This is a genomic window from Variovorax soli (genome assembly GCF_031454625.1).
GTDB classification, from domain to species: Bacteria; Pseudomonadota; Gammaproteobacteria; order Burkholderiales; family Burkholderiaceae_C; genus Variovorax; species Variovorax soli_A.
On record NZ_JAVDRF010000004.1, the window covers coordinates 284,532 to 396,938 of the forward strand.

General features: G+C 69.5%; 105 protein-coding genes, 1 pseudogene and 2 riboswitches (2 of these 108 running past the window's edge). Of the genes and pseudogenes, 70 read left to right on the forward strand and 36 right to left on the reverse strand.

Annotated elements, in window-relative coordinates; translation table 11 throughout:
- From J2739_RS11380 to J2739_RS11475, 20 genes are all read left to right on the forward strand, one after another.
- Positions 1-572, forward strand: the 3' portion of a protein-coding gene (locus tag J2739_RS11380) for an AAA family ATPase (RefSeq protein ID WP_309901590.1). 448 nt of this gene lie to the left of the window's left edge; the window shows 572 of its 1,020 coding nt (coding positions 449-1,020); its start codon lies off the left edge, out of view; the stop codon is at positions 570-572.
- Between the two features lie 15 nt (positions 573-587).
- Positions 588-1,460: a DUF58 domain-containing protein gene (locus J2739_RS11385; RefSeq protein WP_309901592.1), complete on the forward strand. Its 873-nt coding sequence runs from the start codon at positions 588-590 to the stop codon at positions 1,458-1,460.
- The gene (locus J2739_RS11390) at positions 1,457-2,368 is read left to right on the forward strand and encodes a calcium incorporation protein MxaA (protein ID WP_309901594.1); all 912 of its coding nucleotides are present in this window, start codon (positions 1,457-1,459) and stop codon (positions 2,366-2,368) included. Before J2739_RS11385 ends, J2739_RS11390 begins: the two co-directional genes overlap by 4 nt.
- On the forward strand, positions 2,368-3,369 hold the full coding sequence (locus J2739_RS11395; RefSeq protein ID WP_309901596.1) for a VWA domain-containing protein: 1,002 nt from the start codon (positions 2,368-2,370) through the stop codon (positions 3,367-3,369). Before J2739_RS11390 ends, J2739_RS11395 begins: the two co-directional genes overlap by 1 nt.
- On the forward strand, positions 3,366-3,917 hold the full coding sequence (locus J2739_RS11400; RefSeq protein ID WP_309901598.1) for an MxaK protein: 552 nt from the start codon (positions 3,366-3,368) through the stop codon (positions 3,915-3,917). The genes J2739_RS11395 and J2739_RS11400 overlap by 4 nt, the downstream gene beginning before the upstream one ends.
- Complete coding sequence (locus J2739_RS11405) at positions 3,914-4,843, forward strand: vWA domain-containing protein (protein WP_309901600.1); 930 nt, start codon at positions 3,914-3,916, stop codon at positions 4,841-4,843. The genes J2739_RS11400 and J2739_RS11405 overlap by 4 nt, the downstream gene beginning before the upstream one ends.
- Positions 4,844-5,215: 372 nt before the next feature.
- Positions 5,216-6,148 carry a cation diffusion facilitator family transporter gene (locus J2739_RS11410; RefSeq protein WP_309901602.1) on the forward strand — a complete coding sequence of 311 codons (933 nt, stop codon included), beginning with the start codon at positions 5,216-5,218 and terminating at the stop codon, positions 6,146-6,148.
- A gap of 3 nt (positions 6,149-6,151) precedes the next feature.
- Positions 6,152-6,820, forward strand: a complete 669-nt coding sequence (locus J2739_RS11415; RefSeq protein WP_309901604.1) for a cytochrome c3 family protein — start codon at positions 6,152-6,154, stop codon at positions 6,818-6,820.
- A gap of 7 nt (positions 6,821-6,827) precedes the next feature.
- Positions 6,828-9,671 (forward strand): 4Fe-4S dicluster domain-containing protein, encoded by a 2,844-nt coding sequence (locus J2739_RS11420; RefSeq protein ID WP_309901607.1) that lies wholly within the window; start codon positions 6,828-6,830, stop codon positions 9,669-9,671.
- Positions 9,672-9,756: 85 nt separating this feature from the next.
- A complete protein-coding gene (gene nrfD, locus J2739_RS11425; RefSeq protein WP_309901609.1) occupies positions 9,757-11,121 on the forward strand; it encodes an NrfD/PsrC family molybdoenzyme membrane anchor subunit in 1,365 nt (454 codons plus the stop codon).
- Positions 11,118-11,648 carry a DUF3341 domain-containing protein gene (locus J2739_RS11430; RefSeq protein WP_309901611.1) on the forward strand — a complete coding sequence of 177 codons (531 nt, stop codon included), beginning with the start codon at positions 11,118-11,120 and terminating at the stop codon, positions 11,646-11,648. The genes nrfD and J2739_RS11430 overlap by 4 nt, the downstream gene beginning before the upstream one ends.
- On the forward strand, positions 11,645-12,280 hold the full coding sequence (locus tag J2739_RS11435) for a c-type cytochrome (RefSeq protein WP_309901612.1): 636 nt from the start codon (positions 11,645-11,647) through the stop codon (positions 12,278-12,280). Before J2739_RS11430 ends, J2739_RS11435 begins: the two co-directional genes overlap by 4 nt.
- Positions 12,277-13,365 carry a hypothetical protein gene (locus J2739_RS11440; RefSeq protein ID WP_309901614.1) on the forward strand — a complete coding sequence of 363 codons (1,089 nt, stop codon included), beginning with the start codon at positions 12,277-12,279 and terminating at the stop codon, positions 13,363-13,365. The genes J2739_RS11435 and J2739_RS11440 overlap by 4 nt, the downstream gene beginning before the upstream one ends.
- Complete coding sequence (locus J2739_RS11445) at positions 13,352-13,702, forward strand: hypothetical protein (RefSeq protein ID WP_309901616.1); 351 nt, start codon at positions 13,352-13,354, stop codon at positions 13,700-13,702. The genes J2739_RS11440 and J2739_RS11445 overlap by 14 nt, the downstream gene beginning before the upstream one ends.
- Positions 13,699-14,541 (forward strand): SCO family protein, encoded by an 843-nt coding sequence (locus J2739_RS11450; protein WP_309901618.1) that lies wholly within the window; start codon positions 13,699-13,701, stop codon positions 14,539-14,541. Before J2739_RS11445 ends, J2739_RS11450 begins: the two co-directional genes overlap by 4 nt.
- Positions 14,538-15,506, forward strand: a complete 969-nt coding sequence (gene coxB, locus J2739_RS11455; protein ID WP_309901620.1) for a cytochrome c oxidase subunit II — start codon at positions 14,538-14,540, stop codon at positions 15,504-15,506. Before J2739_RS11450 ends, coxB (J2739_RS11455) begins: the two co-directional genes overlap by 4 nt.
- Positions 15,503-17,098 (forward strand): cytochrome c oxidase subunit I, encoded by a 1,596-nt coding sequence (gene ctaD, locus J2739_RS11460; protein ID WP_309901623.1) that lies wholly within the window; start codon positions 15,503-15,505, stop codon positions 17,096-17,098. The genes coxB (J2739_RS11455) and ctaD overlap by 4 nt, the downstream gene beginning before the upstream one ends.
- Positions 17,095-17,715 (forward strand): cytochrome c oxidase subunit 3, encoded by a 621-nt coding sequence (locus J2739_RS11465; RefSeq protein WP_309901625.1) that lies wholly within the window; start codon positions 17,095-17,097, stop codon positions 17,713-17,715. Before ctaD ends, J2739_RS11465 begins: the two co-directional genes overlap by 4 nt.
- On the forward strand, positions 17,712-18,059 hold the full coding sequence (locus J2739_RS11470; protein ID WP_309901627.1) for a cytochrome C oxidase subunit IV family protein: 348 nt from the start codon (positions 17,712-17,714) through the stop codon (positions 18,057-18,059). Before J2739_RS11465 ends, J2739_RS11470 begins: the two co-directional genes overlap by 4 nt.
- On the forward strand, positions 18,059-19,069 hold the full coding sequence (locus tag J2739_RS11475) for an SDR family oxidoreductase (protein ID WP_309901629.1): 1,011 nt from the start codon (positions 18,059-18,061) through the stop codon (positions 19,067-19,069). The genes J2739_RS11470 and J2739_RS11475 overlap by 1 nt, the downstream gene beginning before the upstream one ends.
- Before the next feature lie 21 nt (positions 19,070-19,090).
- Here J2739_RS11475 and J2739_RS11480 read toward each other — a convergent pair whose 3' ends face one another.
- From J2739_RS11480 to J2739_RS11515, 8 genes are all read right to left on the reverse strand, one after another.
- Positions 19,091-19,534 carry a PPC domain-containing DNA-binding protein gene (locus J2739_RS11480; RefSeq protein ID WP_309901631.1) on the reverse strand — a complete coding sequence of 148 codons (444 nt, stop codon included), beginning with the start codon at positions 19,532-19,534 and terminating at the stop codon, positions 19,091-19,093.
- Between the two features lies 1 nt (position 19,535).
- Positions 19,536-22,448, reverse strand: a complete 2,913-nt coding sequence (locus tag J2739_RS11485) for an FAD-binding and (Fe-S)-binding domain-containing protein (protein WP_309901633.1) — start codon at positions 22,446-22,448, stop codon at positions 19,536-19,538.
- A complete protein-coding gene (locus J2739_RS11490; protein ID WP_309901635.1) occupies positions 22,445-23,548 on the reverse strand; it encodes an enolase C-terminal domain-like protein in 1,104 nt (367 codons plus the stop codon). Before J2739_RS11490 ends, J2739_RS11485 begins: the two co-directional genes overlap by 4 nt.
- Positions 23,549-23,560: 12 nt before the next feature.
- Positions 23,561-25,360 (reverse strand): thiamine pyrophosphate-requiring protein, encoded by a 1,800-nt coding sequence (locus tag J2739_RS11495; protein ID WP_309901637.1) that lies wholly within the window; start codon positions 25,358-25,360, stop codon positions 23,561-23,563.
- A 220-nt stretch (positions 25,361-25,580) separates the two neighbouring features.
- Complete coding sequence (locus tag J2739_RS11500) at positions 25,581-26,819, reverse strand: Nramp family divalent metal transporter (protein ID WP_309901639.1); 1,239 nt, start codon at positions 26,817-26,819, stop codon at positions 25,581-25,583.
- Positions 26,816-27,391, reverse strand: coding sequence for a hypothetical protein (locus tag J2739_RS11505; RefSeq protein WP_309901641.1), 576 nt, complete (start codon positions 27,389-27,391; stop codon positions 26,816-26,818). Before J2739_RS11505 ends, J2739_RS11500 begins: the two co-directional genes overlap by 4 nt.
- A 22-nt stretch (positions 27,392-27,413) precedes the next feature.
- Positions 27,414-27,971 carry a c-type cytochrome gene (locus J2739_RS11510; RefSeq protein WP_309901643.1) on the reverse strand — a complete coding sequence of 186 codons (558 nt, stop codon included), beginning with the start codon at positions 27,969-27,971 and terminating at the stop codon, positions 27,414-27,416.
- Between the two features lie 61 nt (positions 27,972-28,032).
- On the reverse strand, positions 28,033-29,763 hold the full coding sequence (locus tag J2739_RS11515; RefSeq protein WP_309901645.1) for a pyrroloquinoline quinone-dependent dehydrogenase: 1,731 nt from the start codon (positions 29,761-29,763) through the stop codon (positions 28,033-28,035).
- 228 nt (positions 29,764-29,991) lie between these two features.
- Between J2739_RS11515 and J2739_RS11520 the strand changes: the two genes are divergently transcribed.
- The 4 genes from J2739_RS11520 to J2739_RS11535 all read left to right on the forward strand — a co-directional run bounded on the left by J2739_RS11520 (position 29,992) and on the right by J2739_RS11535 (position 33,792).
- Positions 29,992-30,669, forward strand: coding sequence for an ankyrin repeat domain-containing protein (locus J2739_RS11520; RefSeq protein ID WP_309901647.1), 678 nt, complete (start codon positions 29,992-29,994; stop codon positions 30,667-30,669).
- Between the two features lie 28 nt (positions 30,670-30,697).
- A riboswitch (glycine riboswitch) is annotated at positions 30,698-30,799 on the forward strand.
- 4 nt (positions 30,800-30,803) lie between these two features.
- Positions 30,804-30,909, forward strand: a riboswitch (glycine riboswitch).
- A gap of 93 nt (positions 30,910-31,002) precedes the next feature.
- On the forward strand, positions 31,003-32,271 hold the full coding sequence (locus J2739_RS11525) for a D-amino acid dehydrogenase (RefSeq protein WP_309901649.1): 1,269 nt from the start codon (positions 31,003-31,005) through the stop codon (positions 32,269-32,271).
- A 193-nt stretch (positions 32,272-32,464) separates the two neighbouring features.
- Positions 32,465-32,773, forward strand: coding sequence for a hypothetical protein (locus J2739_RS11530; RefSeq protein ID WP_309901651.1), 309 nt, complete (start codon positions 32,465-32,467; stop codon positions 32,771-32,773).
- Between the two features lie 62 nt (positions 32,774-32,835).
- Complete coding sequence (locus J2739_RS11535) at positions 32,836-33,792, forward strand: hypothetical protein (RefSeq protein WP_309901652.1); 957 nt, start codon at positions 32,836-32,838, stop codon at positions 33,790-33,792.
- Positions 33,793-33,819: 27 nt separating this feature from the next.
- On the opposite strand, the gene J2739_RS11540 is transcribed toward J2739_RS11535, so the two are convergent.
- Entirely contained in the window at positions 33,820-34,422 is a 603-nt protein-coding gene (locus J2739_RS11540; RefSeq protein WP_309901654.1) for a YbhB/YbcL family Raf kinase inhibitor-like protein, read from the reverse strand.
- A 210-nt stretch (positions 34,423-34,632) separates the two neighbouring features.
- On the opposite strand from J2739_RS11540, the gene J2739_RS11545 reads away from it, so the two are divergent.
- Positions 34,633-35,658, forward strand: a complete 1,026-nt coding sequence (locus J2739_RS11545; protein WP_309901656.1) for a tyrosine-type recombinase/integrase — start codon at positions 34,633-34,635, stop codon at positions 35,656-35,658.
- A gap of 119 nt (positions 35,659-35,777) precedes the next feature.
- Here J2739_RS11545 and J2739_RS11550 read toward each other — a convergent pair whose 3' ends face one another.
- The 3 genes from J2739_RS11550 to J2739_RS11560 all read right to left on the reverse strand — a co-directional run bounded on the left by J2739_RS11550 (position 35,778) and on the right by J2739_RS11560 (position 37,198).
- Positions 35,778-35,975, reverse strand: a complete 198-nt coding sequence (locus tag J2739_RS11550) for a hypothetical protein (RefSeq protein WP_309901658.1) — start codon at positions 35,973-35,975, stop codon at positions 35,778-35,780.
- A gap of 123 nt (positions 35,976-36,098) precedes the next feature.
- Positions 36,099-36,701, reverse strand: coding sequence for an RES family NAD+ phosphorylase (locus J2739_RS11555; RefSeq protein ID WP_309901660.1), 603 nt, complete (start codon positions 36,699-36,701; stop codon positions 36,099-36,101).
- A gap of 89 nt (positions 36,702-36,790) precedes the next feature.
- Entirely contained in the window at positions 36,791-37,198 is a 408-nt protein-coding gene (locus J2739_RS11560) for an MbcA/ParS/Xre antitoxin family protein (protein WP_309901662.1), read from the reverse strand.
- Positions 37,199-37,450: 252 nt separating this feature from the next.
- On the opposite strand from J2739_RS11560, the gene J2739_RS11565 reads away from it, so the two are divergent.
- From J2739_RS11565 to J2739_RS11585, 5 genes are all read left to right on the forward strand, one after another.
- A complete protein-coding gene (locus tag J2739_RS11565; RefSeq protein ID WP_309901664.1) occupies positions 37,451-37,948 on the forward strand; it encodes a hemerythrin domain-containing protein in 498 nt (165 codons plus the stop codon).
- 81 nt (positions 37,949-38,029) lie between these two features.
- Positions 38,030-38,245: a hypothetical protein gene (locus J2739_RS11570; RefSeq protein WP_309901665.1), complete on the forward strand. Its 216-nt coding sequence runs from the start codon at positions 38,030-38,032 to the stop codon at positions 38,243-38,245.
- A 19-nt stretch (positions 38,246-38,264) separates the two neighbouring features.
- Positions 38,265-38,510, forward strand: a complete 246-nt coding sequence (locus tag J2739_RS11575; protein ID WP_309901667.1) for a hypothetical protein — start codon at positions 38,265-38,267, stop codon at positions 38,508-38,510.
- A 221-nt stretch (positions 38,511-38,731) separates the two neighbouring features.
- The gene (locus J2739_RS11580; protein ID WP_309901669.1) at positions 38,732-40,105 is read left to right on the forward strand and encodes a homospermidine synthase; all 1,374 of its coding nucleotides are present in this window, start codon (positions 38,732-38,734) and stop codon (positions 40,103-40,105) included.
- 1 nt (position 40,106) lies between these two features.
- A complete protein-coding gene (locus J2739_RS11585) occupies positions 40,107-41,411 on the forward strand; it encodes an NAD(P)/FAD-dependent oxidoreductase (RefSeq protein WP_309901671.1) in 1,305 nt (434 codons plus the stop codon).
- 26 nt (positions 41,412-41,437) lie between these two features.
- Here J2739_RS11585 and J2739_RS11590 read toward each other — a convergent pair whose 3' ends face one another.
- Positions 41,438-41,617, reverse strand: coding sequence for an aminoglycoside phosphotransferase (locus J2739_RS11590; RefSeq protein ID WP_309901673.1), 180 nt, complete (start codon positions 41,615-41,617; stop codon positions 41,438-41,440).
- Between the two features lie 233 nt (positions 41,618-41,850).
- Between J2739_RS11590 and J2739_RS11595 the strand changes: the two genes are divergently transcribed.
- Positions 41,851-42,201 (forward strand): PRC-barrel domain-containing protein, encoded by a 351-nt coding sequence (locus J2739_RS11595; RefSeq protein WP_309901675.1) that lies wholly within the window; start codon positions 41,851-41,853, stop codon positions 42,199-42,201.
- Here J2739_RS11595 and J2739_RS11600 read toward each other — a convergent pair.
- Together J2739_RS11600 and J2739_RS11605 are read right to left on the reverse strand one after the other, a co-directional pair.
- Positions 42,186-42,617 (reverse strand): histidine kinase dimerization/phospho-acceptor domain-containing protein, encoded by a 432-nt coding sequence (locus J2739_RS11600; protein ID WP_309901677.1) that lies wholly within the window; start codon positions 42,615-42,617, stop codon positions 42,186-42,188. The genes J2739_RS11595 and J2739_RS11600 overlap by 16 nt on opposite strands.
- Positions 42,618-42,753: 136 nt before the next feature.
- Positions 42,754-43,146, reverse strand: coding sequence for a TraR/DksA family transcriptional regulator (locus J2739_RS11605; RefSeq protein WP_309901679.1), 393 nt, complete (start codon positions 43,144-43,146; stop codon positions 42,754-42,756).
- A 192-nt stretch (positions 43,147-43,338) separates the two neighbouring features.
- On the opposite strand from J2739_RS11605, the gene coxB (J2739_RS11610) reads away from it, so the two are divergent.
- Genes coxB (J2739_RS11610) through J2739_RS11625 form a run of 4 tightly spaced genes read left to right on the forward strand, consistent with a single transcriptional unit; the run spans position 43,339 to position 48,272 of the window.
- Positions 43,339-44,385, forward strand: a complete 1,047-nt coding sequence (gene coxB, locus J2739_RS11610) for a cytochrome c oxidase subunit II (RefSeq protein ID WP_309901681.1) — start codon at positions 43,339-43,341, stop codon at positions 44,383-44,385.
- A complete protein-coding gene (locus J2739_RS11615; protein WP_309901683.1) occupies positions 44,382-46,334 on the forward strand; it encodes a cbb3-type cytochrome c oxidase subunit I in 1,953 nt (650 codons plus the stop codon). Before coxB (J2739_RS11610) ends, J2739_RS11615 begins: the two co-directional genes overlap by 4 nt.
- Complete coding sequence (locus J2739_RS11620) at positions 46,331-46,960, forward strand: cytochrome c oxidase subunit 3 (protein WP_309901685.1); 630 nt, start codon at positions 46,331-46,333, stop codon at positions 46,958-46,960. The genes J2739_RS11615 and J2739_RS11620 overlap by 4 nt, the downstream gene beginning before the upstream one ends.
- Before the next feature lie 10 nt (positions 46,961-46,970).
- Complete coding sequence (locus J2739_RS11625) at positions 46,971-48,272, forward strand: c-type cytochrome (RefSeq protein ID WP_309901687.1); 1,302 nt, start codon at positions 46,971-46,973, stop codon at positions 48,270-48,272.
- Positions 48,273-48,288: 16 nt separating this feature from the next.
- Here the strand turns inward: J2739_RS11625 and J2739_RS11630 are convergent, their stop codons facing one another.
- Positions 48,289-50,082, reverse strand: coding sequence for a hypothetical protein (locus J2739_RS11630; RefSeq protein ID WP_309901689.1), 1,794 nt, complete (start codon positions 50,080-50,082; stop codon positions 48,289-48,291).
- 200 nt (positions 50,083-50,282) lie between these two features.
- On the opposite strand from J2739_RS11630, the gene J2739_RS11635 reads away from it, so the two are divergent.
- Complete coding sequence (locus J2739_RS11635; RefSeq protein ID WP_309901691.1) at positions 50,283-51,359, forward strand: UDP-glucuronic acid decarboxylase family protein; 1,077 nt, start codon at positions 50,283-50,285, stop codon at positions 51,357-51,359.
- Here the strand turns inward: J2739_RS11635 and J2739_RS11640 are convergent.
- Positions 51,313-52,269 (reverse strand): glycoside hydrolase 5 family protein, encoded by a 957-nt coding sequence (locus J2739_RS11640; protein WP_309901693.1) that lies wholly within the window; start codon positions 52,267-52,269, stop codon positions 51,313-51,315. The genes J2739_RS11635 and J2739_RS11640 overlap by 47 nt on opposite strands.
- Entirely contained in the window at positions 52,266-53,390 is a 1,125-nt protein-coding gene (locus J2739_RS11645) for an inositol-3-phosphate synthase (RefSeq protein WP_309901695.1), read from the reverse strand. Before J2739_RS11645 ends, J2739_RS11640 begins: the two co-directional genes overlap by 4 nt.
- A 226-nt stretch (positions 53,391-53,616) precedes the next feature.
- On the opposite strand from J2739_RS11645, the gene J2739_RS11650 reads away from it, so the two are divergent.
- The 10 genes from J2739_RS11650 (at position 53,617) to J2739_RS11695 (ending at position 63,568) form a co-directional block, all read left to right on the forward strand.
- Positions 53,617-54,735: an NAD-dependent epimerase/dehydratase family protein gene (locus J2739_RS11650; protein WP_309901697.1), complete on the forward strand. Its 1,119-nt coding sequence runs from the start codon at positions 53,617-53,619 to the stop codon at positions 54,733-54,735.
- Positions 54,732-55,859 (forward strand): NAD-dependent epimerase/dehydratase family protein, encoded by a 1,128-nt coding sequence (locus J2739_RS11655; protein WP_309901699.1) that lies wholly within the window; start codon positions 54,732-54,734, stop codon positions 55,857-55,859. The genes J2739_RS11650 and J2739_RS11655 overlap by 4 nt, the downstream gene beginning before the upstream one ends.
- Before the next feature lie 2 nt (positions 55,860-55,861).
- Positions 55,862-56,818 carry an MDR/zinc-dependent alcohol dehydrogenase-like family protein gene (locus J2739_RS11660; protein ID WP_309901701.1) on the forward strand — a complete coding sequence of 319 codons (957 nt, stop codon included), beginning with the start codon at positions 55,862-55,864 and terminating at the stop codon, positions 56,816-56,818.
- Between the two features lie 6 nt (positions 56,819-56,824).
- On the forward strand, positions 56,825-57,859 hold the full coding sequence (locus J2739_RS11665) for a Gfo/Idh/MocA family protein (protein WP_309901703.1): 1,035 nt from the start codon (positions 56,825-56,827) through the stop codon (positions 57,857-57,859).
- Complete coding sequence (locus tag J2739_RS11670) at positions 57,849-59,000, forward strand: glycosyltransferase family 4 protein (protein ID WP_309901705.1); 1,152 nt, start codon at positions 57,849-57,851, stop codon at positions 58,998-59,000. Before J2739_RS11665 ends, J2739_RS11670 begins: the two co-directional genes overlap by 11 nt.
- Complete coding sequence (locus tag J2739_RS11675; protein WP_309901707.1) at positions 58,988-60,106, forward strand: CgeB family protein; 1,119 nt, start codon at positions 58,988-58,990, stop codon at positions 60,104-60,106. Before J2739_RS11670 ends, J2739_RS11675 begins: the two co-directional genes overlap by 13 nt.
- A complete protein-coding gene (locus tag J2739_RS11680; protein WP_309901709.1) occupies positions 60,103-61,215 on the forward strand; it encodes a CgeB family protein in 1,113 nt (370 codons plus the stop codon). The genes J2739_RS11675 and J2739_RS11680 overlap by 4 nt, the downstream gene beginning before the upstream one ends.
- Positions 61,212-62,333 carry a CgeB family protein gene (locus J2739_RS11685; RefSeq protein WP_309901710.1) on the forward strand — a complete coding sequence of 374 codons (1,122 nt, stop codon included), beginning with the start codon at positions 61,212-61,214 and terminating at the stop codon, positions 62,331-62,333. Before J2739_RS11680 ends, J2739_RS11685 begins: the two co-directional genes overlap by 4 nt.
- The gene (locus J2739_RS11690; protein WP_309901712.1) at positions 62,330-63,142 is read left to right on the forward strand and encodes a TIGR04290 family methyltransferase; all 813 of its coding nucleotides are present in this window, start codon (positions 62,330-62,332) and stop codon (positions 63,140-63,142) included. The genes J2739_RS11685 and J2739_RS11690 overlap by 4 nt, the downstream gene beginning before the upstream one ends.
- 192 nt (positions 63,143-63,334) lie before the next feature.
- The gene (locus tag J2739_RS11695) at positions 63,335-63,568 is read left to right on the forward strand and encodes a KGG domain-containing protein (RefSeq protein WP_405053872.1); all 234 of its coding nucleotides are present in this window, start codon (positions 63,335-63,337) and stop codon (positions 63,566-63,568) included.
- Between the two features lie 158 nt (positions 63,569-63,726).
- Here J2739_RS11695 and ligD read toward each other — a convergent pair whose 3' ends face one another.
- Positions 63,727-66,240, reverse strand: coding sequence for a DNA ligase D (ligD, locus tag J2739_RS11700; protein ID WP_309901714.1), 2,514 nt, complete (start codon positions 66,238-66,240; stop codon positions 63,727-63,729).
- A 118-nt stretch (positions 66,241-66,358) separates the two neighbouring features.
- Here ligD and J2739_RS11705 point away from each other — a divergent pair, with 118 nt between their 5' ends.
- Positions 66,359-66,565 carry a hypothetical protein gene (locus J2739_RS11705; RefSeq protein ID WP_309901716.1) on the forward strand — a complete coding sequence of 69 codons (207 nt, stop codon included), beginning with the start codon at positions 66,359-66,361 and terminating at the stop codon, positions 66,563-66,565.
- Positions 66,566-66,591: 26 nt separating this feature from the next.
- Here the strand turns inward: J2739_RS11705 and J2739_RS11710 are convergent, their stop codons facing one another.
- The gene (locus tag J2739_RS11710) at positions 66,592-67,587 is read right to left on the reverse strand and encodes a chemotaxis protein CheB (protein ID WP_309901718.1); all 996 of its coding nucleotides are present in this window, start codon (positions 67,585-67,587) and stop codon (positions 66,592-66,594) included.
- A 100-nt stretch (positions 67,588-67,687) separates the two neighbouring features.
- On the reverse strand, positions 67,688-72,316 hold the full coding sequence (locus J2739_RS11715; protein WP_309901720.1) for a PAS domain S-box protein: 4,629 nt from the start codon (positions 72,314-72,316) through the stop codon (positions 67,688-67,690).
- 275 nt (positions 72,317-72,591) lie between these two features.
- Between J2739_RS11715 and J2739_RS11720 the strand changes: the two genes are divergently transcribed.
- The 9 genes from J2739_RS11720 to J2739_RS11760 all read left to right on the forward strand — a co-directional run bounded on the left by J2739_RS11720 (position 72,592) and on the right by J2739_RS11760 (position 79,828).
- A complete protein-coding gene (locus J2739_RS11720) occupies positions 72,592-72,930 on the forward strand; it encodes a hypothetical protein (RefSeq protein WP_309901722.1) in 339 nt (112 codons plus the stop codon).
- A 162-nt stretch (positions 72,931-73,092) separates the two neighbouring features.
- Positions 73,093-74,463, forward strand: coding sequence for a sigma-54-dependent transcriptional regulator (locus J2739_RS11725; protein ID WP_309901724.1), 1,371 nt, complete (start codon positions 73,093-73,095; stop codon positions 74,461-74,463).
- A 220-nt stretch (positions 74,464-74,683) separates the two neighbouring features.
- Positions 74,684-75,355: a phosphoribosyltransferase gene (locus J2739_RS11730; protein ID WP_309901726.1), complete on the forward strand. Its 672-nt coding sequence runs from the start codon at positions 74,684-74,686 to the stop codon at positions 75,353-75,355.
- Between the two features lie 77 nt (positions 75,356-75,432).
- Positions 75,433-76,119: a dienelactone hydrolase family protein gene (locus J2739_RS11735; RefSeq protein ID WP_309901729.1), complete on the forward strand. Its 687-nt coding sequence runs from the start codon at positions 75,433-75,435 to the stop codon at positions 76,117-76,119.
- Positions 76,120-76,198: 79 nt separating this feature from the next.
- Complete coding sequence (locus J2739_RS11740; RefSeq protein WP_309901731.1) at positions 76,199-76,864, forward strand: hypothetical protein; 666 nt, start codon at positions 76,199-76,201, stop codon at positions 76,862-76,864.
- A gap of 170 nt (positions 76,865-77,034) precedes the next feature.
- On the forward strand, positions 77,035-77,376 hold the full coding sequence (locus J2739_RS11745) for a hypothetical protein (protein ID WP_309901733.1): 342 nt from the start codon (positions 77,035-77,037) through the stop codon (positions 77,374-77,376).
- A gap of 90 nt (positions 77,377-77,466) precedes the next feature.
- Complete coding sequence (locus tag J2739_RS11750; RefSeq protein WP_309901735.1) at positions 77,467-78,063, forward strand: RNA polymerase sigma factor; 597 nt, start codon at positions 77,467-77,469, stop codon at positions 78,061-78,063.
- A gap of 287 nt (positions 78,064-78,350) precedes the next feature.
- The gene (locus tag J2739_RS11755; protein WP_309901737.1) at positions 78,351-78,971 is read left to right on the forward strand and encodes an anti-sigma factor family protein; all 621 of its coding nucleotides are present in this window, start codon (positions 78,351-78,353) and stop codon (positions 78,969-78,971) included.
- A 5-nt stretch (positions 78,972-78,976) separates the two neighbouring features.
- Complete coding sequence (locus J2739_RS11760; protein WP_309901739.1) at positions 78,977-79,828, forward strand: caspase family protein; 852 nt, start codon at positions 78,977-78,979, stop codon at positions 79,826-79,828.
- A 155-nt stretch (positions 79,829-79,983) separates the two neighbouring features.
- Here J2739_RS11760 and J2739_RS11765 read toward each other — a convergent pair whose 3' ends face one another.
- A complete protein-coding gene (locus J2739_RS11765) occupies positions 79,984-80,610 on the reverse strand; it encodes a TetR/AcrR family transcriptional regulator (protein WP_309901741.1) in 627 nt (208 codons plus the stop codon).
- A gap of 122 nt (positions 80,611-80,732) precedes the next feature.
- On the opposite strand from J2739_RS11765, the gene J2739_RS11770 reads away from it, so the two are divergent.
- On the forward strand, positions 80,733-81,236 hold the full coding sequence (locus J2739_RS11770; protein WP_309901743.1) for a DinB family protein: 504 nt from the start codon (positions 80,733-80,735) through the stop codon (positions 81,234-81,236).
- Between the two features lie 166 nt (positions 81,237-81,402).
- Here J2739_RS11770 and J2739_RS11775 read toward each other — a convergent pair whose 3' ends face one another.
- Entirely contained in the window at positions 81,403-82,362 is a 960-nt protein-coding gene (locus tag J2739_RS11775; protein ID WP_309901745.1) for an alpha/beta fold hydrolase, read from the reverse strand.
- Between the two features lie 177 nt (positions 82,363-82,539).
- Here J2739_RS11775 and J2739_RS11780 point away from each other — a divergent pair, with 177 nt between their 5' ends.
- The 11 genes from J2739_RS11780 (at position 82,540) to tagF (ending at position 94,224) form a co-directional block, all read left to right on the forward strand.
- Complete coding sequence (locus tag J2739_RS11780; RefSeq protein WP_309901747.1) at positions 82,540-83,112, forward strand: hypothetical protein; 573 nt, start codon at positions 82,540-82,542, stop codon at positions 83,110-83,112.
- Between the two features lie 227 nt (positions 83,113-83,339).
- Complete coding sequence (locus J2739_RS11785) at positions 83,340-83,912, forward strand: hypothetical protein (RefSeq protein WP_309901749.1); 573 nt, start codon at positions 83,340-83,342, stop codon at positions 83,910-83,912.
- Between the two features lie 70 nt (positions 83,913-83,982).
- Entirely contained in the window at positions 83,983-84,312 is a 330-nt protein-coding gene (locus J2739_RS11790; protein ID WP_309901751.1) for a hypothetical protein, read from the forward strand.
- A 30-nt stretch (positions 84,313-84,342) separates the two neighbouring features.
- Positions 84,343-86,058, forward strand: coding sequence for a DUF4384 domain-containing protein (locus J2739_RS11795; protein ID WP_309901752.1), 1,716 nt, complete (start codon positions 84,343-84,345; stop codon positions 86,056-86,058).
- Positions 86,042-86,470, forward strand: coding sequence for a hypothetical protein (locus J2739_RS11800; RefSeq protein WP_309901754.1), 429 nt, complete (start codon positions 86,042-86,044; stop codon positions 86,468-86,470). Before J2739_RS11795 ends, J2739_RS11800 begins: the two co-directional genes overlap by 17 nt.
- A 33-nt stretch (positions 86,471-86,503) precedes the next feature.
- Positions 86,504-87,226 carry a GIN domain-containing protein gene (locus J2739_RS11805; RefSeq protein ID WP_309901755.1) on the forward strand — a complete coding sequence of 241 codons (723 nt, stop codon included), beginning with the start codon at positions 86,504-86,506 and terminating at the stop codon, positions 87,224-87,226.
- Between the two features lie 25 nt (positions 87,227-87,251).
- Positions 87,252-87,914: an OmpA family protein gene (locus J2739_RS11810; protein ID WP_309901757.1), complete on the forward strand. Its 663-nt coding sequence runs from the start codon at positions 87,252-87,254 to the stop codon at positions 87,912-87,914.
- A gap of 85 nt (positions 87,915-87,999) precedes the next feature.
- Complete coding sequence (tssJ, locus tag J2739_RS11815) at positions 88,000-89,190, forward strand: type VI secretion system lipoprotein TssJ (protein WP_309901758.1); 1,191 nt, start codon at positions 88,000-88,002, stop codon at positions 89,188-89,190.
- The gene (locus tag J2739_RS11820; RefSeq protein ID WP_309901761.1) at positions 89,187-90,311 is read left to right on the forward strand and encodes a DotU/TssL family secretion system protein; all 1,125 of its coding nucleotides are present in this window, start codon (positions 89,187-89,189) and stop codon (positions 90,309-90,311) included. The genes tssJ and J2739_RS11820 overlap by 4 nt, the downstream gene beginning before the upstream one ends.
- A complete protein-coding gene (tssM, locus tag J2739_RS11825) occupies positions 90,308-93,631 on the forward strand; it encodes a type VI secretion system membrane subunit TssM (protein WP_309901762.1) in 3,324 nt (1,107 codons plus the stop codon). The genes J2739_RS11820 and tssM overlap by 4 nt, the downstream gene beginning before the upstream one ends.
- Positions 93,625-94,224 (forward strand): type VI secretion system-associated protein TagF, encoded by a 600-nt coding sequence (gene tagF, locus J2739_RS11830; protein ID WP_309901764.1) that lies wholly within the window; start codon positions 93,625-93,627, stop codon positions 94,222-94,224. The genes tssM and tagF overlap by 7 nt, the downstream gene beginning before the upstream one ends.
- 55 nt (positions 94,225-94,279) lie before the next feature.
- Here tagF and J2739_RS28000 read toward each other — a convergent pair.
- The 6 genes and pseudogenes from J2739_RS28000 to J2739_RS11860 all read right to left on the reverse strand — a co-directional run.
- Positions 94,280-94,954: pseudogene (locus J2739_RS28000) on the reverse strand (RHS repeat-associated core domain-containing protein); the annotation flags it as partial.
- 288 nt (positions 94,955-95,242) lie between these two features.
- Positions 95,243-95,983 carry a PP2C family protein-serine/threonine phosphatase gene (locus tag J2739_RS11840; RefSeq protein ID WP_309901766.1) on the reverse strand — a complete coding sequence of 247 codons (741 nt, stop codon included), beginning with the start codon at positions 95,981-95,983 and terminating at the stop codon, positions 95,243-95,245.
- Positions 95,965-97,308, reverse strand: coding sequence for a type VI secretion system-associated FHA domain protein TagH (gene tagH, locus J2739_RS11845; RefSeq protein WP_309901768.1), 1,344 nt, complete (start codon positions 97,306-97,308; stop codon positions 95,965-95,967). Before tagH ends, J2739_RS11840 begins: the two co-directional genes overlap by 19 nt.
- Before the next feature lie 64 nt (positions 97,309-97,372).
- Positions 97,373-98,887: a serine/threonine-protein kinase gene (locus J2739_RS11850; RefSeq protein WP_309901770.1), complete on the reverse strand. Its 1,515-nt coding sequence runs from the start codon at positions 98,885-98,887 to the stop codon at positions 97,373-97,375.
- A 15-nt stretch (positions 98,888-98,902) separates the two neighbouring features.
- Entirely contained in the window at positions 98,903-99,775 is an 873-nt protein-coding gene (locus tag J2739_RS11855) for a c-type heme family protein (RefSeq protein WP_309901772.1), read from the reverse strand.
- Between the two features lie 60 nt (positions 99,776-99,835).
- Complete coding sequence (locus tag J2739_RS11860; protein ID WP_309901774.1) at positions 99,836-100,789, reverse strand: FecR family protein; 954 nt, start codon at positions 100,787-100,789, stop codon at positions 99,836-99,838.
- A 228-nt stretch (positions 100,790-101,017) separates the two neighbouring features.
- On the opposite strand from J2739_RS11860, the gene J2739_RS11865 reads away from it, so the two are divergent.
- Complete coding sequence (locus tag J2739_RS11865; protein ID WP_309901776.1) at positions 101,018-102,721, forward strand: SpoIIE family protein phosphatase; 1,704 nt, start codon at positions 101,018-101,020, stop codon at positions 102,719-102,721.
- Positions 102,718-105,267, forward strand: coding sequence for a response regulator (locus J2739_RS11870; RefSeq protein WP_309901778.1), 2,550 nt, complete (start codon positions 102,718-102,720; stop codon positions 105,265-105,267). The genes J2739_RS11865 and J2739_RS11870 overlap by 4 nt, the downstream gene beginning before the upstream one ends.
- Here J2739_RS11870 and J2739_RS11875 read toward each other — a convergent pair.
- The 7 genes from J2739_RS11875 to J2739_RS11905 form a co-directional block, all read right to left on the reverse strand.
- A complete protein-coding gene (locus J2739_RS11875) occupies positions 105,264-105,521 on the reverse strand; it encodes a hypothetical protein (RefSeq protein WP_309901779.1) in 258 nt (85 codons plus the stop codon). The two genes, J2739_RS11870 and J2739_RS11875, sit on opposite strands and share 4 nt — an antisense overlap.
- Before the next feature lie 8 nt (positions 105,522-105,529).
- Complete coding sequence (locus J2739_RS11880) at positions 105,530-106,582, reverse strand: ABC transporter ATP-binding protein (protein ID WP_309902127.1); 1,053 nt, start codon at positions 106,580-106,582, stop codon at positions 105,530-105,532.
- A 17-nt stretch (positions 106,583-106,599) separates the two neighbouring features.
- Positions 106,600-108,810, reverse strand: a complete 2,211-nt coding sequence (locus J2739_RS11885) for an ABC transporter permease (RefSeq protein ID WP_309901781.1) — start codon at positions 108,808-108,810, stop codon at positions 106,600-106,602.
- 6 nt (positions 108,811-108,816) lie between these two features.
- Positions 108,817-109,845: an ABC transporter substrate-binding protein gene (locus J2739_RS11890; protein WP_309901783.1), complete on the reverse strand. Its 1,029-nt coding sequence runs from the start codon at positions 109,843-109,845 to the stop codon at positions 108,817-108,819.
- A 149-nt stretch (positions 109,846-109,994) separates the two neighbouring features.
- The gene (locus J2739_RS11895) at positions 109,995-111,344 is read right to left on the reverse strand and encodes a sensor histidine kinase (protein ID WP_309901785.1); all 1,350 of its coding nucleotides are present in this window, start codon (positions 111,342-111,344) and stop codon (positions 109,995-109,997) included.
- Positions 111,341-112,024: a response regulator transcription factor gene (locus tag J2739_RS11900; RefSeq protein WP_309901787.1), complete on the reverse strand. Its 684-nt coding sequence runs from the start codon at positions 112,022-112,024 to the stop codon at positions 111,341-111,343. The genes J2739_RS11895 and J2739_RS11900 overlap by 4 nt, the downstream gene beginning before the upstream one ends.
- Positions 112,025-112,121: 97 nt before the next feature.
- Positions 112,122-112,407, reverse strand: the 3' portion of a protein-coding gene (locus J2739_RS11905; protein ID WP_309901789.1) for a glycosyltransferase WbsX family protein. The gene runs 815 nt beyond the window's last position; the window shows 286 of its 1,101 coding nt (coding positions 816-1,101); its start codon lies off the right edge, out of view — the gene reads right to left on this strand; it ends in the stop codon at positions 112,122-112,124.

The window sequence follows — 112,407 nt, forward strand, 5'->3', positions numbered from 1 at the left end:
TGACGGTGTTCGCCGATCGCAACAAGGTCGAGCGGGAGGAGACCTTCGAGCTGGCGTCGGCAGCGCGCGACCGCTTCATGTTCGAGCTGAACATGCCCAAGCCGGCCGACCCCGGCATCCGCCGGTCGCTGGTGTTCGACACCGCGTTCCACGACACCGAAGGCCTGATCGACAGGGTGGCATCGGGCATCCTGCCCTGGGACCGGCTCAACGCCATCGGCGCGCAGGTGCAGCGCACGGTGCGCGCCAGCCAGACCATCGAGCGCTACGTGCTCGAGCTGTGGGAAGCCACGGAGACGCCGCAGAAGTTCGGCATCCGGCTCGAGGGCGTGGACATGGAGCGGCTGATCCTCGCCGGCGCCAGTCCGCGCGGCATGAGCGCGCTGCTGCGCGCGGCGCGCACCGTGGCCTGGCTCGAAGGGCGCACGCACCTGGAGCCGGCCGACCTGGCCGCGGTGCTGACGCCGGTGCTCGGGCACCGCATCTTCTTCACGCCGGTCTACGAGCTGCGCCGGGCCGAGCTGTCGGAGGCGTTGGCGGCGCAGATCATGGACAAGATCGCCGTCCCCTGAACCGTCGAGCCGGCGATGGAGCGCATCGACGAATTCCACTACCAGCTGCCGCGCCGCTTCGGCGGCTGGCGCCCGGGTGCGCAGCGTGGCCTGAGCCAGGGCAGCGGGCAGGAGTTCGCCGCGCATCGGCGGCTGTTCGACCATCCGGACCCGCGGCGCCTCGACCTGCGCGCCAGCGTCCGCGATGCCCGCGGCGACTGGCTGGTGCGCGTGCATCGGCTGCGGGTGGCCATTCCCGTTCACCTGGTGGTGGATGTGTCGGCGTCGATGCATTTCGGCGAAGGCCGGCGCAAGCTCGACGTGGTGGCCGATCTGGCCGAGGCATTGGGCTACAGCGCCTTCCGCACCGGCGATGCGGTCGGCCTGCTGGCCTTCGACCAGCGCGAGCGCCAGGACCTGTTCGTGCCTGCGCGCCACAGCCGCGGCAACGGCGCGCTGATGGCGCGCCTGCTGCGAGACTGCCGGGCCGCGCCGGCCGCGATGTCGCCCGGCAGCGCGCTCGCCGGCCTGCGCCGCGCCACCGAGAACCTGGTCGGCCGCGGCGGCCTGGTCTTTCTCGCCTCCGATTTCCACTGGCCGATCGACGCGCTCGGCGAGCTGCTGGCGCAACTCGCGCCGGCCTGCGTCGTCCCGATGGTGGTCTGGGACCCGGCCGAAACCGAGCCGCCGCCGGCCCGCGCGCTGCTGGCGCTCAGCGATGCCGAGACGGGCGTCCGGCGCAGCCTGTGGATGCGCGAATCGCTGCGCACGCGATGGCGCGCGGCCGTCGCGGCACGGCGCGCCGAGCTCAAGGCCTTATTCGAAGCCCACGGCATGCCGCCCTTTCATTTGCACGGCCGCTTCGACGCCGAGGCCCTCACGCGGTATTTCATGGAGACGGCGGCATGAAGGCGCTTCGGGCGGTGACGCTGGCGCTGGCCTTCGGCGCGGTCGCGGATCTCGCGCCGGCCGCCGACGCGCCCGCGCCGGCTGCGGCCACCGCCACCGTGGCTGCCACGGTGGAGCAGCCGCGCAGCTTCGGCCACGTCCTGGGCGACGTCCTGGGCCAGCGCGTGCTGCTCGAAGCCGCGGGCCGGCCGCTCCAGCCCGGCACGCTCCCCGCCGCAGGACGGGTCGACCTCTGGCTGGAGCGCAGGCCGCCGCGCATCGAATCGGATGCGCGGGGGCGGCGCTGGCTGGTCATCGAGTACCAGATCATCAACGCGCCGCGCACGCTCAGCGCCATCGCACTGCCGGCCCTGAGCATCTCCACCGCCTCGGGTCCGACGCTCGCCCTGCCCGCCTGGCCGGTCAGCATCGCGGCACTCACGCCGCCCGAGGTCTTCGGCCAGGGCGATCTGCTGCCGCTGCGACCGGACCGGCCTGTCGCGGCGCTTCCGACCGATGCCATCGAGCGGCAACTCGGGCTGTCGCTCGCCGCCCTGCTGACCGTGCTGCTGACCTGGCTCGGCTGGTGGGCCTGGCGCAACGCGCTGGAAGCGCGGCGCCTTCCATTCGCGCAGGCCTGGCGCGAGCTCAAGCGCATCGACGACTCCGAGAGTGCGCAGGCCTGGCGGGTCGTGCACCGCGCATTGAACACGCGTGCCGGGCATGTGGTCCATGGCGCCAGCCTGCCCCGGCTCATGGCAGAGGCCCCCTACCTGCGGCCGCTCCAGTCGCGCCTCGAAGACTTCTACCGCGAATCCACCCGGCGCTTCTTCGCGGGCGACGGCGGCCGGTCGGAGGCAGGCTCGCCCTACCCGCTCAAGTCGCTGTGCCGGGCCCTGCGCGACGCGGAGAAAGCGCAGAGGCATTGATGCGCTTCGACTTCGCCCAGCCCTGGATGCTGCTGCTGCTGCCGATCGCGATGCTGCCGCTGCTGCGCCGGCGCAGCGATACGCTCGCCTTCCCGTCCCTGGCCTGGCTGCCCGCCGACCGTGTCGGGCGCGCGGTGGGTTTTCTCTGGCGCGCCTTCGCGGTCGGTGCCATGGCGCTGGCCGTGCTCGGCCTCGCCGGTCCCGGGCAGACCGGCGCCCAGGTGCAGCGCACCGGTCGGGGCGCCGAGGTGCTGATCCTGATGGACCGCAGCAGCAGCATGGATGCCACGGTGCACACCAACGGCCTGAAGATGGCAGGCCGCATGTCGCAGGAGCCCAAGGCCAAGGTCGTGCGCGACCTGTTGAGCGACTTCGTCGCGAAGCGGCCCGACAACCGCTTCGCCTTCATGACCTTCAGCACCGTGCCGATCGCCGTGGTGCCCTTCACGCAAAAGACGGACACGGTGCAGGCCGCGCTCGCCGCCAGCGCGATCGGCCGCGGCCTGCCCGAAACCCGCATGGGGCCGGCGCTGCTGGCCGCCATCGAGGAATTCGAGAACCGCAGCTACTCGGGAAGCCGCGTGATCCTGATCGTCTCGGACGGCGGCGCCCAGCTCGACGAAGCCACGCGCCGGCGCATCCAGGCGGGACTGGCGCGCGAGAAGATCGGGCTCTACTGGATCTACGTGCGCAGCGGCCCCAACTCGCCCAACCTCAACACCGACACGCCAAGCGCCTACGGCCTGGGCGAGGAACTGGCGTTGCATCGCTTCTTCAAGACGCTCGACACGCCCTACCGGCTGTACCAGGTGGACGACTCCAACGCGATGGCCGCCGCCATGGCCGAGATCGACCGCCAGCAGAACTTCCCGCTGATCCTCCACGAGCGCGTGCCGCGGCGCGACTACGGCGGCGCCTTCTACCTGGCGGCCCTGCTGTGCTGCGCCGGCCTGCTGGCGTGCCGGGCGCTGCAGCTCCAAAGCTGGCGCACGAGCCCATGAAGCGCCGCACCGTCCACCTGCTGTTCGGCCTGCTGAGCCTGTGCTGCGCGGGCACGGCACTGGAGCGGGGCTTGCGCCTGCAACAGACGGCGAGGCTCAACGCCGAGATCGCCCGCATCGCCGCCACGCCCGTGGGCGCCGATGCCGCGGCCCTGCCCCTGCGCTCCGCACGCGAGCTGCAGCTGGCGCAGGCCCTCGCGCTGTCGAAGGCCGGCAACCACGAGGCCGCGCTCAAGGGCTATGCCGGCCTGGTCCAGAAAGGCGAACGCGACCCCATCGCGCAGCAGGCGCTGTTCAACCTGGCCAACATGTACCTGCGGCAAGGCCTGGCGCAGGAGAGCGGCGCCGGTCCGTTCTTCGAACTGGGCAAGCAGCGCTTGCGCGAGCTGCTGCGCGCCGCGCCGCAGGACTGGGACGCGCGCTACAACCTCGAACGCGCCCTGCGCCTGGCGCCGGAAGAGCAGGAGGTCTTCAGCGCCGAGCAGCAGCAGTCGGTCGAGCAGCGCAAGGTGCGTGTGCCGGGCTTCGTCGCCGGAGACTTGCCGTGAACGCCGTCTGGCGGCGCATCGGCAACCGCGGAAGCTGGCCGCTGCTGGCGGCCCTGCTGCTGCTCGCGCTGGCGGCCTGGCCGCCGCGCGTGCAGTTGCAGCGGCCGGTGTTCGAATGGCAGGTCAGCTTCGACATCACGCAGAGCATGAATGTGGAGGACGTGGAGCTCGACCATGCGGCGGTCAGCCGGCTCACCCTGGCGCGCGCCGCGATGCGCGAGGTGCTGGCCGCCCTGCCCTGCGGTTCCAGGGTGGGCTGGAGCGTCTTCGCGGACTATCGCTCGCTGGTGATCCTCACGCCCATCGAGGTCTGCAGCCACTACGAAGAACTGCTCGCCTCGCTCGAACGCATCGATGCCCGCATGCGCTGGGCCAATGCCAGCAACATCGGCAAGGGCGTGACGTGGGCCGTTCGCGGCGCCAGGAGCATCGGCGGGCATACCGCCTTCGTCTTCATCAGCGACGGGCAGGAGGCGCCGCCGCTTCGTGAAAACGATTCGCCGCCGATGATGGACATCACGCCCGGCGAGGTGAAGGGCTGGGTCATCGGCGTCGGCGGCGATGTGCCGGTGCCGATTCCGAAGACCGACAGCAGCGGCGAGAGCGCGGGCTATTGGAAGCCGGAGGACGTGGTGCAGGGCTCCGCCATCGGCGGCACGCAAAACCACGAGCACCTGTCGGAGCTGCGCGAGGATCATCTGCAAACGCTGGCCAAGCTCGTCGGCGTGAACTACCTGCGGCTGGCCACGCCGGAGGCACTGAAGACCGCGATGCTGGACCGCCGCTTCGCGCTGAGCCGGAGGGCGGATGCGGACCTGCGCTGGATCCCGGCGCTGCTCGCCCTGCTGCTCCTGGCCTGGCGCTTCGCACCGGACCTTCGCCATGCGCGAGGCGCGCTCGGGCCGCGGGCGCTCAGCGCCGATTGAGCCTTTCGAAGCGGCGCGCTGCCTGCGGTCAGCCTCGTCAGCTCAGCCATGGATGCCATGGCCCTGGGCCCTTGGCATTTGTGCAAATCCATGTAACAACACGAGGATGAGCACACGGGACGCAGACCGCGGCTTAGCATTTGTGCAAAACACGAATTCTTGAGAGGTGTGCCGTGCATCCCCCATGGCCCTTCGACTCGCAACTCGCGCTCGCCCTCGCTTTGGCGAACCTCCGGTCCGCGGACCCCGGCGACCAAGCGCGCACCCGGCCCCACATCGCGGCAAACGGTTGGGGCGAGTGGCCGTGCCGGGCAGCGGACCGGCCGCTCGAACGCGCCACGCCGCTTGCGCTGCAGGCGGGCGGATAGCGCGATGGCCGAGCCGAAGATCGCCGTGTATGGCGCGATCGTCGCCAACGCCTCCATCGCCGCGACCAAGTTCATCGTGGCGGGTATCACCGGCAGTTCGGCGATGCTGTCCGAGGGAATCCATTCCGTCGTCGATACCGGCAACGGCGCGCTGCTGCTGGTGGGCCTGAAGCGCAGCGAACGTCCCGCCACGGCGGAGCATCCTTACGGCCACGGCAAGGAGCTGTATTTCTGGAGCCTGATCGTGGCCGTGCTGATCTTCGGCGTCGGCGGCGGCGTGTCGTTCTACGAAGGCATCCTCCACATGCGCAATCCGCAGCCGCTGGCGGAGCCGATGTGGAACTACATCGTCCTGGCCGCTGCGATGGTGTTCGAGGGCACCAGCTTTTTCATTGCCTGGCGGCAGTTCGGCAAGCAGCGCGGCGAGACGCCGTTGTGGCAGGCCCTGCGCCGCAGCAAGGACCCTTCCAGCTACACGGTGCTGGCCGAGGACTCCGCCGCGATCGCCGGGCTGATGGTCGCGGCGGCCGGCGTGTTCCTCAGCCACCGGCTGAAGATGCCGGTGCTCGACGGCGCCGCCTCGGCGGTGATCGGGCTCCTGCTGGCAGGTGTCGCGGTGCTGTTGATCCGCGAATCGCGCGGGTTGCTGGTGGGCGAGGGCGTGGCGCCGGAAACCGCGCAGGCGATCCGCGCGATGGTGCGCGAAGAGCCCGCAGTGCGCGAAGTCGGGCCCCTGCTGTCGATGTACGTCGGCGCAGAAGACGTGCTCGTGACCCTGGCCGCCTCCTTCGATCCGGCGACACCCGCAGGCGAAGTGGCCGCGGCGATCGCGAGGATCGAGGAGCGGGTGCGCGGCCGGTTTCCGAAGATCCGAAGGATCTACCTCGAAGCAGTGAATACGGCTGACACGCGGGCGGAGGCGGCGCATTGCCGGTAGCGCATGAGTCCGTCTCCGCAGACGCACGAACAGACCTTCAGCCGCCGGATGGAGCTGGCCGTGAAGCTGGTGATCGCGGGCCTGTTCCTCGTCTTTCCCGCGCTGGTGGGCTTCGCCGTCTGGCGCGAGAGTTCCTACCAGGCGCTGGGCTCGCCGGTCGCGCAGCCGATCCCGTTCAGCCACAAGCACCACGTGGGGGACGACGGCCTGGATTGCCGCTACTGCCACACCACCGTGGAGACCAGCCGCGATGCCGGGCTGCCGTCGACCCGCATCTGCCTCACCTGCCACTCCCAGCTCTACACGGACGCGAAGGTACTTGAACCGCTGCGCGAAAGCGCGCGGACCGGACAACCGATCGCCTGGCGCCGCGTGCACACCCTGCCCGACTTCGTCTACTTCGCGCACAGCGTGCACGTCGCCAAGGGCGTGGCCTGCATCGAATGCCACGGACAGGTGGACCAGATGCCGCTGACCTGGCGCGCGCAACCGCTGCAGATGCAATGGTGCGTGGCGTGCCACCGCAACCCGGCCCCGCACTTGCGCCCGCGCGAGCAGGTGTTCGAGATGCGCGCCAACAGCGTGAGCACGGAGGATGCCGCCGCCCTGGCGCGGCTGATGCAACTGGAGAGCCGGCGGCGCATGACCGATTGTTCAACCTGCCACCGGTGAGCACGAGATGAAGCACGACCACGGCGAGCCGCTCACCTTTCATCGCACCGCGCCCGGCGAGATCAACCGCAGAAGCGCGCTCGGCCTGATGGCGGCCTCGCTGGCGCTGGCCAACGGCGCCTGCACGCGCCAGCCGCGCGAGCGCATCTACCCCTGGGTCGACATGCCCGAAGCCCGTGGCGGCGGCTTGCCCGTCTACTACGCCAGCGCCTTCGTGCGCGACGGCTACGCACTCGGCGTGCGGGTCGGCACCGACGATGGCCGGCCGATCAAGATCGAGGGCAATCCGCTGCATCCCTCCAGCCTGGGCGCCACCGATGTGTTCGCGCAGGCCTCGGTGCTGCAGCTGTGGGACCCGGACCGATCCGCCGCCGTGATGCAGCGGCTGGGCGAGGCCTCCACGGCCGGCGCGTCCGGACACGGCGCCATCTCCAGTTGGGCTGCCTTCGAAAACGCCTGGCGCGAGCGCGCGCCGCAGCTGCAGGCGCGGCGCGGCGAAGGGCTGCGCATCCTCACCGGGCCGGTGACGTCACCGACGCTGCGGACGCAGCTCGCGGCACTGCTGCAGCGCTTCCCCGCGGCGCGCTGGCATCAGCACGCCCCGGTGCGCGACACCGCCGCACAAGCGGGCGCGATCGCCGCATTCGGCCGCACGGTGGAGCCGATCCTGCACCTGGACGCGGCGGCATGCGTGCTCGCGCTGGGCAGTGATCCCTTCAGCGACGGACCCGGCGCGGTGCGCCATGCCGCGGACTGGGCGCGCCGACGCGCCGCCACGCCGCCGAACGCTGCGCCGGCGCGCCTGTTCGCCGTCGAAGCAACGCCCGGCTTGTTCGGCGCGCGCGCCGATCGCAGGATCGCGTTGCCGCCCGCCGAGATCGACGCCCTGCTGTGGCGGGTTGCCGGTGCGGTCAGCGGCGGCGCGGCGCCCGCAGCAGGCGATGGCGTGGTCGCCCGGTTCGAAGCGGAGCTGGTGCGCGCGTTGAAGGCGAACGGGCCGGCCAGCCTCATCGTCCCCGGTGCCTGTCTCTCCTCGCAAAGCCATGCGCTGGTGCACGCGCTGCACCAGCAGCTCGGCGCCCCCGGCCGCACGCTGGCGCTGATCGCACCGCTCGCGTTCGCGCCCGAGGCCGGCACGCTGCCCGAACTGGTCGATGCGATGAATGCCGGTTCGGTCGACACCCTGTTCATCCTGGACGCGAACCCCGTCCACGAATCTCCCGGCATCCTCGACTTCGCGAAGGCGCTGGCCAAGGTGCGCTTCAGTGTCCACAGCGGCTTGTACCGCGACGAGACCGCTCGCACCTGCGCCTGGCATCTGCCGCTGTCGCACGTCTACGAGCAGTGGAGCGACGCGTTGGCGCACGACGGCAGTGCCACCTTGATCCAGCCGGCGATCGCGCCCCTGTACGACAGCCGTTCATTGCACGAGCTGGTCGCGCTGCTCGCGGCCGAAGATGTGCGCGATGGCCATGCATGGGTGCAGCGGCAATGGCGGGAGCAGGGCGGCGCGGACTTCGCCGAGTTCTGGCGCTCCGCCTTGCAACGCGGCGTGATCGCCGGCAGCGCGCCGCAGGCCCTGTCGATGGGCGCCGCGCACCCGCCGGCCGCGGCGCTGGTGCCGGCGGCGACCCCCGGGGCGCTCGCGGCGGTGTTCGCGCCCGATCCGTCGGTGCACGACGGCCGCTTCGCCAACAACGGCTGGCTGCAGGAGTTGCCGCGTCCCTTCACCAAGCTGACCTGGGACAACGCCCTGCTGCTCGGACCCGAGACCGCAAGGCGCCTTGGCCTCACGACCGGCGACGTCGTGCGCGCCACGCTGGCGCAGCAGCAGGTGGATGCGCCGGTCTGGGTGCTGGCTGCCCATGCCGAGGGCGCGGTGACGCTGCCGCTGGGGTATGGGCGGCGCGAAGCGGGGCGCGTGGGAAGCGGCGTGGGCTTCGACGCATTCCGCCTCCAGCCCCTGGATGGGGTGACGGCTCCCGTGCAACTCCGGCCGCTCGGCCGCAAGCACGACTTCGCCGTGACCCAGCATGCGATGGCGCAGCATGGACGGGCGCTCGCGCGCGTGCTCGCACCCGGCGCCCGCATCCCGGAAGCGGGGCTGGAACCTCCATCGCTGTACCCGCGGTTCCCGTCCCCCGGACACGCCTGGGGCATGGCCATCGACCTGGACGCCTGCATCGGCTGCAACGCGTGCACGATCGCCTGCCAGGCGGAGAACAACATCCCGGTCGTGGGCAAGGCCGAGGTGGCCCACGGGCGCGAAATGCATTGGATTCGGGTCGACCGCTACGAAATGCCCGAGGTGGACGGCAGCATCTTCCAGCCGGTGCCGTGCATGCACTGCGAGAAGGCGCCCTGCGAGCTGGTGTGCCCCGTCGGCGCGACGATGCACGACGCCGAGGGACTGAACGTGCAGGTCTACAACCGCTGCATCGGCACGCGCTTTTGCTCCAACAACTGCCCGTACAAGGTGCGCCGCTTCAACTTCCTGCAGTACAGCGACCGGGAGACCGAGTCGCTGAAGGGCCAGCGCAATCCCAGCGTCACCGTGCGCGAGCGCGGGGTCATGGAGAAATGCAGCTACTGCCTGCAGCGCGTGGCGCGGGCGCGGCAGCACGCGCAGAGCACGGGTGTGCCGCTGGCCGACGGCGACGTGGTGACGGCCTGCCAGGCGGTCTGCCCCACCGGCGCCATCCACTTCGGCGACCTGAACGATCCGGCCAGTGCGGTCGCCCGCGTCAAGCAATCGCCACGCCACTACGCCCTGCTCGGCGAGCTGGACACGCAGCCGCGGACCACCTACCTGGCGCGCGTCGCGGCTTCCGACAAGCCCTCTTCGCGTTGACAAGGAGATCACCATGCCCCTGGACGCCCCCGACAGGAATGCCCCGACAGCGATCGCGAAGCGGCGGTGAGTCCGCGAGCACGCGATGAGCACGCCTCCCGTTTCGCGCGACATCGGCGTGCTGCATGCCGGGTGGGGCTACGCCAGCATCAGCGACAAGATCGCCGACCTGGTGCTCACGCGCCCGGTGCGCTGGCCGTGGCTGCTCGCGTTCTTCGGCACCCTGGCCGGCACGGTGGTTTTCGTGGGGGCGATGGCCTACCTTTTCACCACCGGCGTCGGCCTCTGGGGCATCAACATCCCGGTGGCCTGGGGCTTCGCCATCGCCAACTGCGTCTGGTGGATCGGCATCGGCCATGCGGGCACTTTCATCTCTGCCGTGCTGCTCCTGCTGCGCCAGCGCTGGCGCACATCCATCAACCGCTTTGCCGAGGCGATGACGCTCTTCGCCGCGGCGATGGCCGGCCTGTTCCCCATCCTCCACCTGGGCAGGCCCTGGTTCTTCTACTGGATCGCGCCCTACCCCGACCGCATGAACCTCTGGCCGCAATGGCGCAGCCCGCTGGTGTGGGACTTCTTCGCGATCGCGACCTACCTGATCGTCTCGTTCCTGTTCTGGTACATGGGGCTGATCCCGGACCTGGCCACGCTGCGCGACCGCGCGCACAGCCGCTTCAAGCAGCTCGCGTTCGGCCTGCTGGCGCTGGGCTGGCGCGGCGAGGCACGGCACTGGGCGAGGCACGAATCGGCTTACCTGCTGCTCGCGGGACTGGCGACGCCGCTCGTGGTGTCGGTGCACTCGGTGGTATCGCTGGACTTCGCGATCGGCAACACGCCGGGCTATCACTCGACCATCTTCCCGCCCTACTTCGTCGCAGGCGCGCTGTTCTCCGGCTTCGCGATGGTGCTCACGCTGGCGATCCCGCTGCGCCGCGCCTTCGGCCTGCACGATTTCATCACCAGCGTTCACCTGGACCACGCGGCCAAGGTGCTGCTGGCCACCGGTGCGCTGGTGGCCTACGGCTACGCGTGCGAGACCTTCATGGCCTTCTACAGCGGCGACGAGTTCGAGATCGCCATGACGCTCGACCGGTGGACCGGTTCTTACGCGCCGGTGTACTGGTCGATGATGTTCTGCAACGTGGTGGTGCCGCAAATCCTGTGGTGGCGCCGGGCCAGGCGCAACGCGCTGCTGCTGTTCGGCCTCAGCCTCGTCATCAACCTGGGCATGTGGATGGAGCGGGTGATGATCGTCGTGCAAAGCCTGCACCACGACTTCCTGCCTTCGTCCTGGGGCCTTTTCGTTCCGACGCTGTGGGACTGGATCTTCCTGCTCGGCTCGATCAGCACCTTCGCATGGCTGTTCCTGGTCTTCATCCGGCTGCTGCCGGCGATCTCGATTTCGGAGATGCGCCTGCTGGTGCGCGAGAGCGCGAAGGAGCCCGCATGACGGCCGTCTGGGGCCTGATGGCCGAATTCGCGACCGCCGACGAACTGTTGGCCGCGGCGCTGCGGGTGCGGGCGATCGGCTACCAGCATGCCGAGGCGTATTCGCCATTCCCCGTCGAAGGCCTGGCCGAGGCCCTCGGCTTCGAGCGCAGCCGTGTTCCGTTCATCACCTTCCTGGGCGCGGTCCTGGGCGGCGCGGGCGGCTTCTTCATGCAGTGGTACTCGGCCGTGGTCGACTACCCGCTCAACATCGGCGGGCGGCCCCTGAACAGCTGGCCGATGTTCGTGCCGGTGACCTTCGAACTGGCCGTTCTGGGCGGCGCGCTGGCCGCCGTGGCGGCCATGCTGGTCGGCAGCGGCCTGCCTCGGCTGCGGCACCCGGTGTTCGGCGCGCGCGACTTCGACCTGGCGACGCGCAACCGCTTCTTCCTGTGCCTGCGCAGCGACGATCCGGCCTTCGACGCGGAGCAGGCAGCGGCGCTCCTGGACAGCATGAAACCGATCCGCCGCATGGAGGTCCCGCTGTGAGGCTGCGCACGGCCGCACTCGCTGCCTTGCTGCTGTGCGGCGTGTCCGGCTGCGAGCGCGTGATGCGCGGGATGTACGAGCAGCCGCGCTACGACCCCGGCGAGCGCAGTGCGCTCTTTCCCGACGGCCGAGCGACGCGCCCGCCACCGCCGGGCAGCGTGGCCAATGCCATCGGCGATCTGGCCGCGACCAGCAGCGGCAGGCGCGGCCAGGCGGAAGTGGCCGAGCGCGAAGCGGCCAGCGCCGCGGGCGCGCCGCCGCCCCTCACGCGCGCACTGCTGCGGCGCGGCCAGGAGCGCTACGGCATCTATTGCCTGCCCTGCCACAGCCCCGTGGGCGATGGCGACGGGCCCATCGTTCGCCGCGGCTTTCCGCGCCCGCCCTCGTACCATGAGCAGCGCCTGCGCGAGGCCCCGGATCGCCACTTCTTCGACGTCATCACGCAGGGACGCGGCATCATGTATTCGTACGCCGACCGCGTGACGCCCGAGGACCGCTGGGCCATCGTCGCCTACATCCGCGCCTTGCAACTGAGCCAGCACGCGCCGATCGCGGCGCTGCCGCCGGCGTTGCAAGAGAAGCTTGCCGCGATGCCACCCGAGCCACCGGCGGCCAGGGAGCCGGGGCGATGAACCGCGGCAGCCTCGCAGGCCTGGTCCTGCTCGTCGTGTCGTTGGCCGGGTGGTGGGTCGATGCACGCGTGCTGCTCGCGAGCTGGCTGGCGGCGTGGTGGTGGTCGCTGGGCCTGGCCCTGGGCTGCTTCGTCAACGTCTGGATGCACCGGCTCACCGGCGGCGCTTGGGGCGAGTCGCTGCGGCCGGTGGCCGTGCTGCTGGGGCGGCGCATGCCCTGGCTGCTGCTGGCGCTGGTGCCGGTGCTCGCCGGCATGAAGCTGCTTTATCCCTGGGCCGGCGAACCGCAGGGAGCCTGGCTCGAGCCGTTCTCGCGGCCGGCCTTCGTACGCGCCTGGCTGTCCACGCCTTTCTTCCTCGCGCGCGTGGCGTCGTACGCGCTCGCGTGGTGGTGGCTCACGCGACCGGCCTCGCTCGAGCGCAAGGGCCGCGCAGCCGCTTCCCTCGCGCTGTATGCCGTCGTGACTTCGCTGGCCGCGGTGGACCTGCTGATGTCGCTGCTGCCCGGCTGGTACAGCACCGCCTTCGGGCTGATCGCGCTGGCCGTGCAGGCATCGGGCGGCGCGGCGCTGGCCGTCCTGCTCGTTGCCGCATGCGTGCCGCGGCGCCTCGAGGCGCATGCCGAGCGCCGTCCCCCGCTGTCGCGCGACCTGGGCAATCTGCTGCTGATGTGGAGCATGACCTGGGCCTACCTGGCGTTCATGCAATTCCTCATCATCTGGGCCGAAAACCTGCCGCGCGAGATCGCCTGGTATGTGCCGCGGCTGCAGACCGGATGGGTATACGTCGCGATCGCCCTGGTGCTGCTGCAATGGTTCGTGCCCTTCCTGGCGCTGCTGTTTCGCGCGGTGAAGGACCGGCCGGCGCGACTGGCACCGGTGGCCGCGCTGCTGGCGGCCGCTTCGGCACTGGACGTCGCGTGGACCGTGCTGCCCTCCGTGGCGCCGCACAGCCTGCATGGCTGGTGGCTGTTGCCGATCACCTTCGGCGGCATGGGCCTGCTGTGGTTCGGCGGCTTGCCCGCGCAACTGCGCAAGGGCGATGGCGGTCCGGCTTTCAGGGAGCTGCGGCATGCCGGCGCATGACGTCCACGCGCGCGGCATCGCGTGGAGCGGCGCCGCCATCGCACTGGGAGTGGTGCTCGCCGTCGGTGCCGTGTTCCTTCTGCTGCGCCTGTGGAACACGCCGCCGGGCGCCGACCGCGCACGCCCGGGTGACCCGCTCGCCGTTCCGCCACCCGCGCTGCAAAGCGCGCCCCAGCCGGACCTGGCGCAGTACCGCGCGCAGAAGCAGCAGATCCTCGAATCCAGCGGCTGGGTCGATCGGGAACGCGGCATCGCGCGCATCCCGATCGCCACTGCCATGGACATCCTGGTGCGTTCCCGCGCCGCCGCCACCAGCCCGGCGCAGGAGCGGCCATGAAGCGACGCCTGGCGCTCGTCGCAGCCGCGGCCCTCTCGGTCGCCTGCCACCTGCAGGCGCAGCCGCTGGCGACACCCGTGCCGCCGCCCGCATCGATCACGCAGCAGCTGGACGCCGCCCTGTCCATGGACACGGCGCTGGTCGACAGCAGCGGGCGCTCCGTGCGGCTGGGCGACTACTTCAACGACGGCCGCGCCGTCCTGCTGGTGCCGGGCTATTACCGCTGCCCGCAGCTGTGCGGGCTGGTGATGCAAGGCCTGCTGCAAGCGCTGCACGAAGCCAAGGTGCCCCGGCGCACGCTGCGCATCCTGCGCGTGAGCATCGACCCCGAGGACACGCCGGCCACGGCCATGGCGCGGCGCGAGCTCGACCTGGCGTACGCGGACTTCCTGCTCGGCGCACAGCCGGCCGATGCGGCGCTCGAACTGGAGGCACTGATCGCGCCCGCCGCCGACAGTGCCCGGCTGGCGCGGCAGGCCGGCTTCGCCTACTCGCCGCTCGCGCCCGCGAGCGGGGACAGCAAGGCAGAACTGCGCCCGCGCTATGCACACCCGGCCGCCGTGCTGGTGGCGACGCCGCAAGGCCGGGTCTCGCGCTATTTCATGGGCATCGACTTCGATCCGCCCGAGCTGCGCCTGGCGATTGCCGAGGCGGCCGGCGGGCGCATCGGCGGTCTGAGCGACCGGGTCGCGCTGCTGTGCGCGCACTTCGATCCGCAGTGGGGACGGCACTCGGGCGCCATCATGAACGGTCTGCGTGCGATGGGCATCCTGCTGGCAGCCGCGCTGGCCGCCTGGTGCTGGCGGCGGCGCGGCACGGCCACGGAGGGGCCGCGATGAACGGCGACACCGACGCACGCTTGAGCGCCAACTTCCGGCTGCTCGCCGAAAGCGCCTCCACGGTGGCGCAGGACGCCGATCTGCTGTTCACCGCCATGCTGATCCTGTGCGGCGTGGTGGCGCTCGGGGTCTGCATCGCGGTGGTGTTCTTCGCCGTTCGCTACCGCCAGGGCGCCCGCGTGGCCCGAGGCAACGTCGAGCGCCATCTCGGGCTGGAGCTGGGCTGGACCCTGGTCCCCCTTGCCTTGTTCATCGTGCTGTTCGCCTGGGGGGCGCACGGCTTCGTGCGGCTCTATCGCGTCCCGCCCGATGCGCTGCCCGTGTACGTGGTTGCCAAGCAGTGGATGTGGAAGCTGCAGCATCGCAACGGCAAGCGCGAGATCAACGAACTGCACGTGCCCCTGGGCCAGCCGGTGCACTTGCTCATGACCTCGCAGGACGCGATCCACAGCTTCTACGTTCCGGCGTTCCGCCTGAAGCAGGACCTGGTGCCGGGCCGCTACACCGGCCTGTGGTTCACGGCCACCCAGCTCGGCGAGTTCCGCCTGTTCTGCGCCGAGTACTGCGGCACCGAGCATTCGCAGATGCTGGGCCGCGTCGTCGTGATGAACCCCGGCGAGTACGCCCGCTGGCTGGGCAGCGGCAACGAGCAGCCCAGCCTCGCGCAATACGGTTTCGCGCGCTTTCGCCAGCTGGGCTGCAGCGGCTGCCATGCGGCCGGCTCCACGGTCCATGCGCCCGCGCTGGAGGGCCTGATCGGTCGCACGGTGCACCTGCAGGACGGCCGCAGCCTGGTGGCCGACGAGAACTACGTGCGCGACGCCATCCTGCTGCCGAAGAAGGACGTGGTCGCCGGTTTCGAGCCCGTGATGCCTTCCTTCGCCGGCCAGGTGAGCGAGGAAGACATCCAGGCCCTGATCGCGTACCTGCGCTCCACGGCGCAGCCGGCGGGAGCGCCGCGATGAGCTACCTCGAAGACGGCATGACCCTGCGCTCGTGGCTCACGACGACGGACCACAAGCGCATCGCGATCCTCTACGCCATCTCGATCACCGCGTTCTTCTTCGTCGGGGGCGCGGCGGCCACGCTGATCCGGCTGGAGCTCGCGACGCCGGTGGGCGACCTGGTGTCGCACGAGACCTACAACAAGCTGTTCACCGCGCACGGCGTGATCATGGTGTGGCTGTTCCTGATCCCCTCGATCCCGTCGGTGCTCGGCAACTTCCTGATCCCGCTGATGATCGGCGCGCGCGACCTCGCGTTCCCGCGGCTGAACCTTCTCAGCTGGTACCTGTACATGGCGGGCGGGCTGATCATCCTCGCCGCCCTCGCGCTGGGCGGCGTGGACACCGGCTGGACCTTCTACACACCGTACGCCAGCATGTTCTCCAACAGCTGGGTGGCAGTCACGCTGGTGGGCGTGTTCGTCACGGGCTTCTCGTCCATCCTCACCGGCCTGAACTTCATCGTCACCATCCACATGCTGCGCACGCCCGGCATGGGCTGGTTCAAGCTGCCGCTGTTCGTGTGGGCGCATTACGCCACCAGCGTGATCCTGGTGCTGGCGACCCCGGTGCTGGCGATCACGGCCTTGCTGGTGACGGCGGAGCGGCTGTTCCAGATCGGCGTCTTCGATCCCGCGCACGGCGGCGACCCGCTCCTGTTCCAGCACCTGTTCTGGTTCTACTCGCATCCGGCCGTGTACATCATGATCCTGCCGGCCATGGGCGTGGTGAGCGAGATCGTGCCGTGCTTCGCCCGCAAGCGAATCTTCGGCTACCGCTTCATGGCCTACGCGATCCTGGGCATCGCCAGCATCGGCTTCCTGGTGTGGGGCCACCACATGTTCGTCGCCGGCCAGTCGCTGGCGGCGAGCATGGTGTTCTCCCTGCTCAGCTTCGTGGTGGCGATCCCCTCGGCGATCAAGGTGTTCAACTGGACCGCCACCCTCTACAAGGGCTCGATCCGGTTCGACGCGCCCATGCTCTACGCCCTGGGCTTCATCGGGCTCTTCACCATCGGCGGGCTCACCGGCCTGTTCCTCGCATCGCTCTCGCTCGACGTGCACCTCAGCGACACCTACTTCGTCGTCTCGCATTTTCACTACATCATGGTGGGCGGCTCGGTCATGGCGTACTTCGGCGCGCTGCATTTCTGGTGGCCCAAGGTGACCGGGCGCATGTACTCCGATATCTGGGCGCGCATCGCCGCGGTGCTGATCTTCCTCGGCTTCAACTTCACCTTCTTCCCGCAGTACATCCTGGGCGTGCAGGGAATGCCGCGGCGCTACCACGCCTATCCGGCGGAGTTCCAGGTGCTGCACCTGATGTCCTCGGCGGGCGCCGTGGTGCTGGCACTGGGTTACCTGCTGCCCCTGTTCTATTTCGCCTGGTCGCTGCGCGCCGGACGTGCCGCCGCCGACAACCCCTTCGATGCCACGGGGCTCGAATGGCAGACCGCTTCGCCGCCGCCGACGCACAACTTCGACAGTCCGCCCTCGGTGCCGGGGCAGGTGTACGACTACGACCCCGGGCGCCCCGTGAGGGCCGCGCCATGAATCGCGCCGTCGCAGGGCCCACGCCTTCGCCCGAGCTCGGGCAACTGGGCATGTGGATCTTCCTCGGCACCGAGCTGCTGTTCTTCGGTGGGCTGCTGGTCGCCTACCTGTTCGGCCGCGTGCACTGGCCGCAAGGCTTCGGCGCGGCCAGCCGCCACACCGACGTGGTGCTCGGCACGATCAACACGGGCGTGCTGCTGACCAGCAGCGCGGTGGTCGCGTTCGGCCTCGCCTGCACCGAGCACCTCGCGCACCGTCGCTGGACGGGGCGGCTGCTGTGGCTCACCGCCGCACTCGGGATGGTGTTCCTCGCGATCAAGGGCATCGAGTACCGCAAGGAGTGGCACGAGCACCTGTTCCCGGGCCCCGCGTTCGCGCTGGCCGATGTCGGCGGCGCCGAACTGTTCTTCTGGCTGTACTTCGTCATGACGGGCCTGCACGCGCTGCATCTCGTGATCGGCATCTCCGGCGTGGCCGCGCTCGCCTGGGGCGCCGGCCGCGGCCGGCCCTGGGCCGCCGCGCGGCACGTCGAGGCGATGGCGCTGTACTGGCACTTTGTCGACGTCGTGTGGATCTTCCTCTATCCCTTGATCTACCTCGTGGAGCGGCACTCATGAACGACACCGCATTCGAACGCCATTCCCGCCAGCTGCTGTTCGCCTGGGTCGCGCTGCTCGCGCTGATGCTGGCGAGCCTGGCCAGCGCCTACGTCCCGCTCGGCCCCGGCAATGCCTTCGCGAGCCTGGGCATCGCCATCCTCAAATCGGCCATCGTCGTGGGGCTGTTCATGCGGCTGGCGCGCGCCCCGACGATCGTGCGCATCGCCGCGGCCACGTCGCTCGCGACCTGGCTGCTGTTGATCGCCCTGAGCGGCGTCGACGAGGCGACGCGGCCCCACGCGCCGGCGGCGGTGCAGCCCGCGCGGCAGACGCCGGCGGCCAGTGGCGCGGAGGCGCGGTGATGGCGCCGCGGCAAGAACGCGAACGGCGCGTCGCCGTCGTCACCGGCGCCTCGGCGGGCATCGGGCGCGCCATTGCCAGGGCCTTTGCGCAGCAGGGCTGGTGCGTGGCGCTGCTCGCGCGCGGCGAGGACGGGCTGGAAGGCGCGCGCGAAGACGTCGAGCGCCTGGGCGCGGAGGCGCTGGCGATCCCCACCGATGTCGCCGACCAGGCCCAGGTCGAAGCCGCCGCGGCGCAGGTGGAGGCGCAGTGGGGTGCCATCGACGTGTGGGTCAACAACGCCATGGCAACGATCTTCTCCGACCTCCTCGCCATCACGCCGGAGGACTTCCGGCGCGCCACCGAGGTCACCTATCTGGGGGCGGTGTGGGGCACCATGTCGGCGCTCAAGCGCATGAAGGCGCGCAACGCCGGCGTGATCGTGCAGGTCGGGTCGGCGCTGGCCTACCGCTCCATTCCGCTGCAGGCGCCCTACTGCGGCGCAAAGGCAGCCCTGCGCGGCTTCACCGACTCGCTGCGTTGCGAGCTGGCGCACGACGCGAGCCGCGTGCGCGTGACCATGGTGCACCTGTCGGCCTTCAACACCCCGCAGTTCGAATGGGGCCGCACCACGCTGCCCCGGCGGCCGCGCCCGATGGGCACGATCTTCCAGCCGGAGATCGCGGCGCGCGCCGTGGTGTGGGCGGCCACGCATCGCCGGCGCGAGCTGTGGGTGGGGTGGCCCGCCGTGCAGGCCATCCTGGGCACGCGTGTGGTGCCGGGCCTGCTGGATCGCGTGCTGGGCGCGTCCGCCGTCGACGGGCAGCAGACCGACGAGCCGCTGCCGCGCGAGCGGCCCGACAACCTGTGGAAGCCCGTGGCCGGCGATCACGGCGCGCACGGACGCTTCGACGACGAGGCGCGCACGTCGAGCGCGCAGTTCTGGCTCGACACGCACCGCGGGGCCCTCGCGGCGGGTGCGCTCGCGCTGCTGTTCGCCGCATCCCGGGCCTTCGCCCGGCGCAGGGAGTGAGCGCGCTGCCGTGCGGCGCGATCAGGTGCCGGGCCCGATCCTGATCAGCGCCAGGCCGCTGGCCGGGTCGTGTTCGCGCTGCAGGTAGCCGGGCGACTCGATCAGCAGGACCTCCAGCGTGGGCCGCACCCGCGCCTCCAGCAGGTGGCCGCCCAGCGTGCCGCCGTCGCGCCGCCCCAGCACCACGTGCGCGTGGATCCTGGGCTTGCCCGAATCAAGGGCCACGTCGCCGAGCATGGCCAGCACCTCCACCTGCTCGTCGACTGCGATGCGCTCATAGTCCTTGCGCTCCCAGTCGAAGTAGCCCAGCGTGGCGCGCTCGAACGCGCCGATCGCGCTGAAGCGGCTGGCGGCGAGCCCGTGCGCCTCGGCGAAGCGCGTGATCGCGGAAACCACCTCGTCGCCGCGATCGAGGATGAGCGCAATGGTGCGCTCGGGACCTTCGTTGATGACCTTCGCTTTCATGTCAGTTTCCTTTCCTGTCCGGGATCGCGCGCTGCAGCACTTCGGCCAGGTGCAGCACCGGGCGGCCCGTCGACTGCACGATCTGTTCGCGGCAGCTGTAGCCGTCTGCCACCACCAGCGTCTCCGGTGCCGACTGCCGCACCGCCGGCAGCAGCACGCGCTCGCCGCACGCCATGGAGACGGGGTACTTGTGCGCTTCGAATCCGAAGGAGCCGGCCATGCCGCAGCAGCCGCTGTCGGGCACCTCGACGTCCAGGCCCAGGCGCTTGCCCAGCAGCTTGCGCTCCGCTTCGAAGCCGAGCACCGACGTGTGGTGGCAATGCCCATGCACCAGCGCCGGCTGCGCCAACGCGCGGAACGGCGCATCCGGCGCGTGCTGCTCCAGGAAGTCCGCGAGCAGCACGCTCTGCATGCTCAGGCGGCGGGCCTGCTCGTCTCGCGGCAGCATCATGGGCAGCTCCACCTTGAACACCGAGAGGCATGCCGGCTCGAGCACGACGATGGGCGTGCCGGCGCGCAGGTCGTCGCCGAGCGCGTCCACGATGCGCCGCAGGTACGCACGGGCCGCATCCAGGAACCCGAATTCATACAGCGGCCGGCCGCAGCACAGGCCTGCGGGAGGCAGGCGCACGACCTGTCCCGTATGCCGCAGCACCTCCACCGCCGCATGGGCGACGCCCGGGTGGAAGTGGTTGTTGAAGGTGTCGGGCCACAGCAGCACCCCGCGATCGCCCGAGCCCGCGGCCTCCTCGCGGAAGCCTTGCCGAAAGGTCTGCCGCGCGAAGGCCGGGATGCGCCGCTCGCGAGCGATGCCGGCGATGCGCTTGCCGATCGCGTCGAAGGGCGCCGTCTGGGTGAAGAAATTGGCCAGGCCCGGCGCATGGCTGGCCCAGCGCGACCAGCGGTCGATGAAGCCGAAGGCGTGCGCGGAAAGCGGCCGGCGCCGGTGCTCGAAGTAGTGCGACAGGAACTCGGCCTTGTAGCTGGCCATGTCCACCTTGACCGGGCACTCGTGCCTGCACGCCTTGCACGACAGGCACAGGTCCAGCGCCTCTTTGACGGCGGGCTCTTTCCAGCCTTGCTTCAGCACGCCGTCCTCGCGCTCGCCGTTCAGCATCTCGAACAGCAAGTGGGCCCGGCCGCGCGTCGAATGCATCTCCTCGCCGGTCGCCATGTAGCTGGGGCACATGGTCCCGCCTTTCTTGCGGCACTCGCCGACGCCCACGCAGCGCAACACGGTGCGCGCGAAGTCGCCCTTGTCGGCGGCAAAGTGCAGCACCGTCTCCACCGGCGTGGGCCGGTACGCGGTGCCCAGGCGCAGGTTCTCGTCGGCGCCGTAGGCCTGCACCACCTTGCCCGGGTTCATCTTGCCTTGGGGGTCCCAGATCGCCTTGAAGTCGGCGAACGCCTGCACCAGCTCCGGGCCGAACATGATGGGCAGCAGTTCGGCCTTGGACTGGCCATCGCCGTGCTCGCCGGAGATGGAGCCGCCGCAGGCCACCACCAGGTGCGCCGCGTCGTTGATGAAGCGCCGGTACTTCTCGATGCCGGGCGCGGTCTCCAGGTCGAAGTCGATGCGGGTGTGGACGCAGCCCTGGCCGAAGTGGCCATAGAGATCACAGCCATAGCCGTACCGGTCGAACAGCGCGCGCAGCTTGCGCAGGTACTCGCCCAGCCGCGCCGGCGGCACGGACGAATCTTCCCAGCCCTCCCAGGTGATGGGCTGGTCAGGGACGTGCGCGGTCGCGCCCAGCCCCGCTTCGCGCACGCGCCAGATGTGGCGCTCGACCTCCGGATCGTCGATCAGCTTCATGGACGGCGGGGCATCGGCGCCACGCAGCCGGCGCATGAGCTGCTGCGCCTTCTCGTCGGCGGCCTTCTTGTCGTCGGCACCGAACTCGACCAGCAGCCAACCCTCCCCTTCGGGGAGGAGCTCCACGTCGTGGGGATGCAGGTGCACCTGCTTCATGTCCGAGACAAGCCGGTCGTCCAGGCCTTCCAGCGCGATCGGGCCGGCCTCCATCGCTTCGGGCACATGGTCGCCCGCCTCGTACACGGAGGGATAGCCGAGGACCAGCAGCGTGCGGCAGGTGGGGTTGGGCAGCAGGCGCAGCCGCGCCTCGAGGACGACCACGCAGGTGCCTTCGCTTCCGACGAGGGCCTTGGCGAGATCGAAGCCGTTTTCCGGCAGCAGGGCCGGCAGGTTGTAGCCGGAGACACGGCGCGGGATCGGCGGGAATTTGGCGCGGATCGCATCGGCATGCCGATCCGCCAGTTCGCGCAGGCGGCGCACGATGTCGGCGCGCCGGTCCGATGCGTGCAGCAGCCGCTGCATGGCGGCCTCGTCGGTGGCGCCGAGCGTCATGCGCAAGCCGTCGTAGGTCAGCACATCCAGCGCGATCACGTTGTGCACGGTCTCGCCGCCCATCACGGAATGCGGGCCGCAGGAATTGTTCCCGATCATGCCGCCCAGCGTGTTGTGGCTGTGCGTGGCCGGGTCCGGCGCGAAGGTGAGCCCGTGCCGGCCGGCTTGCTCGCGCAGGTCGTCCAGCACCACGCCGGGCTGCACGCGCGCGGTCCGCGTCGCCGGATCGATCTCCAGCACGCGGTTCATGTACTTGGAGAAGTCGAGCACGATGGCGACGTTGCAGCATTGGCCGCACAGGCTGGTGCCGCCGCCGCGCGACAGCAGCGGCGCGCCATGCGAACGGCAGGCCGCCACTGCCGCGACGACATCGTCGGTGTCGCGCGGGATCACCACGCCGATGGGCATCTGCCGGTAGTTCGACGCGTCGGTGGCATACAGGGCCCGGCTGCCCGCGTCGAAGCGCACCTCGCCGCGCACGCTGCGGCGAAGCTCGGCCTCCAGCGCCGCCGCATCGAGATCGCGGGGCGCGGCACCCTTCGGTGTCACAGCGCGTACTCCGCGGCATCAGCGTCGCGGAACGCCAGGCCGATCCCGGGCCGCTGGAGGTCGGGGGCAAGCATTCCGTCCTTCGGCTGCGGTGCGCCGTCGAACACCATGCGCTCGATGCGCTGATGGTCATGGAACCACTCCAGGTGCACGGCGTTGCCGGCGCAGCAGCAGGCCGCGACATGCAAGGACGGCGCGCAGTGGCTGGACAGCGGCACCCCGAAGGCCTGCGCCAACCCCGCCACCCGCATGAAACCGGTGAGGCCGCCGCAGCGCGTCGCGTCGGCCTGCAGGACGTCGACGGCGCCTGCTTCCAGCAGGCCGCGGAAATGCAGCAGCTCCCAGCCGTATTCGCCCGCGCTGATGTCCATGCCCGCCGGGCCGCGATCGCGCAGCAGGCGCAGGCCTGCGACGTCGTCCGATGGCACCGGCTCCTCGAACCAGACGACATGCTGCTGCGCGAATCGGTTGGCCATGGCCAGCGCCTGCTTGCGGCCGTAGGCGCCGTTTGCATCCACGAAGAGCTCGACGCGATCGCCCACCGCGTGGCGCGCCGCGGCGACACGGGCCGCGTCCTGCGCCGGCTCGCGGCCGACCTTCATCTTCACGCGCGTCATGCCCTGCTCCGCCCAGCCGGCGAGCTGGGATTCGAGCTCTGCGACGTCGTAACTGGTGAAGCCGCCGCTGCCGTAGACGGGAATCGCATCGCGCGCCGCGCCGCCGAGCAAATGCATCAACGGCAGCTGCAGCAGCTTGCCCTTCAGGTCCCACAAGGCGGCATCGACCGCCGAAATGGCCATGGCCGCAATGCCGCGATGACCCAGATTGCGCACCCGGGCGACCATGTCCGCCCAGCGGGCCGCAGTCTTCAAGCCGTCGCGGCCCTCGAGTTCCGGCGCCAATGTGTCGTTCACGAGCACCGCCGCGGCCCGATCCGCGTAGCTGTACCCGATGCCCTCATGGCCGCCGGCCTGCACCCGCACCAGCACCAGCGTCGTCGTGTCCCACGCCAGCGTGCCGTCCGATTCAGGCCCTTCGGTGGGAATGCGGAATGCGGTGCCTCGCACCGCACGGATCGGCGCCTCGGCGGCTGCGCGCATGTCACACCTCCTTCAGCCGCGGTGGTCCTTGCCTGCGAAGACGCCGTCCCACCATTCCTTGGCGGTGGCGATGACCACGGCCGTGGCTTCGGGGTCGCCGTGCACCAATGCCTTGGCGAAGTCCTTGGCCTGCTTGGCACTGACGTGCGGCGGCAGCGGCGGGACATTGGCGTCGGTGATCATCTGTAGGAGCACGGGCCGGTCGGCGCGCAACGCCTCGTCCCACGCCTGGCCGACACGCGCCGGATCGTCCACCCGCACGCCATGCAGCCCGAGCGAGCGCGCGTAGTCCGCATAGGGGAACTCGGGCAGGACTTGCGAGTCGTCGAACTTGCGCTCGCCGGCCGACACCCGCTGCTCCCACGTCACCATGTTCAGGTCGCTGTTGTCCAGGACCATCACCACGAGCCGCGGGTCGGGCCATTCCTTCCAATGGTGCGCGATGGTGACCAGACCGTTGATGCCCAGCATCTGCATGGCCCCGTCCCCCAGGAGCGCGATCACGGGCCGCTCGGGGTAGGCCATCTTGGCCGCCAGGGCATAGGGCACGGCCGGCCCCATGGTCGCCAGGCCACCGGAGAGCGAGCCCATCATGCCGCGGCGCACCTTGAGGTCACGCGCATACCAGGCAGCGGAGGTGCCCGAGTCGCAGGTGAGGATGCAATCGCCGGGGAGACGCGGCGACAGCTCCCAGAACACCCGCTGCGGATTGATGGGCCGGGCCTCGTTCATGGCGCGCGTCTCCAACACCTCCCACCACTTGCGCACCTTGCCTGCGATGTCGTCCTGCCAGGAGCGGTCGTCCTTGCGTTCGAGCAAGGGAATGAGGGCCTGCAGCGTCAGTCGGCTGTCGCCCACGAGGTTGATCTCCATGGGGTAGCGCATGCCGAGCTTGCGGCCGTCCAGGTCGATCTGCACGCCGCGCGCCTGCCCTTCCTTGGGAAGGAATTCCGAATACGGGAAGCTCGAGCCCACCATCAGCAAGGTGTCGCACTCGCTCATCATGTGCCAGCTGGGCTGCGTTCCCAGGAGTCCGATCGCGCCGGTGACGAAAGGCAGGTCATCCGGGACGGCCATCTTGCCCAGCAGGGCCTTCGCCACGCCGGCACCGAGCAGCTCGGCGATGTCGACCAGTTCGTCCGTGGCATGCAGCGCGCCGGCCCCGGCGAGGATCGCCACCTTGCGCCCGGCATTCAGCACGTCCGCGGCCGCGCGCAAGTCGGCCTCCGGCGGCAGCACGCGCTTGCCGGTCATGCCGATGCCGCTGTGCACGGTGCCGTGCTCGCGGGGCGGCTTTTCCACCGCCTCCAGCTCCTGCACATCGTGCGGCACGATGAGGCAGGTCACCGTGCGCTGGTCGCGCGCGATGCGCATGGCGCGGTCCACCAGGTGCCGGATCTGCGCGGGCACCATGGCCGTGTGCACGTATTCGTGGGCCACGTCCTTGAAGAGGCTGGCGAGGTCGACCTCCTGCTGGTAGTCGCCGCCCATGGCGGCACGCGCCGCCTGCCCGACGATGGCGAGCACCGGCTGGTGGTCGGCCTTGGCGTCGTACAAGCCGTTCAGCAGATGAATGGCGCCGGGGCCGGAGGTCGCCATGCAGACGCCGACTTCGCCGGTGAACTTCGCGTGGGCACACGCCATGAAGGCGGCCAGCTCCTCGTGCCGGGCCTGCACGAAGCGCATGCGTTCGCCCATCCGGTCGAACGCCCCCATGAGTCCATTGATCCCGTCACCGGGGTAGCCAAAGACGCGCCGTACCCCCCATTCATGCAGGCGTGCGAGCATCTGGTCACTGACGTTGGTCGCCATCGGGCACCTCCTTGAAAACGCCGGGCGCGCGTCTCCCGCCGAGCGTTGCTCTGCCATTCAGGCGACCAGGGGACTCAGCGTGGGCGCACAGGCTCCAGCTCACTCTGCAAGCGCCTGCGGGGATCGATCTGTAGGACGGCGACCGAAAGAGTCCGGGACAGTCTTCTGTCTTTCGTTTTCGTCGGGGACAGGCTTGCGCATCGGCCGCGGGTGCCGGCGATCATTGGTTCTGTCCCATCCTTGTGACGATGAGAAGCGGAACCGCGGCGACTGCGACCACGCAGATCAGTCCGAAGTAGATCCAGCCGAGACCGTGGATGATCCGGGAGTTGACGTGCTTGCCCATGCGTCCTTTGTCGCCGGCGAGTTGCAGGATCGGGAAATACGTGAGCGGCAACACGACCACCGCGAAGATCACCGAGTACTCCACCACATCGACCGGATTGATACCGCTGACCGCGACCGCTGTTCCGAGGACGATCGCGGCCATCCAGCAGACGGTGAAGATCGGCACCTCGCGCGGCTTCTTGGCCTTGCCCCAGGGCCATCCGAAGAACTGCGTGATGTTGTAGGCCGCTGCGAGTGCAGTTTCGACCGCCGCCCCGCCGACCGCGAAGAAGATGCCCGCCAGCGCCAGCACGAAACCGATCCGGCCCAGCGGCACGGTGGCGCCGAAGACGCTCGAACTGAGCCGTTGCGGGTCGATGCCCTGCGGCAGGAAGAGGATCGCGCCCACCACGATCAAGGCCATCGTCAGGAGCCCGCCGAAGGCGAACCCGACGCCGGCGGTGACCTTGTTGACCGTCAGGTCCTTCGGTGTCCATTTGTCCTCGATGCCGCCGGAAGAATAGAAGTAGATCTCATAGGGCATGAGGATGGAACTGAGGAGGCCGCTCGCGTAGTAGGCATACACGGCGAGGCCGGGGGACTCCTGGCCCGGCAGGTGCGGAACGAGTCCGCGTGCGACATCGTTCCAGTTCGGCCGAAGCTGGACCGCAGCCACCGCGTACACGAGCAGGGTGAGGCCGAGCAGCCCAAAGAGGCGCTCGATCCAGCGGAAGGGCAGGACGAACACCGTAACGAGGAGCAGCCCCGCGGCAGCCAGCAGCATCAGCCGGTAGTCGGAACCGAACAGCAACTGAAGGATCACGGCCATCCCGCCGATCTCCGCGGCGCACGTCAGCAGGTTGACGAGATTCGACGCGATCAGAATGCCCAGGCCTCTGGCAAATCCGAAGCGCTCCCGCACGATCTCGAAGGCGGGTTTCTTGAGCACCGCGGCGATGCGGCCCGACATCTCGCCGAACAGCGCGATGCCGACGGTGCCGACGACCACCACCCACAGCAGCGCATAGCCGAAACGGGCGCCGGCGCCCATGGCGAACACCAGCTCGCCGATGTCGACGAAGCCGCCCAAGGCCGTCATGACGCCCAGCGCGAGCTCGAGCAGCTGGCTCATCGTTCCTCCTGCGCTGCCCGCGCCTGTTGGCGCAGCTGGTCGAAGAGCGCATGGAGCGCCTGCAGTTTCGCGGGGTCGGCTCTCGCCGGCGCCACGCCGTCCAGGGCCGTCTGCAGCCGGGCCAGAATGCCGAGCAGGCGCTCCTGGCGCGCGCGTAACTCTTCCGCCGCGGGTTTATGGAGACTGGCCCAGGTCTTCTGGGCGTCGTCCTGCAACGCGCGCTCGTGGACCCAGATGAAGCCGTCGTTCACCTTGCCTTGGGCGATCTGCTGCGTCAGCAGCGATGCTTCCGCGCTCAGGCTGGTGGTTTGGCGGGCTGCGCGGTCGAGTGCCGAAGGCTCCAGATTCGACTTTGGCGAATCACAGGCGGCCAGCGCCGCCGCCAGGCAGAACACCCACAGCCGCGAGAACGAGCTCGACATCATCTTCTGCTTCTTGTTGTAGACGGCTGCCCACGCAGCCGACTTCATCTTGGCCCGCGTCCGCCGGCTGCAAGTCGGACGGAGCAGAAGATCGACGCAAGAAAATTTCGCCAGGCACCGGCGGTCGGCCGACCTTGCCCGGGTGTTCATGGGGCCATCTGGCGTGCGGACGTCAGAGGCCCGCGAGGTAGTGCGCGAGGTTTTCGATGTCCTGCGCGCTCAATGTGTTGGCGACGCTGGTCATGGTGCCCGCGTCGTTGGTCCGCGTCCTGGACTTGAAATCGGTGAGCTGCTTGACGACGTAGTCGTGGTTCTGCCCGGCCACGCGCGGGATCTCGTTCTGGCCCGCGAATCCGCCGAGGTGGCACATGGTGCACAGCGTCTCTTCGGACTTGGCCTTGCCCAGCTTCGCCTTCTCCGCATCCGGCACGAAGCGCTGCCGCGGCGGCTTCTGGCTCGCGAAGTAGTCGGCGAGCGCGCGCATCTCGTCGCGCGTCATGCCGGCGACCAGCGGCGTCATCAGCTCGTTGGTGCGGCGCCCTTCCTGGAAGTCGCGCAGTTGCAGGTACAGGTAGCGCGAAGTCTGGCCTGCGATGATCGGATAGACGGGCAGGATCGGCTGGCCGTCCGCGCCATGGCAGGCCGCGCAGGCAGCGGCCTTGGGCGGGACCGCGGCCGCGCCCTGCGCGAGCGCAGCGCTGCCCGCGAACGCCATCAGCGTTGCGAGCAAGGCGGCGATCCCTCCGGCCCGGTATGCCCTGTCGGTGTGTTCCAAGGCCGGTGCCCCTCGTTCAGGGCAGTGCGAACACCATCACGGAGTTGCCGCGCTTGAAATCGATCTGCGTATTGCCGCCGGCCGCGACCGCCACGTACTGCTTGCCGCCCACGACATAGGACACCGGCGGCGCATTCACGCCGGCGCCGCACTGGTATTCCCAAAGCTTCTTGCCGGTCTTGGCATCGAAGGCGCGGAACAGGCCGTTGCCTTCGCCGTTGAAGACTAGGTCGCCGCCGGTGGCCAGCACGCCGCCGATCAGCGGCTCGTCCGTGTCGAACTTCCACGCGAGCTTGCCGGTGTCGAGGTTCACGGCCGCCAGCCGGCCCCATTGCTTCTCGGCCGGGATGACCTTGAACGCGCCGCCGAGCCAGAGCTTGCCGCCGGGGTACTTGGATTCCTCGACGTGATAGGTCATCGGCTGGTGCAGGTTCGCGGCGTAGGCCAGGCGCAGCTTCGGGTTGATCGCCATGGGGCTCCACTCGACGCCGCCATTGGCGCCCGGCAGCATGCGCGCGCCGTCCTTCGTCGGGAGGACCCACATGTTCTCTTGCGGCACCATGGCTTCGCTGAAGCGGATCAACTCGCCGGTGGCGCGGTCGTGCACGTAGACGTGACCGGTCTTGCCGCCGTGGATCGCGACCTTGCGCATCTTCCCGTCCTTGCCCATCGCCTCGGTCAGGATGACAGGCGAGACCGCATCGAGATCCCATACATCGTGCGGCACGTACTGGAAGTGCCACTTGTAGGCACCCGTGTTCAGGTCGACGGCCACCATCGAGTCGGTGTAGAGGTTGTCGCCGGGGCGCTCGGCGCCGTAGAGATCGGGGCTCGGGTTCCCCACCACGAAAAATGCCGTGTTGCTTTCCCTGTCGACCGCCGGCGCCATCCACACGCCGCCGCCGAGCGTCTTGTAGAAGTCGCTGCCCTTGGCAAGCTGCGCCTTCTCCGCCTCGATGTTGCGGTGCAGGTCGCGCTGCGTCGCATCGGTCACCGCCCACACGCCCTCGTGGCCTTTCTCCGGGACGGTGTCGAAGGTCCAGAGCAGCTTGCCGTCGTTCGCGTCGAAGGCCTTCACGAAGCCGCGGATGCCGTATTCGCCGCCGTTGGTGCCGATCAGGATCTTGCCGTCGACGGCCACCGGCGCCATCGTCTCGGAATAGCCGAGCTCGGGGTCGCCGATCTGCGTGGACCACAGCACCTTGCCGGTCTTCGCGTCGAATGCGAGCAGCTTCGCGTCGAGGGTGCCCATGTACAGCCGGTCCCCCATGACCGCGACGCCGCGGTTGTTGGGTCCGCAGCAGAAGGTGGTGACGGGTCCCATCTTGTGCTTGTAGTGCCAGAACTCCTTGCCCGTGACCGCATCGAGCGCGTACACATGGTTGTAGGACGTGGTGATGTACATCACGCCGTCGACGACGATCGGCGCGGTCTCCATGGATTCGAGCACCTCGGTCTGGAAATTGAAGGCCGGTCGCAGCCTCGCGACATTGCCGGTGTTGATCAGGGCGGCCGGGTAGAAGCGCGTCTGCGCGTAGCTCATGTTCGAGTGCAGGAAGTTGGCGCCGTCCTTGTCTGCGGCGTCGAGCTGCTTCTGCGAGACCGAAATGGCCTTGGGCACAGGCGTGCCCGTCGCCGCGGCCTGGCCCGCAACCTCGGCCTGCCCGAGGGCGGCGGAGGCCAAAAGGCCGAGGGCCGGGCCTGCAATGAACGCACGGCTCCAGTGGAAGAGAGTTCTCTTGGACATCGCGGGTCTCCTGCGGCCTTGTTGTGCCTCTTTTTGCCACCGCGGCGAGCCGGAGTCCGGCTTCGCAAGGCACTGGAGCGCGACGGTGGATGCACGCTCATGGGTCTCGTTCACTCTCGGGTTCGGTTCCGGACCCCTTGCCTCGCTTGCAAGCGTAGTCCCTTTGAGTTCCACTGAATAGTGAATTCTTAGGGTGCACTGCAGCATTCGCCGATGGGAGACCGAGCCATGACGCGACCCGCCTTGTTGTCCATCCACACGCTGCTGGCCGGCGCGCTCGCGGCCGCGCTCGCGACCTTGCCGATTGATGCGGGTGCGCAGGCCGAAACCCACCCCAGCCTCAACGCGCAACTCCTCGTGGCCGCCCGGCAGGGCGAGGTCGAACGCGCGAAGCAGTTGCTCGCCCAAGGGGCCGTGATCGATTCGCGCAACCGCTTCGGCAAGACCCCCCTCGTCATTGCCTGCGAGAAGGGGGACACCGACATGGGACTCGCGCTGATCGAGGCGAAGGCCGACGTCAACCTCGCGTCGATCGAACAGGTCACGCCGCTGATGGCCGCGAGCTACAGCGGCAACGCGGAACTGGTGAAGCGGCTGCTTGCCTCAGGTGCACGGGCGGAGGCGGTGGACCGCATGCACAAGCCCGCGGCCGTGTATGCCGCCGGGCAGGGCCACGCAGCCGCACTCGATGCGCTGCTGGCATCGGGCATCGACGTCAACGCCACCTACGAGCACAAGCTGACACTGCTCATGTGGGCTGCCGGCCAGGGCCATGCCGATGCGGTGCGCTTGCTGCTGAAGCGCGGCGCGCGTGCCGACCTGCGTGACGATCGCGGGCTCACTGCCGTCGAGATCGCACGTGGCGCCGGCCAGGGTGCGGCGGCGCAGTCGGCCGGGCTGGAGTGACGCATCCGGCCTCGCGTCCCTTACAATCCGCTTCAATGCAGGAGAGCGGGCCGCGAAGGCGGCCCCACCGAAGGCGCAAACTCCCATGAACGCTCAGGTCGGCTCGCAACAACGGGCCTGTACTGCACCAACTGTCAGAGCCGTCTGGAGAGCCATCGCACCACGCGATGCACCGAAGGAGCAAGTCCGCTGCGGGCGCAGCGGATGAATCTCTCAGGTACCGAGGACAGGGGGAGCGGCAACTCGGGCGCGTGCGCCGGTTGCTTTTTGCTTCTTCGCAAGCTGCCGTTGCCTTCACCGCGTCCGAGCGCTGCAACCTGAAAGGTTCCTGCAATGCGTGTGATCGTTCTCGGCGCCGGCCTGCTCGGCGTCACCTCGGCCTATTACCTCCGCCAACTCGGCCACGATGTGACCGTGATCGACCGGCAGGCCACGCCGGCCGCCGAAACCAGCTTCGCCAACGGCGGCCAGATCTCGGTGAGCCATGCCGAACCCTGGGCCAACCCCGGCGCACCGCTGAAGCTGCTGCAGTGGCTCGGCAAGGAGGATGCGCCACTGCTGTTTCGCCTGCGCGCCGACTTGCGCCAGTGGCTCTGGGGCCTGGCCTTTCTGCGCGAATGCACCCCGGGGCGTACCCGGCGCAACATCCGGCAGATCGTGCGCCTGGGCACCTACAGCCGCGAGCAGCTGCAGCAATTGCGCCGCGACAAGGGGCTTCAGTACGAGCAGCGCACCCAGGGCATCCTGCACTTCTACACGACGCAGAAGGAGTTCGACGGCGCACTCAAGCCGGCCGAGCAGATGCGGGCCCTGGGCTGCGAGCGCCGCGTGGTCTCGGCCGACGAGGCGGTGCGCATCGAGCCGGCACTGGCCCATATCCGGCCGCGGCTGGCCGGCGCCACCTACACGGCGGAGGACGAATCGGGCGATGCGAACCGCTTCGCGCGCGAATTGGTGACGCTCGCGCGGGCCGAGGGCGTGCAGTTCCTCATGAGCCACACCATCACCGCGCTGCGCGAGGCGGGCGGGCGCATCGACCACGTGGAAGCGACCGACAGCGAGGGCCGCTTCCAGCGCATCCGCGGCGACGCCATCGTGTTGGCGATGGGCTCGCTGTCCCCTCTTCTTGCCGCGCCGCTGGGCATCCGGCTGCCCATCTACCCCGCCAAGGGCTACTCGGTGACGCTGCCCGTGAAGGACGCCTCGAAAGCGCACCAGGTTTCTCTGACCGACGACGAATACAAGCTGGTCTTCTCGCGCTACACCTCGGAAAGCGGCGACCGTCTGCGCATCGCGGGCACGGCCGAGCTCAATGGCTACGACCGCGACCTCAACCGGGTGCGCTGCGAGGCCATCGTGCGACGCGTGGAAGAGCTCTTTCCCGGCGCCGGCGACACGGCCCGGGCGCAGTTCTGGACCGGCCTGCGTCCGGCGACGCCGAGCAACGTACCGCTGATCGGCCGCACCCGCCTGCCCAACCTGTTCCTCAACACCGGCCACGGCACACTGGGCTGGACCCATGCCTGCGGTTCGGGCCATTCGATCGCGCGGATCGTGAGCGGACTGAAGCCGGAAGTCGACTTCGACTTCGTCGGCGTCTGAGTCGGATCGGTCGCATATCGGCACGCGCGGCCGCGGACCTGGGGAGGCGAACGGCCACTCGGGTTTCGCCGGGCACGGATTCGGCCGGTGCGCCGATCAGCATAGGTGTCGCACAGGGCGCGCACGTCGTTGACCTCGAACGCGATGCGATCGACCTGACGCTGCGAGGGCGCGTGGCCTGCGATGGGAATGCGTGTTCGATTCACGCGCAGACTACGAGCGCGGCCTTGCCGCCCGCGGCGCATCCGAGGAATTCAGGCGGGCACGGCAAAGCATGCACACGCTCCTGGAACGCTTCGAGCGCCATCTGCAGCAGGAGGTGCAGCAGGTCGGCTCTGCCGCGAGCTTCGTGCGCGCGAACGCCAGCCTGTGGAGCGAGACCCGCACACCGAAATCGCACCGGCGCAACCCCATCGGTGAGGTTGGAAAAGGGCCACGGTGCGATCAGAATCTTCCGGTGGCAAAGTCTTCAGGACGACCATTGGCTGGAGAAAGAATGTGACGGTCTCGCAAAAGCATTTCGCGGTCAGTGCCCAAGGCCTGGCCAACAAGCCCTGGCGGCGCATGGTGCGCATCGACACGGTCGGGGCCGACACGAGCGCCGTGATCAAGGCGATGAACCAGTTGGCCTTCGATGCCCTCGTTTACGCCGAAGGCGATTCGTGGTTCGACAAGTTCACGCCGATCCCCAGCGAGGGAACCAATCTGCTCGAGGAGATCCGGACCCCTTTCGTGGCCGGTGTGGTGGACGTGGCGCACATCGGCGACGAGGTGCGCGACATGGTTCGGAGTTGGCAAGCGAGTCGCACGCGCGAGATGTTCAGGCTCTTTTCGTTCAAGGCGATTCTCCTGTCCGCGGGCGGCAACGACTTGAAGAACGTGTTTGCCGACCTCTTCGCGAACAAGGGCCTCGCCAGGGCCGGGCAGAGGTCGCGGGTGTCGGAGGAAGATTTCGAGCGGCTGGCCACACCGGCGAGCTTCACGGAATTCTTCGAGGACGTGATCACGAACATTCAGCGCTTCGTCGACATGCGCGACGAGGCGCAGGACCCGGTGACGCGCAAGGCCCCGATCTTTGTGCACGGATACGACTACCTGCAGCCTCGGCCGGCCGGGGCGTCGATATTCAGCGGAACCCGGATCGGCCGCGGGCCCTGGCTCTATCCGGCGCTCGAGGCGGCGGGACTGTCAGACCCGCAGATGCGTTCGGTCGCCGACGCGATCGTCGATGAGCTCAACAGGCAGTTGCGGGCGGCCTTTCTCGACGTTGCCGACGTTCATGTCATCGATCAACGCGGCCTGCTGACACCGGCCGAGCCACGCACCACGACGAGTTCCAACGACTGGATGGACGAGATTCATCCGACCGAAGGGGGCTTTGCGAAGTTGGCACGAAACCGATGGGATGTCGAGTTGTCGAAGGCGCTGGGTTGGGTGCCGAACGCTGGCGATGTCGAACCGGCGCTGCCGCCCAGCAACGGCAGCACGGCGTTCGGCGGAGGGTTGCCGCCTGTCGCTTGACGGGGCGGCGCCATGGAGCCGGACGCTTCAGCGACCGTACTTTGCTTCGAGCGTGGCCTGGGCAAGCTGGTTGGCACGAACCTCGACGTCCACCACGGCCGCTGAAGCCTCCGGTGGCAGCGCCAGTTTGTCGATCTTCAGTGCGTGCACCGTGAAGCGGTAGCGGTGTGGCTTGTCTCCTGCCGGCGGGCAAGGTCCTCCGTAGCCCGCGGCACCGAAGTCATTGCGGCCCTGGATCGCGCCAGCCGGCAAGCTGCTACCGCCGGTGCGGCCGGCGCCCTCAGGCAATGCGACGGTGTCGGCCGGAAGGTTGTACACGATCCAATGCCACCAGCCCGAGCCGGTCGGGGCATCAGGGTCGTACACGGTGACGGCAAAGCTCTTCGTCCCCTGCGGGGCACCACGCCATCGGAGTGCCGGGGATGTATTCCCGCCGCTGCAGCCCATGCCTTGATAGACGTAGGCCTCGGGCAACTTGGTGCCCGGTCGAAAGGACGAGCTTGTCACGGTGAAGGGCTCGGCGTGGGCGAGTAGCGGCAGGCCGATGACGGCAAGGATGAGCAGGCGGAGGAAGGTCATTCGGGTATCCCCTTCAGAAGAGAAATCCAACATGCCGCTGAGGCTGGACATTTCAACGCCGACGTCCGCGGGCCTCGCGGCGACCGTGATTCGCGAGGGCATCGGCCCACGCAATCACCGTCAGCTGCACGATCGACTCCGTTCATAAATCCGCTAACGCCTTACCGAACTTCGACCAAGCTCACAACCTCCCTTCTCCCCAACACTCGCGCAACCCCGCTCCGTTCAGCATAATACCCCCTCGCCGTTAGCGGATTCTCGATGCCTTCCCTCTCCTTATTTGACGAGGCCCCCGCGCCTTCCCTTCGCGCCGCGTTCGAGCGCTGGCTGGCCCACCGGCGGGCGGCGGGGTCCCTTCGTCAGTCGGCCTCGATCGATGTCTATCGCGACATGTGGGAGGCGTTCTCGGCCTGGTGCCTCGGCCAGTCGCCGGCGCTCACCCTCGCGTCACTGGACCTGCGTGACCTGCACGCCTTCCAGGCGGCCCGTTTCGGACGCAAGAGCTCGGATTTGTCCCTGTCCCCTCGCTATGCCTTGAGACTCATGCGCCTGATCGATCGGGTGTTGCGCCATCACGCCGCCGAAGCAGGTATTCCTCCCAACACGGCGGCGGCAGATTGGATCGCGGAGCATCCGGACGTTCGGTATTCGGAGGCGGCCACGGCGGATCCCCTGCCCGAGTTCCTGTCGGTGGCCGAGGCCAAGCACCTGATCACCTTTCTGTCCGATGCCCGGCCACGAGCGGGTGCCTCGGCCTCGCGCCGCGATGCACACGCTGCCTTTAGCTGGCAGGAGCTTCGCAACCGCACTTCGGTCGGACTGCAGCTGGGTGCCGGACTGACGCCGGGCGACGTGAGGGCGCTGACCCTGGCATCGCCGGTTTCCAAAGGAGGCCGCATTCGCGAGCGTCCGTGGAAGATCAGTGTCCCGGGCGATGGCAATTCGACGCCGCGCGAGACGCCGATTGCACCCTGGGCCGCCGAGCTCCTCCAGCACTGGCTGCTGGTGCGGGCGGAGGCACGGATTGCGGGGGCCTTCCTGTTCCCCTCGACGCGCACCGGCAAGCAGTGGCACAAGGATTCGCAGTACCAGTGCGCCCGGCGGGTGCTCGAGGATGCCGGCATCGACAGCAGCCGAGGCGGCTCGTTTCGGCTGCGGCACACGTTTGCGCTACGGCAACTTCGTCGCGGCTTTGCGCCCGAAGAGGTCGCCCATTGGCTCGGCGTCGATCCTCAGGTGATGGAGAGATACCAGCGCGTCATTACCAGCCCGATCGATGTGGTGTGAACGCTTGGCGATGGGAAAGCGAAGGGCTTTGGCAACCGCCATGCAGGCCTGCCACCGTTCAGGAAGGGTCAAGGAGCGGCGATGGAAAACTGCATCGGCCGCGGATGGCGAAGCGGGCCCTAGCGTCCCTGTCCCAGCCTGTCGGCCCCTTGGTCGGTCAGATACTCGCGGCCCTGGCGGTCCGATGCCACCAGACCGTTCGACCGCAGGCGATCCGAAACCCTGATTGCGCTCGCTGGAAGACGCCGCGCGTTGGCCCTGGCCAAGGCCTGCAGCGTCTTCCATTGCTCGTCGTTGAGTTGAATCTTTTTGACCATGGCCACCTCCGTCGAACGCACCGAAGTGTGACGCGTAATGCACGGAGAAGCCTTCTCATTAGTGCTCTTGCCTCGAGGTCCGCGCAGGCGTATGGAGCGCCGGCAACGCACGCGCTGAGTCCATCAGAAGACGAACTGCAATCGCTCGCTATCGTGCGACAGGAGCACCCGCTCCCGAGTGGTCTTGCAAATCCAGGTCTGTTGCAGCCCCGGCTTGACCATCGAGAGGGTCTGAACGTCGAACACGGCCTCGCAGAGGCCCCCTTCGCGGCGCGCGGACTCGTAGCGGATCGATTGGACCGGTGGCTTCAACGCCCGCGCTTGCGTCGCCAGCGCGTGGCAGTGCGAGTAGTCCTCCGGGTGCCGCCATGCCGACCGCTGCCCGGACCAGGGCGCGCAGGTGATGTCCAACTCCAAGCCGGAGAACTGCGCTTGAAAGAAAGTCAGTTCTGCCAGGAGCTGATCGCCCCGCAAGCCATCGGAGTCCATGAAAAAGCGCCAACGCCAATAGGCGATCTCTGCCGCCACGGTTGCCGGCTCGTCGGCGCCGTACCAGGCGCCCGGCTCATTCGGGCGGCGAAAGCGCGATGGCCACGCCGAGACGTAGCGAAATGGCGTGAACAGGAGATAGTGCATGCCGGCCACAGCGGGCGGAAGCTTCGGCTTGCTCTCTTCGAGCAGCTGCTCCAGCAGCGCCTGCTCTTCGAGATCGTCGACCAGGCGCATGGTGGCCACCTGGTGTTGCGCCTCTACGCCACGCCAAAGGCGGCGCCGCGCGGGCTGCGCCAGGGCGAACCAATCCTTCTCCCACAACATCAGACCAGAGCGCGCGCGCCGTCCAGATAGCTCACCACCCGCACGAGGCCGTCCACTTTCTGGATCGCGTCCCGGGGCACCTCATTGAAGGCCCGATTGAAACTCGTCATCCATGCCTTGCGATGACGGTCGTCATTGCCCACCAGGGCATCGAGCGACCGATAGACGCGCACCAGCAAGGTCGCCAGCTCGGCCGGTTTCGTCCCGACCTCCAGCATCTTCTCGCCTTTGGAAAGGCGGGAGATCTGCGACTCGCTCAGGCCCACGACCCGCGCGAGCGCAGCGTTGTTGAGGCCCAGCAACTCAGCCGCTCGGATCGTCGCCTTCGTCAGCACGGCCGCTGCAGAAGCGCTGTTCTGCGGCGCCGCCTGCTTGGGATGAGCCATGATTTCCGTCCGCTTGCGCATGAGAGAGCCTCTTTACCTACAGCAATTGTAGATATATTTTCTTGCTATAGCAAACGCGCCCCTACGTGGCCGTGCAGCCGAATCCGCGCGTGGCCGACCCTCGCGATGACCCCATTCCATGGATGCACGGAGGTCGCCGGAGGCCGGCCGAGGTGCGTCATCTGAACCTTCGGAAAGGACAAGACGCATTCCTACGCAGCAGCCATGGCGAGACTTTAATCCTGCACGTTCCCAACCAACCGGAGCCCCACCATGCCCACTTCGACCAAGCGCTCAGAGCCCGATGCCTGCAATCTGCTCGATACCGATCACCGCAATGTCAAGAAGATGTTCAAGGAATACGAAACGCTGATCAGCTCGCGTACCGCCGGCGCCGAACAGAAACGGCGCGACCTCGCCAACGAGATCTGCACGGAGCTCACCATCCACGCGCAGATCGAGGAAGAGATCTTCTATCCCGCCGTGCGCGAAGCCATCAAGGAAGTGGACCTGCTCGATGAAGCAGAAGTCGAGCATGCCAGCGCGAAGGACCTCATCGCCCAGATTCAGGAGGCGACCGAGGTCGACGACAAGTTCGATGCGAAGGTCACGGTGCTTGGCGAGTACGTCGATCACCACGTCAAGGAAGAGCGCAACGAGATCTTCGTCAAGGCGCGCGCAGCCCGTGGGCTGGACCTGGTGGCCATGCGAGAGCAACTCGCGGCCCGCAAGGAGGAGCTGATGGGTGAACTCACGGGCGCTCCCGCCTGAAGGCAATGCTTCGTGGGGTGAGCATTGGTGGCGGCCGCATGGGCCGCCGCCCTTTTTGACGATCTTTCGATGGAGATCACCATGTCAAGCATGAAGCCGCAAGGGGATGTCGGCAAGGACGCCAATGCCGGAACTCAGCCGGCACAGCGGCCGGGCGACGAGGCACCGGCCGGCACGCCGGGAACCGGCGAGGCGCTCTGCAGGAAGTGCGGCGGCTCCGGCCGTGCCGACGGTGGTGCGCCCTGTCCGGAGTGCGGCGGTACCGGCAAGGTCAATGTCGGCATCGGCGGCGCGTAGCGATCCAGGGAGCACAGCCATGGGCAAGTCTTCCACGCAGCCTGGGGCGAATCCCCAGATGCCGGCGCAAAAGGCCATGAAGCAGACGACCAAGACCCCGGCCGAGAGCGGCAATCCGCCGGTCGGGCCGAACGACGGGCCGGCCACGACCCACCAGAACCAGCCGGTGCGCCCCGGCGATGCCGGTGTGGGCGATTCCGACAACCAGGGCAGTTCGCCCTATGGGCTGCCCGGCCGTCCCGAAAAGCCGCTGCGCGAACGCTGACGCGCAACCTCGACTCGACCTGGCCGTTCGGGCACAGGAGGTGTTGATCCGACTCGCAGCGGCCTCCAAGCGCATTCCTTCAACGACACGCGGTGGCGTCCCACTTGCCGCGTGCGCGCCGTTGCACGAACGTGGCGGCATGTTCTCCAAAGGCGGGGGTCGCCGTGGCAACCAGAACAAGAAGACCAAAAAAGCAAGCGCACTTTCCGGGTCGAATCCTCATGCTCGGTTTCGGCCTGGTCGGCCAGGCGACAGCGCCGCTGCTGTTGCGACACTTCGACATCGGGCCGGACCGCATCCGGATCGTCAAGCCCAGCGAGGACAGCTCGGGCGTGGCGGCCGAGTTGGGCATCGAGGTCACCGTGGCGCAGGTCGACGAAGGCAATCACGCCGCCATCCTGGGACCGTTGCTCGAGAAGGGCGACTTTCTGTTGAACCTCTCGGTGAACGTGTCGAGCCTGGCCTTGATCCGGCTTTGCCGCGAACGGGGCGCCTTCTATCTCGACACCTGCAACGAGCCTTGGCCGGGACGCTACGACGACCCTGCGCTGCCGCTGTCGCGACGTTCCAATTACAGCCTGCGCGAGGAGGTCCTCGCCTTTCGGCTGGACAAGCGCAACGGCCCCACGGCGATCATCACCCAGGGCGCCAACCCGGGTCTCGCCTCGTCGCTGGTCAAGCAGGCTCTCTTGAACATGGCGGCCGACCTCCAGCTCGAGACCGACGTGCCGGGCAGCTACGAAGGGTGGGCCGAGCTCGCACGCAAGCTCGGGATCAAGGTGATCCACATCGCCGAACGGGACACGCAGGCCGCGCGGCGGCGCAAGACACCCGGGGAGTTCGTCAACACCTGGTCGGTCGAGGGCTTCGTCGACGAGGGCCTGCAGCCGGCAGAACTCGGATGGGGCGTCCACGAGCGCCATTGGCCGGCGGACGCGGTGCGGCATGGCTTCGGCAGCGATGCGGCGATCTATCTGAAGCGCCCCGGCCTCGGCACGCGGGTGCGCAGCTGGACGCCGCTCGAAGGTCCCTATCACGGCTTTCTCGTGACGCATGCCGAGTCGATCTCGATCGCAGATCACCTCACGCTGCGCGAGGACGGCGAGGTCATCTACCGGCCGACGGTGCACTACGCTTATCACCCCTGCGACGACGCGGTGCTCTCGCTGCACGAAGTGGCGGGAAAGAACTGGCAGCTTCAGAAAAAGCACCGGATCATCCGCGAAGAGATCGTCGGCGGCACGGATGAGCTGGGCGTCCTTCTCATGGGGGGCGACAAGGGCGTGTACTGGTATGGATCGCGCCTGACGATCGGCCAGGCCCGGAAGCTCGCGCCTTACAACAACGCCACCAGCCTTCAGGTCGTGGCCGGCATCCTCGGAGGCATGGCATGGGCCCTGCGCAATCCGGATGCCGGCGTGGTCGAGCCGGACGATCTCGACCACCGCGTGGTCCTGGAGGTCGCCCTGCCCTACCTCGGCGACCTGGTCGGGGTGTATGGCGCCTGGACGCCTTTGAAGGACCGCAGTCCGCTGTTCCACGAGCAGACCGACCCGGAAGATCCATGGCAGTTCATCAACGTTCGGGTCGACTGACGTGCTGCTGCAAAAAGAACTCGGGGTCATCGAGAACTCCTACTACGAAGCGAGCACGACCCGGCCGCCGGTGACTCGGCCGCTCGATGAAACGGTGCAGGCCGATGTCTGTGTCGTGGGCGGCGGCTATGCCGGACTCTCCGCCGCGCTGGAACTCGCCATGCGCGGCTATGCCGTCGTGCTGCTGGAGGCGCAACGTATCGGCTGGGGCGCATCGGGCCGAAACGGGGGCCAGGCGATCGTGGGTTTCGGCTCCGACGGCGAACTCGCCATCCAGAAGCAACTTCCCCGCGAGGATGCCAAGAAAGCCTGGGCCATCTCCGAGGAAGGATTGGAACTGATGCGGCAGCGCATCGAGACGCACGCGATCGCATGCGAGTGGCGTGCAGGGTATCTGAGTCTCGCGGTCAAGCCTTCGCGCACGAAAACACTGCGCCAATGGATGGACCATGCATCGGAGCTGCACGACTACCCGCTCGAATGGATTCCGCCTTCAGACATCGGCGAGTGGGTGTCCAGCACGCGTTTTCATTCCGGCGTTTTCGACGCGCGCTCGGGCCACCTCCATCCCTTGAAATACTGCCTCGGGCTGGCCACGGCCGCGCAGGCAGCGGGGGTGCGCATTCACGAGAACTCCGTGGCCTACCTGATCGAACAGGGTGACAGGCCGCTCGTGAAGACGAGCCAGGGCATGGTCCACTGCAGCTTTGTCATCCTGGCCGGCAATGTCTATCTCGCGGAGTATGGCGACACGCTGGCACCATCGATCTCCACGCGCATCATGCCGGTCGGCACCTACATGATCGCCACCGAACCGATGGGGAAGGAGCGCGCCGATGCCTTGCTCCGCGACCGCCCGGCCGCCTCCGACACGAACTTCGTACTCGACTACTTTCGCGTGAGCGAGGATCATCGCTTGCTCTTCGGCACGGGGGACAGTTACAGCGCCAGCACGCCCCGCAATCTGGTGGGCAAGATCCGCGGCAGCATGCTGAAGGTGTTCCCCCAGCTTTCCGATCTCGATGTTCCCTTCGCCTGGGGCGGCTTCGCGGATATCACGATGAACAGGTCGCCCGATTTCGGCCGCATGACGGCCAACATCTACTACCTCCAGGGGTTTTCGGGCCACGGACTCGTCATGAGCGGCATGGCTGGCAAGCTCGCCGCGGAAGCCGTCGCGGGGCAGGCCGAGCGCTTCGACCTTTTCTCCCAGCTCTCGCATCGCCGCTTTCCGGGAGGCGCGAGCTTCCGCACGCCGGCCCTGGTTCTGGGCATGCTCTATTTCCGGTTGCGCGATCTGCTCTGAAGCTGTCGAGCCGGCCTGGGTCCTGCTCAGGCGCGCTCCTCTGCGCCGCGCGCCATGTCGATCGCGCCTTCGGCGAACGCAAGCAGCTCCTCGGTGAGCGGGGCACCGGGCGCCAGCACGCCGACGCGCTCGGCCAATGCCTGCAACCGAGCGCGCAGGGACTCGGCGTTCTCGGGCACGGGAATGTCGCGATCCAGTTCTGCCATCTTTGCCTCCTGTGCGGTGCAAGCGACTGCCTGCCCGCCGATTCGACGCTAGACGCGCTCGCGGCGGCCCATGTAGACACCGAACGCATTCGATCGGAAGTGCGCTCCTACAGACCTACATAAGGACGGCCTTCGAACTGATCAGGGGACCCGTTCCCGCGCGCAATACCTGTGGTGCTGGGCCTTGAAACCGCGACCGTCCCGCCCAGCCGGGCGGCCCAATGGAGTTCTCGATGACAACCACGACCTCGAGTCACGACGTGATTTCCTCCGATCGCGTCGAAGGCACCAACGTCTACAACGCCGCCGGCGAAAAGCTCGGTTCGATCGATGACCTGATGATCGACAAGATCTCGGGCCAGGTCCGCTACGCGGTGATGGAGTTCGGCGGCTTCCTCGGCATGGGGACCGACCGCTACCCGATTCCATGGAGCATGCTGAAGTACGACACGTCCCAGGACGGCTATGTGGTGAACCTGGACAAGGCTACGCTGGAAAGCGCGCCCAGGTACGCCACGGACAACGTGCCGGACTACGACGATGAATACAGCCTGACTGTCAACAAGTACTACGGCATGCCCTGAACGCGAGTCGCCGCGGCTTCCACGCCGCGGCTTGCATTCTCGCGGTCCTGTTTCGAAGCCATGTCGCCCCCTGCAACATCGGTCGCGAGCGCGTGAACGCCGTGAACCAGCGCCTTGAGCCGGGCCACCTGCCGGCTCATCAGCTGGAGCGTCTCGTCGCGCAAGGCGGGGTCGCGCTCGGCCGATGTGCGCAGGATCTCGAGGGCCGCTTCGACGGTGCCGATGGGTGTTCGAAGATCGTGGTCCAGCTGCCGGACCTGCTCTGCCAGGCGCCGCAGCGAATCCTCGAGATCTTCGCGTGCCGCGGCGGGTTCCGTCGGGGTGCGCCGCGCCATCACTGCGACGGCGATGCCGAAGCCGCCGGCCACCGCCGTCGCTGCGAGGCAGGCCACGGCGAGCGCGCGACCGGCGCTCATGGGGCGCCTGCCTCGACAGCGAGACCTCGGGCCTGGCCTGGACTCTGATGGCTCATGCTGTCCTCTTGTCCTTTCGTGGCGTTCACGCCTCCTGGTTCGGGGAGAGATTGTGCGCCTGGAGGCGTCGCAAAGCGGCTCAGGTGGCGAATGGCGGAACCATCGGGTTCCTGCTTTCCCACTCGGCCTGGTGCTGGAGGCACAGCTGCGCCGTCGGCCTGGCACGCAGCCGGCCGAAGTCGATCGGCGCGTCGCACTCCGCGCAGCGTCCGTAGCTTCCGTCGCGGATGCGCTGACGCGCGGCCTGGATGTCGCGCAGTTCCTCCTGGTCCCGCAGTAGCTGGACATGGTCCAGCCCCTCGAGGAAACGCTCGTCGGCATCGTCGACGCTGTCCTTGACCTCGCGCGGGCGCGCCTCGGGCGAGGCCACACCTGCCTCCTTGGCCATGTGCACTTCGCTTCGCAACTCGGATTCGCGCTTTGCCAGCAGCGCTTCGATCTGTTGCATCTGCTCGCTGGACAGGTGGGTCATGGACAACTCCTTGGCTTTGGTGGTCGCGGACGGTGGGAGGATGACGAACCCAAGATGCGCGACCGGCGGGTCGCAAGAGATGCTGCGAAGCGGCGCAATGCGCGAACGTGGGACGACGCCCTCTTCTCAACGAGAACTCTCCTACCTTGCGCGCGCGGCCCGGGTGGTACAGCGAAACCTTTCCACCATCGCATGGCCACCTTGCTGTCCGTCGTTCCGCGCATGGAGTTCCTGCGCCGCATCGCGACCGGCGTGGCACTGGGCGCGCCAGTCCTGCTGCGGAGCGCCGAGCTGCCCGACACCGCACGGCCGGCAGGCGTTCAGGCGGCGCGCATTCTCGATCTCTGGTACTTGACCTTGGCCGAGTGCGGGCTCGTCTTCGCGGCCATCCTCCTCGTGCTGACACTGGCGATCTGGCGCGGCGCCCGGCGCGCCGGACCCCCTTCGACGGACGAGGCCGCTGCGCACGCGGGCCGGTCGAAGCGTGCGGTGGCCGGCGCGACCGCCGTCTGCGCGGTGCTGCTGGCGGGGCTGCTCGCGGCCGATGTGTGGACCGATCGCTTGCTTTCCCGGATACCCACCGGCGATGCGCTGCACATCGAGATGATCGGACACCAATGGTGGTGGGAACTGCGCTACCGCGGCGCAGACGGCCGTGTCGTCTTCGCGGCGGCCAACGAGCTGCATATCCCGGTCGGACGCCCGGTGGTGATCTCGCTGGCGAGCGTCGATGTGATCCACAGCTTCTGGGTGCCGAATCTGCATGGGAAAAAAGACCTGGTCCCCGGCCGGGCGTCGCGCATCTCGCTGCGAGCCGACCGAGCCGGCGTGTTTCGCGGCCAGTGCGCCGAGTTCTGCGGGCTCGAGCATGCCCTGATGGCCTTTTCCCTGACCGCTGCGGCCCCTGGCGACTATGCCGCGTGGGAAGCCCGCCAGCGGGCGCCGGCGCCCACGCCGGCCACCGAGGATGCGAAGCGCGGCGAGCGCATCTTTCAGGCATCGAACTGCGCGCAATGCCACAGCGTGCGCGGAACACAGGCGGCAGGCAGCCTGGGCCCCGACCTGACGCACCTGGGCAGCCGCTCGACCATCGCCGGCACGCTGCCCAATGAACCGGGGTTGCTGGCGGCCTGGATCCTGGCGCCGCAGTCGTTCAAGCCCGGCACCAGCATGCCATCGAGCCGTCTGCCGCCCGACGATCTGCGGCTGCTGGTGAGCTATCTCGGGACGCTGCAATGAAGCCCGCCTCCGCCTCGCCTCGTGCGGCCGATGCGCCGAGCCGCCGTTTCGACGGACCCGGCGCCGGGCCGGCCGCGACACGCTCGCTCGCGGCCACCTGGGCCGACCCGCCTGGCTTCGTCGGCGCACTGTGCGCGATCGACCCCAAGACCATTGCCCGTCGCTTCATGGCGACCACCCTCGCCTTTTTCCTGCTCGGCGGCGGGCTCGCGCTGGTGATGCGCCTCCAGCTGGCGCGTCCGCACGCCCATCTCGTCGACGCGCAGCTGTACAACCAGCTCTTCACCGTCCACGGCTCGACCATGATGTACCTGTTCGCCGTGCCGGTGATGCAGGCCGTCGCCATCTACCTGGTTCCCCTGATGATCGGCACCCGCTCGATCGCATTCCCGCGCATGAACGCCTATGCCTTCTGGATCTTCCTGATGGGCGGGCTCTTCCTCTATGGGTCGTTCGCCGCGGGTGCGGGCCCCAGCACGGGATGGTTCAGCTACGTGCCGCTGGCCTCGGCCGACTATTCGCCCGGCAAGGGCCCGGACGTCTGGGCGCAGACGATCACCTTCACCGAGCTGTCGGCGCTGCTCGAAGCCATCGTGCTCATCACCACCATCTTCAAGATGCGTGCGCCCGGCATGTCGCTGTCGCGCATGCCGCTGTTCGTCTGGGCCGTCCTGGTGACGCAGTTCATGGTGCTGTTCGCCATGCCCGCGATCATGGTGGCGAGCACGACACTGATCCTGGACCGGCTCGTCGGCACGCACTTCTTCAACCCGGCACACGATGGCGACGTGCTGTTGTTCCAGCACCTGTTCTGGTTCTTCGGGCATCCCGAGGTCTACCTGATCTTCGTGCCGGCGCTCGGCTTCATGTCTTCGATCATCTCGACCTGCACGCGCCGGCCCATCTTCGGCTACCGGCCCATGGTGCTGTCGCTGGTGGCGACCGCCTTCCTGGCCTTCGGCTTGTGGGTCCACCACATGTTCGCCACGCCGCTGCCCGAGGTCGGCAAGAGCTTCTTCACGGCTGCGAGCCTGGCCATCGCAGTGCCCGGCGCGGTCCAGATCTTCTGCTGGCTCGCCACGCTCTGGGGCGCGCCGCTGCTGTGGCGCACCCAGCTGCTCTTTGCGCTGGCCTTCTTCGTCATCCTGGTGGTGGGCGGGCTGAGCGGCATCATGCTGGCCGCCGTGCCGATCGACCTCCAGGTCCACGATACTTATTTCGTCGTGGCGCACCTTCACTACGTGCTCTTTGGCGGCGCCGTGTTCCCGCTCTTCGGCGCCTTCTACCACTGGTTCCCGAAGTTCAGCGGCCGCTTGCTCGACGAGCGGCTCGGCCGCTGGCACTTCGCGCTGCTTTTCGTGGGCTTCAACACGGCCTTCTTCCCCATGCACCTCCTCGGACTCCAGGGGATGGTGCGCCGCATATGGACCTATCCCGAAGGCATGGGCTGGGACAGGCTGAATCTTCTTTCGACCATCGGCGCATGGATCATCGCGCTCGGCACCGCGGTGTTCCTGGTCAACCTCGTGCGCAGCCTGCGCAGCGGCGTTCTCGCGGGCCGCAATCCGTGGAACGCGGGAACACTGGAATGGCATGCGGCCAGTCCGCCGCCGCCGCACAACTTCGACAGCCTGCCGGTCGTCCACGGCAAGGAGCCGCTCTGGGACGCGCGCGGGCCCGGGGGAGTCAGCGGCCTCGCAGCGGATGCACGCGAGCTGCTGATCACCCGCACGGTCGACGCGCGGCCCGAAGGCCGCTACCTGTTCCCGTCTCCCTCGATCTGGCCCTTCGCCACTGCGCTCGCGACCACGGTGCTCTTCATCGCCTCGGTCTTCACGCCGTGGGGGGCCGTCTGGGGCGCCGTGCCGCTGCTGCTGGCCACCGTCGCATGGTTCTGGCCGCGGCGCGCGGAAACGCAAACTGCCATCGCGCTGGAGCGGGCGCCATGACCGAGGCCGCCGTCGCCGCCGCGCCGCCGGCGCCGGCCGCCTCGGTGGATGTGCGCGCGCTGCCGAGCTACGGCTTCGGCGCGTGCAGCCTCATGTGGTGGGGCACGCTGGGCCTCATGCTGATCGAGGGCACGGCCTTCGGCCTTGCCATCGCCATGTACTTCTTCGTGCGCACCCTCGCTGCCGCCTGGCCGATCGATGCCGCGATGCCCGATCCCGTGTGGGGCACGCTGAACACGCTGCTGCTGCTGGCGAGCCTGTGGCCCAACCAGATGGCCAAGCGCGCGGCCGAGGCGCGCAACCGGCCCCGCGCGCGTTTCTGGCTGTGCATCTGCCTGCTGGCGGCACTGGCCTTCCTGGTCGTACGCGCGCTCGAGTTCGGCGCCCTGAACGTGAGCTGGCATGCCAGCGCCTACGGGTCGGTGGTCTGGCTGCTGATGGGGCTGCACACCACGCACCTGATCACGGACACCGCGGACACGGCCGTGCTGGCGGTGCTGCTGTTCTCGGGACCCTTCGACGCCCGGCGCTTCGTGGACGTCAGCGAGAACGCCTGGTACTGGTACTTCGTGGTGGCGACCTGGCTGCCGATCTACGCGGTCGTCTACTGGGCGCCCCGCTTCTGAGGCCACACGGATGGGCGCGCGGCTTCCCACCGATGGCCCCTGGCGGCTCGTCGCTGCCGCGGCATTCGCCGCCGCCAGCGCGATCGTCCAGGCGCAGCAGGCGGCGGCCGACGCCGACGTGGCGCGCGGGGCCTACCTGGCCCGCATCGGGGGCTGCGCCGGCTGCCACACCGCGCCCAAGGGCGGCGCCCCCTTCGCGGGCGGACGCGTGGTGCCCTCGCCCATCGGGGGGATCTTCAGCACCAACATCACGCCGGATCGCCAACACGGCATCGGTGACTACGAGCTGCAGGATTTCGAGCGCGCGCTGCGCGCCGGCACCGCGCGCGGCGGCAAGCATCTCTACCCGGCCATGCCCTATCCGTCCTATGCCCGCATGAGCGACGCCGATGTGCGGGCGCTGTTCGCTTACCTGAGGACCGCGGTGGCGCCGGTGGCCCTGCCGGCTCCGCGCAACGCGCTGCCCTTTCCGTTCGACCAGCGCTGGATCCTGCGCTGGTGGAAAGTCGCGTTCGTTCCGCGCGGCGCGCCGGCGCTGCGGCCCGACCGCGATGCCGAATGGCAGCGCGGCGCCTACCTGGTGCAGACCGTCGGCCATTGCGGGACCTGCCACACTCCGCGAGGCCTCGCCTATCAGGAGCTCGGCTACGACGACACGTCGAGCCGCTACCTGAGCGGCGCCGTCAATGACCATTGGCTTTCGTCGAACCTCCGCGCCGATCCGGGTGCGGGGCTCGCGCGCATCGACGTGCGCGATGTGGCGTCCTTCCTCAGGACCGGTCACGCCGCCGGCCTGGTCGCCTACGGTCCCATGGCCGACGAGGTCGAGCAAAGCCTGCAGCACCTCAGCGCGTCCGATGCGATGGCCATGGCGCGCTACCTCAAGAGCCTGCCGTCGCAAGATGCGCAAGGGCACTATGCCGCCCCGGCCGGCAGCGATCCCGATGCGGCCGCGCGCGGCCAGCGCACGCGCGACGTGGAATCCGTCGGCGCCGCCGTCTACAAGGGCTTCTGCGCGCAATGCCACGGCGCCGACGGCGCGGGCCTCGCGCTAGCGTTTCCAAGGCTCGCCGGCAACCCGACATTGCTGTCGGACGATGCGAGCTCGCTGATCCGGCTGGTCCTCGAAGGGGGACGCGGCCCTTCAACGACCGACGGGCCGGCGCCGCAGGCCATGCCGCCCTTCGCCGGCACCTTGACGGACCTGCAGATCGCGCAGGTCCTGAGTTTCACGCGCACCCGCTGGGGCAACGACGCGCGCCAGGTCAGCACCCAGGACGTCGCGTCCCTTCGCAAGCGGCTGCGAAAGTAGGCATCGGGCAAGACGGTCATGCGGCGTCGCGCCCGCCGGCCGCGCCCGCGCCGTCCCATGTGTCCGCGTCCGAAGCGAGGACCTCCCGCAAGGCCGAGGCATAGCGTTCAGCGGCGCGGGTGAGCCGCGGAATCTCTTCGGCGCCAGGACCCGCTGCGAGCGCCATCCGGTAGTAGCCCAGCTGGAAGGCGAGATAGCAGGGGTGCAACAGCCACAGCAGTCGCGCATGCACCGGCTGCCCCGAGACACGCGCGCACACCTGCGCCACGTGATGCGCCTGCGGCGCGGAGAGCCCGAACTCCACGGCGGCGCCCACCACGTCCCAGGCAATGTCCTGGCAGCCGACCAGATCGTGTCCGGCATGGTGATCGACGGCGTCCGTCTTGAGGAGGAGGCCGTCGCCCGCGAGCCACTCCCACGCGTGCATGCGGTTGTCCGTTTCGACCCTTCGTACCAGCCGCTCGAGCGGCTCCAGTGCCGGTTGCCAGCGTGACCAGGCCTCGGCCCAGGCCGGGCCCAGTGCTTCGCCGGTGTTGGCGCGAGCAGCATCGAAGAGCCGGTGCAGCGTGGCACCGCTGGCGTCCGGCGCCGCGAAGTGGCGCGCGCGAAACCCCAGGTACTCGCCCATGCGCTGCGGCAGCATGGGCCAGCGCGCACATGCCTCCGATTGCAGCGGCGCCAGGTCGCCGCGCCAGCGCTCGGCCATGAAGCCGTGGCGGTAGCCCGCCACCTCCGGCACGAAGCCTGCGCGCGCGAGTTCCCGGGCACGCGCGAATCGGCACTCGCCACGCCGCCCGAGTCCGACGAACTTCAGCAGCCACAGGCCGCTGTCGGTGCGCGCCAGGTACTTGCGCCGTTCCTGCGCGGCATGAACCGGTGGCCCCTCCTGACCATCGAGGCGATGCCACGCGCGCCACGCACCGCCGCCGAGCGCGTGCAGCGGCTCGCGCAGCGCTCCGAGCAGCGGCGCAAACCAGTTCTCCAGCCGATGCCCCGGCGTCGCACTGTGCAGGACCAGCGACTCGAAGCTATGCAGGTGCACGCGCGCCACGCTCCAGACGCGGCGGGTTTCGGGGCTCGCAGCAGGACCCGGCCCCGCGGCATGCGAAGGAAAGAAGTGCAAGCGCTGCGGGCACGCCCCGGCAGCGAGCAGCCAATGCGCCACCGCCGCCATCGACGAGCCCGAGAGCCCCGGCCCTTCGTCGACCACGGCGCAGTCCATCGCGTGCACGCCGGCCAGCGAAGGCCCGCCGGCCATGCGGCGCTCGAAGGGATGCCCCTGCGGACGCACGGTGTCCGGCGGTCCGGCACCCAGCCCCACCGACACCATCGCGGCGAGGCTGGTTCCGATGCTGCGCACGCCGATCACACGCCACGGCCGATCGCGCGACAGTGCGCGCGCGGCCTCGAAATGGCCTTCGGGGTACAGCGCATAGAACGCGTAGCCCTCCGGACAGCGCAGCACGAGATCGATCGGCGGCAGCCGCGTGCGACATGCGGCGAGCGCTTCGAAAGGAACGGCGCCGCCATCCGCGAATGCCGACCGCCATGAGCGCGCGCAGCTTCGCGCGAGGGCGTGAACCAGCACCATCGCGCTGCGCGCCGCCGTTGCCGGGAGCGGCGGCGGCTGTGCCTGAGCTCCGTCTTCCAGGGCCTGCGCGAGCTCTCCGGCCTCGATCAAGGCCGCGACCAGCTGCTGGTGCCGCTGCAGCCCGTGCGGCAGCGCGTCGGCCTCGCGCAGCATCGCCTCCAGCCGCTCGCCCACGTCGCACGCGCGTTCGCAACGCACCGCATCGCCATACACCTGCATGGACCTTCGATCCCTTCACAACTTACCGCGCTTTGCGCCGCGCGACTCGAACACTCTAGCGCTCGCGCTGCGCGCGCGCAGGCCGGTCAACTCATCAATGAGGTCATCGACAGCAGGCGGCCACGTCCTGTATCGCCGGGGCGCGATCTCTGCTAGCTTTTTTTTCATACCCACCCACTTCACAGAGAGCGAGTCCCATCATGCGCATCTACGACGCCCAGCGCCGCATCCTCGTCACCGGCGGTGCCGGTTTCCTCGGCAGCCATCTCTGCGAGCGATTGCTGGCCGAAGGCCATGAGGTACTCTGCCTCGACAACTTCTTCACGGGCACCAAGCGCAACATCGAGCACCTGCTGGCGCATCCGCGCTTCGAGCTGCTGCGCCACGACGTCACCTTCCCCGTCTATGTCGAGGTCGACCAGATCTACAACCTCGCCTGTCCCGCGTCGCCGGTGCACTACCAGCACGATCCGGTCCAGACCACCAAGACCAGCGTTCACGGTGCCATCAACATGCTGGGCCTGGCCAAGCGCCTGCGCGCACGCATCCTGCAGGCGTCGACCAGCGAGGTCTATGGCGATCCGGATGTCCACCCGCAGCCCGAGTGCTATTGGGGCAAGGTCAATCCCATCGGTGTGCGCAGCTGCTACGACGAGGGCAAGCGCTGCGCCGAGACACTGTTCTTCGACTACCACCGCCAGCACGCGCTGGACATCCGCGTGGTGCGTATCTTCAACACCTATGGGCCGCGCATGCATCCCAACGACGGGCGCGTGGTGTCGAACTTCATCGTCCAGGCACTGCGCGGCCAACCGATCACGGTCTACGGCGAAGGCGCGCAGACGCGCAGCTTCTGCTTCGTGGACGACCTGGTCGACGGGCTGCATCGCTTCATGGAGTCCGAGCAGGCCGGCAGCGGCCCGCTGAACCTCGGCAACCCCGGCGAGTTCACCATCCGCGAACTGGCCGAGATGGTGATCCGGCTGACAGGATCGCGCTCGCGCTTGACCTTCGCTCCACTGCCCGCAGACGATCCGCTGCAGCGCCGTCCCGACATCACACAGGTCCAGGCCGCGCTCGGATGGCAACCCCGCGTCCAGCTCGAGGAAGGACTGAAGCGCACGATCGCCTACTTCGACGAGCTGCTGGGCCAGGTGCCCACGCTGCGGCCGAGTCCGTCCGTGCCGCTGGCGGCGCAGGAGGCGCGCACCCTGCCGCCCGTGGCGGCGGTCAGGCGCAAGACGGCCCGGCCTCGCAGGCGCGTGGACGCGGCGTAGCAAGCGCCTGCGCCGTCGACGCCCCAGGGGCATAGCGGCGCACCATGCGGGCGCAGAAGTCGGCGTACTCCGACGTCACGAGCGGCGGACTCGTGTGGTGCGCAGCCACGCCGCGGTGCTCGGGCGTGAAGCAGAAGGTCAGGGTCAGCTCGAACTCGTCGAGCGCCTGCATCTGGCGATCGAACCACTGCTGCGCACCCGGCCTGCAGCTGTCCGCCCAGCTCAAGCCGGTGCGCAAGTGGCGCACGCCGAGACGGCGCAGCCAGCGCACCGCGTCGTCCAGCCGATGGTCCTCGAAATGGAACCACTGGCAGATGCCGAAGGCCGGCGCGTACTCATGGAAGATCCGGCAGGCCTGCTTGGGCGTGCCGTCTTCGCGCAGCAGGCCCATGTGGAAGTGCCGGTAATAGCTGGACCCTTCGGCCTCCCGGTGGCGCGTCGTGGCGGGCCATGCCCGGGGCAGGTCGTAGAGCGAGTACCAGTGCAGGCGCGGCACCCGCCCGATCAGCAGCGCCGCACTGCGTTGCAGACCGAACACCTGCACCTCTTCGGCGCCGAAGCTGGAAGCCCCCACTTCGGTGACCCACACCGGCAAGGCCGTGACGCTCTCGATCTCGGCGATGCGCTGCGGCCATTCGTCGATCGGCCAGTGATTCCAATCGAGCGGGAAGCCGTGCACCGCCACGACGTCAAGTCCGTCCAGCACGCCGAAGCGGGCGAGCCGCTGCATGAAGGCGGCGTCGATGGGCGACATGCCGCCGAGCACCTGCACCAGCGACGGGTTCTCGGCGCGCACGGCGGCCGAGGCCTCGATCACCATGCGGGCGAAGGCGCTCCACTCGGGGTCCAGTTCGAGGTCCCAGTGCGACTTGTTGTTCGGCTCGTTCCAGAACTTGACCGCCTCGATCATTTGAGCACCGCGTGGCTGGGTTGCGCGCTGGGCTGCGGCGCGATCGCCTCGGCGTCGCCGCGGATGAAGGCCTCGACCAGTTCGTGTGCCTCGTCGTCCGTGAACTGCTGCGGCGGCGACTTCATGAAGTAGCTCGACGGCGCCAGCACCGGGCCGCCGATGTTTCGATCCAGCGCCAGCTTGGCACAGCGGACCGCATCGATCACCACGCCGGCCGAGTTCGGCGAATCCCACACTTCCAGCTTGAGCTCGCACTGCAGCGGCACGTTGCCGAAGGTGGTGCCCTCCATGCGCACGTAGCAGAACTTGCGGTCCGCCAGCCACGGCACATGGTCGCTCGGCCCCACGTGGACGTCGTCGCTGCGCATCGGATGGCCCAGCTGGCTCGTCACCGCCTGGGTCTTCGAGATCTTCTTCGACACCAGCCGTTCGCGCTCCAGCATGTTGAGGAAGTCGGTGTTGCCTCCGAAGTTGAGCTGGTAGGTGCGATCCAGCCGAACGCCGCGCTTGCGGAACAGATCCGTGAGGATGCGGTGCACGATGGTGGCGCCGAGCTGCGACTTGATGTCGTCGCCGATGACCGGCAGCCCGCGCTCGATGAAGCGCTGCTGCCACACCGGGTTGGACGCGATGAAGACGGGCACGCAGTTGACGAAGGCGCAGCCCGCTTCGAGCGCCTGCTGCGCATACCACTCCGTCGCTTTCTGGGCGCCGACCGGCAGGTACGAGACCACGACGTCCGTGCCGCTGTCGCGCAGCACGCGCACCGCGTTTTCGGGCTTGCCGCGCGCCAGCGGCACCACGTGCTTGAGGTACTTGCCGATGCCGTCGAGCGGCATGCCCCGCGACACGCGCACGCCGGTGAGCGGGACATCCGCAAAGCGGATCGTGTTGTTCGGCGCCTGCACGATGGCCTCCGCGATGTCGAGGCCGACCTTGCCGGCGTGCACGTCGAAGGCCGCACTGAACTCGATGTCCGACGGACGGTAGCCCGCCACGTCCGCATGCATCAGGCCGGGCACGAAGTCGCCGCCGCGCGCCTCGCGATAGAAGTGCACGCCCTGCACCAGGGATGAAGCGCAGTTGCCGACGCCGACGATCGCCACTCGAATGCTTGCCATGTGCGTGGACCTTTCGGATCGAGGCCGCACGTTCGCGCGGCCAGTGAATCACATGGCCACATGATGGGCCCGGCTCGCGCCGCGCCAGCTCAGCCGTGGCGTAACGGAGCTTTGTTCCTACATCTGCGTCAGCGCGCGCGGACACGCCCATCGCGAGCGCACGACACGACCATCGAAACCTCGACGACGCGACCCCGCGGTTGCCTGGCAATAGGAAGAACACACCATGTCGAAGCACTTGCTGATCACCGGCGGCGCCGGCTTCATCGGGTCCCATCTCGCAGACGAACTGCTGGCGCGCGGCCATCGCGTGCGGGTGCTGGACCGGCTTGCGCAGCAGGTCCACGGCGATGCGGCGCGAAGGCCCGCCTATCTTTCACCGGAGGTCGAGCTGCAGGTCGGGGACGTGTGCGATCCGCAGGCGGTTCGGTCGGCGCTCGCGGGCATCGATGCCGTCTACCACTTCGCCAGCGCAGTCGGCGTGGGGCAGAGCATGTACGAGGTGGCGCACTACACCCGGGTCAACAACCTCGGCACGGCCGTGCTGCTCGAAGCCCTCATCGAGCGGCCGGTGGAGCGCCTGGTGGTCGCCTCGAGCATGAGCCTCTACGGCGAAGGCCTCTACCGCGATGCGGCGGGTGCCTTGCGCACGGTGGGGGAGCGCTCGCTGGAGCAGCTGCGCCGCGGCGACTGGGACTGGCACGACGAGCACGGCGCCGTGCTGTCGCCGGCACCGACGCCCGAGAGCAAGGCTCCCGCGCTCGCATCGGTCTACGCCTTGTCCAAGTACGACCAGGAGCGCATGTGCCTGATGATGGGCCGTGCCTACCGCATCCCGACAGTGGCGCTGCGCTTCTTCAACGCCTACGGTCCGCGGCAGGCGCTTTCCAATCCGTACACCGGCGTGCTGGCGATCTTCGCGGCGCGCCTGCTCAACGGCAATGCGCCTGCCATCTTCGAGGACGGCTGGCAGCAGCGCGACTTCGTGAGCGTGTACGACGTGGCCCGCGCCAGCCGGCTCGCGCTCGACGTGCCCGCCGCGGCCGGCGAGGTGTTCAACATCGGCAGCGGCCGCGCGGTCACCGTGCGCGAGATCGCGCAGCGGCTCTCCGAGGTGATGGGCAAGCCCCGGCTCCTGCCGCAGATCACCGGCAAGTACCGCATGGGCGACATCCGTCATTGCTTCGCCGACATCGGCAAGGCCGAGGCCGTGCTGGGCTATGCGCCGCAGGTGAACCTGGACGACGGGCTGAGGGAACTCGCGGCCTGGCTCGAAGGGCAGGCGGCGGTGGACCGTGTCGCGCAGGCGAGCGCGGAACTCGCCGAGCGGGGGTTGGCCCTATGACCGCCATCGACGGACATCGCCGCACGGCGGGCCGCGAGCAGCCGGATCTCACGCTCATCACCGGCGGCGCGGGCTTCGTGGGTGCCAACCTGGCGCATCGGCTGCTCGCGGCGAAGCGGCCCGTGCTGGTCTTCGACAATCTCTCGCGCCCAGGCGTCGAACGCAATCTGGCATGGCTGCGCAAGATGCATGGGCACAACCTGCAGGCGACGATCGCGGACATCCGCGATGCGCAAGCGGTGGCGCGCGCGGTGGCGCGCGCGCAGAGCGTGTTCCATTTCGCGGCGCAGGTCGCGGTGACCACGAGCCTGGTCGATCCGCGCGAGGACTTCACCGTCAATGCCCTGGGCACGCTCAATGTGCTCGAGGCCATTCGCGCGCAGCCGCGTCCGCCCTCGATCGTGATGACCTCCACCAACAAGGTCTACGGCGGCCTCGACGACCTCGCGCTCGAAGTGCGCGACGGGCGCTACGCCCCGCTGTCGAGCGAGATCGCGCGCCACGGCGTGTCGGAGTCGCGACCGCTCGACTTCCACAGCCCCTACGGCTGCTCGAAGGGGACGGCCGACCAGTACGTTCGCGACTACGCGCGCAGCTATGGCATCGACAGCGTCGTGTTCCGCATGAGCTGCATCTACGGACAGCGCCAGTTCGGCAACGAGGACCAGGGCTGGGTCGCGCACTTCCTGCTGCGCGCGCTGCAGGGAGCCCCGCTCACGCTCTTCGGCGACGGCCGCCAGGTGCGCGACATTCTGTACGTCGACGATCTGGTGGACGCGCTGCTGCTCGCGCAGCGCCACATTCACGCCCTGCGCGGCCGCGCCTTCAACATCGGCGGCGGGCCCGCCAACGTGATCAGCCTGCTGGAGCTGATCGAACGCATCCGGCATCTGCACGGGACACCTCCCCGCATCGACATGCGCGATTGGCGCGTCGGCGATCAGCGCTACTACGTGTCCGACACGCGCAGCTTCCAGGCTGCGACCGGCTGGCGCCCGCGCATTGCCGCGGCGCAGGGCATCGAGCGCCTCTACCGCTGGCTGCGCGAGCCGCAAACGCATCGTGACGTGGCGACCACGGCGCCGGAACAGCCCGCGGCGTGGGCCGCTCTCGGCGCGAGCTAGCCATGCTGGCAGGCATCCTCAGCGCGCCGGGGACCCTGTCCCTCGCGCAGGTCGCACAACCGGAGCCGGCGCCCGGCCAGGTGCTGGTGCGCCTCGAAGGTTCCGGCGTGTGTGCCTCCAGCCTGCCCGTGTGGGAGGGGCGCCCTTGGTTCCGGTATCCGCTCGCAGCCGGCGCGCCGGGCCACGAGGGATGGGGAACGGTCGCGGGCCTCGGCGATGGCGTGACCGGCTGGCACGAAGGCGAGCGCGTCGCCGCACTGAGCTTCTGCGCCCACGCCGAGTACGACGTGGCCGACGCGGGAGCGCTCGTGCGCCTGCCGGCCTGCCTCGACGGCGCGGCGCTGCCGGGCGAGCCGCTGGGCTGCGCCATGAACATCTTCCGGCGCAGCGGCATCGAGGCCGGCCAGACCGTCGCGATCGTGGGCATCGGCTTTCTCGGGGCGCTGCTCACGCGGCTTGCCGCGCAGGCCGGCGCGCGCGTGATCGCGATCTCGCGCCGCCCCTTCGCGCTCGAGATCGCCCGGGCCGCCGGCGCCGCCGAGCTCGTCATGCTGGGCGATCACGCCGAGGTCATTGCGCGGGTCAAGCACCTCACCGAAGGCCGCTGGTGCGAACGCACGATCGAGGCAGTCGGCCTGCAGGGGCCGCTCGACCTGGCCGGCGAGATCACCGGCGAGCGCGGCCGCCTGGTGATCGCCGGCTACCACCAGGACGGCCCGCGCCAGGTCGCGATGCAGCTTTGGAACTGGCGCGGCCTCGACGTCATCAACGCGCACGAACGCGACCCGGCGCGCTATGTGGAGGGCATGCGCGCGGCCGTGGAAATGATGGCGCAGGGCACGCTCGATGTCGCACCGCTGCTGACGCGCTACGAGGGCCTCGATCGCCTGGGCGAGGCGCTGGAGATGACGCGGCGCCGTCCCGATGGCTTTCTCAAAGCCGTGGTCACCACGCGCTGATCGCTCATGCACACCGAGCTGCTTCAGGACTGCCGGCCCGCTGCCGCACGCGCATCGCGCCCGGCGCGCCTGGGTTTCCTGGGGGTGGGCTGGATCGGCAGGCTGCGGCTCCAGGCCCTGCTCGACTGTCCCTTCGCCGAGATCGCGGCGCTCGCCGACGAGTCCCCGGCCGCCCTGGAAGCGGCGCAGGCACTCGCGCCGCGCGCCGAAGCACTGGCCGGCCTCGACGCTCTGCTGGCGCGCCCGCTCGATGGTCTCGTCATCGCCACGCCGAGCGCCCTGCATGCCGCCCAGGCCGAAGCGGCCCTGGCCCGGGGCCTGGCCGTGTTCTGCCAGAAGCCGCTCGCGCTGGATGCCGGAGAAACGGCGTCGGTGATCGCGGCAGCGCGCAAGGCCGATCGCCTGCTTGGCGTCGACCTCTCCTATCGCCACAGCGAGGCGATGCGCTGCGTGCACGCGCTGGTGGAAAGCGGCGGTATCGGGGAGATCTACGCGGCCGACCTCGTGTTCCACAACGCCTACGGCCCCGACAAGCCGTGGTTCCGCGATCGCCGGCTGTCCGGTGGCGGCTGCGTGATCGATCTGGGCACCCACCTGGTGGACCTGGCGCTCTGGACGCTCGGCGCCTCCCCGGTGGTCCGCGTCTCCAGCCGGCTGTGGGCGCAGGGGCGGCGGCTGCCGGTGCGGCCGCTCGCGGTGGAGGACCATGCGATCGCCGAGATCGAGTTCGGCAACGGCGCAGTGGCCCGCCTGGCCTGCTCCTGGAACCTGTCGGCCGGCTGCGATGCGGTGATCGAGGCGCGCTTCCATGGCACGCGCGGCAGCGCGTGCGCCCGCAACGTCGACGGCTCCTTCTACGACTTCGTCGCGGAACACCACGAAGGCACGCGCTGCACGCGGCTGGCCAGCCCGCCCGATGCCTGGGGCGGGCGCGCATTGCAGGCCTGGGCACGGGCGCTGGCCGCCGGCCGGCGTTTCGATCCTTCCATCGAGCAACTGGCCGCGGTGGCGGCCGTGGTGGACGCGATCTATGGACGCTGAATCGAAGTTCCATGTGCTCATGACCGCCGACACGGTCGGCGGCGTGTGGACCCATGCGATCGAACTCGCGGAAGGGCTCGGACGGCGCGGCGTGTGCGTCACGCTCGCGACCATGGGTGCCCCCTTGAGCGACGCGCAGCGCGCGCAGGCGGCAGCCCTGCCGCTGCTGCGCACGTTCGAGAGCGCGGCACGGCTCGAGTGGATGGCGGACCCCTGGCCCGATGTGCGCCAGGCCGGGGAATGGCTGCTGCGCCTCGAGCAGGCGGTCAAGCCCGACCTGGTGCACCTCAACCAGTTCTCGTTCGGGTCGCTGCCATTCCGGGCACCGACGCTGCTGGTGGCGCATTCGTGCGTGCTGTCATGGTGGGAGGCTGTGCATGGCGAGCCGGCGCCGCCGCAGTGGGACCGTTACCGGCGCGCGGTCGCGCGGGGACTGCACGGGGCGACCCTGGTCGCCGCGCCCACCGCGACGATGCTGGCCGCCCTGCACCGGCATTACGGCCACGACCGGCGCGGCGTCGTCCTGTACAACGGGCGCAGCGGACGCCGCTTCGCGCCGCAGCCCAAGGACCCCCTGATCCTGTCGGCCGGCCGGCTGTGGGACGCCGCCAAGAACCTCGATGCGCTGGAGGCCATCGCGCCTCGCCTGCCCTGGCCGGTGGCCGTCGCCGGCCGCACGCAGGCACCGGCGGGCGAAGATCGAAGCGTGCGCGGCGTTCAGGCACTGGGCGAGCTGGCGCCGCCCGAGCTGGCCCGGTGGCTCGGGCGCGCGGCCATCTACGCTGCCCCGGCGCGCTACGAGCCCTTCGGCCAGACCGCGCTGGAGGCCGCGCTGTCGGGCTGCGCCCTGGTGCTCGGCGACATCCCGAGCCTGCGCGAAGTCTGGGGGCCGGCCGCGCTGTTCGCACCGCCCGAGGATCACGAGGCACTGCGCGCTGCGCTCGCCCTGCTGATCGCGGACGACGCGCTGCGCGAGCGCATGGCGAACGAAGCCCGCGCCCGCGCGCAGCGCTACACCGCGCGGCGCATGGTCGACGCCTACCTCGCGGTCTATCGCCGTCTGATGCACGGCGCAACCCGTGGCGCGCGCGCGGGATCATCGCTCACGCTCGTCTCACCGGAGGCCGCATGCACGTCGTGATGTTCTGCCACTCCTTGGTGTCCGACTGGAACCACGGCAACGCGCATTTCCTGCGCGGGGTGTGCAGCGAGTTGCTCGCGCGCGGCCACACGGTCGAGGTCTTCGAGCCGCAGGACGCGTGGAGCCGCATGCAGCTGGAGGCCGAGCATGGCAGCGCGCCATCGCTCGGCTTTGCGCGCGCCTATCCCGAGCTGCACAGCCGGCGCTACGCGCCCGCGACGCTGGACCTGGACCAGGCCCTGGAAGGAGCCGACCTCGTGCTGGTTCACGAATGGAATGCGCACGCGCTGGTGCGCGCGCTCGGGCTGCATCGCCGGCGCCATGGCGGCTACCGGCTGCTCTTTCACGACACCCATCACCGCAGCGTGACGGATACGCCCGCGATGGCGGCCTACGCGCTGGAGGACTACGACGGCGTGCTGGCCTTCGGCGAGGTCCTGCGCGAGCTCTACGAGCGCCGCGGCTGGGGTCGCCGCGCCTGGACCTGGCACGAGGCCGCCGACGTGCGGCGATTCCGTCCCCTCGACGACGAGCCCTGCGAGGGCGATCTGGTCTGGATCGGCAACTGGGGCGATGGCGAACGGCAGGCCGAACTCGACAGCTTCCTGCTCGGTCCGGTGCGGGCGCTCGGCTTGCGCGCGCGCGTGCATGGCGTGCGCTATCCGGACGATGCGTTGGAGCGCCTGCGCGACGCCGGCATCAGCTATGGCGGCTGGCTGCCCAACCACGAGGCGCCGCGCGTGTTCGCCCGCTACCGCGTGACCGTGCATGTCCCGCGCCGTCCCTATGTGCAGGCGCTGCCCGGCATCCCCACCATCCGGGTGTTCGAGGCGCTGGCCTGCGGCATTCCGCTGGTGTCGGCACCGTGGCGCGACACCGAGCATCTGTTCGCGGCCGGCCGCGACTTCCTGGTCGCCAAGGACGGCACGTCCATGCGGGCGCGACTGCGCGCGGTGCTGAACGACCACGCCATGGCCCAGAGCCTCGCGCAGCACGGCCGCAGCACGATCCTCGCGCGCCACACCTGCGCGCACCGCGTCGACGAACTGCTGGCCATCCATGCGCAACTGCAGCCGGCGACACCGGAACCCGAGAGGCTCGCATGAACAAGCCCGGTATGGACATCGCTTTCTTCGGTTCCAGCCTGGTCTCGGCCTACTGGAACGGCGCCGCCACCTACTACCGGGGCCTGGTGCGCGCGCTGCATGGGCGCGGGCATCACGTGCGCTTCTTCGAACCGGACGCCTTCGGCCGCCAGCAGCATCGCGACATCGAGGACCCCCCCTGGGCCGAAGTGATCGTCTATCCCGGCGAGGGCGAGATGCACGCGCTGCGCATGGTGGAAGCCGCGCGCGGAGCCGACCTCGTGGTCAAGGCCAGCGGCGTCGGCGTGTTCGATGCCCTGCTGGAGCGCGCACTGCTGTCCTTGCGCGGGCCGTCGACGCGCGTGGTGTTCTGGGATGTCGACGCACCCGCCACGCTGGACCGCCTCGAGCAAGATCCGGCCGATCCGTTCCGCGCGCTGGTGCCGTGCTACGACCTCGTGCTGACCTACGGCGGCGGCCAGCCCGTGATCGACGCCTACGAGCGATTCGGCGCGCGCCGCTGCGTGCCCATCTACAACGCCCTCGACCCGTCCACCCATTTCCCGGTCGAGCCGCAGCCGCATTTCGTCGCGGACCTGGGCCTGCTCGCCAACCGGTTGCCGGACCGCGAGGCCCGGGTGAACGAGTTCTTCCTGCAAGCCGCGGCCCGGTTGCACGAGGCGCGCTTCCTGCTGGGCGGCAGCGGCTGGGAGAACAAGGCCATGCCCAGCAACGTCAAGTGGATCGGCCACGTCTATACCGCCGACCACAACGCCTTCAACTGCACGCCCAAGGCCGTGCTGAATGTCAGCCGCGACAGCATGGCGCGCTACGGCTTTTCGCCGGCCACCCGCGTGTTCGAGGCCGCGGGCGCCGCCGCGTGCCTGATCACCGACGCGTGGGAAGGCATCGAGTGCTTCCTCGAGCCCGAGCGCGAAGTGCTGGTGGCAGCCAACGGCGAGGCCGTCGCGGCGCAGCTCGAGGCGCTCGAGGCGCCGGCCGCGCGCCGCATCGGCGAGGCGGCCTATGCGCGCGTGCTGGCACATCACACCTACGACCATCGCGCCAGCCAGCTCGAGGCGCTGCTGGAAGGGCGCGACAGCGCCGAGCCGGCGAGGAAGGCCGCATGAACACACCACGCATCCCGCGCCTGCGCATCGTGATCCTCGGCCTGTCGATCACCTCCTCCTGGGGCAACGGACATGCCACGACCTACCGCGCCCTCGTGCGCGCGCTCGCGCAGCGCGGCCACGAGGTGTTGTTCCTGGAGCGCGATATGCCGTGGTATGCGCAGAACCGCGACCTGCCGCAGCCTCCGTTCGGCCGCACGGTCCTCTATGACGATCTGGACGCACTCCGTCGAACGCATGCGCAGGCCGTGGGCGACGCCGACCTCGTGATCGTCGGCTCCTTCGTGCCCGAGGGCGCGGCCGTCGGCGACTGGGTGCTGGCGCAGGCCAGCGGCCTGAAGGCCTTCTACGACATCGACACGCCGGTGACGCTCGGCCTGCTGCGCAGGGACGAAGCGCCGTACCTGAAAGCGCGGCAGATCGCTGCCTACGACCTGTACCTGTCCTTCACGGGTGGCCCGACGCTGCGGCGCCTGGAGCGCGAGTTCGGCTCGCCGGCCGCGCGCGTGCTGTACTGCTCGGTCGACCCGCTGGCGTACTTCCCCGAAGCGGGCGAGCGCGATCTGGACCTCGGCTACATGGGCACCTACAGCGCCGACCGCCAACCGACCGTCGAGCGCCTGCTGGCAGAGCCGGCCCGGCGCTGGCCGGCCGGTCGCTTCGCCGTCGCCGGTCCGCAGTACCCGCCCGGTCTCGCCTGGCCGGCCAACGTGCTGCCGATCGCGCACCTGCCGCCGCACGCGCATCGCGCCTTCTACAACCGCCAGCGCTTCACGCTGAACGTGACGCGCGCCGACATGATCGAGGCGGGCTGGTCGCCCAGCGTGCGCCTGTTCGAGGCGGCCGCCTGCGCGACCCCCATCGTCAGCGACTGCTGGGCCGGCATCGACACGCTGCTCACTCCGGGAAGCGAGCTCTTCCTGGTCGAGCGCGCGGAGGAGGTGCTCGATCTCTTGCGCGGCTTGCCCGAAGCGCGGCGGCGCGAAGTCGGCGAACGGGCGCGGGCGCGCATCCTCGCGCAACACACGTCCGCGCACCGGGCCGCCGAACTCGAAGCGCATGTGCACGCGCTGCGTTCGGCGAGCACCTCGCGCGAGGCGGTCGGGAGCGCCTCGTGACCGGCCGCCTGGCGCTGCATCAGCGCGACAACGCCCGCGCACTGCAGCAGCGCATCGAAGCGCTCGGCCCCTGGTTCCACAACCTGCACCTGCCGGGCGGCGTGCAGACCCTGCCGCAGCATTTTCTCGGCGGCGACTTTCCGAACTTCAAGTGGCAGCAGGTCCGGGCCGCGCTGCCGGCCGATCTGACGGGATGGCGCGTGCTGGACGTCGGCTGCAATGCCGGCTTCTACAGCTTCGAGCTGGCGCGGCTCGGCGCGCATGTGACCGGCATCGATGTCGATCCGCACTACCTGGCGCAGGCGCACTGGGCGGCCGGCGTGCTCGGGCTCGAACACGCGGTGGAGTTCCGCCGCATGGAGGTCTACGAAATCGCGCACGCGCGCGAGCGCTTCGACCTGGTGTGGTTCATGGGCGTCTTCTATCACCTGCGCTATCCACTGCTGGCGCTCGACCTGCTGGCGCAGCGCACGCAGCGGCTGCTCATGTTCCAGACGCTGACCATGCCGGGCGACTCGGTGTACGAAAACACGGCGGACTGCTCCATCGAGGACCGCACGCCGCTGCTGGAGTCGGGCTGGCCCCGCATGGCATTCATCGAGCATCGACTGGCGGGCGACCCCACCAACTGGTGGGCGCCCAACCACGCCGGCGTCGAAGCCATGCTGCGCTCCAGCGGCCTGCGCGTGGTGGCATGCCCCGGACACGAGCTCTACCTCTGCGAACCGGATCCGCAGGCGGAGCGCACGCGCGCCGGCTATGCCTCGCAGCTGCGCTGCGTGAGCACGATGCTGCGCGACCGGCGCTGAGCCGGGCGGCACGAAGAAGACACGACGCACAACGCCGGCCCGACGGCCGTTCCCACTGGCACGTCGATTGCAAGCCGACTCCGAACGCGACTGAAACGCTGGGCTTGTTGCCCAGTGATGCCAGTTGCCCCCTGCCCCTGATCGGGCACTCGTTTCTTCGTTGTCTCAACACTGTCTCAAGGAAAGATCGCCATGTCCGATTCCAACGATGTGTTCGACTCGCCCCCCCGCCGCGGGCGCGGCTTCGCCGGCATGGACCCGGCTCGCAGACGCGACATTGCACGGGAAGGCGGGCGCGCGGCCCACGAGAAGGGCACCGCCCACGAATACACCCCGGCCGAGGCACGTGCGGCCGGGGTCAAGAGCCGCACGTTGAGGCTGCGCCGGATGGCGACGGACGCAGCCGCAGGTCAGGACGGCAGCTGATCGGCGACAGCCCGAGATGCCGCGCCGAGGAGGCGCGAGCCACCCGGCAAACATTGCCGGCCTCCCGGACACTCTTGCCGCAAAAGGCGCTGGTGGCCACGGGCAGCCCATGCGCCGCAGCCGGGCGGCTGCTTCGCCATGCGGAATACACGAGTCCTTCAGCTCGGCTTGAAGCCCAGGACCTTCATGGCCGCGCCGATGCCCCGTGCGCCGGCGCCGTATTCGCGCCAAGGCGCGTTGCCCTGGTCGAGGCGCGTGTGAATGTTCTGCACCGTCCACTGCGCACCGCCGGTGAGCCTGGGCACTTCCTCCCACTCGACCGGGACGCTCACGCCGAGTCCGGGCCGCGCGCGCGCCGACCAGGCGCAGATGGTGGTCGCCCCAAAGCCGTTGCGCAGGTAGTCGATGAAGATCCGGCCCACGCGATTGCGAGGGCCGCTCTTGGCCACGAAGAGCGCCGGCAGCGTGCGCGCGAGGTGCCGCACGATCGCCTCGGAGAAGTCCTTGACGGTGTCCCAGTCATGCTGCTTCCTGATCGGCACCACGACATGCAGGCCCTTGCCGCCGCTGGTCTTGCAGAACGAAAGCAGGCCGAGCTCGTTGAGAAACAGGCGCACCACCTCCGCGGCCTGCTGCATCGTCGGCCAGTCCACGCCCGTGCCGGGGTCCAGGTCGAAGGTCATGCGGTCGGGCTTGCCGATCGAGGTCTTGACGGCATTCCAGGTATGGAACTCGACGACGTTCATCTGCGCTGCGGACAGCAGGCCTTCAGGGGTCGCGACCTCCAGCAGCTGATCATGGCCCGGCCAGAGTGCAGGATCGAGCTGGCGCACGCCCGGCATCTGCCCCTTGTCCAGGTGCTTCTGGAAGAACAGCTCGCCGGCGATGCCCGTCGGCGCACGCACGAGCGAGATCGGCCGGCCCTTGAGATGCTCCATCATCAAGGGCGCGATGAGACCGTAATAGCGCACCAGTTCGACCTTGGTGAGGCGGCTTGCCGGATCGATCACCCGCTCGGGATTGGAAACCCGGAGCTTCGGTGGCAGGGTGTGCGGCACCGCCTGCTCGAGGTCCGCGCCCGTGGGCGCAACCGCCTTTTCGCGGATGATCGCCTTGGCCGGCTTGTCCGTGCGCAGGCCCTTGAAGACCGGGTGCCGGATGTGCCCGCCGGAGGTCCACTCCGAGAACGTCACCTCGGCCACCAGCACGGGCTTCACCCAGTGCGCCCGCCGGTCGTCGGCCGTCTTCTCCTTGAAAGGCCGCTCGTCGGTGGCGAGCGCCTGCATGCGCTTCAGCAGCTCGCGCAGCAGCTTGTCGTCGAAGCCGGTGCCCACCTTGCCGGCATAGACGAGCTCGCCCTTGTCGTCATGCACGCCGACCAGCAACCCGCCGAAGCCGGTGCGCGACCCTTGCGGATCGGTATAGCCGCCGATGACGAACTCCTGCCGCCGGCTGCACTTGAGCTTGATCCAGTCCGGCGATCGCCGGCTGCTGTACGTGCTTTGCCTGCGCTTGCCGATGATTCCCTCCAGCCCGAGCTTGCAGGCCGACAGGACGATGTCGCCCGGCGGTGCCTCGAACACCTCGCTCAGGCGGATCGGCGCCGGCGCTTTCGCAAGCAGTGCCTTTAGCAGTTCGCGCCGCGCTTCGAGCGGCACGCCGGTGAGGTCATGGCCGTCGTAGTACGGAACGTCGAACAGGAAGTAGACGATGTCGCGGGTCTTCGCGCTGTCGAAGGCGTTCTGAAGCGCCTGGAAGTCCGTCTTGCCGCCCTCGCCCACGACCACGATCTCGCCATCGAGCCAGCCCGGCTTGAGCTTCATGCGCGTCAGCGCCTCGACCAGGTGCGGTATGCGGGCGCTCCAGTCGTGGCCGTTGCGGGTGATGAGACGCACGCCGTGGTCGTCGATGCGTGCGAGAAGGCGATAGCCGTCGAACTTGATCTCGAAGAGCCACTCGTCCGGGCGCGGCGGCGGTTTGTCGACGAGCGTGGCCAGCACGGGCGCCAGCTTCATGGGCATGGGGCCCTTGACGGCGCCTTCGGGCATGGAGGGCGCGGCACCGGAACGCCGCGGCTTCTTGTCGGCGGGCCGCGGCCCGGCTGCAGGCTCGGGCATCGGCAAGCTGGCCACGCTGTCCGGAAACTCGTCGACCACGCTGAAGGCACTGGAGGGCCTCTCGTAGGCGTCGCGTTCCTTGATGAGCAGCCAGGCATCCTGCTTCGCGTCGTCCTGGCGCTTGAGGCGCACCAGGGCCCAGCTGCCGCGCATCTTGTAGCCGCGCATCTCGAACTTGAGATGGCCGTCGCGGTACGCCTTGTGGGGGTCGCCTTGCGGAACCCAGGTGCCCTTGTCCCACACGATGACCTTTCCGGCCCCGTACTGGCGGGGCGGGATCTGCCCCTCGAAGGTGTTGTACGAGATCGGGTGGTCTTCGACATGCACGGCCATGCGGCGCTCGCGGTGGTCGTAGCTCGGACCCTTGGGGACGGCCCAGCTCTTCATCGCGCCTTCGAGCTCCAGGCGCAAGTCGTAGTGCAGGCGCCTGGCCCAGTGCTTCTGGATCACGAACTGCAGGGCCTGCGGACTTTCCTCGCCACCCTCGGCAGGTTCCGGCGTGATCGCGAAGTTGCGCTTCGCCTTGTACTTCTCGAGGGTGTCGGCCTTGGGCATGCGTCAACGTAGCGCCGCGCCCGCGAGCTTGCAATCCGAAAACACCCACGCGGGCAAAAGGACGGCACCTACATCCATCCACCGGATCACCGAAATCATGGGGTTCAGGAGTTCGGACATGAAGAGTTCAGTCGCATCTTGGCGCGAGAAGAGCGGCAGCCGGCGCGCCTCTCGCTGGATGACGATCCTGCTGGCGTTCCTGATCGCAGGCGGCGTCGCCTTGATCTTCATCTGGCTGCAGGAGCCGCCCCCGGGGGTGGGGGCGAGCGGCGGTGGTGCAGGCTCGGGCCAGACCCAGTCGCAGCAGGCGCAAGTGAAGCCCTGAGTGCCTGCGCGAGGGCCCGAGCACGTTCACGCGCTGCGCTCTGCGCCGTCCTCGATCATGCGCGTGAGCTTCAGCGCCTGTTCGCGGACTTCGTCTGCGCGTCGTTCGCCGACCTTGGCCTCCGCAGACCGCCCGCTGCTGCGCGCCACTGCCGCGAGGCGCCGCAGCAGCATCTCCTTTTCCTGCAGCGCGCGCGCGCTGCTCCAGAGCGCCGCCTCGACCGTTTCTCCCTGCGCGTGCTCGAGGCTTCGCGGCGAGTAGGCATGCCCCGTGTGGCAGCGGTAGCGCACCGGGCGGGCATCGGTCAATTCGAACAGGCTGCCGCCGCAATCGGGGCAGGTCAGGCCCGAGGCCTTTCCGAGCTGCAAGAGGTTGTCCATGACGTCGATTCCTTGATTGATGCGGACCTCCCGCGCCACAAGCTCCGGCGCGGGGGCCGCGGCAGGTCCGGCCACGGACACGCCGGCCACTCGCGACACCAAGGCCGCGGCGATTTCGCCGACCGGCAAACACAGGTCGATGGCCACATTGTTCAGCGCATTGCGCGGCATCTCGGGCTCGGTGGCGGTGGACGGATCCTGCACGATCGTGAAGCCCCCGCAGGCCTTCACGGCCTGCATGCCTGCGGTGCCGTCGTCCAGCTGGCCGCTCAGCAGGACGCCGATGGTTTGCGCGCCCCAGTAACAGGCCGCAGACCGAAACAGCGGGTCGATGGCCGGTCGCGCATGGTTCTCCTTGGGCCCGCGCACCAGGCGGATGCGATCGGCCTCCAGCACCATGTGGCAATCCGGTGGCGCGACATGGATGGTGCCGGGCTGCGGCAGATCGCCGTCCGCGGCGTGTCGTGCCGGATTGGGCCCCCGGCTGGCCAGCAGTTCCGGAAGGATGCTGGGATGGGCCCCGATGTGCTGCACCACCAGCACCGTCGCCGGAAAACCTGCCGGCAGGCCGCCGGCCAGTTCCATCAATGCCTGAACACCGCCGGCAGAGGCCCCGATGACCACGGCGTAGGGTCGTTCCATGGCGTCACGCTTTCAGGCAAAAAGAAATTGTGCGCCGATGCTGCGCACCCGAGCTGTCGGACGACGCCAACAGAGGCCCGGTCGACACCGCGCGCGGCGCTCAGGCGTCGGGCTTTTCGCCTGCAAGGCGAAGCCGGTGCTCGTCGATCAGCTTGCGCAGCTGGGCGAGGTCCACGGGCTTCGTCAGATGCGCGTCGAAACCCGCGGCCAGGGTATCGCGCACGTCGCTTTCCTGGCCCCAGCCCGTCGTGGCCAGCAGCAGCATCTTCCCTGCGCCTTCCGAGGCGCGCAGTCGCCGCGCGACCTCGTGCCCATCGAGGTCGGGCATGCCGATGTCGATCAAGGCGACGTCGGGATGGTCCTGCAGCGCGATGCGCAGCGCTTCTTCGCCGCCGCCGGCCATCAGCACCCGGTAGCCGGCCAGTTCGAGCAGCTTGGCAATGCCCCACGCGGCATCCGCGTTGTCGTCGGCCACGAGCACGCTCACCGAGCCGGGACGCGCTGGTTTCATCGTCGAGGCACGGGCAGCGACGGCAGCGGCGACCTGGCGCGGCCCCGTGGTCCGCAGCAAGGGCACGCCGAAGCGGAACTGGCTACCCTGGCCCGGGCCGGGGGAGGTCGCCTCGATCCAGCCGCCGTGCAACTCCACGATGCTGCGCGACAGCGCCAGCCCGATGCCCAACCCGCCGGCGCCGCGCTCGCGTCCGCGCGGCGCCTGCGAGAACATCTCGAACATGCTCTCGATCTCGGACTCGTCCATGCCGATCCCGTCGTCGGAAACGGTGACGACCACCTGGTCGCCCGAGAGCTCGGCGGACACGCCGATATGGCCGTGCGGCGGCGTGTACTTGGCCGCATTGCTCACGAGGTTGCTCACCACCTGCGCAAGGCGCAACGGATCGGCGTCGACCTCCAGCTCATTCGCCGGCAAGCGCACGGACAGTTGATGGCCGGCCGCATCCACGATGGGCCGCGTCGCTTCCAGCGCCGACTCGACCACGCCTGAAATGCCGGTGGGCCGCTTCTGCATCTCCAGGCGGCCGAGGCGCAATCGCGAAATGTCGAGCAGCTCGTCGAGCAGCGCCCCCATCGCCGCGGCCTGGCGCCGCACCACCTCCGTGGCCCTGGCGCGCTCGGCATGGCGGGTGTCGTCCGTGTCGAGGATCTCCGCCGCGGAGGCGATCGAGGCCAACGGGTTGCGCAACTCATGCGACAGGATCGCGAGGAAGCGGTCCTTGGCCGCATCGGCGGCCTCCAGCGCCCGCCGCGCATCCTCGGTGTCCTTCAAGGACTGCACCAGTTCCGCCTGACTGCGCTCGGCGGCCTCCTGGGCCTGGCGCACCGCCGTCTGGTCGCGCAGGATCTTGACGAAACCGACCGCCTGCCCCGCGGCGTCCCGCATCAGCATCATGGCGCCGCTGGCCCAGAAGCGACTGCCGTCCTTGCGCTGGTGCGGGCGATCGTCGGACGCGCGCCCTTCCGTGCGCGCCAGCCGCGCCTCGCGCTGCGGTGCATGCACGGCCCGGTCCTCGTCGGTGAAGATCAGGTCGGCGAGATGGCCGAGGACCTCTTCCTCCGCGTAGCCCAGCAGCCGCTGGGCCCCCGTGTTCCAGGTGGTGATCCGGCGCTCCAGGTCCATCGAGAAGATGGCGAACTCGCTGGCGTTCTCGATCACCATGCGCAGCTGCTCGCGGCTCTCGCGCAGCGCCGCCTCCACCTGCTTGGTGGCCATGATGTCCCGCGCCGTGGCGGTGCCGGCCATGACCCTGCCGCTTTCGTCGCGGATGGGCGACCAGGTCAGCGCCACGTCGATCAGCGTGCCGTCCTTGCGGCGGCGCACGGTCTGGAAGTTCTCGACCGTCTGGCCGGCCACGAGCCTTTCCATCAGCATGTCGATCTCGTCGCCACCGTCGGCGGAGAGAATGGACAGCGGCTGTCCGATGGCGGCTTCCGCGGTGTAGCCGAAGATCTTCTCGGCGCCGCTGTTCCAGCTCACGATCGTGCGGTCGAGCGAGAAGCTCAGGATCGCATCGCTGGACGAGGTCACGACCGCCGACAGCCACAGCCGCATCTCCTCCGCCTGCTTGCGCTCGGTGATGTCGACGAAGGACAGCACCACACCGGCGATGCGATCCTCGATGGTCCGGTAGGGCAGGAGCCGCGCCAGGTACCAGCTGCCGTCGGCCTGGCCCACCTCGCGTTCGATCGGCACCAGGCGCTCGAGCACGCGTTGCGCGTCATCGCCCAGCTCGGGGTAGCGCAGCTGCGTCGTGAGGTCGGTGAGCGGCCGCCCCAGGTCGGTCGGGATCAGGTTGAACAGCGTGACGGCCGAGGGCGTGTAGCGCGTGATGCGCAGCTCGCGGTCGAGGAACACCGAGGCAATGGCCGTCGCATCCATCAGGTTCTGCATGTCGCTGTTGGCACGCCCGAGCTCGTCCACCTTGTTCTTGAGCTCGTGGTTGACGGTGGTCAGTTCCTCGTTGATCGACTGCAGCTCCTCGCGGCTGGTCTCGAGCTCCTCGGTGGCCGAGCGCAGCTCCTCGTTCATGGCCTGCAACTCCTCGTTGCTGGCCTTCAGTTCCTCGGTGGAGGTTTCGTACTGCTCGACGGTGTCGCGCAAATGCGTCTTCAGCCTTTCGAGCTCGCGGTCGAGGTGCCGCGCCACCGGGTCGGGCTCGGCACGCACCGCGCCGGGACCGGGCGCCGCGGAGGATGCCGAAGGGGCCCGCGCCTGCATCATCACGAGGTACATGTCGGCGCCGAGATCGCTGGCCGGCGTGACCGCGATGGACACCGTGAGGGCTTCGCCGTGGACCTCGATCGGCATGGCGAGCACCTCGACCTTCGCCTGGGTCTGCGCCGCCTGGTAGAGCGCCGCCCGCAGCTCGATGCGCAGGCCCGGGTTGACGGCGCGCAGCAGGTTGTGGCTCGGCTCGCCCGCGCTGAACTGGAGGAAGCGCCCGGCACTGGGCGACAGGTGCACGATCTCGTATTCACTGTCGATCAGCACGGAGGGCGGCGCCAGATGCTCCAGCAGCCGCATGTGCAGCTCGCTCCAGGAGGCCTGCCGGCTTTCGGTCGCCGGCGGCGGCCGCTGGGCCGCCGACGCCCCCTGCAGGAAGGCGCTGCCGGCGACGACGGGGCCTTCGCGCGCCGCGTGCCGGGCTTCCAGTGCCCCGGCGATGGTGCCGGGCCCCGAGGGCACGGGAAGCCCGACGCGCGGGCTGGCGCGCTGGACATAGATGCGGTGCTTCTTGTCGAGTACGGTGAACAGCTGGCTGCCGTCCTCGACCGATTCCGACGCGCCGAGGAACAGCCGCGCGCCCGGCCGCAGCGCGAAGTTGAAGGTCTCGAGCGCGCGCGCCTGCGCCTCGCGGTTCAGGTAGATCAGGAGATTGCGGCAGCTCACCAGGTCCAGGCGCGAGAACGGCGAATCCTTGAGCACGTCGTGCACCGCGAACAGCACCATCTCCCGCAGTTCGCGCCGCACCCGGTAGCCGCGATGCTCCTTGATGAAGAAGCGGCGCAGGCGCTCCTCGGAGACATCCGCTTCGATGGCGGTCGGGTAGATGCCGTCGCGCGCCGCCTTGACGGCTTCTTCGTCCAGGTCGGTGGCGAAGACCTGGATCAACGGCGGCGCGTCGAGCAGGCGGGCCTGCTCGCTCAGGAGCATGGCGATGGAGTAGGCCTCCTCGCCGGTCGCGCAGGCGGCGACCCAGACGCGCACGCTGTCGGTCGGGCTCTTGTTGGCGAACAGCAGGGGGATCTGCGCCTCCAGCGCGGCAAAGCAGTCGCTGTCGCGGAAGAAGTTGGTCACGCTGATCAGGAGGTCCTGCAGCAGCGCGCCGGTCTCGCCCGGGCGAGTGCGCATGCAGCCCAGGTAGCCCTGCAGGTCGTCGATGCCGTTGACCTGCATGCGCCGGCCGATGCGGCGGAGGACTGTGGCACGCTTGTAGTGCGAGAAGTCCCGGCCGGTATGGGTTCGCAGGAAGGCCAGCACGTCGCGAAGCGCGGTTTCGTCGACGCCGGCTGCGGCCTCCCGTGCCTGCGCCACCGATGGCGGCTCTTCGGGCGGCAGGCGCAGCGACTCCTCGAGCTGGTAGTACTTGAGCACCTTCTCCCCGACCTCGGCGACCGGCAGGACCCAGTCCACCATACCGGTCGCGATCGCGGCGCGCGGCATGCTGCCATGCTCGGCCTCGTCGGGGTCCTGCGCGACCGTGAGGCCGCCACGCTCCTTGATGCGCTTGATGCCGATGGCGCCGTCGCCGTCGGCGCCCGACAGCACGATGGCCGCCGAGCGCGGCCCGTGCGTGTCGGCCAGCGTGCGGAAGAACAGGTCGACCGCGACATGGCGTCCGCGGTCCGAGTGGAGTTCGCCCAGTCGCAGATGGCCATTGATCGCCTGGAGCGACTTGCGCGGCGGAATGACATAGACCGTGTTGGGCTCGATCTTGAGCGTGTCCTGCACCTGCAGCACCGGCATCCCGGTGGAGCGCTGCAGGAGTTCCGCCAAGGTGCTTTCGTGCTCCGAGGACAGGTGCAGGACGACCACGAAGGCCAGCCCGGAGTCGTTGGGCACGGATCTGAAGAAGGTGCCGAGCGAGGCGATGGCGCCTGCAGAACCGCCCAGCCCCACCACCGGCACCTTGGAAGCCGACATCGGATGGACATCGTCGTGGCGTTCGGCGTTGGCTTCTTCGGCTCGGTCTGGACTCTGTTCGCTCATCCTGCCCTCTGTGAAAGGCGGCGATTATGCGTCGGCCGCCCGGGGCGACTTCGCGCGTCGACAGCTCGATCGTGAAGAGCAATTGTGCGCCTCGGGGCCTGTGCGATGGACGGCCTTCCGGATGCCCGCGTCGGCAGCCGCGGCATGCGTCGCCGTTGTTGCGGCAAATTTGTCCGATGGTCGGGTCGTAATTGCGCCTCGGGGTCCGGGCTCCCCGGGGGCAACACCCAGGCACGCGCCTTGCGATCACAGGATCGCAGAGCGGACAGCACATCATGAATTCCGAGGAAATTTCCCCCACGTCCGGCGCTCCCAGTGCGCCCGCCATCAACAAGCTGGAGCATCGCTTCACCTATCGAGGGTGGGATATCGCCGTCCAGCTGGATGGCATGACCCGGGACGGATGCGTCTCGGGCCATGCCGACCTCAACGCGGGCGCCTACCGGTGCCGCGTGGTGTTCGCCAGTCCGCACTACGACGGAGCCAGCGCGCTGCAGGCGCTGGCCAGGCGGGCCCGGGACCTGGTCGACGACCGGGAAGCGCTTGCCGCAACGATCGAGCGCCGGCCTGATGGAGGTCGTGTCGACGGGGCCGGCTCCAATTCCGGTTCCTGAGCAAGGAGGCGCGCAGCGCGCGCTGACAGGCCGACAGCACGCGCGCCGACAGGACCGCCCAGGCGTCGGGCCTTGAACCTTTCCCATGGCGGACGACAATGCCGGTCCAGAGACTGCCCCGGCGCCCAGCGCCGGGTTCGTGGCCATCGGCCGGAGGGCAAAGTGGGACATGCGTTGATCGTGGAAGACGAGCCGGACGCGGCGCGGATGCTGGCGGCCCTTGTCGCGCGCGAGGGGCACACCGTCGCGACCGCAGGATCGCTGGCGGATGCACGCCGCTTCATGGCGATGCATGCGCCCGACCTGCTCCTGCTCGACCTCAACCTCCCGGACGGCAACGGCTTCGCGCTCTTCTCCGACAAGGACCTGCTCGCCGACACCGAGGTCGTGCTCATGACAGGCCAGGCCAGTCTCGAAACATCCATCGAAGCCTTGCGGATGGGTGCAGCGGACTACCTGGTGAAGCCGGTCAGCCCGAAACATCTGTCGGCCTTGCTGTCACGCCTGATGAGGCCCTCGCAGCTCAAGGCCGAGCTGGCGCAGATCGAGGAAGCCTGGCGCACCAGTGGCCGCTTCGGTCCCTTCATCGGCGCGTCGCAGGCCATGCAGCGCGTGTACCAGCAGATCGCGCGGGTGGCTGCGACCTCGGTGACGGTCTTCGTGCAAGGCGAGAGCGGAACGGGCAAGGAGCTGGTGGCGCGTGCCGTGCACGACCTGAGCCGCCGGCGCGACGGGCCCTTCCTGGCGATCAACTGCGGCGCGATCTCGCCCCAGCTCATCGAGAGCGAGATCTTCGGCCACGAGCGGGGCAGCTTCACCGGCGCCGAACGCCAGCACCAGGGGCTGTTCGAGCGCTCGCACGGCGGCACGCTGTTCCTGGACGAGGTGACCGAAATGCCCGCCGCACTGCAGGTGAAGCTGCTGCGCGTCCTGGAAACCGGCACCTTCATGCGGGTCGGCTCCAGCGAGTTGCGGCAGACCGATGTGCGCCTGATCGCCGCGACCAACCGCGACGTCGAGAAGGCCGTTGCCGCGGGCACGCTGCGCGAGGACCTGCTCTACCGTCTCAACGTCTTTCCGATCGCCATGCCGCCGCTGCGGGAGCGCGACGGCGATGTGGCCTTGCTGGCAGAGGCCTTCCTCGCGCAGATGTCGCAGAAGGAAGGCGTGCAGAAGCACTTCGCGAGCACCGCCCTGGCGCGGCTGACGGAATATTCCTGGCCGGGCAATGTGCGGGAGCTTCGCAATGCGGTGCAACGCGCCTGGGTGATGGCCGGGGGCACGGAGATCGGTGAGGAATGGTTGCCGCGCACGCCGTCGTCCGCCGCCGCGCGGGGCCCGGAACCGGCCGGCTCCGCCGGCACCGCAGGCCCGCGGATCAGCATCCCCGTCGGCACCAGCCTGGCGGACGCCGAGCGGCAGCTCATCCTCGCGACCTTCGAGCACTGCGCAGGGCAGCGGGAACGCACGGCGGCACTGCTGGGCATCAGCATGAAGACGCTCTACAACCGGCTGAAGGAATACAAGCTCTAGCACCGGCGCGCACGGCAGCGCCGTTGAAAGATCCGTCTCGGATTCTTCCGGACGCCGTCCTACAGACCCCCCACCGCCAAGGCTTGCAAAGTCGAGGGGACGCGTGCGAGCGCGCGCAGTTGCTTGAAGGAGGCATGGGCTTGTAGGAGGCACGGGCGCGTTCGAGTCTGCACCTCCTCCTCGAAGAACTTTGGAACGTCGGCGCAAGCCCAGGTTTGAGATGAGCACGGGTTCTCTTTTTCGCGACCGCCGGCAGGCAGGCAAGGCGCTGGCGCAGGTCCTCGGCGCCTACGCAGACCGGCGCGATGTGCTGGTGCTGGCCTTGCCGCGCGGCGGCGTCCCGGTCGGCTTCGAAGTGGCCGTGGCGCTGCGCGTGCCGCTCGACGTCTTCATCGTGCGCAAGCTCGGCGTGCCGGGCCGCGAGGAGTACGCCATGGGTGCGATCGCCAGCGGTGGCGTTCGCGTGTTGAACGAGAGCGTCAGGCGCCTGCTCCACATTTCCGAAGCGGCCATCGAGGAGGTTGCCAGGGCCGAGCAGCAGGAGCTGCAGCGGCGCGAGCAGCTGTACCGCGGTGCCCGGCCGCCCCCCGATGTGCGCGGCCGCGCGGTGCTCGTCGTGGACGACGGGCTCGCCACCGGCTCGACCATGCTGGCCGCGATCCGGGCCCTGCGCGTGCAGCAGCCGGCGCGCATCGTGGCCGCCGTGCCGATCGCCTCGGCCGAGACTTGCGAGGACCTGCGACGCGAGGCCGACCATGTGGTCTGCGCCAGGAATCCCGAGCCCTTCGTGGCCGTCGGCCAGTGGTACGAGAACTTCGCGCAGACCACCGACGAGGAAGTCCGCGAGTTGCTCGCGCGGGCCCGCCTCGACGCCGCCGCGCATGGCACCTAGGGAACGGCCATGACCACAAGCACGAACGAAGGCGGCTCGAGGCGCTTTCCGGCAACCAGCGCCGGGGGAGCGTCGCCATGAAGCCTGAATCCCCAGGCGTGACCGAGCAGCGTCCGCTGCGCATTCCGCTCGGCCCCGTCACGCTGGACGCGGACCTGGGGCTCCCGGCCGAGGCCGCCGGCCTGGTGCTGTTCGCGCACGGCAGCGGCAGCAGCCGCTTCAGCCCGCGCAATCGCCACGTGGCGCGTCAGCTGCAGGAGGCTGGGCTCGCCACGGTGCTCGCGGACCTGCTGACGCCGGAGGAAGAAGCGATCGACGAGCGCACGCGCCATCTTCGCTTCGACATCGAGTTGCTGGCACAGCGGCTCGCCGGCGCCACCGACTGGCTGAACGCCCAGCCGCAACTCGGCCCTCTGAAGGTGGGCTATTTCGGCGCCAGTACCGGCGCAGGTGCCGCGCTGATGGCCGCGGCGCGGCGTTCTGGCGCCGTGCAGGCGATCGTCTCTCGCGGCGGACGTCCCGACCTGGCCGGTGACGCCCTGGCCCACGTGCTGGCGCCGACGCTGCTGATCGTCGGCGGCGAGGACGTGCCGGTGATCGACCTGAACAGGCAGGCGCTCGCAAGGCTCCCGGGCGAGAAAGAGCTGGTCATCGTCCCGGGCGCGACCCATCTGTTCGAGGAAGCGGGCGCGCTCGACGCGGTGGCGCGCCTGGCGCGCGACTGGTTCCTGCGCCACCTGGCGCGTCGATCCGGCGCCACGTGAGTGTCTCTTCTGTAGCAATCAGGACCTCCCGCATCGAAAGCATTCGTGATCCGTCATTCGGCGCCGCAACGGAGCTCACATGGTCGAAAGCACAAAACCCTTCCTGTTTCCCACCGCCAAGAACCACGGCACGTTGCCGAAGACGGACGCGCCTCCGGCACGGGAGCCCAGCGAATCGGCGCTGGACCATGGCGTGGAAGAATCCTTTCCCGCCAGCGATCCGGTGTCCGTCACCCTGGACAAGGTGAGCGCGCCCCAGGCGGTGTCTGCGCACGGTCCGCATCGAAGCTCGACCCGGCCGGTGCTGCGCACGGCACTGATCGCAGGCGCCGGCGCGAGCCTGTTTTCCACGGCGGCCCTGATGCTGCTGGGACGCCGCCATGCCGGCAGTCCCTTCGCCGGCACCAATGCCGTCAGCCATTGGCTCTGGGGCACGGAAGCCTTGACGGCCGATCGGCCCAGCCTGCGTCACACCGCCATCGGCTACGCAACCCATCACCTGGCAGCCACCTTCTGGGCCGCGCTGTATGCGTGGGTTCTCGGTCGCCGCGAAGCTCGAACGGTTCCTGAAGAGCTGGCGGGGGCGGCCGCGATGACCGCCGTGTCGTACATCGTCGACTACACCGTGACGCCCGAACGGCTGCGGCCTGGCTTCGAGCATCGGTTGCCCGGGGGCGCCTTGTACGTCGTTTACGGCGCATTCGCGATCGGCCTCGCGGCAGGATGCCGGCTCGCCAGGCGCTGATGCAGGTCCTGCCGCGGGTCCGCAGGACCTGTCATCCATTTGCGACTGGCGGCGCCCGCACCTTCGTGCTTAACTCGCCCGGCCTGGACAATCGGCTCTGAGGGGCTGCGACGCGCTTCGTGGCCGTGTCCAACCGGATGAGGGGCGCCCTCGTCCCCCTGATACCAAACATGAATTCGCCACGACCCCCTACCCCGCACGAGTTCGCCGTCCTGCGTGTGCTTCGCGCCGAGGCTGAGCACCTGCCGCGCATGGCCGCAAGGATCGCGGCGACCTACCTGCCGACCATCGAGTTGCCCACCGCCTGGCGGCAGGTCCTGGCCAGGGCGCTCGAGGAACGAGCCGGTGAGCTGACATGTCCGCCGATCGATGAGCTGCACGCCGAGTACGGCCGATGGGGCGCATGGCTGCCTGCCGCGTATCACGGCGACGCCACGGATGCGCGCTTCTGGCTGGTGGGCGTGCAGGGCCACGCCGCCGAATACCTGCCGCGCTCCCCTCCCGTGCCGTGACGGGCCCGACCTGCTCGCGCGACCCCCCTGCAAATCGGACAGGAACGTTATATTGCGTTACCGTCACTGCCGCCCACCGCCATCGCCCGCATGGACAACGACGAGGTCAATCAGCTGCTCGTACGCATCGGCCGCGAAGACCAGGCGGCGTTTCGCCAGCTGTACAAGGCCTTCAGCCAAAGGGTTTTTGCCTATGTGCTCAACATGCTGAGCGACCATGCGCGTGCCGAGGAAGTCCTGGTGGACACGCTGTACGAGGTCTGGCGCCACCCCGAGCGCTTTCGCGGCGACTCGCAGTTCTCCACCTGGCTGATCGGCATCGCGCGCAGGAAGGCGCTGATGGTCTATCGCGCGCGCCGGCCCGACGAGGTGCATGGCGACCTCGAAGACATCGCCGACACCACCGCCTCCGACACGCCCGACGGCTTCGCGGAGCTGGCGGGCAAGCAACGGCGCGAAGGCGTGCAACACTGCATGGGCAAGCTGTCGGAGGAGCATCGCGAATGCCTGCACCTGGTGTTCTACGAGGGCATGGGCCTGGCCGAGGTGGCGGAAATCCAGAACTGCCCCGAGGGCACCGTCAAGACCCGCCTGTTCCACGCCCGCCAGAAGATCAAGAAATGCCTGCAGTCGCTGCTGCGCAGCGAAGGGACGGCCGCTGACGCCAAGGGCGCGCTCGCCTCCTGAGGCCTGCTTGCGGTGGACCTGGCATGGCGCAAAAATAATCTGAACCATCCGCCGGTCGCGCGCAACCCAGAGGCGACACGGGCATGTCCCGTGCAGGTAGATCGGGGTCCCGGCGGCCGGCGCGCACTATATTGCGTGCACTCGGCGGTCGCCGCTTGCATGGACAACGATCGGGTCAGTCACGGGCTCGCACGGGCCGAAGGATTCTTGGTGGTCACCATGGTCGAGATCTTTTCATCGTTGCCGCACCGCAAGGGCGCGCGCGCAGCCGCGGGAGCACGGGCATCATGAACAACCAGCGCTTCGAAGAACTGCTCCCCTGGTACGCCAACGGCTCGCTGGGGGCCGAAGACCGTGCCTGGGTCGATGCCTACCTGGCGCAGAACCCCGAGGCCCGCAGCGAGCTGGACTGGTACCGCTCGCTGCAGGCGCGCGTCCGGGAAAGCGCCCCGGCCGTGCCGGCCACGATCGGCCTGGCGCGCGCCATGCGACTGATCCAGGGCGACCGCCCGACGCTGGCCGAGCGCATCGGCGCCTTCTTCGGCAACTTCGGCATGCGCCCGAGCCTGGCGCTGGCCGGGCTGGCCCTGGTGGCGGTGCAGGGCGGCGTGATCCTGAACCTTCTGGGCCACGCCCGCGAGGATGCTGACGAGATCCGCGCGCTGCACGCCGTGCGCGTCACCGAAGCCCCCATGCTGAAGATCAGCTTCGCCCCCGACGCCAAGGAGGCCGACATCCGGCTGCTGCTGGTGCAGATCCAGGGCGAACTGGCCGGCGGGCCGGGGCAGCTCGGCGATTACTACCTGCGCGTGCCGGCCGGCAGCGAAGCGGCGGCCCTTGCACGGGTGCAGGCCGCCCCGATCGTCCAGACCGCCTCGCTGGCACCCGGCGTGCCGCCTCGGGAGTAACCGCCATGGCCACGCTGCCGACCCGCCGTACGCTGCTGCGCTGCGCCGTGGGCGCCGCCGCAGCGCTGCCTTTCCGTGCCGCGCTGAGCGCCCCCCCCGCCGGTAACGCCAACCCCAACGCCGCCGAGTCGCGCATCGCCCTGGTGATCGGCAATGGCGCGTACCGCGCCGCCCCGCTGACGAATCCGCCCGGCGACGCCGTGGCCGTCGCGGCCGCGCTGCGCGGACTGGGCTATGACGTGACCCTGCGCCAGAACACGCGGCTGCCGGACCTGATCGAGTCGCTGCGCGAGTTCTCCTTGCGCGCCCCGAAGGCGTCGGTTCGCATGCTGTTCTATGCCGGCCACGGCGTGCAGGTGAAGGGCCGCAACTACCTGGTGCCGATCGACGCCGACCCGCAGACGGAAGAGGAGATCCAGCGCCAAAGCGCGGACGTCGGCGAGTTCGTCGACCGGCTCAGCGCGATTCGCAACGGCATCAACATCGTGGTGCTCGACGCCTGCCGGGTGAATCCCTTCGCTGGCGGCGTCATCGTCGGCCCGGACGGAAGGCGGCTCAAGTTCCGCGGCGCGACGCCGGGCGGCCTGGCGACGCTCGACGCGCCCGTGGGCACCCTGGTCGCCTTCTCGACCGCACCCAACGGCGTGGCGCTCGACGGCGCCAGCGGCAAGCACAGCATCTACGCCCGCCATCTGCTGGCCAACCTGCCGACGCCAGGGCTGCAGATCGAGCAGCTCTTCAAGCGGGTGCGCATCGGCGTGGCCGAAGACACCGGCCGCGCGCAGGTGCCCTGGGAGTCGTCGAGCCTGACGGCGGACTTCTGCTTCAAGACGGATGACAAGGGGCGCTGCGGATAGCGAAGCGGAATCGAGCGGGTCGTCGAAGCCTTCGTCATCCAGGCGACGGGCTGTATGAAAAGTCATGGGGCACGGATGCATCCCGCGCCCAAGTGACGCGCTGATAGCGCGCGCCAGCCGCGGTCGCGCCGGCGCGATCGTGCCGCCGTTGCGCCTCAGCCCTTCAGATAGCGAGTCACGAGGCGTGCACCCTCGTCGGTGAGCGCCTCCATCTGATCGTCGGTGAGCATTTTGGATTGGTGCAGCACCGCGTTGTGAGTCAGTGCCTCGATCGTCGTCACGCACACGAACGATGCGAGCTCCAGGTCATCGACACCGAGTTCACCCCGGACTTTCTCGAGGTAGGCCTTGAACAGGGTGAAATTCTCACGACTGAAGACGTCCAGCTTCTCGAGCTTGCCCACGCGCGGAATCTGCTCGGCGAGAACCCGATGCAGGGGAGGATCGAGACGGTGCGCTTCCAGCGCGACTGCCACGAACTTGCGCATCGCCTCGTCCACCGGCAAGGCCGCCGCCTGCGCCAGCTCGCTGCGCACCACTTGCATGATCTCCTCCTGGTGGCGTTCGATCACGGCGGCGACGAGTGCCTCCTTGCCGGGGAAATATTGGTAGAGCGAACCGATGCTGACCCCCGCGACATCCGCGATGCGATTGGTGCTGGCCTTGTCGAAGCCTTCCCTGACCAAAATGCGAGCGGTCGCCTCCACCAGGCTGTCGACGGTGGCGCGCGAGCGCTGCTGAGTGGCGAGTTTCCTGGGTCGGATGACTGGCTTGCGCGCCATGTCCTCGGTGCCTTCAATGCGAGTGGCAAAAGCGAATGATCGCTCATATTCTTGGTGAACGCCAACGCACCACGGCACCCGCGTGTGATGCCTGTGGCGGAATTTCTCAGGAGACCCATGACATGGATGACACATTGCACCGCCTGTTCAAGTACAAGGCTTGGGCAAACGACCAGCTGTTGACGGTGCTGGCACGGCTCGGCGACGACTCTCCGATCACCGCACTGGCCCTCAAGGCCTTGAGCCACACCTACGTCGTCGACCGGATATTTGCCGCGCACGTCAGGCGTGAAGCTCACCGGTACACATCGGCCAACCTGCAGGAGACGCCGGGCCTCGAGCAACTGTCCGCCGACCTCAGAAGCAGCGACCAGGACTACATCGCGTACGTGGCGGCGCTCGGACGCGACCAGTTGGCCGAATGGATCGACTTCACGTTCACTGACGGCGCGCCGGCCCGCATGTCGCGCGAGGAGATGCTCATGCACGTTGTCACGCACGGAACAGGCCATCGTGGACAGGTGAGCGCTGTGATGCTGCTCCATTCGGCCTCGCCGGCCAAGGATGGTTTCACGACGTACCTGCACGAGGCGGAACCGGCGACGAGAGGGCGGGCTGCGGCCTGAACCCCGCAGGACGACGCGTGCGCGCCATGGCTAGGCCTCGTACTCGAGATCCGCAGTGGCACCGACCAGCACGCGGCGCACTTCGCACATGCGCGGCGGCGCACAGACGTCGCAGAGCAATGAAGCGTTCGACGCAGGATTTCTGTCATTGCTGCGCGCCAAGAACTCAGGCGTGGTCTTCCAGGAAGCGCTCGAGTTCTCGCGCGAAGCGCAGCGGCTCGCTGACATGCGGCGAATGGCCGGCGCGCGGGTACACCGAGACCTGCGCATGCTTCACCGTGTCGCGATACCAGGCATCCAGCGGCAAGCCGGCATAGTGCGGGCTGCGCGCGCCGAGCACGACCAGCAGTGGCGCATCGAGGCGCGACAGCGAAGCGCGGAAGTCGGCCACCGCCATCGACTCCGCGAGGTCGAGCAGCGGCCGGATGTCGATGCTCCCCAGGCGCCGGCGCAGCATCCGTCCGAGGGGCGCCTCGACGCTGAGCTGGCGCCGCAGCCAGGCGCCGCCGATCGCACCGACCTCGTTCAGCAGCGTCTCGGCCAGGTCCTGGCGCGCGCCGGCGATCAGGCCCGACAGCATGGTCGCGCTGCAGCCGCCGAACAGCCCGAGGCGCCAGCCGTCGTCCGTCACGATGCGCGGCGACTGGTCCACCAGTGCCACGGCCGCCACCCGCTGGGTGCCATACGAATGCAGGTACTGCATCAGCGTCAGGGCGCCCATGGAGTGGCCGACCAGCACCGAACGCTGCAGGCCGAAGTGGTCGAGCATCTCGGCAAGGTCGGTCGCCAGTCGCCCCAGCGTGATGCTGCCGCGCACCGGCCGGCAGCTGCCATGGCCTCGCGCGTCCCAGGCGAGCACGCAGTGATGCCGCGCCAGCCGCCGGGCCACCGGCATCCAGTCGCGATGGGAACATCCGACCCCATGCACCAGCACCAGCGGCGGGCCCTTGCCGAGGACGTACACCGGAACGACCTGGCCATCGCCGGCAATGAAGCTGTCGTAGTCGCCGGCTGCCGGCGTGCCGAGGCTCACCAGCCCGAAATTGCGCAGCGCGCTCAGCGTGCCGCGCAAGCCCGTCAGGCGTGGCGGGTGGGGTGGCGGTTCAGGCGGAGCCCTGTCGAGCATGGCGGGCCATCCTACGCTGGCGCGCGGCCTGCCCGAAATCGGAGCGAACCCTTCTCGGCCGCCTGCCGCGAAATCGTTTGAACCGTTTCCGAAACGGCCGCAACCCATGGAGCGGGAAGGCAGGCAGATCGGCAAGCCCCACCACTCACCTCGTTCCATCACTCTCAGGAGATCATCATGCACATCGTCCGCAAAGCTTCCGCCCTCGTCGCCCTCGGTCTCGCCTTCGGTGGCGCGATGGCCGGCGAGATCACCGGTTCCACGGTGCTGTCCACCGGCGCCGTCAACACTTCGGCCGGCTTCCTGGCCACGGCGCGCCAGAACATCGGCGTGGCCGAGCAGAACGGCAAGATCACCAACAGCACCGTGATCGTCAACGGCGCCAACAACACCGCCGCAGGCTTCCTGTCGACGGCGACGCAAAACGTGGGCCGCGCCACGCAGAACGGCAAGATCACCAACAGCACGGTCATCGGCAACGGCCTGAACAACGTGGCGGCCGGCTTCCTCAGCACCGCCACGCAGGAGGTGGGCTTCGCCAAGGACAGCGGCACGGTCGAGAACTCGACGGTGATCGCCAATGGCGCCAGCAACACGGCAGCCGGCTTCCTGTCCACGGCACGCCAGCAGATCGGCGGCGCGCAAGGCAACGGCAAGCTGTCGAACTCGACGGTCATCGCCACGGGCTCGGTGAATACCGCCGGTGGATTCCTGTCCACCGCCGACCAGAGCATCGGCGTCGCCAAGTAAGCCACTGACGGCCGATTCGAAAGCTCCGCTCGTCCGACCCGCCCGCGCACCCGCGCCGGCGGGTCGCCTTTTTTTCGCGTCCTTCAAGAAGCTTCGCGTCTTCCGCCCACCGATGTCCGCTGTGAATTTCGCTTGAACCGTTTGCGAACCCGCCGCAACCCATGGAGCGGAAGGCAGGCAAGTTCATGCCGCCAACCAGTCCCCCCCAACCATCCAGGAGAACCACCATGCAAACCGCTCCCAAACTTTCGATCCTCGCCGCGCTCGGCCTCGTCTTCGGTGCCGCCATGGCCGGCGAGATCACCGACTCCGGCGTGTTCTCGACCGGTGCCGTCAACACCTCCGCCGGCTTCCTGTCCACCGCGCGGCAGAACGTCGGCGTGGCCGAGCAGAACGGCAAGATCCGCAACACGGCCGTGATCGTCAACGGCGCCGTCAACACCTCGACCGGCTTCCTGGCGACGGCCAACCAGAGCATCGCCCGCGCCACCCAGAACGGCCAGATCAGCCAGACCGCCATCGTCGCCCAGGGCGTGAACAACACCGCGGCCGGCTTCCTGAGCAACGCCAACCAGGAAGTGGGCTTCGCGAAGGACGACGGCAAGGTCCAGGGCAGTTTCGTCGGCGCCACCGGCGTGAGCAACGTGGCCGGCGGGTTCCTGGCCTCGGCGCACCAGCAGATCGGCGGCGCCCAAGGCAGCGGCAAGCTGACGAACTCGACGGTGCTCGCCACGGCCCAGGTCAACACCGCCGCCGGCTTCCTGTCCACGGCCGACCAGAGCGTCGGCGTCGCGAAGTAAGGCCTTCTTGCTTCTTCCTTCCCGCGCCGGCGTTCCCACCGCCGGCGCTTTCCCCACCCAGGAGACCCCCATGAATGCCAGCCTCGCCCTCACTGCCCGCCTCGTCCTCGCCGCCGTCACGCTGGGCGCCGGCGCCCACGCCTTCGCGGGGCAGGAACTTCTGGGCGTCGATACGCGCTTCCGCGCGAAGATCGCCAAGGAGAAGATCCGCATCGCCGCGCAGGAGCGCAAGGCCGACGAGCAAGGCAAGTCACAGGGAAACTCCTCGGACGCCAGCAGCTGCGGGAGTCAGAGCATCGGCAACATCGACACCGGCGGGCGCATCGGCGCCTCGCCGCGCGAAGTTTTCGTGTTCGCGCCCAACGCGATCAACATCGTCGGCCGCGGCGGGTGCCGCTGAGCGGAACGCCCCGCAGAAGGGAGATCTCACATGAAACCGCCCCAAGTCGCGCGCCTCCTCGCGCTTGCCGCCAGCCTCGCTGCACTGGCCGGCTGCCAGACGCTCGAGGTCAAGCAACCCACCATCGACCAGACCAACGAAATCCGCAAGGGCCCCGAAGACCGGCCCCAGCGTTCGATCACCGGCTTCTCGCATGCACTGCGGTGCATGGACACGCTGCTGCTCGACTACGGCGTGCGTGACGTGACGATGCTGACCGAAGAAATCTCCGACGAAACGAAGAAGCTGAACGCCGGCACGCGCGACATGCTGATCTCGTCGGTGTCGGACATGTCGCGGCGCAGCCGCGCGGTGCGCCTGGTCGCCTTCGGCAAGGACACGGCGAATGTCATCAGCTACCTCGCCTCGGCGCAAAGCGCTGCGGCCTACCAGGCCATCCCGCTGTACGACATCAAGGGCTCCGTGTCGCAGTTCGACGAGAACCTGATCAAGAACCAGAAGGACCTGGGCATCGGCTTCGCGCCCTTCATCAACCTCGGCGCGGCAAAGGATGCGGGCTCGAGCATGCTCGCGCTCGACCTGAGCGTGCTGACGACCAGCGACATGGCGGTGCTGGCGGGCGTCACCTCGCGCAACTCGGTGATGATCCTGAAGCAGGGCAGCGGCATCGACGGCGACGCGGCGTACCACAAGTTCGGCATCAACTACAGCATGAACCTGGCGAAGGCCGAAGGCCAGACGCAGGCGCTGCGCGGGCTGGTCGAGCTGGCCGCGGTCGAGCTCATCGGCAAGCTGACCAAGACCCCCTACTGGAGCTGCCTGGGCGTTTCCGACCCGAAGAAGAACGACGAGACGCGCCTCGAAATGTTCGACTGGTACCACGCGATGGCCGCGACCCGGATCGAGCTGATCGCCTACTTCCAGAACCAGCTGCGCCGGCGCGGCTTCTACGACGGCCCGATCGACGGCGAATTCAATCCGGCCATCGACGAGGCGATCTCGAACTACCGCGCCGCGCTCGGCCTCAGCCGCGAGGCCGTGCTCAACGAGGAGTTCTTCTACGCATTCCTCGCCGCCGATCACACCCGGATCAAGCGACCGGAGCAGCCGGCACGCTATGTCGCGCCGGCCTCGGTGGCCGCAGCCCCCGGATCGAGTCCGGTGGCCGCATCCGCTGCGACCGCGACAACCGCGACAACCGCGACAACCGCGACAACCGCGACGACCGCAGCGACCGCAGCGACCGCGGCGACAGCGCCGGCCGCATCAGCCACCAAGACCGCAGCCACTCCGGCAGCCGAGACGGCCCATGCACAGGCGGCGCCGCTCAAGCTCTCGCTGACGAGCCCGAAGCCGCAGACCCGCTTCGCCCGCGGCGAGTCGATCAGCCTCGCCCTCGCGCCCTCGCAGGACGCCCATGTGTACTGCTACCTGCAGGACGAGGAGGCCAAGGTCATCCGCTTCTTCCCCAATCGCTTCGCCCGCGACTCGCGCGTTGCCGCGGCCCAGCCGCTCACCTTGCCCGGCGCGATGCGCTTCCAGCTGACGATGAACACGAAGGGCGTGCCCGAAACCATCTCCTGCTTTGCCACGCAGCGCGACGTGATGGCTTCGCTGCCGCAGGCGCTGGTCGGCACCGACTTCGAACCCTTGCCCGGCGCCTCGCTCGAACTGATCCGCGGCGCCTTCCTCAAAGCCAGCGGCGGCACGCTCGCCCAGGAGAACTTCCGTGTCCAAGCCAAATGAGTCCCGTCCTGGCCGTGCGAAGCAGCTCGGCATCCGCCTGGCCGCCGTGAGCGGGGTCGCCCTGGTCGCCGCCATCGGCGCCCTGCAATTGCCCCTCGGCGCAAGCGCAGGTGTCGCCGCCGCAGGCACCGACGATCGCGTCGTGTCCCAGCTGCCGCCCACGCCTGCACCCCCGGTCGCCGCCGCGGCATCGAGCCAGCGGGCAACGGGCACCTACCAGCTGCGCTGCTGGCAGTACGGTCGCCTGCTGTTCGACGAGGGGCCGGTCACCCTGGGCCCCGAGGCACGGCAGGGCGCGAAGCTGGTGGCGACCGATCGCCACGGCGGGACGGTGATCGTCACCGAAGCCGGCTGGACCACCTGCCAGGCGCGCCCCTTCGCAACGGAGCGCAACCTCGCGCTGCCGCGCTGAGGCCGGCGCCCGCAGCCCGCAAGGAGCCGCACCATGAACGGATTCGACCACCGGCATTCGGTGCGAGGGGCGCTGCGAGCCGCGGCCTCGGCCGCGGTTCTTGCCGCACTCCTTGCCGAGCCGGCCGCGGCCGCCACCGAAAGCCGCAGCGTCGCCGGCTTCGACGAGGTCGTGTTCGCGGTCGCCGGCGAGGTCAGCGTCGAGCAGGGCCCGCACGAAACGCTGGCCGTCGAAGCCGAGCCCGCAGTGCTGCGCAAGATCACGACCGAGATTCGCGACCGGCGCCTGCTCATCGGCCTGTCGCCCGGCCGGATCGAGACGCAGCAGCCGATCCGGATGAAGCTCGGCGTGCAGACGCTGCGCGCCTTCGAGTCGCGCACCGCCGGCACGATCCGCATCGGACCGCTGCGCAGCGACGCGCTCGCGCTGGTGCTGGCGGGCGGCGGCTCGATCCGGCTCGATCGCCTGGACAACGCGCGCAAGCTCGACGTGAAGATCACCGGCGCCGGCGATGTCGCCGTCGGGGGCGGCACGGTGACGGCCCAGCAGCTCGCCATCGCGGGCATGGGCAGCTACACCGCACCCGGGCTCGCCAGCGAACGCGCCGAGGTCGCCATCGACGGCAACGGCGAAGTCGAGCTGGCCGCCAGCCGCACGCTGGCCGTGCGCATCGGGGGTGTCGGCCACGTGCGCTATCACGGCGACCCGGCCGTGACGCGTTCGATCCGCGGCATCGGCACGATCGAGAAAGATTGAACCGGGCGGGTGGCACGCGCAACCCATGGGCATCGACGAATTCAACGTCACGCCCAAGGAGCCCGAAATGACCCGCTACCTCAGCACCCTCGCCCTGGCCCTCGCCGCCGCCTTCCTCACCCCGCAGGTGCGGGCCGAGAAGGTGATCGTCTATCGGGAAGGCCAGCTCGTGAATCCGCACGACGTGGCGGCCGTGCTCGGCCACAACACCCGTTCGATCCGCCTGCTCGACGATGCTCCCGCCGCACCCACTCCCACGAAGTACGTCGCTGCGGCCGCGGTCGCGCTGGCGAAGACCTCGGCGCGTCCCGCGGCCCCTGCCGCCGCCGCGCACGACGAGGTGCCCGCCGACGCCTCGGCGCTGTCGCTGCCGGTGCGCTTCGCCTTCGACTCCACCGAGATCCTGCCTGCCGCACGGACCCAGCTCGACGCGCTGGCCGACGGCATCAAGCTGCTGGCGCCGAACAGCATCATCACGGTCGAAGGCCACACGGATGCCGTCGGCACCGAGGCCTACAACCTCGAGCTGTCGCGCGGCCGGGCCCGTGCCGTGCGCGACTACCTGGTGCAGCGCCACGGCATCGATGCCGCGCGCCTCAAGACGGTCGGCTACGGCGAAAGCCGGCCGGTCGAAGACGCCGACCCCTACGCTGCCGTGAACCGCCGCGTGCAGTTCCGCGGCAGCTGAACGGACGTCCGCATGCCTCGGCGGCTTGTGCCGCCTCGACGCAGCGCCGAGAATGGGACGCGATCGACAGTGGAGCGCTTCACACATGAGTCGCCGTCGCCTTCTTGCCTGCCTCGGCCTCGTCCCCGTGTTGTGGAGCGGCCTCTGCCGCGCCCAGCCGCAGCCCAAGGTCGAAGCCACCCGGCAGCGCCGGGTCGCACTCGTGATCGGCAACGGGCGATACCCTGAAATTCCCCTGAACAACCCCGAGCACGACGCTCGGCTCATCGCGCAGACCTTGCGTTCCCTCGGCTTCGAGGTGGGCGAGTACCTCAACCTCAATGCCCGGGATTTCAAGCGCGTGCTGCGGGAATTCGCGCGCCGCATGGACGACGACCAGGTCGCGTCGGTCTTCTACTACGCCGGGCACGGCGTGCAGATCGGCGGGCGCAACTACCTGCTGCCGGTGGACATCGCGTTGCGCGACGAGGCCGAGGTGCGCGACGAGGCCATCGACCTGAACGAAGCGCTGCTCGCGCACATCGACCGGGTGCGTCCACGTGCCCGCATCTTCATCATCGACGCCTGCCGCAACGACCCCTTCGCGGCGCGCGGCCGTTCGCGCAACGCCAACGGCCTGGCCGAGATGGCGGCGCCGGGCGCCCTCATCGCTTTCTCGGCAGCGCCCGGCGGGGTCGCCGAGGACGGCCCGATCGGCGGCAACAGCATCTACACGAAGCACCTCGCCACCGAGCTGCGCTCCGAGGGCGTCGAGGTCGAGGAAATGATGAAGGCGGTGCGCGTCAAGGTGCTGCGCGACACCGCCCAGCGCCAGATCCCCTGGGTCAACACCTCGATGGTCGTGAACTTCATGTTCAACCCCGGGGCGGCGCCGGCGCTGGCCGGGCCCCGGCGCAGCCTGCAACTGCTGGTGCAGGCGCAGCGCAGCCTGAACACCGACGCGCGCAACGCCTCGGCCTCGCTGGCGCTGCGGGTCTATGTGCTGCGCGATGCGAGCGGCTTCGAGAAGGCGAGCTTCGACAGCCTCTACGACGATGACGAGGCGACCCTCGGCTCGAACGTGCTGGTGCGCGAGAGCCTCCACCTGCGCCCCGGCGAAGCGCGCGAGCTGGCCCTGGAGCTGAGCGCCGATGCGCGTGCCCTCGCGGTGTTCGGTGCGTTCCGGGAGATCGAGCACGCGCAATGGCGCGCGATCCTGCCCTTGCCCGTCGGGACGCTGGCGCGCGCCCGCGTGGACGCGCAGGCGCGCCAGCTGCAACTGGGGTGGGCCAAGTGAAGCGGCCCGCCGCCACCGCAGCGCCGGCGCCCGGCCCGTCGGACGAGGTCGACGAGCCGGCGGCCGCGCGTGCCCTGCGCGCCCAGGCGCTCCCCCTCGTCGCCTTGATGGCCGGCCTGCGCGACGCGACCCCCGCCGACCCGGAGGCACTGCGCCGCACGCTGGCTGCGGCGGTGAACCGCTTCGAAGCCGACGCCCGCGCGGCCGGCGTGGACGAAGCCAGCGTCGCGGCCGCGAGCTACGTGCTGTGCGCCTGGGGCGACGAGCAATTCGAGGCGGCGCCGTGGGGCGCGGAAGGCGCCGGACTGCTGCAGCGCTTCCACGGCGAAGCCCACGGGAGCGACAAGCTGCTGCGCCTGCTGGGCCGGCTCGCGGAAAAGCCGCGCGAGCACCGCGCGCTGCTCGAGCTCTTCCACACCTGCCTGAGCCTGGGCCTGCGCGCGAGCCGCGCCCTGGACAACCGCGACCACGAGCAGCTGCGCGCGCGCGTGCACCTCGCGCTGCAACAGGCGGCGCCGGTGCCGGCCTTGATGGCGCCCTGGCACTGCGCCGCGGCCGCCGCCAGCCCGCCCCGGGCGCCCCGCATCGCGCTGCCCGCGGTGCTGCTGCTGGGCGTGCTGGCAGTCGGGGTCTACAGCGCCAGCCAGCTGCAGCTGGCGGCGCGCGTCGACGGCGTGCTGGCCTCCTTGCAGCGACTCGTGCCCGCCGGCAGTGCCACGGCCCTGCCGGCAGCCGGCACGACGGCAGCGCCGCCGCGGCTCGCCTCGACCCTGCGCGAGGACATCGAGGCGGGCCGCCTGGCGGTGCGCGACGAGGCCTTGCGCAGCGTGGTCGTGGTCGGCGCCGACACGCTGGGCGACGCCAGCGGCCCCTTGAAGCGCGTCGGCGCCGCGCTGACCCGGCTGCCGGGCAAGGTGCTCGTCGTCGGCTACACCGATGGCAGCGACCCGCCCACGGCCGGCACGCCCTCGGCCTGGCACCAGGCGATGGAATGGGCACGCGGGGCCGCCGACGTCCTGCGGCCGCAACTCGGCGATGCGCGGCTGGCGGTCGAGGCGCGCGTCGATGCCACGGGCGGCAAGCCGCAGCGCCGTGTCGAGATCGTCCTGTTCCCGGAATGAAGGCATCGACCCGCTTCGCGCAAGGCGCCGTGAACCTCGGCGCGGCAGGCGTGCTCCTGTGGTTCGCGGCACCGCTGTTCGCGGTCGGCGCCTGGCATCCCTTCGATGGCCCACGCGCCCGCCTCGCCCTGCTGGCGCTGGCCGCGCTCCTGCTGCTCGGCGGGCGGGCGCTGCGGCTGCTGCTGGCCCGCCGGCGCAACGAGCGCCTGCTGAAGGGCCTCGAATCCGGCGATGCCGGCCCGGCGCTGAGTCAGCGTTTCCGCCAGGCGCTCGCGATGCTGCGGCAGGGCATCGAGACCCAGGGTGCCGGGCGCTGGTGGCAGGGCCGGCGCCAGGTGCAGCAGCTGCCCTGGTACCTGATCATCGGTGCGCCCGGGGGCGGCAAGACCACGGCGCTGCTGCATTCGGGCCTGCGCTTTCCGCTCGCAGAAAAGCTCGGGCGCGACCCGCTCGCGGGGACCGGCGGCACGCGCCAATGCGACTGGTGGTTCAGCCAGGACGCGGTGTTCATCGACACGGCGGGGCGCTACACCACGCAGGACAGCGACGCCGCGGCCGACGCTCGCGAATGGCAGCAGTTCCTCGCGCTGCTGCGCCGGCACCGGCCGGTGCAGCCGATCAACGGCGTGCTCGTCACGGTGAGCGTGCCCGACCTGCTGCAGGGCGGCGCCGAACTCGCGCGCCAGGCTGCGGCCATCGCGGCGCGCCTGGACGAACTGCGCCGCGAGCTCGACCTGGCCTTTCCCATCTACCTGCTGGTGACCAAGGCCGACCTGCTGGCCGGCTTCGTCGAGAGCTTCGGGGATCTCGACGCCACGCAGCGCGAGCAGCTCTGGGGCCTGGTGTTCGATCCCGATGCGCCCGGCATCCCGGCCGACCTCGGACCGCGCCTGGCCGAGCTCGGGCAGCGCGTGGCGCGACGCAGCCCCGAGCTGCTGCAGCAGGAGCACACGCCGCAGCGCCGCCTGCCGATCTACGCCTTCGCCGCCCAGGTCGAAGCCCTGCTCGCGCCCCTCGAAGGCTTCGTGCGCAAGGCCTTCGCCGGCATTGCGGTCGAGCCGGCGCAGCGCCTGCGCGCGGTCGCGCTGACCAGCGGCACCCAGGAAGGCAATCCGATCGACCGGGTCATCGGCGAACTCGCACGCAGCCACGGCCTGTCACTGAAGCCGCTGGTGCGGCCCGATGCCGGCGGCAAATCCTTCTTCCTGAGTTCGCTGCTCAGGCAGCTGGTGATCGCCGAAGCGCCGCTGGCCGGCCAGCGGCTGCAGCGGCTGCGCTGGCGCCGGCGCGCGGCCATGGCCGGTGCCGGTATCGCCGGCACGGCCTTGCTCGCCGCCTCGGCCCTGTGGTGGCAGAGCTACCGGCGCAACCTCGACTATGTCGATGCCGTGCGCACGCGCGTCGAGCAGCTGACCCAGCGCATCGGTTCGCTGGAATCGGCGAGCCTCGAGCAGGTGTTGCCGCTCTACTCGCTGCTCGAACGCCTGGCCGCGAACGACGGCATCGATCCGAACGAGCCGCCCGCCGGCTTCGGCTTCGGCCTGTTCCAGGGGCCACGGCTGGCGCGCTCGGCGGAGCAGGCCTACCGCGAGATGCTCGATCGCAGCCTGGCGCCCTTGCTCATCGCCCGCTTGCGCCGCGACCTGCGCGAGGCCGACGACAGTGCGACGCGCTACGAGGCCTTGCGCGCGTCGTTGATGCTGGCCCGCCCGGAGCGGCTGGTGCGCGGCGAGCTGCGGCCCTGGGCCGAGCAGGCCCTGGGCCAGGCCAGCGGCGCCGGCGAACGCCCGGAATGGGCACGCCACCTTGCGACCCTGCTCGAACGCAGCGGACTGCCCGAGGCGATGCGGGCCGACGACGAAGGCGTGCGTGCGGCGCGCAGCGCCCTGGCGGCGCTGCCCTTGGCGCAGCGCGTGCACGAGCGCCTGCTGCGGCGCGTGGCCGATCCCGAGCCGCCGATGGACCTGCCCGCGCGCCTCGGCCCCGCCGGTGCCCTGGTGTTCGCGGCGTCGGGCGCCGGACCGATGCCGGCGCATTCCAGCGCCGGCGACTGGCGGCGCCGTCTCCTGCCCGCGCTCGAGCCCACGCTGGACGAGCTCGCGAACGACGCCGACTGGGTGCTCGGCGACAGCGGCGGCGACGTGCGGCGATTGAAGAGCGACCGCGCCTGGCGCGACGAGATCGCCGCGCAGGTCGCCAAGCGCCAGGCGCAGCGGGTGATCGCCGCCTGGTCGCGCCAGCTCGATGCCCTGGCGCTGGCGACCGGCAGCGATGCGGAGGGCGCCGCGCGCCAGGCCACGGCGCTCATGGCGCCCGATTCGCCGCTGCGCCGCCTCTACACGCGCCTGGCGGACGAGTTCAGCGCGACTGCGCAGGGCGGCAGCGCGGCCGAGGCGGCCTTCGATGACGCGCTGCGGGCCCGCTTCGGCGCCCTCGGCGACTACGCCGCCGGCGCCGGGCCGCAGGCGCTCGACCGCCTCCAGGCCCTGGCCGCCGCCAAGCGCACCGACATCGCCAGTGCCGAGCTCGACGCGGCCCTGCGCGCCGAGGCCGCCCGCGCGCCGGCCGCGCTGCGCAAGGTCTACAGCGGCCTCGGGACATGGATCCGCTCGCGCGGCGGCGCCAAGCCGGGCTTCGATACGGCGCTGGCGGAACTGGCGCAGACCTGCAGCGCGTTGACGCGCGAGCGCTTCCCCTTTGGCGCGGCCGCATCGCGCGACATGGCGCCCTCGGATTTCGCGCGCCTGTTCGGCCCCGGCGGCCTGTTCGACGAGTTCCGGCGCAACCAGCTCGCCGAACGCGTCGATACCTCGGGCCGGCCGTGGAAGGCGCGCAGCGCGCCCGTTGATGCGGGCATGCCGGCGGCCTTCGAGCGGGCGGCGGCGATCGGCGCCCTGTTCTTCCCCGCCGGAGCACCCCTGCCCGAGCTCAGGCTGCGCCTCACGCCCAGGCGCATGGATGCCGAGCTGCTGCAGTTCAGCATCGATGTCGATGGCCAGCTGCTGCGTTTCGAGAATGGCCCGCCGCGCGCCAAGGAGCTGGTCTGGCCCGGGCCCGCCTCGACGCAGAAGGTGCTGATGCGCATCCTGCCGCCCGGCCCCGGGGGCGTCGGCGCCGAAGTGCATGAGGGCCCGTTCGCCTGGCTTCGGGTGCTGTTGCGCGGCGACTGGAAGGGCGAGCGGGGCACGCCGGCGCGGCTGGCCTTCGTCGTCGACTCGCGCACGCTCGAGGTTGAAGCGAGCGCCGCGGGCGCGCCCGAGGCCGATGTCTGGACCCTCCGGGAGCTGGCCAGCTTTCGCTGCCCGCAAGCCACATGGTGAGCCTGCCGTCGCGTCGCGTGTGCTGGTACGGCAAGCTGCCCGCGCGCGGAGACTTCGTCGGCCGCGGCCTGCCGCCGCGCTGGCGCAGCGACTGGGATGCGTGGCTGCAAGAGGGCCTCGCCCTCGCCGCGACGCGCCTGGACGGCGCCGCGCTGCGCGAGCGCCTTGGCGCCTTCGCGCCGTGGCGCTACCTGGCGCTGCCGGCATCAGGCGAAATCTGGTGCGGGATCATGGTGGCCTCCCACGACCGCGTGGGGCGCGCTTTTCCGCTGACGCTGGCCGAACGCTTTGCCGGACCGGCCTCACCGGTTGAAAGCGCCGCACGGCTCGCCTCGCTGCTCGGTGCGGCAGCCGAAGGGCCGGAAGCGCTGGAGGCGGCGATCGCCGCTCTGCCGCCGCGCTCCGGGGACGAACACCAGTCCACCGAGGCCTGGCCGCCGAAGCCGGCCAGCCTCTGGTGGCCGCTCACCGCTGCACAGGAGGTCGCTCCGCAGATTGCGTGCTGGCCACCGGAGCCGGCGCTGCTGCTCGAACTGCTGGATGGCTCGCCCCGCTCCACTGGTACAAGTTGTTGGTCCAGGCGACGCTCTTGAGTTCTCCGAGCTGGTTGCGCGTGTACGTGTACTGCACCTCCTGCGACGGCGAAGCCAGGAAGTTCTTCAGGGTGGCCAAGGCGCCCTGGCTGTCGTAAGTGCGCTGGATGGTGGTGCCGTTGCCCAGCGTCACCGTGGTGCGCCGGCCCAGGTCGTCGTAGGCGTAGCTGGCCAGGGTGACGCTGCCGTTCTCCAGGATCGCGCTCGGGCGGTTGGCCGCGTCGTAGCTGGTGGTCGTGTAGAAGCCATCGGGCCAGGTGGTGCGGATGCGGTTGCCCGCGGCGTCGTAGCTGTGGCTCAAGGTCTTGCCGCCGGCCGTGGTGGCGCTCAGCCGAGCGGCGTTGTCCCAGGCATAGCCGATGGCGTGAGTTCCGTTGGCGAACTGGGCCGAGGTCCTCAGGCCGCGCAGGTCGTAGCCGAACTGGACGTTGTCGGCCGTGTTGGGATAGGACCGGGCGATCAGGCGATTGACGTTGTCCCAGGCCTGGGTGACGACCTGCCCGTTGCGCCTGCGCATCGAGGTGACGTTGCCATTGGCGTCGTAGCCGTTCTCCTCGTAGTCATTGGCGTTGGCGTAGTTGGGCGTGGCCGGCAGCGGGTAATACGTCCTGGCAAGCCGGTCGAAGCCGTCGTAGGTGTGGACCGTGAGATTGTTCTTCGCGTCCTTGATCGAGTTCACCTGGCCGTTGGGCGTGTAGGTGTAGGTGACGTAGGCCTGCGCCAGTGCCATGCCTACCGCCTTGTTGAGCGACTGCACGCTGTCGTCGAGGTTGTAGACGGTCTCGGTGACGCGGTTGCCGCCATCGGCCGTGGGGAGGTACTTGGTGGTGCGGAAGGGCCGATCCAGGTCGTCGTAGGCGATGTCGGTGATGGGCACCGGGGCACTCTCGGGCGGGCAGGTGTTGGCGGTGTAGGCTCACCCGAGCCTCACGGCAACACTCGCAAGTGTGTCCAGCGACCCCAGGCCCGAAGCCCAGGAGCCGGCGAGCGGTCTGACCTGACAAACTCGCCCGACGCCTCAACCCGCCGTGCACCAGACCGCCAGCGCCGAATAGTTGTCCTGGTCGCTGCGGCCGGCTTGCCGCACACCCGCTTCGAGGCGATCGAGCCACGCCTGGGCGTCGCTGCAGCCGGCCACGCTGCGCGCCATCGCCAGCTCATCGAAGGCCGACCAGAGGCCGTCGCTGCACAGCAGCAGCGCATCGCCGGCGGCGAGCATCTGCGGGGCTTCCAGCACCTCGAAGTCGAAGCCGTCGGGCGAGCCGAGCGCCGAGGTCAGCTGCCCCGGTGCGGCAGCGGTCGCGCTCAGGCCGGCATCGAGCAGGCGCTCCTCGAGGCTCTGGTCGCGCGTGCGCCCCAGCAAGCGGGCGCCATGCCAGCGGTACAGGCGCGAGTCGCCGGCGTGCGCCCAGAGCGCCGCGCCGCTGAAGAGGTCGACCAGCAGCACCACGATGGTGGTGCGCATGTCGGCCGTCCGGGTGCCGGCCACCTGTTGCGCGACGACGGCGCCGTTCGCGCCCTGGACCAGCCCGTGCAGCGCGTCGAAGCTCACCTCGGGACGGAGCGCGAAGCTTTCCAGCACGTGCGTCACGGCGGCGCGCGATGCCGCCTGGCCGCCGCCATGCCCGCCGGCGCCGTCGCACAGGACGGCGACCAGGGACCCTGCGCCCTCCCAATAGCCGAAGGCATCTTCGTTGCAGTCGCGCCGCCCGGTCTGCGACAGCGCGGCCAGCGAGACGCTCAACGCGCGCCCGGCCATGGCGCCTCCGGCGATGGGGGATCGGCCTCGCGTGCGCGGTCGGGATCGAGGCGCGACTGGGCTTCGTAGGCGCGCAGGAATTCGCGTCCGAAGATGGTCTGGAAGTCGTCGTCGAGATGCTCCAGCAGCTGGGCGTGCTGCATGCAGTGGCGATGCCAGAGGGCGGCCGCGCGGACCGTTGGCAGGCGCGACAGGCCATGGGCCGGCCCTTCCCCGGCCTCGGCCGCCTCCGGGCCGAGCCGGGAGAAGAGCTCGAACACCGCCGCGCGCATGCCGGCCACCATGGCGACCTGGTGCACCAGCAGGTCGTGGTGCGCGTCGTGCAAGGCCGCCACCGGATCGAGGAAGCCGGGGCTGGCCTCGCGCTGCAGCATGCGCGTCAGCGCCTCGGTCGCATCCGGCGAGAACTTCAGGGGATTGTTCTGGCGCGACGTGATGTGCGTGCCCTCCGCGCGCATCTGGCGTTTCGTGACCGCGCGGCTTTGCAGCAGCGCCAGCGTGCCTTCGGCCGTGGCCCGCAACAGCGCGCCGAGATGCTCCATCCATTCCGGCGTCAACGGCGCGACCTCGGCGCCCAGGCCGGCGCCGCGACCGAAAGCCGCGGCAAGCTCCCGCAGTTCGGGCGGCAGGTCGCCGGGACGGCGATCGGGCCGCCGCACCGCAACCGGTGCCGACACTGGTGCCGGAGTTTCCGACAGTGGCGCGGGCGCTGTCGAATCGGCAGCCTCGGCCGGCTCGGGGCGCGAAGGCCGCGCCTTCGATGGCTGCAAGGGGACGTGCGAGGGCAGGGGCGGGTGCGGCGGCGCCGCCGGGATCGCGGCCGCACTGGACACCAGCGGCGTGCCGGTGCGCACCACATGCCGGCTGGTCTGCCACGACACCACCGCGCTGGTCGCTGCCGCCTCGGGCGAAGGTGCCAGGGCGGGCAGCGCGGATTCGGCCGCGAGCGGATCGGGCGCGCCTTCCAGGTCGAACCAGCGATCCAGGCGCGAGCGCTGCGCGGCCGCTGCCGCCGCGGGCTCGACGGCGAGCTCGAAGCCGCCGATGCGCAAGCGGTCGCCCACCGACAAGGCGCGTTCGCCGCCCGGATCGAGCTGCACGCCGTTCACCCACAAGGGCGTGGTGGCGCTGATGCAGCGCACCCGCGCGGCCTGGCCGTCCGCGATCACCTGCGCATGCTGGCGCGACACCAGGCGCAGCGGGTCGGCGAGCACCAGGGCGCAATCGACGGAGCGGCCGATCGTGAGGCCCTCGGGCGGCATCGCAAGCGCCGTTGCATCGGGTTCGGTGGCGCCGGGCCGGCGCGTGACGCGCAGCGCGATCACGGTGCGGTCGAGTCAAGCCCCGTGAACGCCATGCAAGGGGTCGTGTTCATGGCGCTCGCAGGCCCTAGCCGAGGGCGCGCCACAGGTCGGCTTGCACACGGTGTGCATCCATGTTCGGCGTGAGCTGTTCGACCACGTAGGCGACGAACTGCTCGCGGGTCTGCGACTTCGCGGCGCAGCGCTTGGCGACGACGCGCGCGATCGGCCCGAGCGAGGACAGCAGTGCGGCCGCGGCCTTGTCGACATCCCCATCGCGCATCGGCACGCCCGCCGGCGCGTCGCCGGCGCCCTGCGTCGCCTGGAAACGGGTGGTCGCCGTCGGCACCGCGGTGCCGCTGCGGGTGGGCGGCGAACCGGCCTTGGCCAGGAAGCGCTCGCGCGCCTCGAAATCGACGATCGCGCCGGCAACGGCCTGGCGCACGGCCGCCAGCGAGGTCAGTCCGCGCGCGGCGCGGCGCACCAGCACGCGCGCCACCGGGCCGACATGCTCGGCCAGTTCGCGTTCGACCCCGGCCAGCGCCGTGGTGTCCCAGCCGGTCGGCACCGGCACCGAGGGCGGGCCGGTCACGGGCTGCGGCTTGGAGGGCGTCAGGGGTGTGGTCGCCGCATCGATGGGCAACGGCACCGATCCCGAGGCCGGCCTGGAGGGCGCGGACGGGTCGCGCTCCTTCGCGGCGGCGGGCTTCGCGTCCGGGCTCTTGAGCCGCGGCGCGAGCAGGATATCGACCGGGAGCACATCCGGCACCGGCTCCGTCGCGAGCGCCAGCAGCGCGTTTCGCATCGCCAGCGCGGTCGCATAGCGCTGTGCCGGGTCCTTCGCGAGCGCCTGGTCGAGCACCGCGTCGAAGGGCTGGAGCGTGGCGTCGTCGGTCGCCTGGCTCAGCGGCTTGTGCGGCTCGTAGACGATCTTGTACATGATGGCGTCGTCCGTGCCGACGAACGGCGTCGACCCGCTGAGCATCTGGTAGAGCAGCACGCCCGCCGAGAACACGTCGACGCGCCGGTCCACGTCGCTGTTGGTGTACTGCTCGGGCGCGATGTAGCCGGGCGACCCGATGACGGAAGTGCCGCGGGTGAGGTTCGACGACTCGGTGCGCGCGATGCCGAAATCGGTGATCTTGAGGCGGCCGTCATCGGCGATCAGAAGGTTGGCGGGCTTGATGTCGCGGTGCACGATGCCGCGCTCGTGGGCGTAGTGCAGGCCGTCGAGCAGTTGCAGCATCAGGCACAGCACATGCGGCACCTCGAGCTTGCGCGGCGCGTGGATGTAGTCGCGCAGGTTCCGCCCGGCGACATACTCCATGACGATGTAGGCGCAGTCGTTGTCTTCGCCGAACTGGTAGACCGAGACGATGTTCCGGTGCGTCAGCCGCCCTGCGGCCTTGGCTTCCACGCGAAAGCGCGCCGCCACGCTCGGGTCGTCATCGCTCGATTCGAGCAGGCGGCGGTGGATCGTCTTGATGGCCACCGGCCGGTCGATGGCGGGGTCGTGCGCCAGGTACACCATGCCCATCGCGCCCGAGCCGACCACGCCGCGGATCGGGTAGGGACCGACATGGGATGGGATGGGCGCGGCCATGTTGGGGAGTGAGCCTCAGGTTTCCAGCATCTTTATGGCGTGGTCGAGGCTGTGACGCATGCGGGCAAACGATTGGGCGAGCATGCCGATCTCGTCATGCCCGTGGGTGGCGAATTCCGGCGCATCGAGCTCGCCCAGGCTGACGCGGTTGGCCAGCTTCGACAGCCTCGTCACCGGCCGGATCACGAGCAGGTAGAGCAGCAGGTTCAGCACGATGCCGATCGCCACGAAGATGCCGATGAGCGAAGCCATGAAGACCTTGAACACCTGCTCGGCGCGCGCCAGCGGCACCGCCATGGGCACCGACACCACCTGCGCGCCGATCACCTCGTTCATCTGCCAGCCGAAACCATTGGCCTGGCCGTACTTGTCGATGAGCGTGCGCGGCGCCGCCTCGACGGTGCTGTGGCAGGCCAGGCAGGCGGCATTGGTGATGCGCAGCGGCCGCGCGATGTAGAGGGAGCGGCCGGTGCCCGCGTCGCGCTCGCCGACGAACTCCTTCTTGTCGGCCTGCGTGCGGAAGCGGTTCACGATGTCGGCTTCCCAGTCGACCGCCCGGTCGCGCGGGTTGGTCGGATTCAGGGTCGCTTCCTTGTAGGTGTAGTCGGGGAAGTTCTTGGACAGCATCGCCAGCACTTCGGTGGCGGAATAGGCCGGGACCGTCTGGGGCAGGAAGGTGTACTTCATCTGCGTTTCGAGCAGCGGGCGGATCTGGTCGTTGGTGTAGCTGCGCACCGCCACCGCCTTTTCCATCGTCAGGCGGGCATGGTTGAGCACTTCCTCCTTGGCGTTGGCTTGCAGCAGGTCATAGGACACCTTGCCGGCGCCGAGCACCCCCGCGACGAAGACCACCAGGAAGATCAGATTGAACTTGAATAGAAGGCGCATGGGGTTCTCCAGTCCTGCTGTCTGTGGTCGCTGAGTTGCGGCAAGACCTGCGGCGGTTCACTATGGTTTTCCCGAACCGGCAGGGGTGCCCTGGGCGGCAGCGGCTGCCGCTGCGGCTGCGGCCCGGCGCGCGGCTTCGCGGGCGCGCCGGCGTTCGGCCTCTTCGGCCAGGCGGCGCGCATAACCTTCGGGGTCGGCATAGGGTTCCCATTCGGGATGCCGCGCCAGTTCAGCCTTGGCCGCGGCGCGGAAGGCCGGGTCGGCTTGCGCGCGCGAGCGCCACAGCGGCAGCAGCGGCAGACGCAGCGCCGGCTCGGTGCGCAGCCAGGCCGCCACGTCGCTGTAGGCGATCTCGCCGAGTGCCTTGGGCGCCACGGGGCGCCTGGCGAACTGCTCGCCGCGGGCGGGCAGCCGGTCGCGGAACTGGCGCGGCACCCTGGCCAGGAAGTCAGGGGGGGCACGCCGGGCGACCGTCGGTGTGGCCCCTTCGCGCCGCTGTGCGAAGTCGCCGCTGGCCAGTTGCGAGACCGTCGGCGGGCTGTCGCGCAGCGTCAGCTTGGCGGTGCCGCTTTCGACGAACACGTCGTAGGGCGCGCCCGTCGTGTAGGCCACGGTGCTGGCGGCCTGCGTCGCCAGCTCGAAGGCGGGGCTGGTGTAGCCGAAGCTCCCGGCGGTGCTGGTCTTGAGCCAGCCCTGCAGCAAGTACAGCGGCGGCGCCGTCAGCCCCTTGCCGACGCGGGGCCGCAGCATCAGCCGCGTCGACTCGCCGAGCCCGACGAGCACGCCGCCGGGGAGCTCGATCTGGACGAAGGCGCCGGGTGCGGTCTCGATGATGTCCTGGTCGTTCAAGGCCACGCCCTCGGCGAGCGTGTAGCGCGTGGTCTGGCGGATCAGCGTCGCGCTGCCTTCGACGATGCCGACGAGGCTGGCAGACTGCGCCGAGGCCAGGGACGACGCGAACAGGCTCGCGACGCACAGCAGGAAAGACCCGAACGATATCTTGGTGAGCCGCAAGACATTCCTCCGCTGGCCACTGGCACCATGAATCTGGTTGTCAGCCGATGTGACAGCACATGTTACCCATGTCACCCGCGCTGCGTTCGTCTTTTTCCGGGGGGACATACCCACATTGGAGGGGGCGGCCGGCCGCCGGCTGCGGTACCGCGCGCGTCGCTTGCCATTGCGTCCATCGGCTCCGAAAATTCTTGCCTGCAAGGCACAACAGCCTGCCAGAGGACTGCATTGAACCTCGATCCTGTCCCTCCCGTGGCGCTGGTGGTGGACGACGAGCCGGTGGCCCGCCTGATGGTGAAGCTGGCGCTGCAAAACCTGGGCTGCGCACCGGTGCTCGAGGCTGCCGACGGCATTGCGGCGCAGCAGGTCCTGCGTGAGCGCCCCGACGTGGCCCTGGTGCTGACGGACATCATGATGCCGCGAATGGACGGCCTGGAGCTGCTGCGCTGGGGGCGCCAGGCCGTGCCCGATGCCATGTGGATCGTGCTCTCCGGCCTGGAGACCTTCGACTCGGCGGTGGCCGCGATCCGGCTGGGGGCCTTCGATTTCCTGCCCAAATCGCCGCACTCGGAAGAGATGGGCGTCGCGGTGCGCAACGCGCTCGAACGGCGGCACCTGCTGGCCGAGCGCGAACGGCTGCACCGCGAGTTGCAGCGCAAGGTCTGCGAACTCCAGGAGACCTCCGAGGTGCTGCGCCGCGACCTCGAGCGTGCGGAGGTGATCCAGCGCGCCTTGCTGCCGCGCAGCCCACCGCCCATGGAGGGCTATTGCATCCAGGCCGTGTACCGCCCGGGGCAGCATGTGGGCGGCGACCTCTACGACGTGATCCGGCTGGGCGAGCAGCACCTGGCCTTCTACCTGGCGGACGCCACCGGGCACGGCGTCACCTCGGCGATGCTCTCGGTGCTGTTCAAGCAGCGGCTGGTCCTGGTGGACCCGGCGACCGGCCTCGCGCTGCCGCCGGCAGAGGTGCTGGCCGCGGTGAATCGCTCGATCTGCGAGGCGCACGCCGCGCCCGGCCTGTTCCTGACGGCGGTCTTCGGCCTGCTGGACACCTCGGACGCGAGTCTCACGCTGGCATCCGCGGGCCACCCGCCGGTGCTGCACGCGCGCGACGGGCGGGAGACGCGCCTGATCCGCCGCACCGGGCCCGCACTCGGGCTGGCGCCGGACTCGCGTTTCGAACAGGAGCGTCTCGAGCTCCTGGCGGGCGACCGCATCCTTCTCTACACCGACGGTCTGCTGCCCTCCGGCTCGGAGCACGAGCTGGCGCTGGTGCAGCAGGTGCTCGCCAAGCCGCTGTCCAGTGCGCAGGAGGTGATGGCGCAGCTTCACACCGGCGCATCGGCGGGCGCGGACCGGGACGACGTGACCATCCTGCTGGTCGACGCGCACGCGGGCGCTTCCTGGTTCGACAACGGCGCAGAGCTCCCCGCGGCGGCCGCATCGGGCGCGCCGCGGCCCGAGGGCGAGGTGGCGTTCTATGGCGAGACCGTCGATGCCGCCTACCTCGCATTGCGGGGCCGGGCCAGCTGGATGCATTGCGATGCCTTCCACGAAACCGCCGTGGCCGTGCTGGAGCGCGGACGACCCCTGGTGCTGGACTTCTCCGCCTGCGAATACATGGACAGCACCTGCCTCGGCACGGTGCACGAGCTGGTGGCGCGGGGCGGCGTGATGCTCGCAGGGGTCACGCCCGCCGTGCGGGCCCTGTTCGAGGAACTGAGCATGCAGCAGGTGCTGGCCGCGATCCGCGAGGACGTTCCCGCCGCGCCCGAGCTCCATGCGCTGGGCGCGGGCGGCGGCGAGGCCGTGGTGCACAAGCGCATCCTGCAGGCGCACGAGGCGCTCTCCGCGCTCAGCGAACGCAACCGCGAGGAATTCAGGGACGTCGTCGAGTCGCTGCGCGCAGAGCAAGGCGGGACGAAATGAGCCCCGCCCGGCCACGCGAAGGGGCTCGCCCCTCTCCTTCCGGCGACGAGCCTGGCGGAGGCTCTTCGATCCCCGCGGCCATCCGGGTGCTGCATCTCGAGGACGACCCGGCCGATGCGCAGCGCATCGCGGCGGGGCTGCAGGCCGAGGACCTGGCCTGCGACATCACGTGGGTGCAGACCCGGGAGGACTTCGTCTCCGCCCTGCAGCGGCACGCCTACGACCTGGTGCTGTGCGATTACGACGTGGCCGGCATGGCGCTGCTGCGGCAGGTGCTGCAGCAGCACCCGGGCATGCTGCTGATCGTGATTTCCACCGAACTGCTGTCCGAGCAGGAGGGGGTCGAGTGCATGGAGGCCGGCGCGACGGACTACGTCATCAAGCTGCGCCTGCGCCGACTGGGGTACTCGGTGCGGCGAGCGATCGCCGAACGGCAGCACCTGGCCGCCCTGCACCAGGTGGAAGACGACTTGCGTGCCCTGAACGCCGACCTGGAGGCGCGCGTTCACCTCCGTACCGCCGAACTGGAAACGGCCAACGCGTTCCTGAACTCGGTGATCCATCACATTCCCTACCAGGTCATCGTCAAGGACGCCAAGGACCTCAAGATCGTCCGCGTCAATCGCAGCGTGGAGACGCTGACGGGCCGCAGCCAGCAGGAGCTGCTCGGCAAGACGGCCTACGAATTCGTCGGTTCCAAGGAGGAGGCCGACTTCTTCACCGCCAAGGACAAGGAAGCGCTGGCGCTGGGCCGGGAAGTGGACATTCCCGAGGAGAGTCTGCATACCCGCAATGGCACCGTGCACGTCCTCCACGCGAAGAAGATCCCGATCCTCGACGAGGCCGGCCAGCCGCGCTACCTGCTGACCATGTCGGAGGACGTGACGGAAAGGAAGAAGAAGGAACGCGAGATCGAGCGGCTGAATGCGGCCCTGGCGCAGCGCAGCGCCGAGGTGGAAGCCGCCAACCGCGCCAAGGGCACCTTCCTGGCCACCATGAGCCACGAGATCAGGACGCCCATGCACGGCATGCTGGGCATGCTGGAACTGCTGAGCCTGACCGAGCTGGACGCAGAGCAGCGCGAGACGCTCGGGTTGGTGCGGGAATCGAGCCGCTCGCTGCTGCGCATCATCGACGACATCCTCGACTTCTCGAAGATCGAGGCCGGCAAGCTGGAGGTGCGCCCCGAGGTCGTCTCGGTCAAGCGCCTGATCGAGGAAGTGCAGAGCATCTACCTGGGCAACGCCAGCAGCAAGGGCCTGATCGTGCGGCGCATGGTCGACCCCCGCATCAGTCCGGCGTTGCGGGTCGATCCGGTGCGGCTGCGGCAGATCCTCAACAACTTCGTCAGCAACGCGATCAAGTTCACCTCCGATGGATGGATCGACATCAATGTGCAATGGCTCGGGCGATCGGAGGGAAAGGAAAGCCTGCGCTTCGAGGTGAAGGACACCGGCATGGGCATCTCGCCCGAGGACCAGAAGCGCCTGTTCCAGCCCTTCAGCCAGGCGGACGGCGACGAGGCGCGGCGGCGGCCCGGCGGCACCGGGCTCGGACTGGTCATTTCCCGGCAGCTGGCTCAGATGATGGGTGGCTCGATCAGCCTGGAGAGCGCCCCGGGAAAGGGCTCGACGATCAGCCTGGAGCTGTCGCTGCCGATCGCCGAGGCGCTGCCGGGCAACGGCGCCGACGGCGCGCGCGCACTGCCGCAGGCCGCGGCCATGCGGCGCACGGCGCCCGACATCGTGCAGGCCGAGACCGAAGGAACGCTGGTGCTGCTGGTGGATGACCATCCCGTCAACCGCATGCTGCTCCTGCGCCAGGTGCGAACGCTGGGCTATGCCGCCAAGACGGCGGACGACGGCCTGCAGGCTTTGGAGATGTGGAAGTCGGGTCGCTTCGGGCTGGTGATCACCGACTGCCACATGCCGCACATGGACGGCTACGAACTGGCGCGCAGCATCCGCAGCGCCGAAGCCGGCGCGTGGCGCGAGCGCGTGCCGATCGTCGCCTGCACCGCCAATGCGCTGCAGGGCGAGGCCGAGGCCTGCCTGGCCGCCGGCATGGACGACTTCCTGGTCAAGCCGGTGGAGCTGGCGCAGCTGACCGAAAAGCTCGATCGATGGCTGCCGCTCCCCAAGGCCCGCGCGCCGGCCGCCGATTCCCCGGGGTCGAGCGCGCCGGCAGCCGCCTCCACCGGGCCGATCGACCAGGCGCTCCTCACGGCCACCTGCGGCGGCGACGCATCGATGGTGGGCGAGGTGCTCGCAGCCTTCCGGCGCACCTGCGAGGACGACTCGGCGGGCCTCAGGCAAGCGGCGGCCGTCGATGATGTTGCGCAGGTCACCCAGCTCGCCCACCGCATGGCGGGCGCCAGCAAGATGGTCGGCGCGCTCGCGTTCGCCGCAGCCTGCGAGCACATCGAACGGGCCAGCCGCAGCGGCGACTGGAAGGCGGTGCTCGCCGGCATGACGGGGTTCGAGCAGGAGCGGATGCGGCTGTCGGCCTATTTCGAGAACCGCAAGGAAGCGAGCGGGCAACGCTAGCCGGTTGCCGAGTCCTCCGGAGCCGGCGGGTCCCCAGCCTCCGCCAGCACAGTGCGCGTTTGTGCCTCGATAGCATCGAATACTTCTGCGGGAAGATTCGCGGCGAAGCGCTTGCGCTTGTTGCTCGAGATCGTCCCCCCGCCCTCCATCGCCAGGGATTTTTCTTTCAGCCTTTCAAGATTTTTTTCAGTCTTCCCCCTGTCCCGTATTTTTTCTTCAGGGCCGCCCTTTGCGCGAGGCACGCTGGCCGCCACCCCCCCACCTAGGAGCCCCGCGCAGCGACGACGGACACACCGTGGTCCGCCAGGTAGAGGCTCACCGGCGCGCCCTGGTTGAGCGGTTGCTTGACTTCGGGCGACACCACGAAGATGTCGCCCAGGGGGCTGCGGAAGGTGTACTCCACGATGCTGCCCACATAGGTCCGCTTGAGGACTCGGGCGGCGAGGCCGTCGTTCGCCGCCGGCCCGATCACCCAGGCCTCCGGCCGCACGGCGATCTTCACCGGTCCCGGCCCTACCTCCGGCGCGGCCACCACGGTCAGCGCCCCGAGCGACACGCGCCGGTCCTCGCCGCAGACGCCGTCGAACAGCATCGCCTCGCCCATGAAGCCGGCGACGAACTCCGACTGCGGCGCTTCGTAGAGCTCCTGCGGCGTGCCCTGCTGCGCGATCACGCCCTGGTCCATCACGATGATGTGGTCGCTGACGGCCAGCGCCTCGCTCTGGTCGTGCGTGACGTAGGCCACCGTCAGCGCCAGCCGCTGCTGCAGCGCGCGGATCTCCTCGCGCATCGAGCGGCGCAGCCGCGCGTCGAGGTTGGACAACGGCTCGTCGAAAAGCAGCACCGCGGGCTCCAGCGCCAGCGCGCGCGCCACCGCCACGCGCTGCTGCTGGCCGCCCGAGAGCTCGCTGGGCATGCGTTCGTCGAGCCCGCGCAGCCCGACGGTCTCGAGCATCTGCCGCGCCTTGTCGCGCGCCTCGCGCGGCGGCATGCCGGACATGCGCAGCCCGTAGCAGACGTTCTCGATCACGGTCATGTGCGGGAACAGCGCGTAGCTCTGGAACACCAGGCTCACGTTGCGCTGGGCGGCGCCGAGGGCGGTGACGTCCTCGCCGTCGATCAGGATGCGCCCGGAGGTGGGGCTCTCGAGGCCGGCGATCATGCGCAGCGTCGTGGTCTTGCCGCAGCCCGAGGGACCGAGGATGGTCGTCAGCGTGCCCTTGGGGACGCCGAAGCTGATGCTCTTCACCGCCAGCGGCGCATCGGAAGCCGCGCCGTAGCGCTTGGAGACGTTCTGGAATTCGAAGCCGTACATGAGGATGTCCTTGGGGTTCATAGCGGTGCGGCCATCGGCGCGGCGCGTTCGGGTTCGACGCGCACGGCGGTCGGCGTCGAGCGCCGCCGTCCCAGCCTGCGTTCGCCGACCAGCCACTGGATGCCGGCCGTGACCAGTGCCATGAGCACGATCAGCGCGGTGCTGTAGGCCAGCGCAACGCCGTAGTCGCCCTGCCCCACGCGGCCGATGATGAAGGTGGTTGCCAGCTCGGTCTGCGCGGTCACGAGGAAGATCACGGCCGACACCGTAGTCATCGCGCGCACGAAGCTGTAGATCAGCGAGGCCGCGAGCGCCGGCTTGAGCAGCGGCAGCACGATCGACCACAGCGTGCGCGCGGTAGAGGCGCGCAGCATCAGCGAGGCTTCGTCGAGCGACTTGTCGAGCTGCCGGAAGGCCGCCGATCCCGCGCGCACGCCCACCGGGAGGTTGCGGAAGATGAAGCACATCACGATGATCAGCCCGCTGCCGGTCATCTCGAAGGGCGGCACGTTGAAGGCCAGCACGTAGCTCACGCCCAGCACCGTGCCCGGGATCGCGAAAGCCATCAGGGCCGAGAACTCGAACAGGCCCTGGCCGCGGAACTGCACGCGCGCCAGCAGCCAGGCGATCAGCAGGCCCAGGCCGGCGGTGATCGGCGCAGCCGTCGCGGCGAGCTGCACGGTCGTGAAGAGCGAGTCCCACGCGAGCCCTGCCCACTGCAGCCCGCCGTTCTCGAAGCCGATGGCGAAGGCGGTGCGGAAATGCGCCAGCGTCGGCGTGTAGTTGCGGCCCCAGGTCTGGACGAAGCCGCCGCTGAAGGCGAACACATAGACCACCAGCGTGAACAGCAGCCACGGCACCGCCACCGCCAGGGCCACACGCCGCAGGCCATCGGGCAGGCGCATCGGGATACCCGCATCGCCCTTGCCCGAGACGGTGGTGAAGTTCCTGCGCCCGAGCACGCCGCGCTGCAGCGCGAACACGCCGAGCGCGAACAGCGTGAGGATCCAGGCCAGCGCCGCCGCGCGCCCCTGGTCGAACTGCGCACCGACGATCGCGAAGAAGATCTCGGTCGACAGCACCGAGAACTGGCCGCCCGCCACGATCGGGTTGCCGAAGTCGGCGATGCTTTCGATGAAACCCACCAGGAACGCGTTGGCCAGCCCCGGGAGCATCAGCGGCAGGGTCACGTGCCGGAAGGTCTTGGAGGCGTCGGCGCGCAGCGACTGCGAGGCTTCTTCCAGCGAGGGGCTGATGCCCTGCACCACGCCGCGCACGATCAGGAAGGCGATCGGCGTGAAGGCGAAGAGCTGCGCCAGCCAGACGCCGAACCAGCCGTAGAACCAGCGGCCCGGCTCGATGCCGAAGGCCCATTCGAGGAACTGGTTGACCAGGCCGGCGCGGCCGAACAGCAGCACCAGTCCCAGTCCGACGACGAAGGGCGGCGTGATGATCGGCAGCGGCGCCAGGAAGCGCAGTGCGCGACGCACGCGCGAATCGCTGCGGTCCTCGATCAGCGCCAGCAGCGTGCCGAGCACGGTCGTGCTGAGGCCGGTGAGCACGGCCAGCGAGAGCGTGTTCCACGCCACGCCGCAGCTCTTGCTGGAATGCAGGCAGCCGAGTCCCCAGACGCGCTCGCTGGCGATGCGCGCCAGCCAGGCCGCGAGGCTGGGCTGGCCGGACTCGTCGAGAAAGGCGCCGGACAGCGCACGCAGCACCGGAAAGGCGACGAACACCATCAACAGGCCGGCGCTGCCGACCACGGCCGCGGCGACGAACAGGTCGCCCTTGAAGGCGCCGCAGCGGGCGATGCCGAAGGCGCACAGCATCATGAGCGCCGCCAGCACCAGCATCGCGCCCCAGCCGAAGCCCGGCTGGCCGCTGCCCGAGGCCGCGTCCGGCAGTCCCACCAGGAAGCCCTGCGCGAGCACGCCGGCCACGCCGAGCGCGCCGCTCCAGGCCAGAAGCCGCCCCTGCGCCCGTGCCGGCGCCATGCCGAGCACGGCGAGTCCGACGATCAGCGGCCAGGCGCCGAGCAGCAGCCACCGCCGGCGGTGCAGCAGCACCTGCGCCAGCGCCGACGAGCTGTCGTGCCCGGCCATCAGCTCGCCCATGCCCTGAAGGCCGAAGATGCCGTCGGGCAGGCTGTACCAGGGCAGCAGCGCGAAGGCGGCCAGGCCCAGCGCCGACCAGAGCGCGATCGCGCGGTTGTTCTCGTGGAGGTTCATGGCGTCTCAGCGGGGCAGCGAGTTGACTTCGCGCTCCCAGCGCTCGATGAGCCGCTTGCGCTCGGCCGACTGGCCGTACTTCGCGTAGTCGTAGTGGATGAACTTGATCGTGCGGAAGTCCGGGATGCGGCTGTCCAGCGGCGTGGTCTTGTTCGACGGCAGCTGGAACTGCTTGGCCGCGACGCCGAGCTGCTGCGCGGCCGGCGTGAGGGCCCATTCGTAGAACTTCTTCGCGTTGTCGAGATTGCGCGCGCCCTTCACGATCGACATGGAGCCGATCTCGGCACCCGTGCCTTCGCAAGGCGTCGCGGTGGCGATCGGGAAGCCCTGCATCTGCTCGCCCGGCGCATCGTGCACGAAGCTGATCGACACCGTGGTCTCGCCGCGTGCCGCCGCCTTGATGGGGCCGGTGCCGGAGCGCGTGTACTGGCTCACGTTGGCGTGCAGGCCCTTGAGGTACTCGAAGGCCTTGTCCTCGCCCATCAGCTGGACGATGGTCGCGATCATGGTGTAGGCGGTGCCCGAGCTGGCCGGATTGGCGACCTGCACCTCGCCCTTGAGCGTGGGCGCGAGCAGGTCCTTCCAGCACTTGGGCGCTGCGAGCTTCTTCTTGGCCAGCAGTTCGGTGTTGAAGGCGAAGCCCAGCGGACCCGAGTACACGCCCACGGTGCGCCAGCCGGACTGCTCGGCCTGCGCCTGTGCCCACGGATGGAGCTGCGGCAGCGAGGGCGACTTGTAGGCGACGGTGAGGTCCTGCTCCGCGGCCTGGAGGTGCGGGTCGCCGGTGCCGCCGAACCACACGTCGGTCTTGGGATTCGCGCGCTCGGCGATCAGCTGGGCCAGCGCCTCGCCGCTGCCCCGCTTGAGCACGTTGACCTTGATGCCGGAGCTGCGCGTGAAGGTGGTGCTCATCAGCGAGCACCACTCGTCCTGCACGGAGCACACGACGTTGAGCTGGCCGGCGGACTGCGCCTGCGCAAGGGATGCACCGGCGGCGAGCGCCAGCGCGGCGAGGGAACGGTGGGTCTTCTTCATCATCATCTCCGTTGGTGGTTCGAATCTCTCGGCAAGCACTGTCCCTCGGCTGCACGAGCGCCGCCTTGCCGCCCCAAGGCGGAGGGACTCCGTGCCGCGTGGATCGGGGCAGCGGTCGAAAATCTTGGCGGCGCCGCCGGCGCGCGGCTTCAGGGCCCCTGGCCCCAGCTCACCACCGCATCGACGCCGACCACGCGGCCGTTCTCGACGCGGTTGTAGAGCGCCATGGTCGCGCCCATTGCGTCGGCGATCTGGCGGCAGATCGACAGGCCCAGGCCCACGCCGCCCTTGGCAGCCGTGAAGGCCTGGAAGAGGCGTGGCCGCAGCGCGTCGTCCAGGCCCTGGCCCTCGTCCCACACCACCAGCTCGGTGGTATTGGCATAGGCGCGCAGCACGATGCCGAGCCGCCCGGCCGGCGGCGCGTGATGGATCGCATTGGCCAGCAGGTTGCGCAGCAGCTCGCCGAGCATCAGCGCATCGGCCGGCGCGTGGAGGGCCTCGCCATCGAGCGCGAACTCGAGCCGCTTGGCGGCGATCAGGGGCGCCAGCTCCACCACCGCGTCGTGCGCGACTGCGCGCAGATCGATCGGCTTGAGTTCGCCGGCACGCTTGATCTGCTCGAGCTTGGTGAGGCTCAACAACTGGTTGGCCATGCCTGTGGCGCGATCGACGGTGTGCAGCATCTGCGGAAGTACTTCGGAGGCCGGCACGTCGCCGGCGATGGCCAACTGCAGCTGGGTGCGCAGCACCGACATCGGCGTGCGCAGCTGGTGCGAGGCATCGGCCAGGAAGCGGCGCTGCTGGCCCACCCATTCGCGCTGACGGCGGCGCAGGCCATGGATGCGCTCGACCACCGGCCGCAGCTCCGACGGGCCGTCGTAGGCCGCGGCATCCATCTGCGGCGACTCGAGCGCCCGGCTGGCGCGCGCGAGCCAGCGCGAAGCCATCGAGACGCCGCTCCAGACCACCAGCGTCATCGCGGCGGCGGCCCCGTAGACCCACGCGAGCAAGGTCTTCGGCAGTTCCTGCCAGAGCGCGAGGCGCTCGCGCAGCGGCTCGGCCGCCTGCACGACCACCGCTTCGCCTGCGGCCGCGCCGGGCACGTGCCGCAGCGCCGCGGCCGCGCGCGCGGGGACGCGGCCCCACTGCGTGACATAGAGCCGTGGCAACCCCGTATCGGACAAGGCGCCGCGCCACGGATAGGCCGCGAGCGTGCGATCGCCGGCCAGCCATTCACCTTGCATGGTGCTCACCCGGTACGACAGCGGCTCGGCGATGGGCGGTGGCGAAGCAAGGCCCCCGCCCTGCGCCGCCGCCTGCACGACCTGCGACAAGGCCACGCCGAGCCGCTCGTCCTGCGCCTGCGCCACCCGCGCGAAGGTCGCAGCGCCCTGCCACAGCGTGATCAGCGCCACCGTCAGCCACAAGCCGCCCAGCAGCCAGCCGAGCAGGAAGCCACGCAGCGAAGCCGCCGGGAGCAGGCGATGCGGCCATGTCATGCCTTCTGCGCGGCCGTGCTCGCGTCGTCGCACAGCAGGTAGCCGACGCCGCGCAGCGTGAGGATCTCGACGCTGGCGCCGTGCAGTTTCTTTCGCAGACGGTGCACCAGCACCTCGACGGCATCCACGTTGGCCGCGTCATCGGTGCCGAAGACCGCATTGCGCAGCGCTTCCTTGGGCACAACGTGGTCGACGCGCGACATGAGGCTCTTCAGGAGCCCGGCCTCGCGCGGCGAGAGATCGAGCGGGCTGTGGTCGCGGTAGAAGGCGTTCGATGCCGCTTCGTAGCGCAGCTGGCCGCAACGCAGCTCGCCGTCGCGACCGAGGCGGCGCGTGAGGGCGCCGAGGCGCGCGATCAGCTCGTCCAGATCGAAGGGCTTGGCGAGGTAGTCGTCGGCGCCGGCATTCAGGCCGGCGATGCGTTCACCGACCGCGCCGCGCGCGGTCAGCACCAGCACCGGCGTCAGGTTGCCGTCGCCGCGCAGGCGCTGCAGCAGTTCGAGGCCATCCAGCCCGGGCAGCGAGAGGTCGAGCACGATGATGTCGAAGCGCTTCTTGCGCGCCGCCGCCAGCGCCTCGATGCCGTCGGCGCAGCACAGGAGCTCGAAGCCGCGCGAGGACAGGCTGCGGGCCAGCACCCCCGAAAGGTCGAAATCGTCTTCCACCAGCAGCAGCTTCATGCCCCGCATGGTGCCACCGCTCGCCCGGAGCCGGACCGGGACTTGCCCACCTCGTTGCCGAAAGGCAGTCGAAAGGCAAGCCCCGCCGTCTACCTATTTATGGGCCAGCGTGGCGACCGACCACGGACTTGATGGCGTCCAGATAGGCCGTGCCGAGTTCCTCGTCCGGTTCCAGGTAGGTGCCCTCGGCCCATTCATTCCAGGCATTGATGAAGATGAAGCGGGCGCCGGCGCGGCTGGCTCGCTCGTAGAGCCGGGAGAAGCCGCTGCGGAATGTGTCGACATCCACGTTTCGCATGACCAGGCTCGTGTCCAATCGCCTTCGCGGCGTGTTGTCCCAATCGACGAATGCGCCGGGGTAGTGGCCGGACGGCAGGGGACGC

What these genes read in the sequence shown, in the direction of transcription:
- J2739_RS11540 (WP_309901654.1), bottom strand. Translation starts at nt 34,422, where the DNA reads ATGTCCAGCCTCAGCGGCATGTTGGATTTCTCTTCTGAAGGGGATACC.
- J2739_RS11740 (WP_309901731.1), top strand. Translation starts at nt 76,199, where the DNA reads ATGGTCGAAAGCACAAAACCCTTCCTGTTTCCCACCGCCAAGAACCAC.
- J2739_RS11885 (WP_309901781.1), bottom strand. Translation starts at nt 108,810, where the DNA reads ATGAACCTCCACGAGAACAACCGCGCGATCGCGCTCTGGTCGGCGCTG.
- coxB (WP_309901620.1), top strand. Translation starts at nt 14,538, where the DNA reads ATGAACGGCGACACCGACGCACGCTTGAGCGCCAACTTCCGGCTGCTC.
- J2739_RS11715 (WP_309901720.1), bottom strand. Translation starts at nt 72,316, where the DNA reads ATGAGCGAACAGAGTCCAGACCGAGCCGAAGAAGCCAACGCCGAACGC.
- J2739_RS11670 (WP_309901705.1), top strand. Translation starts at nt 57,849, where the DNA reads ATGGACGCTGAATCGAAGTTCCATGTGCTCATGACCGCCGACACGGTC.
- J2739_RS11880 (WP_309902127.1), bottom strand. Translation starts at nt 106,582, where the DNA reads ATGTACGGCTTCGAATTCCAGAACGTCTCCAAGCGCTACGGCGCGGCT.
- J2739_RS11415 (WP_309901604.1), top strand. Translation starts at nt 6,152, where the DNA reads ATGAGTCCGTCTCCGCAGACGCACGAACAGACCTTCAGCCGCCGGATG.
- J2739_RS11565 (WP_309901664.1), top strand. Translation starts at nt 37,451, where the DNA reads ATGCCCACTTCGACCAAGCGCTCAGAGCCCGATGCCTGCAATCTGCTC.
- J2739_RS11625 (WP_309901687.1), top strand. Translation starts at nt 46,971, where the DNA reads ATGGGCGCGCGGCTTCCCACCGATGGCCCCTGGCGGCTCGTCGCTGCC.
- J2739_RS11655 (WP_309901699.1), top strand. Translation starts at nt 54,732, where the DNA reads ATGACCGCCATCGACGGACATCGCCGCACGGCGGGCCGCGAGCAGCCG.
- J2739_RS11465 (WP_309901625.1), top strand. Translation starts at nt 17,095, where the DNA reads ATGAATCGCGCCGTCGCAGGGCCCACGCCTTCGCCCGAGCTCGGGCAA.
- J2739_RS11555 (WP_309901660.1), bottom strand. Translation starts at nt 36,701, where the DNA reads ATGCGCCTGGTCGACGATCTCGAAGAGCAGGCGCTGCTGGAGCAGCTG.
- J2739_RS11770 (WP_309901743.1), top strand. Translation starts at nt 80,733, where the DNA reads ATGGATGACACATTGCACCGCCTGTTCAAGTACAAGGCTTGGGCAAAC.
- ligD (WP_309901714.1), bottom strand. Translation starts at nt 66,240, where the DNA reads ATGCCCAAGGCCGACACCCTCGAGAAGTACAAGGCGAAGCGCAACTTC.
- J2739_RS11695 (WP_405053872.1), top strand. Translation starts at nt 63,335, where the DNA reads ATGTCCGATTCCAACGATGTGTTCGACTCGCCCCCCCGCCGCGGGCGC.
- tssJ (WP_309901758.1), top strand. Translation starts at nt 88,000, where the DNA reads ATGAGTCGCCGTCGCCTTCTTGCCTGCCTCGGCCTCGTCCCCGTGTTG.
- J2739_RS11735 (WP_309901729.1), top strand. Translation starts at nt 75,433, where the DNA reads ATGAAGCCTGAATCCCCAGGCGTGACCGAGCAGCGTCCGCTGCGCATT.
- J2739_RS11570 (WP_309901665.1), top strand. Translation starts at nt 38,030, where the DNA reads ATGTCAAGCATGAAGCCGCAAGGGGATGTCGGCAAGGACGCCAATGCC.
- J2739_RS11500 (WP_309901639.1), bottom strand. Translation starts at nt 26,819, where the DNA reads ATGAGCCAGCTGCTCGAGCTCGCGCTGGGCGTCATGACGGCCTTGGGC.
- J2739_RS11515 (WP_309901645.1), bottom strand. Translation starts at nt 29,763, where the DNA reads ATGTCCAAGAGAACTCTCTTCCACTGGAGCCGTGCGTTCATTGCAGGC.
- J2739_RS11490 (WP_309901635.1), bottom strand. Translation starts at nt 23,548, where the DNA reads ATGCGCGCAGCCGCCGAGGCGCCGATCCGTGCGGTGCGAGGCACCGCA.
- J2739_RS11895 (WP_309901785.1), bottom strand. Translation starts at nt 111,344, where the DNA reads ATGACATGGCCGCATCGCCTGCTCCCGGCGGCTTCGCTGCGTGGCTTC.
- J2739_RS11535 (WP_309901652.1), top strand. Translation starts at nt 32,836, where the DNA reads ATGGTGCGCATCGACACGGTCGGGGCCGACACGAGCGCCGTGATCAAG.
- J2739_RS11870 (WP_309901778.1), top strand. Translation starts at nt 102,718, where the DNA reads ATGAGCCCCGCCCGGCCACGCGAAGGGGCTCGCCCCTCTCCTTCCGGC.
- nrfD (WP_309901609.1), top strand. Translation starts at nt 9,757, where the DNA reads ATGAGCACGCCTCCCGTTTCGCGCGACATCGGCGTGCTGCATGCCGGG.
- J2739_RS11750 (WP_309901735.1), top strand. Translation starts at nt 77,467, where the DNA reads ATGGACAACGACGAGGTCAATCAGCTGCTCGTACGCATCGGCCGCGAA.
- J2739_RS11430 (WP_309901611.1), top strand. Translation starts at nt 11,118, where the DNA reads ATGACGGCCGTCTGGGGCCTGATGGCCGAATTCGCGACCGCCGACGAA.
- J2739_RS11710 (WP_309901718.1), bottom strand. Translation starts at nt 67,587, where the DNA reads ATGGAACGACCCTACGCCGTGGTCATCGGGGCCTCTGCCGGCGGTGTT.
- J2739_RS11840 (WP_309901766.1), bottom strand. Translation starts at nt 95,983, where the DNA reads ATGGCCGGGCGCGCGTTGAGCGTCTCGCTGGCCGCGCTGTCGCAGACC.
- J2739_RS11575 (WP_309901667.1), top strand. Translation starts at nt 38,265, where the DNA reads ATGGGCAAGTCTTCCACGCAGCCTGGGGCGAATCCCCAGATGCCGGCG.
- J2739_RS11470 (WP_309901627.1), top strand. Translation starts at nt 17,712, where the DNA reads ATGAACGACACCGCATTCGAACGCCATTCCCGCCAGCTGCTGTTCGCC.
- J2739_RS11550 (WP_309901658.1), bottom strand. Translation starts at nt 35,975, where the DNA reads ATGGTCAAAAAGATTCAACTCAACGACGAGCAATGGAAGACGCTGCAG.
- coxB (WP_309901681.1), top strand. Translation starts at nt 43,339, where the DNA reads ATGGCCACCTTGCTGTCCGTCGTTCCGCGCATGGAGTTCCTGCGCCGC.
- J2739_RS11745 (WP_309901733.1), top strand. Translation starts at nt 77,035, where the DNA reads ATGAATTCGCCACGACCCCCTACCCCGCACGAGTTCGCCGTCCTGCGT.
- J2739_RS11855 (WP_309901772.1), bottom strand. Translation starts at nt 99,775, where the DNA reads ATGCGCCTTCTATTCAAGTTCAATCTGATCTTCCTGGTGGTCTTCGTC.
- J2739_RS11615 (WP_309901683.1), top strand. Translation starts at nt 44,382, where the DNA reads ATGAAGCCCGCCTCCGCCTCGCCTCGTGCGGCCGATGCGCCGAGCCGC.
- J2739_RS11795 (WP_309901752.1), top strand. Translation starts at nt 84,343, where the DNA reads ATGAAACCGCCCCAAGTCGCGCGCCTCCTCGCGCTTGCCGCCAGCCTC.
- J2739_RS11645 (WP_309901695.1), bottom strand. Translation starts at nt 53,390, where the DNA reads ATGGCAAGCATTCGAGTGGCGATCGTCGGCGTCGGCAACTGCGCTTCA.
- J2739_RS11805 (WP_309901755.1), top strand. Translation starts at nt 86,504, where the DNA reads ATGAACGGATTCGACCACCGGCATTCGGTGCGAGGGGCGCTGCGAGCC.
- tagF (WP_309901764.1), top strand. Translation starts at nt 93,625, where the DNA reads ATGGTGAGCCTGCCGTCGCGTCGCGTGTGCTGGTACGGCAAGCTGCCC.
- J2739_RS11400 (WP_309901598.1), top strand. Translation starts at nt 3,366, where the DNA reads ATGAAGCGCCGCACCGTCCACCTGCTGTTCGGCCTGCTGAGCCTGTGC.
- J2739_RS11590 (WP_309901673.1), bottom strand. Translation starts at nt 41,617, where the DNA reads ATGGCAGAACTGGATCGCGACATTCCCGTGCCCGAGAACGCCGAGTCC.
- J2739_RS11560 (WP_309901662.1), bottom strand. Translation starts at nt 37,198, where the DNA reads ATGCGCAAGCGGACGGAAATCATGGCTCATCCCAAGCAGGCGGCGCCG.
- J2739_RS11785 (WP_309901749.1), top strand. Translation starts at nt 83,340, where the DNA reads ATGCAAACCGCTCCCAAACTTTCGATCCTCGCCGCGCTCGGCCTCGTC.
- J2739_RS11850 (WP_309901770.1), bottom strand. Translation starts at nt 98,887, where the DNA reads ATGGCCGCGCCCATCCCATCCCATGTCGGTCCCTACCCGATCCGCGGC.
- J2739_RS11395 (WP_309901596.1), top strand. Translation starts at nt 2,368, where the DNA reads ATGCGCTTCGACTTCGCCCAGCCCTGGATGCTGCTGCTGCTGCCGATC.
- J2739_RS11600 (WP_309901677.1), bottom strand. Translation starts at nt 42,617, where the DNA reads ATGAGCGCCGGTCGCGCGCTCGCCGTGGCCTGCCTCGCAGCGACGGCG.
- J2739_RS11675 (WP_309901707.1), top strand. Translation starts at nt 58,988, where the DNA reads ATGCACGTCGTGATGTTCTGCCACTCCTTGGTGTCCGACTGGAACCAC.
- J2739_RS11475 (WP_309901629.1), top strand. Translation starts at nt 18,059, where the DNA reads ATGGCGCCGCGGCAAGAACGCGAACGGCGCGTCGCCGTCGTCACCGGC.
- J2739_RS11525 (WP_309901649.1), top strand. Translation starts at nt 31,003, where the DNA reads ATGCGTGTGATCGTTCTCGGCGCCGGCCTGCTCGGCGTCACCTCGGCC.
- J2739_RS11665 (WP_309901703.1), top strand. Translation starts at nt 56,825, where the DNA reads ATGCACACCGAGCTGCTTCAGGACTGCCGGCCCGCTGCCGCACGCGCA.
- J2739_RS11765 (WP_309901741.1), bottom strand. Translation starts at nt 80,610, where the DNA reads ATGGCGCGCAAGCCAGTCATCCGACCCAGGAAACTCGCCACTCAGCAG.
- J2739_RS11605 (WP_309901679.1), bottom strand. Translation starts at nt 43,146, where the DNA reads ATGACCCACCTGTCCAGCGAGCAGATGCAACAGATCGAAGCGCTGCTG.
- J2739_RS11595 (WP_309901675.1), top strand. Translation starts at nt 41,851, where the DNA reads ATGACAACCACGACCTCGAGTCACGACGTGATTTCCTCCGATCGCGTC.
- J2739_RS11505 (WP_309901641.1), bottom strand. Translation starts at nt 27,391, where the DNA reads ATGAACACCCGGGCAAGGTCGGCCGACCGCCGGTGCCTGGCGAAATTT.
- J2739_RS11620 (WP_309901685.1), top strand. Translation starts at nt 46,331, where the DNA reads ATGACCGAGGCCGCCGTCGCCGCCGCGCCGCCGGCGCCGGCCGCCTCG.
- J2739_RS11705 (WP_309901716.1), top strand. Translation starts at nt 66,359, where the DNA reads ATGAAGAGTTCAGTCGCATCTTGGCGCGAGAAGAGCGGCAGCCGGCGC.
- J2739_RS11445 (WP_309901616.1), top strand. Translation starts at nt 13,352, where the DNA reads ATGCCGGCGCATGACGTCCACGCGCGCGGCATCGCGTGGAGCGGCGCC.
- J2739_RS11495 (WP_309901637.1), bottom strand. Translation starts at nt 25,360, where the DNA reads ATGGCGACCAACGTCAGTGACCAGATGCTCGCACGCCTGCATGAATGG.
- J2739_RS11410 (WP_309901602.1), top strand. Translation starts at nt 5,216, where the DNA reads ATGGCCGAGCCGAAGATCGCCGTGTATGGCGCGATCGTCGCCAACGCC.
- J2739_RS11640 (WP_309901693.1), bottom strand. Translation starts at nt 52,269, where the DNA reads ATGATCGAGGCGGTCAAGTTCTGGAACGAGCCGAACAACAAGTCGCAC.
- J2739_RS11480 (WP_309901631.1), bottom strand. Translation starts at nt 19,534, where the DNA reads ATGAAAGCGAAGGTCATCAACGAAGGTCCCGAGCGCACCATTGCGCTC.
- J2739_RS11635 (WP_309901691.1), top strand. Translation starts at nt 50,283, where the DNA reads ATGCGCATCTACGACGCCCAGCGCCGCATCCTCGTCACCGGCGGTGCC.
- J2739_RS11420 (WP_309901607.1), top strand. Translation starts at nt 6,828, where the DNA reads ATGAAGCACGACCACGGCGAGCCGCTCACCTTTCATCGCACCGCGCCC.
- J2739_RS11660 (WP_309901701.1), top strand. Translation starts at nt 55,862, where the DNA reads ATGCTGGCAGGCATCCTCAGCGCGCCGGGGACCCTGTCCCTCGCGCAG.
- J2739_RS11890 (WP_309901783.1), bottom strand. Translation starts at nt 109,845, where the DNA reads ATGAAGAAGACCCACCGTTCCCTCGCCGCGCTGGCGCTCGCCGCCGGT.
- J2739_RS11390 (WP_309901594.1), top strand. Translation starts at nt 1,457, where the DNA reads ATGAAGGCGCTTCGGGCGGTGACGCTGGCGCTGGCCTTCGGCGCGGTC.
- J2739_RS11630 (WP_309901689.1), bottom strand. Translation starts at nt 50,082, where the DNA reads ATGCAGGTGTATGGCGATGCGGTGCGTTGCGAACGCGCGTGCGACGTG.
- J2739_RS11790 (WP_309901751.1), top strand. Translation starts at nt 83,983, where the DNA reads ATGAATGCCAGCCTCGCCCTCACTGCCCGCCTCGTCCTCGCCGCCGTC.
- J2739_RS11440 (WP_309901614.1), top strand. Translation starts at nt 12,277, where the DNA reads ATGAACCGCGGCAGCCTCGCAGGCCTGGTCCTGCTCGTCGTGTCGTTG.
- J2739_RS11385 (WP_309901592.1), top strand. Translation starts at nt 588, where the DNA reads ATGGAGCGCATCGACGAATTCCACTACCAGCTGCCGCGCCGCTTCGGC.
- J2739_RS11685 (WP_309901710.1), top strand. Translation starts at nt 61,212, where the DNA reads ATGAACACACCACGCATCCCGCGCCTGCGCATCGTGATCCTCGGCCTG.
- J2739_RS11775 (WP_309901745.1), bottom strand. Translation starts at nt 82,362, where the DNA reads ATGCTCGACAGGGCTCCGCCTGAACCGCCACCCCACCCGCCACGCCTG.
- ctaD (WP_309901623.1), top strand. Translation starts at nt 15,503, where the DNA reads ATGAGCTACCTCGAAGACGGCATGACCCTGCGCTCGTGGCTCACGACG.
- J2739_RS11545 (WP_309901656.1), top strand. Translation starts at nt 34,633, where the DNA reads ATGCCTTCCCTCTCCTTATTTGACGAGGCCCCCGCGCCTTCCCTTCGC.
- J2739_RS11650 (WP_309901697.1), top strand. Translation starts at nt 53,617, where the DNA reads ATGTCGAAGCACTTGCTGATCACCGGCGGCGCCGGCTTCATCGGGTCC.
- J2739_RS11760 (WP_309901739.1), top strand. Translation starts at nt 78,977, where the DNA reads ATGGCCACGCTGCCGACCCGCCGTACGCTGCTGCGCTGCGCCGTGGGC.
- J2739_RS11730 (WP_309901726.1), top strand. Translation starts at nt 74,684, where the DNA reads ATGAGCACGGGTTCTCTTTTTCGCGACCGCCGGCAGGCAGGCAAGGCG.
- J2739_RS11520 (WP_309901647.1), top strand. Translation starts at nt 29,992, where the DNA reads ATGACGCGACCCGCCTTGTTGTCCATCCACACGCTGCTGGCCGGCGCG.
- J2739_RS11780 (WP_309901747.1), top strand. Translation starts at nt 82,540, where the DNA reads ATGCACATCGTCCGCAAAGCTTCCGCCCTCGTCGCCCTCGGTCTCGCC.
- J2739_RS11755 (WP_309901737.1), top strand. Translation starts at nt 78,351, where the DNA reads ATGAACAACCAGCGCTTCGAAGAACTGCTCCCCTGGTACGCCAACGGC.
- J2739_RS11680 (WP_309901709.1), top strand. Translation starts at nt 60,103, where the DNA reads ATGAACAAGCCCGGTATGGACATCGCTTTCTTCGGTTCCAGCCTGGTC.
- J2739_RS11720 (WP_309901722.1), top strand. Translation starts at nt 72,592, where the DNA reads ATGAATTCCGAGGAAATTTCCCCCACGTCCGGCGCTCCCAGTGCGCCC.
- J2739_RS11810 (WP_309901757.1), top strand. Translation starts at nt 87,252, where the DNA reads ATGGGCATCGACGAATTCAACGTCACGCCCAAGGAGCCCGAAATGACC.
- J2739_RS11900 (WP_309901787.1), bottom strand. Translation starts at nt 112,024, where the DNA reads ATGAAGCTGCTGCTGGTGGAAGACGATTTCGACCTTTCGGGGGTGCTG.
- tssM (WP_309901762.1), top strand. Translation starts at nt 90,308, where the DNA reads ATGAAGGCATCGACCCGCTTCGCGCAAGGCGCCGTGAACCTCGGCGCG.
- J2739_RS11580 (WP_309901669.1), top strand. Translation starts at nt 38,732, where the DNA reads ATGCTCGGTTTCGGCCTGGTCGGCCAGGCGACAGCGCCGCTGCTGTTG.
- J2739_RS11450 (WP_309901618.1), top strand. Translation starts at nt 13,699, where the DNA reads ATGAAGCGACGCCTGGCGCTCGTCGCAGCCGCGGCCCTCTCGGTCGCC.